This is a genomic window from Pedobacter sp. W3I1, assembly GCF_030816015.1.
Taxonomy (GTDB): Bacteria; Bacteroidota; Bacteroidia; order Sphingobacteriales; family Sphingobacteriaceae; genus Pedobacter.
Genome location: NZ_JAUSXN010000001.1, coordinates 2,074,707 through 2,190,049, shown reverse-complemented (window position 1 = coordinate 2,190,049; position 115,343 = coordinate 2,074,707). Strand labels below are relative to the sequence as shown.

At 39.8% G+C, this 115,343-nt stretch carries 101 protein-coding genes (2 of these 101 cut by a window edge); 29 read left to right on the top strand and 72 right to left on the bottom strand.

The window, feature by feature from the left end; translation table 11 throughout:
- The 44 genes from QF042_RS09320 to QF042_RS09105 all read right to left on the bottom strand — a co-directional run.
- Positions 1-301, bottom strand: the beginning of a protein-coding gene (locus QF042_RS09320; protein ID WP_307527556.1) for a type II secretion system protein GspD. Its footprint begins 1,643 nt before the window's first position; the window shows 301 of its 1,944 coding nt (coding positions 1-301); its start codon is at positions 299-301; the stop codon falls past the left edge of the window.
- On the bottom strand, positions 302-1,726 hold the full coding sequence (locus tag QF042_RS09315; RefSeq protein WP_307527554.1) for a GspE/PulE family protein: 1,425 nt from the start codon (positions 1,724-1,726) through the stop codon (positions 302-304).
- Positions 1,716-2,243, bottom strand: coding sequence for a hypothetical protein (locus tag QF042_RS09310; RefSeq protein WP_307527552.1), 528 nt, complete (start codon positions 2,241-2,243; stop codon positions 1,716-1,718). Before QF042_RS09310 ends, QF042_RS09315 begins: the two co-directional genes overlap by 11 nt.
- Positions 2,243-2,659 carry a type IV pilin protein gene (locus tag QF042_RS09305; protein WP_307527550.1) on the bottom strand — a complete coding sequence of 139 codons (417 nt, stop codon included), beginning with the start codon at positions 2,657-2,659 and terminating at the stop codon, positions 2,243-2,245. The genes QF042_RS09310 and QF042_RS09305 overlap by 1 nt, the downstream gene beginning before the upstream one ends.
- A 245-nt stretch (positions 2,660-2,904) precedes the next feature.
- A complete protein-coding gene (locus QF042_RS09300) occupies positions 2,905-3,684 on the bottom strand; it encodes a hypothetical protein (protein ID WP_307527548.1) in 780 nt (259 codons plus the stop codon).
- Positions 3,685-4,518: 834 nt separating this feature from the next.
- The gene (locus tag QF042_RS09295; protein ID WP_307527547.1) at positions 4,519-4,722 is read right to left on the bottom strand and encodes a hypothetical protein; all 204 of its coding nucleotides are present in this window, start codon (positions 4,720-4,722) and stop codon (positions 4,519-4,521) included.
- 425 nt (positions 4,723-5,147) lie between these two features.
- Complete coding sequence (locus QF042_RS09290; protein ID WP_307527544.1) at positions 5,148-5,474, bottom strand: hypothetical protein; 327 nt, start codon at positions 5,472-5,474, stop codon at positions 5,148-5,150.
- A gap of 1 nt (position 5,475) precedes the next feature.
- Positions 5,476-6,039: a hypothetical protein gene (locus QF042_RS09285; protein WP_307527542.1), complete on the bottom strand. Its 564-nt coding sequence runs from the start codon at positions 6,037-6,039 to the stop codon at positions 5,476-5,478.
- A 22-nt stretch (positions 6,040-6,061) separates the two neighbouring features.
- Positions 6,062-6,805, bottom strand: a complete 744-nt coding sequence (locus tag QF042_RS09280; protein WP_307527540.1) for an RHS repeat domain-containing protein — start codon at positions 6,803-6,805, stop codon at positions 6,062-6,064.
- A 694-nt stretch (positions 6,806-7,499) separates the two neighbouring features.
- Positions 7,500-7,943 (bottom strand): hypothetical protein, encoded by a 444-nt coding sequence (locus QF042_RS09275; protein ID WP_307527538.1) that lies wholly within the window; start codon positions 7,941-7,943, stop codon positions 7,500-7,502.
- A gap of 9 nt (positions 7,944-7,952) precedes the next feature.
- The gene (locus QF042_RS09270) at positions 7,953-11,324 is read right to left on the bottom strand and encodes a DUF6443 domain-containing protein (protein ID WP_307527536.1); all 3,372 of its coding nucleotides are present in this window, start codon (positions 11,322-11,324) and stop codon (positions 7,953-7,955) included.
- Between the two features lie 7 nt (positions 11,325-11,331).
- Positions 11,332-14,784 (bottom strand): RHS repeat protein, encoded by a 3,453-nt coding sequence (locus tag QF042_RS09265; RefSeq protein WP_307527534.1) that lies wholly within the window; start codon positions 14,782-14,784, stop codon positions 11,332-11,334.
- A 265-nt stretch (positions 14,785-15,049) separates the two neighbouring features.
- Positions 15,050-16,189: a type II secretion system F family protein gene (locus QF042_RS09260; protein ID WP_307527532.1), complete on the bottom strand. Its 1,140-nt coding sequence runs from the start codon at positions 16,187-16,189 to the stop codon at positions 15,050-15,052.
- A gap of 1 nt (position 16,190) precedes the next feature.
- Entirely contained in the window at positions 16,191-16,667 is a 477-nt protein-coding gene (locus QF042_RS09255) for a hypothetical protein (protein WP_307527529.1), read from the bottom strand.
- Complete coding sequence (locus tag QF042_RS09250; protein ID WP_307527527.1) at positions 16,648-17,013, bottom strand: type II secretion system protein; 366 nt, start codon at positions 17,011-17,013, stop codon at positions 16,648-16,650. Before QF042_RS09250 ends, QF042_RS09255 begins: the two co-directional genes overlap by 20 nt.
- Entirely contained in the window at positions 17,001-18,239 is a 1,239-nt protein-coding gene (locus QF042_RS09245) for a hypothetical protein (protein WP_307527525.1), read from the bottom strand. The genes QF042_RS09250 and QF042_RS09245 overlap by 13 nt, the downstream gene beginning before the upstream one ends.
- A 92-nt stretch (positions 18,240-18,331) precedes the next feature.
- Positions 18,332-19,033, bottom strand: coding sequence for a hypothetical protein (locus QF042_RS09240; RefSeq protein WP_307527523.1), 702 nt, complete (start codon positions 19,031-19,033; stop codon positions 18,332-18,334).
- Positions 19,034-19,045: 12 nt separating this feature from the next.
- Positions 19,046-19,717, bottom strand: a complete 672-nt coding sequence (locus QF042_RS09235; RefSeq protein WP_307527521.1) for a hypothetical protein — start codon at positions 19,715-19,717, stop codon at positions 19,046-19,048.
- Positions 19,718-19,738: 21 nt separating this feature from the next.
- Positions 19,739-20,635 carry a hypothetical protein gene (locus QF042_RS09230; protein ID WP_307527519.1) on the bottom strand — a complete coding sequence of 299 codons (897 nt, stop codon included), beginning with the start codon at positions 20,633-20,635 and terminating at the stop codon, positions 19,739-19,741.
- Between the two features lies 1 nt (position 20,636).
- The gene (locus QF042_RS09225) at positions 20,637-21,587 is read right to left on the bottom strand and encodes a hypothetical protein (RefSeq protein ID WP_307527517.1); all 951 of its coding nucleotides are present in this window, start codon (positions 21,585-21,587) and stop codon (positions 20,637-20,639) included.
- Between the two features lie 5 nt (positions 21,588-21,592).
- On the bottom strand, positions 21,593-22,381 hold the full coding sequence (locus tag QF042_RS09220) for a hypothetical protein (RefSeq protein WP_307527516.1): 789 nt from the start codon (positions 22,379-22,381) through the stop codon (positions 21,593-21,595).
- A complete protein-coding gene (locus QF042_RS09215; RefSeq protein ID WP_307527514.1) occupies positions 22,378-23,295 on the bottom strand; it encodes a hypothetical protein in 918 nt (305 codons plus the stop codon). The genes QF042_RS09220 and QF042_RS09215 overlap by 4 nt, the downstream gene beginning before the upstream one ends.
- Positions 23,296-23,308: 13 nt before the next feature.
- Positions 23,309-23,998 (bottom strand): hypothetical protein, encoded by a 690-nt coding sequence (locus tag QF042_RS09210; RefSeq protein ID WP_307527512.1) that lies wholly within the window; start codon positions 23,996-23,998, stop codon positions 23,309-23,311.
- A gap of 4 nt (positions 23,999-24,002) precedes the next feature.
- A complete protein-coding gene (locus QF042_RS09205) occupies positions 24,003-24,740 on the bottom strand; it encodes a hypothetical protein (protein ID WP_307527510.1) in 738 nt (245 codons plus the stop codon).
- Positions 24,737-25,609, bottom strand: coding sequence for a hypothetical protein (locus tag QF042_RS09200; RefSeq protein ID WP_307527509.1), 873 nt, complete (start codon positions 25,607-25,609; stop codon positions 24,737-24,739). The genes QF042_RS09205 and QF042_RS09200 overlap by 4 nt, the downstream gene beginning before the upstream one ends.
- A 1-nt stretch (position 25,610) precedes the next feature.
- A complete protein-coding gene (locus QF042_RS09195; protein WP_307527507.1) occupies positions 25,611-26,447 on the bottom strand; it encodes a hypothetical protein in 837 nt (278 codons plus the stop codon).
- A gap of 38 nt (positions 26,448-26,485) precedes the next feature.
- On the bottom strand, positions 26,486-27,559 hold the full coding sequence (locus QF042_RS09190) for a hypothetical protein (protein ID WP_307527504.1): 1,074 nt from the start codon (positions 27,557-27,559) through the stop codon (positions 26,486-26,488).
- 194 nt (positions 27,560-27,753) lie between these two features.
- Positions 27,754-28,512 (bottom strand): hypothetical protein, encoded by a 759-nt coding sequence (locus QF042_RS09185; RefSeq protein ID WP_307527502.1) that lies wholly within the window; start codon positions 28,510-28,512, stop codon positions 27,754-27,756.
- Between the two features lie 99 nt (positions 28,513-28,611).
- Positions 28,612-29,538 carry a hypothetical protein gene (locus QF042_RS09180; RefSeq protein WP_307527500.1) on the bottom strand — a complete coding sequence of 309 codons (927 nt, stop codon included), beginning with the start codon at positions 29,536-29,538 and terminating at the stop codon, positions 28,612-28,614.
- A gap of 100 nt (positions 29,539-29,638) precedes the next feature.
- The gene (locus QF042_RS09175; RefSeq protein ID WP_307527498.1) at positions 29,639-30,472 is read right to left on the bottom strand and encodes a hypothetical protein; all 834 of its coding nucleotides are present in this window, start codon (positions 30,470-30,472) and stop codon (positions 29,639-29,641) included.
- A 57-nt stretch (positions 30,473-30,529) separates the two neighbouring features.
- Positions 30,530-31,522 carry a hypothetical protein gene (locus QF042_RS09170; RefSeq protein ID WP_307527496.1) on the bottom strand — a complete coding sequence of 331 codons (993 nt, stop codon included), beginning with the start codon at positions 31,520-31,522 and terminating at the stop codon, positions 30,530-30,532.
- Positions 31,522-32,601 carry a hypothetical protein gene (locus QF042_RS09165; RefSeq protein WP_307527494.1) on the bottom strand — a complete coding sequence of 360 codons (1,080 nt, stop codon included), beginning with the start codon at positions 32,599-32,601 and terminating at the stop codon, positions 31,522-31,524. The genes QF042_RS09170 and QF042_RS09165 overlap by 1 nt, the downstream gene beginning before the upstream one ends.
- 2 nt (positions 32,602-32,603) lie before the next feature.
- Positions 32,604-33,605 carry a hypothetical protein gene (locus tag QF042_RS09160; RefSeq protein WP_307527492.1) on the bottom strand — a complete coding sequence of 334 codons (1,002 nt, stop codon included), beginning with the start codon at positions 33,603-33,605 and terminating at the stop codon, positions 32,604-32,606.
- Positions 33,602-34,516 carry a tail fiber protein gene (locus QF042_RS09155; protein WP_307527490.1) on the bottom strand — a complete coding sequence of 305 codons (915 nt, stop codon included), beginning with the start codon at positions 34,514-34,516 and terminating at the stop codon, positions 33,602-33,604. Before QF042_RS09155 ends, QF042_RS09160 begins: the two co-directional genes overlap by 4 nt.
- A gap of 68 nt (positions 34,517-34,584) precedes the next feature.
- Entirely contained in the window at positions 34,585-34,968 is a 384-nt protein-coding gene (locus QF042_RS09150; RefSeq protein WP_307527488.1) for a hypothetical protein, read from the bottom strand.
- A 7-nt stretch (positions 34,969-34,975) separates the two neighbouring features.
- A complete protein-coding gene (locus tag QF042_RS09145; RefSeq protein ID WP_307527486.1) occupies positions 34,976-35,929 on the bottom strand; it encodes a hypothetical protein in 954 nt (317 codons plus the stop codon).
- A gap of 2 nt (positions 35,930-35,931) precedes the next feature.
- Positions 35,932-36,555, bottom strand: a complete 624-nt coding sequence (locus QF042_RS09140; RefSeq protein WP_307527484.1) for a toxin-antitoxin system YwqK family antitoxin — start codon at positions 36,553-36,555, stop codon at positions 35,932-35,934.
- Positions 36,556-37,041, bottom strand: a complete 486-nt coding sequence (locus QF042_RS09135) for a hypothetical protein (protein WP_307527483.1) — start codon at positions 37,039-37,041, stop codon at positions 36,556-36,558.
- 2 nt (positions 37,042-37,043) lie between these two features.
- Positions 37,044-37,988: a hypothetical protein gene (locus tag QF042_RS09130; protein ID WP_307527481.1), complete on the bottom strand. Its 945-nt coding sequence runs from the start codon at positions 37,986-37,988 to the stop codon at positions 37,044-37,046.
- 2 nt (positions 37,989-37,990) lie between these two features.
- A complete protein-coding gene (locus QF042_RS09125) occupies positions 37,991-38,830 on the bottom strand; it encodes a LytTR family DNA-binding domain-containing protein (RefSeq protein ID WP_307527478.1) in 840 nt (279 codons plus the stop codon).
- Between the two features lie 887 nt (positions 38,831-39,717).
- Positions 39,718-40,977 (bottom strand): DUF2264 domain-containing protein, encoded by a 1,260-nt coding sequence (locus QF042_RS09120; RefSeq protein ID WP_307527477.1) that lies wholly within the window; start codon positions 40,975-40,977, stop codon positions 39,718-39,720.
- Positions 40,978-40,985: 8 nt separating this feature from the next.
- A complete protein-coding gene (locus QF042_RS09115) occupies positions 40,986-41,567 on the bottom strand; it encodes a glycoside hydrolase family 88 protein (protein WP_307527475.1) in 582 nt (193 codons plus the stop codon).
- Positions 41,554-42,183 carry a glycoside hydrolase family 88 protein gene (locus QF042_RS09110; protein WP_307527473.1) on the bottom strand — a complete coding sequence of 210 codons (630 nt, stop codon included), beginning with the start codon at positions 42,181-42,183 and terminating at the stop codon, positions 41,554-41,556. The genes QF042_RS09115 and QF042_RS09110 overlap by 14 nt, the downstream gene beginning before the upstream one ends.
- Positions 42,184-42,620: 437 nt before the next feature.
- On the bottom strand, positions 42,621-43,508 hold the full coding sequence (locus tag QF042_RS09105) for a LysR family transcriptional regulator (protein ID WP_307527471.1): 888 nt from the start codon (positions 43,506-43,508) through the stop codon (positions 42,621-42,623).
- Between the two features lie 92 nt (positions 43,509-43,600).
- On the opposite strand from QF042_RS09105, the gene QF042_RS09100 reads away from it, so the two are divergent.
- Entirely contained in the window at positions 43,601-44,323 is a 723-nt protein-coding gene (locus QF042_RS09100; protein WP_307527469.1) for a class I SAM-dependent methyltransferase, read from the top strand.
- A 137-nt stretch (positions 44,324-44,460) separates the two neighbouring features.
- Here the strand turns inward: QF042_RS09100 and QF042_RS09095 are convergent, their stop codons facing one another.
- Positions 44,461-44,697: a hypothetical protein gene (locus QF042_RS09095; protein ID WP_307527467.1), complete on the bottom strand. Its 237-nt coding sequence runs from the start codon at positions 44,695-44,697 to the stop codon at positions 44,461-44,463.
- Positions 44,698-44,888: 191 nt separating this feature from the next.
- Here QF042_RS09095 and QF042_RS09090 point away from each other — a divergent pair, with 191 nt between their 5' ends.
- The 7 genes from QF042_RS09090 to QF042_RS09060 all read left to right on the top strand — a co-directional run bounded on the left by QF042_RS09090 (position 44,889) and on the right by QF042_RS09060 (position 56,888).
- Positions 44,889-46,298 (top strand): S41 family peptidase, encoded by a 1,410-nt coding sequence (locus QF042_RS09090; protein ID WP_307527466.1) that lies wholly within the window; start codon positions 44,889-44,891, stop codon positions 46,296-46,298.
- Positions 46,299-46,370: 72 nt separating this feature from the next.
- Entirely contained in the window at positions 46,371-46,961 is a 591-nt protein-coding gene (locus QF042_RS09085; RefSeq protein WP_307527464.1) for an RNA polymerase sigma-70 factor, read from the top strand.
- Positions 46,962-47,644: 683 nt separating this feature from the next.
- The gene (locus tag QF042_RS09080) at positions 47,645-48,667 is read left to right on the top strand and encodes a FecR family protein (protein ID WP_307527462.1); all 1,023 of its coding nucleotides are present in this window, start codon (positions 47,645-47,647) and stop codon (positions 48,665-48,667) included.
- A 165-nt stretch (positions 48,668-48,832) separates the two neighbouring features.
- Complete coding sequence (locus QF042_RS09075) at positions 48,833-52,084, top strand: TonB-dependent receptor (RefSeq protein WP_307527460.1); 3,252 nt, start codon at positions 48,833-48,835, stop codon at positions 52,082-52,084.
- 382 nt (positions 52,085-52,466) lie between these two features.
- Complete coding sequence (locus QF042_RS09070) at positions 52,467-53,768, top strand: hypothetical protein (RefSeq protein ID WP_307527457.1); 1,302 nt, start codon at positions 52,467-52,469, stop codon at positions 53,766-53,768.
- Positions 53,769-53,866: 98 nt separating this feature from the next.
- Complete coding sequence (locus tag QF042_RS09065; RefSeq protein ID WP_307527455.1) at positions 53,867-54,961, top strand: hypothetical protein; 1,095 nt, start codon at positions 53,867-53,869, stop codon at positions 54,959-54,961.
- 538 nt (positions 54,962-55,499) lie between these two features.
- Complete coding sequence (locus tag QF042_RS09060; RefSeq protein ID WP_307527453.1) at positions 55,500-56,888, top strand: IS4 family transposase; 1,389 nt, start codon at positions 55,500-55,502, stop codon at positions 56,886-56,888.
- 202 nt (positions 56,889-57,090) lie between these two features.
- Here QF042_RS09060 and QF042_RS09055 read toward each other — a convergent pair whose 3' ends face one another.
- On the bottom strand, positions 57,091-57,759 hold the full coding sequence (locus QF042_RS09055) for a hypothetical protein (protein ID WP_307527451.1): 669 nt from the start codon (positions 57,757-57,759) through the stop codon (positions 57,091-57,093).
- 67 nt (positions 57,760-57,826) lie between these two features.
- The gene (locus QF042_RS09050; RefSeq protein WP_307527449.1) at positions 57,827-58,414 is read right to left on the bottom strand and encodes a Crp/Fnr family transcriptional regulator; all 588 of its coding nucleotides are present in this window, start codon (positions 58,412-58,414) and stop codon (positions 57,827-57,829) included.
- A gap of 719 nt (positions 58,415-59,133) precedes the next feature.
- Here QF042_RS09050 and QF042_RS09045 point away from each other — a divergent pair.
- Positions 59,134-59,394, top strand: a complete 261-nt coding sequence (locus tag QF042_RS09045; RefSeq protein WP_307527447.1) for a hypothetical protein — start codon at positions 59,134-59,136, stop codon at positions 59,392-59,394.
- On the opposite strand, the gene QF042_RS09040 is transcribed toward QF042_RS09045, so the two are convergent.
- Positions 59,366-59,989: a TetR family transcriptional regulator gene (locus QF042_RS09040; RefSeq protein WP_307527445.1), complete on the bottom strand. Its 624-nt coding sequence runs from the start codon at positions 59,987-59,989 to the stop codon at positions 59,366-59,368. The genes QF042_RS09045 and QF042_RS09040 overlap by 29 nt on opposite strands.
- A gap of 193 nt (positions 59,990-60,182) precedes the next feature.
- Between QF042_RS09040 and QF042_RS09035 the strand changes: the two genes are divergently transcribed.
- Genes QF042_RS09035 through QF042_RS09025 form a run of 3 tightly spaced genes read left to right on the top strand, consistent with a single transcriptional unit; the run spans position 60,183 to position 66,141 of the window.
- On the top strand, positions 60,183-63,392 hold the full coding sequence (locus QF042_RS09035; protein ID WP_307527443.1) for a TonB-dependent receptor: 3,210 nt from the start codon (positions 60,183-60,185) through the stop codon (positions 63,390-63,392).
- 32 nt (positions 63,393-63,424) lie between these two features.
- Positions 63,425-65,215, top strand: coding sequence for a RagB/SusD family nutrient uptake outer membrane protein (locus tag QF042_RS09030; protein WP_307527441.1), 1,791 nt, complete (start codon positions 63,425-63,427; stop codon positions 65,213-65,215).
- Complete coding sequence (locus tag QF042_RS09025; RefSeq protein ID WP_307527439.1) at positions 65,215-66,141, top strand: metallophosphoesterase; 927 nt, start codon at positions 65,215-65,217, stop codon at positions 66,139-66,141. Before QF042_RS09030 ends, QF042_RS09025 begins: the two co-directional genes overlap by 1 nt.
- A gap of 115 nt (positions 66,142-66,256) precedes the next feature.
- Here the strand turns inward: QF042_RS09025 and QF042_RS09020 are convergent, their stop codons facing one another.
- The 10 genes from QF042_RS09020 to QF042_RS08975 all read right to left on the bottom strand — a co-directional run bounded on the left by QF042_RS09020 (position 66,257) and on the right by QF042_RS08975 (position 77,580).
- On the bottom strand, positions 66,257-67,198 hold the full coding sequence (locus QF042_RS09020) for a phosphatase PAP2 family protein (protein ID WP_307527437.1): 942 nt from the start codon (positions 67,196-67,198) through the stop codon (positions 66,257-66,259).
- A 1-nt stretch (position 67,199) separates the two neighbouring features.
- Positions 67,200-67,820, bottom strand: coding sequence for a sterol desaturase family protein (locus QF042_RS09015; protein WP_307527435.1), 621 nt, complete (start codon positions 67,818-67,820; stop codon positions 67,200-67,202).
- Positions 67,821-68,247: 427 nt separating this feature from the next.
- Positions 68,248-69,537, bottom strand: coding sequence for a DUF4833 domain-containing protein (locus QF042_RS09010; protein WP_307527433.1), 1,290 nt, complete (start codon positions 69,535-69,537; stop codon positions 68,248-68,250).
- A gap of 10 nt (positions 69,538-69,547) precedes the next feature.
- Complete coding sequence (locus tag QF042_RS09005) at positions 69,548-72,091, bottom strand: DUF5686 and carboxypeptidase-like regulatory domain-containing protein (RefSeq protein WP_307527431.1); 2,544 nt, start codon at positions 72,089-72,091, stop codon at positions 69,548-69,550.
- Positions 72,092-72,469 carry a GtrA family protein gene (locus QF042_RS09000; RefSeq protein ID WP_307527429.1) on the bottom strand — a complete coding sequence of 126 codons (378 nt, stop codon included), beginning with the start codon at positions 72,467-72,469 and terminating at the stop codon, positions 72,092-72,094.
- A gap of 2 nt (positions 72,470-72,471) precedes the next feature.
- Complete coding sequence (locus QF042_RS08995) at positions 72,472-72,927, bottom strand: phosphatidylglycerophosphatase A (RefSeq protein WP_307527427.1); 456 nt, start codon at positions 72,925-72,927, stop codon at positions 72,472-72,474.
- Positions 72,927-74,252 (bottom strand): inositol-3-phosphate synthase, encoded by a 1,326-nt coding sequence (locus QF042_RS08990; protein ID WP_307527425.1) that lies wholly within the window; start codon positions 74,250-74,252, stop codon positions 72,927-72,929. The genes QF042_RS08995 and QF042_RS08990 overlap by 1 nt, the downstream gene beginning before the upstream one ends.
- Positions 74,253-74,270: 18 nt before the next feature.
- Positions 74,271-75,260: an NAD(P)-dependent oxidoreductase gene (locus QF042_RS08985; protein ID WP_307527422.1), complete on the bottom strand. Its 990-nt coding sequence runs from the start codon at positions 75,258-75,260 to the stop codon at positions 74,271-74,273.
- The gene (locus tag QF042_RS08980) at positions 75,257-76,378 is read right to left on the bottom strand and encodes a hypothetical protein (RefSeq protein ID WP_307527420.1); all 1,122 of its coding nucleotides are present in this window, start codon (positions 76,376-76,378) and stop codon (positions 75,257-75,259) included. The genes QF042_RS08985 and QF042_RS08980 overlap by 4 nt, the downstream gene beginning before the upstream one ends.
- Positions 76,375-77,580: an aminotransferase class I/II-fold pyridoxal phosphate-dependent enzyme gene (locus QF042_RS08975; RefSeq protein WP_307527418.1), complete on the bottom strand. Its 1,206-nt coding sequence runs from the start codon at positions 77,578-77,580 to the stop codon at positions 76,375-76,377. Before QF042_RS08975 ends, QF042_RS08980 begins: the two co-directional genes overlap by 4 nt.
- Before the next feature lie 540 nt (positions 77,581-78,120).
- Between QF042_RS08975 and QF042_RS08970 the strand changes: the two genes are divergently transcribed.
- Positions 78,121-79,017: a helix-turn-helix domain-containing protein gene (locus QF042_RS08970; RefSeq protein ID WP_307527416.1), complete on the top strand. Its 897-nt coding sequence runs from the start codon at positions 78,121-78,123 to the stop codon at positions 79,015-79,017.
- Between the two features lie 267 nt (positions 79,018-79,284).
- Here QF042_RS08970 and QF042_RS08965 read toward each other — a convergent pair whose 3' ends face one another.
- The 4 genes from QF042_RS08965 to QF042_RS08950 all read right to left on the bottom strand — a co-directional run bounded on the left by QF042_RS08965 (position 79,285) and on the right by QF042_RS08950 (position 86,289).
- Positions 79,285-80,361 carry a phytase gene (locus QF042_RS08965; protein WP_307527414.1) on the bottom strand — a complete coding sequence of 359 codons (1,077 nt, stop codon included), beginning with the start codon at positions 80,359-80,361 and terminating at the stop codon, positions 79,285-79,287.
- A gap of 1 nt (position 80,362) precedes the next feature.
- A complete protein-coding gene (locus QF042_RS08960) occupies positions 80,363-81,622 on the bottom strand; it encodes a right-handed parallel beta-helix repeat-containing protein (protein WP_307527412.1) in 1,260 nt (419 codons plus the stop codon).
- A gap of 22 nt (positions 81,623-81,644) precedes the next feature.
- Positions 81,645-84,422: a TonB-dependent receptor gene (locus tag QF042_RS08955; RefSeq protein ID WP_307527410.1), complete on the bottom strand. Its 2,778-nt coding sequence runs from the start codon at positions 84,420-84,422 to the stop codon at positions 81,645-81,647.
- A 262-nt stretch (positions 84,423-84,684) separates the two neighbouring features.
- Positions 84,685-86,289, bottom strand: a complete 1,605-nt coding sequence (locus QF042_RS08950) for a tetratricopeptide repeat protein (protein WP_307527408.1) — start codon at positions 86,287-86,289, stop codon at positions 84,685-84,687.
- A 159-nt stretch (positions 86,290-86,448) separates the two neighbouring features.
- On the opposite strand from QF042_RS08950, the gene QF042_RS08945 reads away from it, so the two are divergent.
- The 3 genes from QF042_RS08945 (at position 86,449) to QF042_RS08935 (ending at position 88,767) form a co-directional block, all read left to right on the top strand.
- Entirely contained in the window at positions 86,449-86,844 is a 396-nt protein-coding gene (locus tag QF042_RS08945) for a GNAT family N-acetyltransferase (RefSeq protein WP_307527405.1), read from the top strand.
- Between the two features lie 9 nt (positions 86,845-86,853).
- A complete protein-coding gene (locus tag QF042_RS08940; protein WP_307527403.1) occupies positions 86,854-87,402 on the top strand; it encodes a dihydrofolate reductase family protein in 549 nt (182 codons plus the stop codon).
- A gap of 249 nt (positions 87,403-87,651) precedes the next feature.
- Positions 87,652-88,767, top strand: a complete 1,116-nt coding sequence (locus tag QF042_RS08935; protein ID WP_307527401.1) for a M23 family metallopeptidase — start codon at positions 87,652-87,654, stop codon at positions 88,765-88,767.
- Positions 88,768-88,782: 15 nt separating this feature from the next.
- Here the strand turns inward: QF042_RS08935 and QF042_RS08930 are convergent, their stop codons facing one another.
- Positions 88,783-89,961 carry an acyltransferase gene (locus QF042_RS08930; RefSeq protein WP_307527399.1) on the bottom strand — a complete coding sequence of 393 codons (1,179 nt, stop codon included), beginning with the start codon at positions 89,959-89,961 and terminating at the stop codon, positions 88,783-88,785.
- 311 nt (positions 89,962-90,272) lie between these two features.
- Between QF042_RS08930 and QF042_RS08925 the strand changes: the two genes are divergently transcribed.
- Positions 90,273-90,851: a YdeI family protein gene (locus tag QF042_RS08925; protein WP_307527397.1), complete on the top strand. Its 579-nt coding sequence runs from the start codon at positions 90,273-90,275 to the stop codon at positions 90,849-90,851.
- A 462-nt stretch (positions 90,852-91,313) separates the two neighbouring features.
- On the opposite strand, the gene QF042_RS08920 is transcribed toward QF042_RS08925, so the two are convergent.
- The 6 genes from QF042_RS08920 to QF042_RS08895 form a co-directional block, all read right to left on the bottom strand.
- Positions 91,314-92,372, bottom strand: coding sequence for a nitronate monooxygenase family protein (locus QF042_RS08920; protein ID WP_307527395.1), 1,059 nt, complete (start codon positions 92,370-92,372; stop codon positions 91,314-91,316).
- A 1-nt stretch (position 92,373) separates the two neighbouring features.
- Positions 92,374-92,802 (bottom strand): nuclear transport factor 2 family protein, encoded by a 429-nt coding sequence (locus tag QF042_RS08915; RefSeq protein ID WP_307527393.1) that lies wholly within the window; start codon positions 92,800-92,802, stop codon positions 92,374-92,376.
- A 27-nt stretch (positions 92,803-92,829) separates the two neighbouring features.
- Positions 92,830-93,576 (bottom strand): SDR family NAD(P)-dependent oxidoreductase, encoded by a 747-nt coding sequence (locus tag QF042_RS08910; RefSeq protein WP_307527391.1) that lies wholly within the window; start codon positions 93,574-93,576, stop codon positions 92,830-92,832.
- An 11-nt stretch (positions 93,577-93,587) separates the two neighbouring features.
- Positions 93,588-93,806, bottom strand: coding sequence for a 4-oxalocrotonate tautomerase family protein (locus QF042_RS08905; protein WP_131531439.1), 219 nt, complete (start codon positions 93,804-93,806; stop codon positions 93,588-93,590).
- A gap of 10 nt (positions 93,807-93,816) precedes the next feature.
- A complete protein-coding gene (locus tag QF042_RS08900; protein ID WP_307527386.1) occupies positions 93,817-94,353 on the bottom strand; it encodes a YceI family protein in 537 nt (178 codons plus the stop codon).
- Positions 94,354-94,527: 174 nt separating this feature from the next.
- The gene (locus QF042_RS08895) at positions 94,528-95,025 is read right to left on the bottom strand and encodes a Crp/Fnr family transcriptional regulator (RefSeq protein ID WP_307527384.1); all 498 of its coding nucleotides are present in this window, start codon (positions 95,023-95,025) and stop codon (positions 94,528-94,530) included.
- 385 nt (positions 95,026-95,410) lie between these two features.
- Between QF042_RS08895 and QF042_RS08890 the strand changes: the two genes are divergently transcribed.
- The 5 genes from QF042_RS08890 (at position 95,411) to QF042_RS08870 (ending at position 101,903) form a co-directional block, all read left to right on the top strand.
- Positions 95,411-95,779: a hypothetical protein gene (locus QF042_RS08890; RefSeq protein ID WP_307527382.1), complete on the top strand. Its 369-nt coding sequence runs from the start codon at positions 95,411-95,413 to the stop codon at positions 95,777-95,779.
- An 86-nt stretch (positions 95,780-95,865) separates the two neighbouring features.
- Complete coding sequence (locus tag QF042_RS08885) at positions 95,866-96,561, top strand: ABC transporter ATP-binding protein (RefSeq protein WP_307527379.1); 696 nt, start codon at positions 95,866-95,868, stop codon at positions 96,559-96,561.
- Positions 96,562-96,576: 15 nt separating this feature from the next.
- The gene (locus QF042_RS08880; protein ID WP_307527377.1) at positions 96,577-99,084 is read left to right on the top strand and encodes a TonB-dependent receptor; all 2,508 of its coding nucleotides are present in this window, start codon (positions 96,577-96,579) and stop codon (positions 99,082-99,084) included.
- Complete coding sequence (locus tag QF042_RS08875) at positions 99,084-100,529, top strand: DUF3526 domain-containing protein (protein WP_307527375.1); 1,446 nt, start codon at positions 99,084-99,086, stop codon at positions 100,527-100,529. Before QF042_RS08880 ends, QF042_RS08875 begins: the two co-directional genes overlap by 1 nt.
- Before the next feature lie 9 nt (positions 100,530-100,538).
- Positions 100,539-101,903 (top strand): DUF3526 domain-containing protein, encoded by a 1,365-nt coding sequence (locus tag QF042_RS08870; RefSeq protein ID WP_307527373.1) that lies wholly within the window; start codon positions 100,539-100,541, stop codon positions 101,901-101,903.
- A 273-nt stretch (positions 101,904-102,176) separates the two neighbouring features.
- On the opposite strand, the gene QF042_RS08865 is transcribed toward QF042_RS08870, so the two are convergent.
- Positions 102,177-102,644: an Lrp/AsnC family transcriptional regulator gene (locus tag QF042_RS08865; RefSeq protein ID WP_307527371.1), complete on the bottom strand. Its 468-nt coding sequence runs from the start codon at positions 102,642-102,644 to the stop codon at positions 102,177-102,179.
- 199 nt (positions 102,645-102,843) lie between these two features.
- Here QF042_RS08865 and QF042_RS08860 point away from each other — a divergent pair, with 199 nt between their 5' ends.
- The 5 genes from QF042_RS08860 (at position 102,844) to QF042_RS08840 (ending at position 111,830) form a co-directional block, all read left to right on the top strand.
- Positions 102,844-103,890, top strand: a complete 1,047-nt coding sequence (locus QF042_RS08860; RefSeq protein ID WP_307527368.1) for a PLP-dependent cysteine synthase family protein — start codon at positions 102,844-102,846, stop codon at positions 103,888-103,890.
- Positions 103,891-103,914: 24 nt separating this feature from the next.
- Entirely contained in the window at positions 103,915-104,364 is a 450-nt protein-coding gene (locus QF042_RS08855) for a protein-disulfide reductase DsbD domain-containing protein (protein WP_307527367.1), read from the top strand.
- 9 nt (positions 104,365-104,373) lie between these two features.
- Positions 104,374-106,023, top strand: a complete 1,650-nt coding sequence (locus QF042_RS08850) for a protein-disulfide reductase DsbD (RefSeq protein WP_307527364.1) — start codon at positions 104,374-104,376, stop codon at positions 106,021-106,023.
- A gap of 528 nt (positions 106,024-106,551) precedes the next feature.
- The gene (locus QF042_RS08845; RefSeq protein ID WP_307527362.1) at positions 106,552-109,800 is read left to right on the top strand and encodes a TonB-dependent receptor; all 3,249 of its coding nucleotides are present in this window, start codon (positions 106,552-106,554) and stop codon (positions 109,798-109,800) included.
- Between the two features lie 29 nt (positions 109,801-109,829).
- Positions 109,830-111,830 (top strand): RagB/SusD family nutrient uptake outer membrane protein, encoded by a 2,001-nt coding sequence (locus QF042_RS08840; RefSeq protein WP_307527360.1) that lies wholly within the window; start codon positions 109,830-109,832, stop codon positions 111,828-111,830.
- A 67-nt stretch (positions 111,831-111,897) separates the two neighbouring features.
- Here the strand turns inward: QF042_RS08840 and QF042_RS08835 are convergent, their stop codons facing one another.
- Both QF042_RS08835 and QF042_RS08830 read right to left on the bottom strand, forming a co-directional pair.
- Complete coding sequence (locus QF042_RS08835) at positions 111,898-112,173, bottom strand: Txe/YoeB family addiction module toxin (protein ID WP_307527357.1); 276 nt, start codon at positions 112,171-112,173, stop codon at positions 111,898-111,900.
- 3 nt (positions 112,174-112,176) lie between these two features.
- Positions 112,177-112,452: a type II toxin-antitoxin system Phd/YefM family antitoxin gene (locus tag QF042_RS08830; protein WP_307527356.1), complete on the bottom strand. Its 276-nt coding sequence runs from the start codon at positions 112,450-112,452 to the stop codon at positions 112,177-112,179.
- Positions 112,453-112,786: 334 nt separating this feature from the next.
- Here QF042_RS08830 and QF042_RS08825 point away from each other — a divergent pair, with 334 nt between their 5' ends.
- Positions 112,787-113,803 (top strand): family 43 glycosylhydrolase, encoded by a 1,017-nt coding sequence (locus tag QF042_RS08825; protein WP_307527353.1) that lies wholly within the window; start codon positions 112,787-112,789, stop codon positions 113,801-113,803.
- 9 nt (positions 113,804-113,812) lie between these two features.
- On the top strand, positions 113,813-115,343 hold the 5' portion of the coding sequence (locus QF042_RS08820) for a sugar-binding domain-containing protein (RefSeq protein ID WP_307527351.1). It continues 1,433 nt past the right edge of the window; the window shows 1,531 of its 2,964 coding nt (coding positions 1-1,531); it begins with the start codon at positions 113,813-113,815; its stop codon lies beyond the right edge, outside the window.

Below are 115,343 nucleotides of genomic sequence, written 5' to 3'. Positions count from 1 at the left end.
TTGCCGTTTCGTTACGAAAATTGGTATAAACCTTAAAATTGAGCTGAGGGTCGATATTGATATTCAAATTGTTCGATTGTGCCAGGGCCCTTAAAAACTCTTGTGCAGAAGCACCCGACATGGACAGTTGTACGGGCTGATTTAGTCCCGGCACCGTTACCGAAAGGTTCCTCAAGCGTTCTTCAATTGCCTTTAGGCGGTCTGGTGTAGTGGTAACCTGTGCCGATACCGTCAAACCCGACAGGCTTAAGAGCAAAAGGGTCATACCGATCAGCACATTTAATACGTTTTTATTCTTCATTTAGATAGCGAGTAATAATGGGTAAATTTCTTCCATGGAGGTGAGTCCATCGGCAAACAAGGCAAAAGCATTTTTGGAAAGGGTACTGATTTCTTTTTCTTCAAGTATCGTTTCAATAGCCATATTTCCTTTTCTGATTTCCTGAGAGAGGTCTGCATCAATCGGGATCACTTCGTATACGGCTTTTCTTCCACTATAACCTGTGTAATAACAGTGTGAACAGCCTGCAGCAATAAAATGTGTGGCAACTTTTTCTGGCGGTCTAAACTGCCTTGGATAAAGCCCTTCGGTAACGGTTTCTTCTTTTTTGCATTTAGGGCAGAGCAACCTCACCAGCCTTTGGGCAACTGTGGTATTGAGCGTATTGGCCACCAAAAAACCCGGTATGCCCATATCCATCAAACGGGATACGGTTCCCCATGCCGAATTGGTGTGAATGGTTGATAGTACCAGGTGACCAGTAAGTGCAGCTCTTATAGCCATATTTGCTGTTTCTGGATCACGGATCTCTCCTACCATGATCACATCCGGATCCTGCCTTAAAAAGGTACGCAAAGTGGCCGCAAAACCGAGTCCGATATTTTCTCTCAATTGTACCTGGTTTACCCCCTCAAGCGTATATTCTATCGGGTCTTCTATGGTGAGAATATTTCTTGTACTTTTATTTAAAAGTTTTAGCGTAGCGTAAAGTGTTGTTGTTTTTCCCGATCCCGTAGGCCCACTGATCAGAATAATACCATTTGGACGCTGAACGCCTTCCATGTAATTACGCATATCCTGTTCTGATAGGCCTAAGGTACTGAGATCAATGTCAGTGCTGCTATTGTTCAATAGCCTGAGTACGATTTTTTCGCCGTAAAGGGTAGGCAAAACTGATACCCTGATATCGAAAGAAGTGAAACGCGCAGAGCTGAACTGGATCCTACCATCCTGAGGCAAACGTTTTTCGGCAATATCAAGATTGGCCATGATCTTGATTTTGTTGATCAGGGCCGGATAGTCTTTTTTTTCTATCTGGTACCGTTCAATCATCATCCCATCTATCCTTACTCTTACCCTCGAACGTTTTTCGAAAGTTTCGATGTGGATATCACTGCTTTTCAATCGCCTGGCTTCTTCAATTAAAACATTTAAAAAGTCATCACCCGCAGAGATTACCGAAACTTCTTTTTCAGCACTTCCTTTTGATACATCGCCCAGATAATGTTTGGAAAGTAACCTGCTAATCTCCTGCTGGTCTAGAGGCAATAATGATATCCCACAGCCCAGCATCACCTGCAGCTCGTCGGTAAGCTGACTGCTATCGCCAATGCCATCCCAACACAGTACCAGATCGCCATTTGACCCGCGTTCTTTTGGAAACACCCGGTATTCCATGGCAAACTCTTTAGATATGAGCCCGAGGATTTCTGGTCTAACTTCCATAACTGAGCAGATTTATTAGGCTCTCGTCTGAAAGCAGGTTTACAACTGGCATGTACAAACTCACAGCCATGAGTATCATTAACAGCAAGGCCTGATAACCAGCCAAAGGAATTTTTTTCCCGTGTGACTTCGTATGGTGACCAAAAATTGCCGTAAAAAGCACCACCATCATCAAACTTAAAAGATAAAAAAGCACATAGTTCAAAAAGGAAAAACCAAAAGATATCGCCAATAAAAACAATAAGTCGCCAAGGCCAAAAAAACCATCGAATATATTGGTCAGTTTTTTTTGCCTGATCGAAATGTAGGCCGTTAAGGCTAAAAATTGCAGTCCTAAAAAAAGACAACTTTTAACTACCTGCGCAATCATTTCGGAAAGACCAAGTACCTGTATGGTACTGATTGCCAAAAGCAGCAAAAGTATAGGAAACATCCACCAATAAATCCCTCTGTATTTTAAATCCTGATAAACCATGCCCGCTAACACTATAAATATCCCCCCTTGCAAAAAAAACATTAGTCTGCAACTATTTCTTTTAAGTTTTTATCCTGATCGATCTGCCACACATTGTAGGTTCCATCGCCGTCAAAATCGGCTACAGCTGTAGCTTTAGCTGTAAAGGTATTGTTGGATGCCCCTGTAATTTCAATTTTATAGTTCGCTTTCCCATCCTTGGCATCAGAAGTTAATTTTTCCTGGATAAATCCGATCTCGAGCAGATCGGTCGAATATTTCGAATGTTCGTAAAAATAACTCTGTTCCAGCTTAGCCACATGCTCCAGCTGCATTTTTGCTTCGGTTGTTTTTGCCTTGGTAATTAGCGGCATCAGGTTAGGAAGCGCCAATAAGATTAATATTCCGATAATGGCCAGCACGATAAGTATCTCGGTAAGGGTATAAGCATTAAGCTTTTTTGATGTATTTATTTTCATTGTACACGTTAATTTCTTTAGCACATTTTAGTTTAAATGAGACGAGCCTGTAAAATGCAAAGAAATTAATAAATTTCCCAATATTTTTGACGAACGATGCTTTTCGAGTGATATTATTGGGTTTTGGAGTGACGAACGTAAATCGATATTTCCAACCGAATATAAAATAAGCTTTATTTCAGAATAAATTAAACTCCCACAACCGGCTAAAAAGAAGGACATAAGAAAAGATAATTGGTCAAAACTTATCTTTTCTTCTTTATCAATTTCTGAAGTTGCTGTTTTACTTCATTTAATTCCTGCTGTTGTTTTTGCAGTTGCTTGTCTTTTTCAATGAGGATCAGGGTAAGTTCCTCCAGCTTTTTTAAAAACAAGGTTTGGGTTTTCCCTAAATCTAAACCACTATTTTGAATCTCTAAAGCAGAAGGTACTTCTGGAAGATGTTTATTTGCTTTGATAAACTTTTCAAGTGCTGGAAGAGAAGTTAATTCGTAATTTTCATCAAAAACATAATCGGGCCAATTAGCTGTTTCTACTTTGACCTCGTGTGCACGGATTTTACCATTTACGGAAAGCTTTTCTTTTGGTGTTGAGGTGCCAATCCCTATATTACCTTCAGGATTTACGGACAAAGCTGAAATATCTGCCCCATTTTGCTGAACAACGTTTAATTTAATTTCCGAATCCAATAACCTGATGTATGAACCGCCTTTAGTATCTAAAATGCGTGTGATACCTACGGTATTGATTACATTATTGCCAATTCCAACACCTGTCCAGGTCCAACCCGGCTCACTGGCCCATAAGGTTAGATCTGCACGTTGCGCAGGGGCAGGATGATTATAACGCATATTAAACTGCGTTGTTCCATGATCTCCAAGTATTTGCAACCGGTATTGCGGGGTAGTTGTACTGATACCTGCATTTCCATTTTCCGGAAAAATATTTTGCGCCGTAACATATTTGGTAGCCGTTGTTAAGATCAGCAAAAAAAGAAGCTTTAATTTTAGTGGGTTTGTATTCATAAATGAGGGTTAATAATAGATTTCCCAATATAATTACTTTTAATTATAAAAGCAGTAAAATTAAAATTATTGCTGTAATGTAATGTAAAACAACAAACCCAAGCAGAAATGCTGAGGTTGTAATATGTTTATCTTAGTTAAACCGATTTGAATTACTTAAACAGAATGTTTGTTTGTAGCCAGTTACTGCCGATTACACTGCCTACTTTGCCCGAGAATGCACCATTTGCGCCTTTTGAATACGTTGCAATAATTTTTGTCTTTTATTGAAAAAATGTTTGTTCAAAAAGGGATTGCTATTTATACCGGTATGTTTAAATCCATGCTCAAACATAGTGGCTTTGCAGCATTGGCGCCTCATTTTGAACTAAAATGAGCTAAATTGAACCAATTAACACGAATAATGAGCTAAAATGAACCATTATAGTTGGCCTGCGCTGCAACAACCGGGCTGCTTGTGGCAGCCTGCTTAAGGGCAGTATAACCATAACCTGTGCAGCCGATCGGCCAAAACAGGCATTGGCTTTACCTTTTAGGTAACCAAAGGGTAAAGCCAGGGTAACCGTAGGGTAACCCTGGGGTTAACCTGGTAGCAAGAAAGGGTAAACAACAGGTACAGCAGGGGTAATCAAATACAGCCTTTTCGCTGGCTCTCCAGGTAGGCAGCCAGTAAATCATTCAGGTAAAAACGATCGCCACCAGGTAGTTTCGCAAGCTTTAACGTGCCATCTTTTACCTTAAGTTTGTAGGTGAGACACTAAGACTATAAGTCCCAGCATTTCTGCCAAGCTTTGTTATACCAACTTTGCGTAAGCCAGCGGGGTGAGAAAATTTTCACCATTCTATTTGCCATCCTTCTGGCTTATCTTCAATATCTAATATATCAAGTCCATCTATTAGAGAAAAAAGAGGCTCATCTGGAAAGTTATTTATTCTTAATAAAACAATTTGATCGTTTTTTTTTAGGTAAAAAAATTTTTCGTTTAATGGATGCTTTTTCCATATCACATTAGAATATAGCAATTTCTTAATATTCATATTAGTTCTATTTAATACCGTATTTTGCATTTACACTAGGATTGGGCTTAGATGATCCTTGTATAATTTCTGCCATAAATTTTCATCTGTGTAGCCCTGCCCCGTATATTTTTTAACATAAAATTCGAGAGGCCTAATTGGATCTGTCACTTCCAACGCTGCTGCTGCTTCCCTATCTGCCATCGTATATCTTGCTTGATACTTTAACGAATTCCTTTGTATGTTTGTAAGCATTGCGCAGGCTTGCACTAGCGAACCGATTAGACACACGCTATGCCAGCGGAGTATCAGACTGCTTTTTAAATACCTGTTATCAGATCTTACCAAATTACGAATTTGATAACCCTTACCCAACTTTTTAAGGGTTATCAAATTCGTTAGTAATATCGATTAATATGTAATAGTTGAATTGCCAGTAGTCACTCTTATAGCATTCTAATATCATCAATACTATACTGTTTTTGCTCTGAATTATTGATTGTGCACTTTAGAGTTAGGTCAGATTTCATCCCATCGAACCATAAATCAAAATCTACTCTTACCTCATTTGGATCATTCGTTGAATAAACATTAATTTCATCGAACGAACTTGATGGCGGCATAGTCATTTTGCCGTAGCCACTCAAGGCCTCCCTCATTTCTTGTATATTTATTCTTTGATCAAGATCATTCAACCATAAAAGGTCAAATTCTTCTGCGACCAACAACGTAACAATATTTTTTACCTTTTCTTTAATGAAGCTATGTGTCATATTATTTTCTAGTATATGGAAATCGAGTAGTTGTAGTAGGGGTTACATTTATGCTATTGGAATAGGAGTTCGACATTCTTACTGCTTCTTTAGCATGTTCTGGAGATAGTCCTGCTGCACGTAATGCGCGATAAGCAATGTTCATCTCCGATTTGTACGTTCCCCCATCTCCTAATGCACGTCGCTCCCTTTGGGCAACCGTTGCCAGATTATGTGGAGTTCCGGCTTTTGTAGACGGTCCTTCCAAGTGAATTGACGGCGCATCAAGTGAATTATAATTAGGCAGATCCCTTACAGCTGCATCTTGTATCACGTGGTGGGCATCTTTTACTGTTCCTCGTAATGTTCCATACGATCCAAAAAGTTTTTCACCTAAATATACTGTGCCTTTTTTTAAAGCGGTACCAGCGACGAAAGGCACAACTGCTCCCAAAACTGAACTGACCTGATCCACAATGGTAGCATGTGTATTATCAATATTTATTGCATCTGAACCCCTCGTTATTGTTGTTCCTATTACCGTGGCATCATTAAGATCCGTAAAACTCAATAGCTTCTGTGGCAATTCCCTAAATCCTTTTGCGATGTCAAAACCTATGACCTATTTCTTTGGACATCGACATTCCACAGCTACCATCGCATGGGTGGTCAGGACAGTTACCATCAGGGTCAATCAAATTTGACGGATTGTTCCAAGCATATGCATATGGTGATTTATCTATCTGTTTTCCATCGTCACTTAAAGCATCTACCACGTTCCATCTGCCGATAACCGGATCATAGAACCTTGCGCCGTAATCATACTGTCCTAGCTCTTCCTGCAACTCCTTGCCATTGTAAAGGTATTTATTGGAGTTCGAATTGTCAAGTTTCAGCTTATGTAAACCAAATGCATAATATTCATCACGCTGCAGTACTTCTAACTGGCCAGTATTGGGGTTTTTATAGAAAGTAGCCCGCACATTGCCCAGATGGTCGCTCAGGTTATATTCATAACTGTAACTTCCTGAACTGTTCCTTGCAATCCCCTCTTCGGTCTGGATAAAATCGATGCTCCCATTGGTATACTGGATGCCATCTACATAATCGGTTGTTGTTCCTCCATTCTGTTTTTTCAGTTTTTCGCCCGCTGCACTGTAGGTATAATTCAGATTCTGGCTTCCGCTTACTGATTGTGGCAGGTTGAGGAAATTGTAACCTAAGGTAATATTCTTTTGACTGTCACTTTTCAGGTTACCATTGGCATCATAAGTATAACTGCTATCGGTAAACCGCTTATTGCTTTCAACCCCATTATTGTTGAGATTATTCAATATGTGGTCACTTGCCATTGATCTGCGGCAAGATATCATAGTTTTATAAAAAGATGGTATCTATTTATAAACTGGTCTCAGCGAGATGCTAAGACCAATTGGGGGAAACCAGGGTCTGGCTTGGACCGAAGAGGAAGATAGCTTGCTCACACAGCGTTTCAGCGAAGGCATCAAGATCACCCAACTCGCCAAACTCCACTCCAGGACCTACGGAACAATAAAAGCAAGGCTAATTAAACTCCAATTCCTACAGAAATAACAAAACCCGCGCAATTTTTAACTGCCGGGCTTTCTTATGTAAATTACATTTTGGTCTTAGCGAGATGCTAAGACCAGATTGGGCCTAACAATTATAAACTGTTAGGCTTTGATTTATTTGTTTTGGTACAGGCCTCAGGCCTGCACCAAAAAACGGCTAAAACACATGTGATGGAACAGTGGGGAATACTAAAGCATGATCAAGAATCCTTTTATAATTGACTGTCTATACAGATTTTTTGATCCTTCTTCAATACTAACTCCTTTTCATCAGAATAGATATTTGCATCAACAAATAAATATCTACTATTAAAAACCTTCGAAGGTAATGCACAATATGAAAGTGAAATTGAAAAAAATTAGGTATTGAAATTTGTTGAATAACCTCAATTAGACCGAACTTATTAAAAAGCAAAAGCCCAGCAATTTTACATTACTGGGCTTCTAATTTTACCTAGGTGTAGAACTCAGGGTGTTTATTCTTCCAATATTTTTCAAATTCTGCCATTTTTGAATCATAATTTTCTTTCCTAAAAAATTCATCTATCTTGTCATAATTATCATAAATCACAGAGGATATATGAGATATTTGTTTTCTGTAACTCTCTTCGATGTTCTTTTCTTTACGAAAATAGTCAGATTTTGGCACTTCCGCATTATCTCTATTAAGGTATTCCAGTAAATTAAAAAGATTTATTTCATTATTTGGTTTATTTACTTTATAAAGAGTTGCATAAAATTCTCTAAAGTACTTTTCAACCTTGATTACAAAAATATCTGAACTATATTGAATTTTATAAGATTGCCCCTCATTCATCTCTGTTTTTTTCTGAAAATGATATACTTCAATCATCTTTTTAAAAACCTCATAAATATATTCTATAAAATTCTGTCTCATATCTCTACTTTATTTTTTTATCATTTTGGAAAAATTACCAGTCCAGGAATAACCATGCTTTTGTAAATACCTAATCTCTTGTGCTAGAACTGAATTCGGATCTAGTCTTGCTGGATTATATTTGCCTGCAAATAGAACATTGTCACCTCTTTTAACAACGCCTTGTAAAAAGGCCACGTTTTTGCGCATTGTCCATCCCTCATCAGTCACATCAAGAAAATTTGCACCATTTTTTTTGGCAAACTCTCTATACGTCGCACGCGGCCCAATCACACTCACTCCCTTTGCTGCTGGCAAGAGAAGTTTTTTCCCAGTAATATAACTTTGCATCATTAATGAGGCTGTTACTGCATCTTCTGTATCTTCGGAGGTTACATCCCTCAAAAAGGAAGCAGCTCTCCCTATAGGAGTATAATTAAGAAAGCCCAGCCATTCATCTAACATTTGATTTGTCTCTATACTTCCCGCTTGCAAGGGAGTTACAGAATCTTTCCGCACTATAGTACCTGGCATATTTACTATAGTTTTGCCTTTCTTCTTGGGAGGATTATCTCCTCCGCCATTTTGTTGAGTTTCAAAATGTCTTTGTCCCTCTATTGCTCTTTGAGCATCAGCTTCGGCCGTTTCATCTTCATTCCGTGTGTGACTTCTATCCTCTGGAAGCATTCCATCAGGATCCACAAACCTAATCGAATTGTTAAAACCATAATTATACGGACTAAATCTCCTTGAAACCTCCGCCAGCGGATCTACCACATTCCATCTGCCAATCACCGGATCATAGAACCTTGCGCCGTAATCATACTGCCCCAGCTCCTCCTGCAACTCCTTGCCATTGTAAAGGTATTTATTTGTTCCACCAGTTGCAACTTTTCTTAATCCGAATGCATAATAGTCATCACGCTGCAGCACCTCCAATTGGCCAGTATTAGGGTTTTTATAGAAAGTAGCCCTTACGTTGCCCAAATGGTCACTCAGGTTATATTCGTAACTGTAACTTCCTGAACTGTTCCTTGCAATCCCTTCTTCTGTCTGGATAAAATCGATGCTTCCATTGGTATACTGGATGCCATCTACATAATCGGTTGTGGTTCCTCCATTCTGTTTTTTCAGTTTTTCGCCCGCTGCACTGTAGGTATAATTCAGATTCTGGCTTCCGCTTACCGTTTGTGGCAGGTTGAGGAAATTGTAACTTAAGCTGATGTTCTTCTGGCTGTCGTTTGTCAGGTTGCCGTTGGCATCGTAGGCATAACTGCTGTTGATAAAACCGCTTATCGCTGTCAACCTGTTTCCATCATAACCGGTATAACTGTTCGTGCCGAAACCATCACGGGTTAAACTGCTGATATTGCCCATTACGTCATAAGCAATGGCTTCTCCCAGGTTGTTGCCTGCAACTGCGTTCGTCAGTCTGTTCAGCTTATCATAGGTATAACTGAAAGCATTTGATGCACCGTTGGTATAATCCTGACCAGAAATATTCCCATTAAACTGGGGTAAAGTGCTATCGTTGTACTTCAGCTCCATACTGAACTGATCGGATATACTGTTCTTCATCCAGCCACGCTCATTATAAGCAAAAGTAGTAGCCTGGGTATCGTTATGCAGGTTCTTCTTGTTTAGCTGACCGATCTCATTGTATTCCAAATGGTTCAGCGCCACCTCGCCTTGGTTGTTAATAGTTTCAAATGTGGCGATTTTGCGGCCCATATGGTCGTATTCGAAACGGTTGGCAATGCTTGTAGTTACTCCGCTTGCTGTATGTGTGCGGGTACTCGCGGTAAGTTCACCGCTAAAGTTATAGGTATTGTCCACTATATCGGTACCATTCATATGGTGATCGCTTTTGCCCTGCACCACACGCCCTTCAAGGTCGTAATAGTTTACCGTTAGCAGCATCGTTCCACTGCCCAGGTTTTTCACCTTGCTGCCCGTAAGCAGACTTTTGGTGCGTGCTGCAGGAGCCTGGCTGCCTGTAGGCTGGCCAAAGCTGTTACCCGGAAAATCGTAGTCATCGTAATAGTTGATCGTATGAAAAACAATATTTGGGTTCTCTTCACCAGCTGAAGGATGCGTATTCCTCGTATAGCCTTCGGGGTTAGCAGTTGTACGCTCTTCCCACTGTGCAGCGACCCCGTCATTATAGTTCTGCATGCCGGCACGGCCAATACCCTGACCGTTCTCCATGCCTGTAAGCACTACCCTGCCAAGAGCATCGTATTTGATCCAGCTCCACTGGCTAGCCAAACGCTGGTTGGCATCTTGCGTGTGCGTAACCTGATCGAGTTTATTGTATACCATAAACTCCCAGCCCTTACCAGGTATCTTTTTTTCCACAAGCCTTTTGCGGCCATCATAGTGGTAGCCGTAGATCAACTGATCGAACACCGGCTGCGTTTCATCAAAACCGTTTAATGTTGCCTGTCCGTTCTCGTTCACTGCTGGGGGTAGCACATAACACAGGTTGCCAAGGTCATCATAAACATAGTAGGTATACAGCCCTTTCGTATCCGTTTCCCAAATTCGTTTCAGCACCACGCGACCATCAAAGTCTTTGAACTCATCTGTAGTACCAGCTTTCAGGCCGCCTGGCACCCAGTTCTCGTCCCTAATGGTAGTTTTGAATAGCTTCCCCTGTGGGTAAAAACTTGCCCCCGCACCGTTACCGGCAACGTTGACCGTCCACAGCTTCACCTCGTTTTCAACATTTGTGCCATATTCACTTTTCAGGGTATGCCCACCGCTGATCTGCCAGGCTTCGCCCGGTGCCCCCTGCTGCTGTACCCTGTTCAAAGGCGAGGCTTCGAACTGTGTTTCAGCAAAGGCATAATCTGTTGCTTTTACACCAGCTGCCTGCGGTAAATGGAAAAAGTCAAACTGAGCACCGATTGCTGCATCACGGAAACTTCCCGTAATCCCTGTCTGTGCCGCATAAGGCTGGTATTTTATCGCTTCGCGGCCAAAGGCATCGTAGGCAACAGGCTGTACAATATCCCTGAAACCTGGACTTCCCTGAACCTGAACGGTCTGCAGGGGTCTTCCTAATCCGTCAAAATACTGGATCGTTTCATTTACCTCGCAGCTTGTGCGACCGCTTAGATTACCAGGATCGATTCCCGCAGATTTAAATATTTTGGTACTGATGTAGTTCTGGTCACTGCTCGCCGCCGATACAAAGGGCACGCAGTTCACATAGCTCAGCCCTGTGGTAAAAATGCGCACAGGGCCGGTAGTATGGAAACCATCGGTTAGGGTTACACTCAATGGTGCGCTGATCTCGCTTTCGCCGTTATAAACCGATACAACCTTTTGGGCAGAAGAGCGGCTGCAGAATAGCAATAGGAATGCCGCAGCATAAAAATATTTTAGATGTTGTTTCATGGAGGCGTTAGTTTTTGTAGTGGTAATCTGTTTGTTTTAGGATGTTGCCGTTCTGGTCTTTAACTGTTTTTAACCGCTGGAAGGCATCGTACTCGTAGGTAGTAGTCATTCCCTTCGCATCGGTCATACTCGTCATGCCGACTAATGGTTTGTAGCTGTAACTAGTAATCTGAGCGTCTTTCAGTAAAGTGGAATTTCTCAACTGGTTGATGAAATCTTTGACCTGCTGATCGGTTGGATTGGAATCGGCAAAATTACTTACCGCTGCTGATCCACCAAGTATGCTTTCAATAGTACTATAATCCGCATTTTTGATCTCGGCAATTGTATGCTGGTTATTATAGCTGTACAAATAAACCGTGCGCGATCCATACTCCTGAGATGCCGCCCGCAGGTGCCCGGTATTGTTGTAGCCGTAAAATCTAAACCGGGGTTCTACATCTCCTGCACCACTTTGAGTGGTTATATATTCTGGCTGAATAATCTGCCCGTCGTCACACCAATCTTTATAAGTAGTTACAGTAGTTTCTTGACTCGTATTTTTTACAACTTTTTGTTCTATTACAGGACTGATATTATTTTTAGCAACCATTTTGGCAAATACCCCAGTCAAATCACGCCCCAGACTCACCATCTCGTTAGGATATAAAAAAGACCGCTTTTCAAGGCTTCCTTTACTATCGGCCTTTTCAGTTCTGGTTACCTGTAAATGAAATGGATTATCATAATACTGCTGTGTTGTTGTGCTGACAGGATTTTGTCCGTTTAAATCATAAACCGTTTCAATACTCGATCTGGACTGGACCCATCCCGTAATTAGATCATAAAAAGTGTATGCAAAATCCGGAGAAAAACTATCCGGTGGTATAGTATAAAAATAATTGCCGTTACCACATGGATAATTAACAGCTCTCATTTTTTTTACCCGCATGGCCCGTAAACTATTATAGCGGTTGGTGGTATTTAAGTCATTGAATTCGTAGGTATTTTCAAGCTCTGATACTTTTGCAAACGATTCGTCGACATTTCTTTTATATGTCTTTCTTTTCAATAAAAGGCCCCGTTTATACTCACTACTGTTTAACGGGGCAGCCTTATCTAAAATAAGGGTATTGTTCCAATAAGCGTGATCGATATTCATTGGATTTAAAATATCCTGTGCTAATGAATATTCATATTCAGTATATCCGTTTTTAATCCCTTCCTGCGAAATATTAGACTCCTTCACGTTTATATAACCTACGGGCGAACCTTGTGTAAAGGCCAGAATGGTCTGACCTGAACTTACTACCTCCTTATACTTTATAAATAATGTAGTGCAAAGGTTAGTCCAACCCAGGTCTGGGTTCGTATAATATTCGCTCATTTTCCAAATGTCTTCCCCATATTCATGCAAGTATTTGGGATATATCAATAATTTACCTGGGACATAAGTATATTGACTGCGGCTGGCGACTTGCCCGTTAACAAAACCGGCTATCTGTTTTATTCTTAAGCCGCCGGCCACTGGATTAGTAGCCGATGGACCTGAAGAGCCATAGGTCTGATAGTTTAAAGTTGCCCTAATGCTTGGCAGCGCCGGGCTGGAGCAATTATTTCTGCTGCACACCAGATCGGTGACAATCCTATAATCCCCTACAGGCAAAGTCAGTATCTGATTGATATCAAAATCAACTGCTCCATTTGGTTTTGGTTGTGGATTACCTGGAAAATTATCAAAAGCATCCCAGTAATAGATCTGTTGATAAGCTTGATTAACCAGCCTTTCAATGCGAATAGACGGCAACCAGCCGTCAATTTTCCTTGCAGGCAACATATAATCCCTAAACTCCAGTTTTATGCTTGCAGTGTTCTGGGCAAACGGAATGCTAAACGTTCGGGTTCGGGGGATTGTGCCAGACTGGGGATCACTGGCCATAACCACACTTGTTGTGGAGATAATCGGACCGGATGGATTTCCGCCTCCAGGTACATCTGCAGCATCATAACGATTAGCTTCATATTCAAATTCGCTATACCCACCTGTAGGGTAGTGTATCCGTTTTAAAACCCCGTACTGCATAAATGACTCTTCAGGCTCCCTATTCGCATTTAATAAAGAATTATTAAGTTCAGGCAGCTGGGGCAGAAGATGCGTATTACTATTGGCACCATTATAATAGCCCCAGTGATCTTGTGCATTTGAATACATAACCGGTAATTCGTTTGGCTTGTTATACTCAAAAACATGGCTAGACTTTCTTATATTATCGGAACCATATTCTGTTAAGCTATCTAAAAAAAACCGTTGATTTACAGCAGAATAGAAAAACCTGGTTTCTTTAATTTTTTGTCCAATTTTATCATTGACAATTACAGAGGTTAAATTTTTTCCGGTAATATCGCTGCGATTGAGTGGCGCATCAAATACCATTTCCCCACCGTTCCATCTGATTTTTTTAAGTACCGATTTTCCGCTGTTTACAATTGAGGTTACACCTGGTGCCTCAGACAGTGGAACTCCATTATGCAGAATGATATTAGTATTTAACTGTTCCTCTGAAATCTTATTGTTACTAAGCGTAAAATAATCGAGATTACCAGTTTTATATGAATAGGTCTTTCCTCCAAAATATTGTTCAAATTTTTCTATGTAATCGAAATACACCACATCGGCATTGTTTTTCAGTACAATCTTTGTCAGATACCAAGCTGAAAGGTTCTCTGTAGTTTGCCTTGGGATTCCATCTGGTAGTGTTTTAGTCACCTCATTCCCGTTACCGGCATAATCAAATGATCCAAAATAAAAAACATTACCCTCCTCGTCAGCTATTTCCCAATGCTTATCAATCGACGAAAACGAATTGGTAAGCGGAGATACTAAAAGTTTTAATGAATTAACCGGTATGGCCTGAAAATTACCCTGTTTGTCAAAATAGAACTTGCCGGAACGACCTGCAAAATTATAATAGAAAATATCGGGTTCAGTATCGATAAGCCCTTCAGAAGCCTTTCTTAAAGTCACATAATCATTCGGGTCATTTAGATTATAACTCGATTGCAGGAATTCATTTCTTTTATTTTTAGACAAGAAGCCATTTGGGCCGTCATCAGCCAGGCCTACTATACTCCTGGTAATCGCTCCACCGGCATTCAATGCCCATCCTGTCCCTACCCAGGATGGCACCTCATCAACCTTGATACCCCCGCTATGGTAGGACAGTTGGACAGGAAGCCCAAAACCACCAATTTTGAGCTGATAAATCGGGATTTCGATATTGGCTAGCCCCGTATATAGAGAAACAGGCCATTCGCCAAATTTACCCAGCGAGTAAGCTTCGGAAGAAACCGGAGCAACATTGGGCAGGATTCCATTTGCAAAATTATTAGGATTAAATTGACAGAAACTAATATTTGCGTCAAATATAAAGGCTACAAATATAATAGCACGCACGCAAATAAAATTAAATATGTACTTCATCGTATATTGTATGATATTGTTTAATAAAAAATTAGCATTTTCCTGGGTAATAGATTTTGGTCGATTAAATTTCTGGATAAAATATTATAAGCGAAACCTTTTTAACGAACGTACAATATCAAATGATGCAAGTGCGTTTAGGAGTAATGAATAAAATAAACCATGATAAATCGGGCAATTAAATACCTGTATTTTATGGCCGAAATTCCTAATATTTATTTGGCGTAAATTATTGTAAAGCATTAATATTTAGATTTTTAAAGGTTTAAAAACTACTACTCATCTGGAACATCGGCAGGTACATCGCAATCAGGATTACCCCTACCACCAGGCCTAAAAAGATAATAATCAAAGGTTCCAATAAGCCACTGATGGCATTGGTTTTATATTCTACCTCTTCGGTATATTGTTCTGAAAGCTGTTCGAAAAAATACTCCAACCGGTTTACCTCTTCGGCGATCTTGATCATCTGGATAAATTTTGCGGGGTAAAAATCGTATTTGGAAAGCGCCATAGAAAGGCTACTGCCCAAAAGGATGTCTTTTTCGGCCAATTTGAGTGAACTTTCGACAGGATAAAAGGTAATCATCTGCCTTACGAGTTCCAGTGCCTGTAGCAAAGGGGTGTTGGTTTCAGTAAGCAAACGCATGGTATTGGCAAAACGGGCCAGGTAGATTTTCCGGGTAATTTCGCCCACTATCGGGATGCGGAGCAAGAGCAAGGCCGCCCCTTTTTTAAACCAGAATTTATTGCGGTTTACAAAATAGAGGATCACCAATGCAACAATTACCAACAGCATGAGGTAGATATAACGGTCGAACCAATCGGAAAAACTCACAATGAGTGAGGTGATATAGGGGAGTTTGCCCCCAAAACGTTTAAAAACATCGGCAAACATGGGTACCACAAACTTGATCATAAAAAATACTGCCGCGAAAGAGGTAAACAGCACCAGTAACGGATAGGTAATGGCACCGATGATCTTCCGTTGCTGGCTGATTTTTGATTTGTAATATTTGGCTAGCTCTCCCAATACCTCGCCCAGTTTGCCTGTTTCTTCCCCAATTTTTACACTATAATACTCGTAAGGACTGAACTTGGATTCAGCCTGCATAGTTTCGGAGAGCGATTTACCTTCTATTACCTGTTTTTGTACGGAAGAAAAAAGTTCCATATCTTTTTTCTGGGTATAAGAACCTGCTGTAAGTTCGAGCGCCGAACGGATATCAATGCCCGAGCGGATCAGCGTACCCAGTTCGTTATAAAAACCCTCTTTTTTCTTATCAGATAGTTTGCCCTTTCCGAAAGAAATGTCTTTGCTTAAAAAAGCAAAAAAACCCGCCCCTTCGTTTTCTTTCAGCGGAGCGTTTTTTTTCTGGATTTTTGATATATCTATTGATGGCATATTATTTAAGTAAATCGTGGGCACTATACATTTTCCCTATGGTAACTGGAATCATCCGCTGTTTCTCCATTTGGAGTTTAAAACTGATATGATCAACAGTATCCAACTCAAGGGCTTCTCTTCCTTCAAAAAGAAAAACCGCCTCTACCGGGCTTACATGAAAGCTATCGGTGCGTAAACCTTCTACCTTTCTCAATATGGCCGAATCGGCAAAGTTGTAGGCTATCCCTAAACTATCGCCAAGGATATTGATCCCTGATTCAGTTCTGATCAGGTACTTTCCTTTCAGGATATCTTTTTCCATGGTTCTGCGCAGGGTGAGTACCTCTTCAGCTGAAGCATTCCTTTTCTGAAAAACCTGAAAATAATCTCCAATCATACCATACGCGGTATAACAGATGCTCATACATACCGCAGCCAGAAGCATGGCTATGGCCACCTCCATCATGGTATAAGCTTCAATCTTCTTTGCTTTCATTGTTCAATTTTAAAAGAAACCTGATGCTACCTGCCGGAGTTCCGTGGTCGCTTGCCTTAATCTCTAAAAGATCAGTTTCTGATGAGGCTTGTTCGGTTTTAATCAGTTCATAATCTACACTATCGATAACCAGGTGTTCCTGTTCAATTTTTCCGTTTTCGATCACCTGAAGCCTGAGCGATTCGAGCTGTTGATTGATCTGAACTTTACGCATCGAAACTCCTCCACTGAGCACATTGGAAAAAAGCCCCATGGCAATAGAAAAAACCACCATGATGATCACCATCGCGATTAACACTTCGATCAGTGTTGATCCCGCCAATTTCTTTCCGTTCAATTTTCCCATCTGAGTATCTTTTTGTTTCCGGTAACCCCAGTAAATATGGCTGAAGTAAGGTAAACACGGTTTCTTGCCTTTCTATTTAAGGTTACATCTACCAGAAAATTTTCATATAGCGTTGTGGGCGTCTGCATGATAAAACGGTTACAGGAAACCTTTCCTTCTACTTTTATTTTTTTTTCGAGTTTGATCAATCCTGTTGCATAGATCTCGCCTTTAACCACTGTTTTTTCACCCAGACTAACCAAGGTCTGCAATGCCGATCTTTTGGGTTCATAACTGAGGATGGTGCCTTCAAAAACAACGTTACTGCCCAAAGTAATCTTCGCCTGGTCAACTGTTTTCTCCTTGCTGATCAGGGCCAGCACCGATGGATAACTGAGTGCCACATCATTTCCTACGATGATCGAATCACGCGCAAAAAGCTGACAGTTTCCTTTAAAACCATCGGCAATGACAATACTTTTTGCATAAATGATGGTATTATCGAGTTTTGCATCGGCAGAAATCCGCACTGTAGTATCCGAATAGAGCGTGATCTGACCGGAGAGGTTATTGTTTATCTTTGTTAAACGCGACACATCAAATTCTTTTGCAGTAGCGAAAAAAGAAACCTGCTCATCGCTTGCATTTAATGTTGAAAGCGCTGACGGATCAAAATCCAGTTTCTCTTCTATTTCGGTAATCCATTTCTTTTCAAGTCCGCCGAGCATTCTTTTGCTATCCTGTATCTTTCCATAAACCAATTGATCACCCGAGTATGGTCTGCTTTCCACATAAGATTTTCTCATCCCGGCTTTGGGTACTTCTACATCTCCCGTAATCCGGGTATCGCCGCTAACCGACAAAGGCCGGTCTTCATCACTCAGGTATACCGCTAAAGCATCGTTGGTGGTTTCGAGCCCTATCATAAAACTGCGTTTGAGTGTATCACTCAGCACAAAACTTTTTACTGTAGCAAGCGTGAAGATCCCCCATTTTTTTTTCGCGATGAGCACACTATCCGTCTGATCGCCGAAAAGATCCAGGCCTTCTATACTACCACTTGTATTTTCATTTTCGGCAAGTACATAGGCAATACCCGATTCCATATTCCTGCTTAGCCTGGCCATCCGCATTTCTTTCAGATAACTTCCGCGATAATGCGTAGCCAGCATGATCAGCGATGCACAGATTACCGCAATCAGGAAAGCAACAAATATCGAAAAATATAAGGCACCTGCTTTGAGCATATTTTAGTTCATTGGTTCATTAGTCATGGGTTCACTGGGTTATTTGTTCACAGCATATTATTACTAATTGTTAACTGCAAACTGGCAATTGTCTACTGATTCAGTTTCTTCTTCAGTTCATTGATTTCTTTCTGCTGGCTGATCATATATAGCGTAAGTTCCTCTATCTTTTCGAGCAGTTTTTTGTTCATTTTCCCGAGTTCAACCCCGTTTTCTTCGGCTTCTTTTGCTGAAGGAAGACCAGGCAGGTGTTTATTGACCGAAATATATCGTTCAAGTTCATCTGGACTAAGCGGATGGTAATCTGTAGCAAAAACATAATCAGGCCAGCCTGTTGCTTCTACTTTTACTTCCTTAGCCTTAATTTTCCCATTTACTGAAAGTTTTTCGGTCGGATTTGTGATGCCAATACCCACGTTTCCATCTGATTGAACCGTCAGTCTTGCGTCCGCAAGCGTTACACTCCCCGGCCCATCAGTATTCTCCATCGCGATATGAAATTTCCCTCTTGCAGCACCAGAAACACTTTCATAAATGATAGCTCCTTTTTGATACTGTGTGGTTTGCGTATAATCACCAAACCTGATCATGCCATAGTTCCCTGCAACATGAAAATTCGAACGTAAGGAAATCAATGGTACTGTAGTTGTATTCTCCGCCGTAAAAATATCCAGGCTACCTACCGGAGTAGAAGTTCCGATACCTACATTTCCATTTCCTGGAAAAGTATTCTGGGCGGCGCATATGGTGCTTAGGCATAACATGCCAACAGCGAATAATATTTTCGATTTCATCGTCAGCATTGATTATTTTTTTATTTTTTTCTCTATTTCATCCATTCTCTTGAGTATACCCTTAATCGTTTTGTCCTTTTCAATCAGGTGTAGGGTGAGTTCTTCAATTTTTTGGAGCAAAAGTTTGTTCATTTCACCCAGTTCGATACCGTTTTCTTTTACTTCCTGTGCATCCGGAATACCAGGAAGGTGTTTGTTTAGTTTAATATAACGATCGAGATCTGCCAAAGAGGAGATCTTATAATCCTTTTGAAATACATAATCGGGCCAGCCTGTGGCTTCTACCTTGATTTCTCTTGCCCTGATATTGCCATTTACAGCCAAACGCTCTGTACCAAATACTTCTGTGCCGATACCCACCTTACCATCTGCCCCCACAACCATGTGAACATAATATTTACCATCCACCCAATTTGTAGTACCAATCAAAAAGCGGTCATCCCCACTTCCATAATCATCACCTATATTTACCCTTAAATCGCTAACATTAGCTGTCCTATTAAATCTGTACATGGACAGCTCATCTCCATTAAAGCTTGCTCCATTAAAATATATCCTATTCCCTGGCCCGGTCAATACTGTACCATCGCCGCCAATAGATAAATCACCATTGATGGTCTGACTTTGTGCTTTCACCGCAATTACTGCAACCATAAAAGCGAGTGTTAAATAGATTTTTTTCATAAAATATAGTTTAGTTGATTGTTATCTTTTTTTAAGTTGATCGAGTTGTTTTTGCTGCGCTATACTTTCTTTTTTTAGCTCGATCACATAAAGTGTTAACTCTTCTATTTTTTTGAGTAACAGTTTGTTCATCTCTCCCAGTTCTACTCCATTCGTTTCGGCTTCTTTGGCTGAGGGTATCTCCGGCAGATGTTTATTGGATTTGATGTAACTTTCCAATCCCGATAACGTTCCAACCTTATAGCCTTCCTCAAAAACATAATCAGGCCAGTTGGCCGTTTCTACTTTGATTTCATGTGCCCTGATCTTTCCATTAACTGAAAGTTTTTCTCGAGGGGTGGTAGTGCCTATACCAAAATCGCCATTGGTTAATATTGTAACAGCCTTAGTTTCACTGTTACCAACAGAGAATCCAATCCCATCAAAAGCCCTGATTAATAGATCATTTCCGGTACGTTTAAAACCAGCAATCATATTGCCCCCTAAATCAGTATGTTTTAACCAGTAACCATCAATACTGTTGTATTTAAGATTTACTTCACCGGCCACTTCAAGCTTAGACGTGGGAGTGAGTGTTCCTAAACCCAGGTTCCCTCCTGAGAGCACCATAAAAGTTTGGCCCATATCACCCCACATTTGTACTCCAGTGTAGGGGTTTCTTTCCCACCAAGTCCTTGTATTTAACTGCGGTTCTAAAAATGAAAGATCAACGGCAATCCCATCATGTAATGATGCGGAGAACCAATCGCTACCATTTTGATTACGGTACAGCCAGATTTTATGCATCACATTATTTGCTATAGTCGAACCTCCGGCACCTGATATTTCATACGCATTCCCTTTAACAGCACCGAGTTGAGCCCGTGCTTGACTTAAAATACTCCCAATGAGTGTAAGCGCTAATATTATTTTTTTCATTTTACAGTTTTTTAAGTTCGATTTTATCTATCCGCTCAATCATTTTTTTGATGGCCGCTTCTTGCTGCAACTGTATTGCCCTCAATAGTTTATTTTCAATTTCCACATTTTGGAGTGCTTTGTCTTTGTCAATCAAATGAAGTGTTAATTCCTCTATCTTTTGCTGCTGCAATCTTACCATTTCTCCTAATTCTAAGCCATTTTCAGCAATTTCTTTAGCCGTTGGCATACCAGGCAAGTGTTTATTCGCTTTGATATAACTTTCCAAGCCTTTCAACGTTCCAACCTTGTAACCTTCCTCAAAAACATAATCTGGCCAGTTGGCCGTTTCTACTTTGATTTCCTTTGCCCTGATTTTACCGTTGACAGAAAGTTTTTCGCGTGGCGTGGTAGTGCCTATGCCCACATCACCTTTTCCAGAAATCGTTAATTCTTCTGAATAAAACCCAGAGACACTACTCGGTATAAGTTGAACATAGTCCAAGTAAACGTCTGTAATCCCTGGCTGGAAATTCATTCCCCTCATTTCCAGATTGGTGATTCCGTGCGGAATAGATACCGGAATGGTAATCAGTTGCCATTCATTATTAGCTTTAAACATATTGGGTGTAATCCAGATCGCACTATGCACAACAGAACCATACTGGCTTACAACATCGAGCATAAAGAGGCTGGAAGAAGCGCTATTGGATCCCACTTTTATTCTTGCCTGAAATAAATAGCTCCCTGCAGCAACTGGTATATATGGTCCGGCCCAAAAAGTACCATCAGCTGCTCCCGCTGATCGAAACATACATGTCCCTCCATTGGCTTTAGCATCGCTAACCATGGTAGTTCCCGGTGTAACGTTTAAACCGTTGCTTTCATCCTGAAAAATGGTTGATATGGAACCTTGTGAAAAGCAGTTGCAGAATATTATTGCAAAGATTAAGGTTAAAAATAATTGCTTCATATCTTCTATTTTTTCTTTTTATTTTCCAAAGCATCCATTCTTTTAAGAAGTAAATCGATCTGTTTATCTTTCTCAATCAAATGCAGTGTAAGCTCTTCTATCTTTTTCTGTTGTACATTAACCATTGTTCCCAATTCAAGACCGTTGGTTTCAATTTCTTTCGCAGTAGGCATATCAGGCAGATGTTTATTGGCTTTGATATAACTTTCCAAACCTTTCAACGTTCCAATATTGTAACCTTCCTCAAAAACATAATCAGGCCAGTTGGCAGTTTCTACTTTGATTTCCTTTGCCCTGATTTTTCCATTAACTGAAAGTTTTTCGCGTGGCGTGGTAGTGCCTATGCCAACGTCGCCATTAGCTTTAATCGCCATAGAAAGTGACCCTGTGAACGCCTGGCCTTCGGTTACCGAACCTGGTATATTCGTATAAAACACAATGCCACCTTGATGATGCTGTCCATTTCCCGGAATTACGATTGAAGCACCAGACATTGAAGCATGTGTATTGGCAATTTTCAGATCATCATTATTAGAAAAAAATAGATTAGATGACATGAGTACGGTCCCATGATTATTTGAACTAAAATTCGCGAAGTTCTTCGTACTTGTATTGATATTTGTTTGGCCAAACGCGGCATTAAAGCTTTTTATATTACCAAGAACATCCAATTTTGATGTTGGATTCGAAATACCGATTCCCACATTTCCAGTAGCGGGAAAAACATTATCGGTCTGTGCTAAAACAGTACCTACACATATATTGAGGAGTAAAATACCAAGGATTTTTTTCATTTTTTAACGTTTATTTTTGGTTTACTATCTGCATTCTCTAACTTCTTTAACCTTTCTTCGAATGCAGTTAGCTTTTCAGCTTGCAATTTCAACAGGCTATTCTGTTGCAAAGCATTTTTATCTTTCTCAATTAAATGCAAAGTCAGTTCTTCCACTTTCTTTAACAATAACTTATTCATTTCGCCCAATTCTACACCATTTGCTTCTACTTCTTTTGCAGATGGTATTTCCGGCAGGTGTTTATTGGCCATAATATAGCTTTCTAACTCTACCAAGGTTCCAATTTTATAACCTTTATCAAAAACGTAATCTGGCCAGTTGGTGGCTTCTATTTTGATTTCATGTGCTCTGATCTTACCGTTGACCGAAAGTTTTTCTCTGGGAATAGCTGTACCTATGCCTACATTGCCATTGTCCATTAGTGTAAACTTGTTGGCACACATCCCACCGCTACAACCACTTACATCGTAGGCCCAAAACTGTAAGCTATTTCCATATGAGCCACCCATGTTATAAATCTTCCATGAGTTAGCTGTCCCACTAGCAGTTTTAGCGGGATTGTCAATTTGAATTGTCCCTCCAATATCTGGATCAGATACAGTACTGATTAAAGTTCCGTTTATGATTGCATGTCCCCTTACGTCTAGTCTCTGTTGAGGCTGCATTGTTCCTATCCCTATATTACCTACGTTATTAATAAAAAAATTTGTGCTATTATTTGAGCTATTATATAAACCAAACCCCATGCTGTTTGAATACAAACTATTATAATTTATGTTGTCTTCTTTACGCATCAGTATTTCTGTAGAATTTATGCCGTTACTTTGAAGATCAATAACGTGATTGATGGTTTGTTGCGCCCGTATTATAATTGAAAGTAATAATAGAGCCATTAATAAGATATTTTTTTTCATTTCATTGAGATATTTATAATTTCCTTTTCAACCTACTGATTTCGGTCTGTTGTGCATCAACTTTTTTATTTACTTCTATAAGATGCAGTGTCAGTTCTTCAATCTTTTTAAGTAAGAGTTTGTTCATCTCACCTAATTCTACCCCATTTGCTTCAATTTCCTTAGCAGAAGGTATTTCTGGCAGGTGTTTATTCACTTTAATATAACTTTCCAAAGCTTCCAATTTTCCAACCTTGTAACCTTCCTCAAAAACATAATCTGGCCAATTAGTGGCTTCAACTTTCACTTCTCTAGCTCTGATTATACCATTGACAGCCAGCTTTTCATTTGGATTTAAGATTCCGATCCCAACATTTCCTGAACTTACCCTTAATCCCCCACCCTTAATATCGACATAGCTGTTTTGATAAGAACTACCTGGCTCCAGTATTATCCCGGTATCCCAAGACAGTTTTAATTGTTGAAAGGCTGGCGCAACCCAGGTACCTGGTGTACGATAAATCCCGTAATTTAATGGGTTAGGGTTAAACCAGGTAATTCCATCTGGCATATCGGTTCCATCGTTTACATTATTAAAACTAATTTTGGCTGCAGGATTTAAAGTACCAACTCCTACATTTCCTGTGGCGGGAAACACATTGCTTTGAGCTGAAACAGTACCATAGCATAGGCTTAGTAATAAAAGTGTGAGTAAGTTCTTCATTTTCTTATTTATTTGTGGTTTTCTTTATGTTTGTCAGCTCTTTTATCACATGATCTATCTGCTCTTGTTGCTTTTTATTTACCTCTTTTTCGTTTTTAAGCTGTTTATCTTTTTCAATCAGATACAAAGTGAGTTCCTCTATCTTTTGCAGGAGTTTAATATTCAGCTCACCCAAGTTGACACCATTTTCAACCATCTGCCTGGCAGTTGGAATTTCTGGCAGGTGCTTGTTTGTTTTTACAAATTCTTCGAGTTCTGTTAACTCTGAGAGTTTATAGCCTTGCTCAAATACAAAATCGGCACCTGCATTAGTAGCAACTTTAATTTCACGGGCACCGATTTTACCTGCAACGGTAAGCTTTTCTTGCGGGCTAGTTGTTCCTATCCCTATATTTCCATTGCCATTGATGCGCAATTTTTCAGTCTGCCCAGTTAGATAAGAATTTTGGGTAAAGAACTGCAATGCATATGTATTCACGCCCTGATTTTCGGTAAACGTGCGCAAGGAGGTGCCAAAGTTGGCATATTGGCCAAAACTTAATGAATGATCGATCATAATAACAGACTCATTAGTTTCATTCATCAAGTTTTTAACCAGAATATTCCCACCCCGAATATCTAAGACAGCTAATGGATTGGTTGTTCCAATGCCTGCATTACCACTTGTAGGGAAAGTATTGGTTTGGGCCGATCCAAGTTTGGCAAATCCCAATAAGATCATTAGAAAATAACAATTTTTCATAGTTTATTTTTAATATGTATGGATTTCTTAGTTTTAAAGCTATGCTCCAAATTGTGCAGTCTTTCTCCGTAGCTGTTAATAATCAACTGTTGCGCTTTAAGTTCTTTATCTTTTTCAATCAGATGCAGGGTAAGTTCCTCTACCTTTTGCAGGAGTTTAATATTTAGCTCGCCAAGGTCTACACCGTTTTCTACCATTTGTTTGGCCGTAGGAATCTCGGGCAGGTGTTTATTGATTTTAACAAATTTTTCCAGTTCTGCTAACTCTGGAAGTTTATAGCCTTGCTCAAATACAAAATCGGCACCTGCATTAGTAGCAACTTTAATTTCACGGGCACCGATTTTACCTGCAACGGTAAGCATATCAGTTGGATTTGTTGTGCCGATCCCTACATTCCCACCACTATTTTGTAATATTAAATTATTGGTTAGGGCTCCCCCATTGCTAAAGGCCCTTAATTGAGTGTAGCTATTTCCTGTTACACTACCTTGATCAATCTGGATAAAAGAACCTGTTGAACCCAAAACCAGATCATTCGTTCCAATAAATGTTGTTCCACGAACATCAAGTTTACCTAAGGGAGTATTTGTACCTATTCCAACAAGACCATTGCCATCAATCAATAACCTTGATTGGCCCCCGGTAAACAGCCTAATACCGGCAAATCCAGAAATAAAAGCGGAGGGCGGCACATTGGACTGTTCACTATACCATCCCAATCCGTAATGTGCGACAGTTTTTCCGGCAAAGCTAAAATTGTCGTTAGCGTCTATCGTGACTGCAATTTGATTATTCCCTGAATAAAATGTCTGTGCAAATCCAGATGTTACCACACCGCAAAAAATCAGACTCACAATTAATTTGATCATGTTATTTTAATTTGATTTGTTCCTTTAATTTTCTGATCTGTTTATCCTGTTCAATGAGCATTAACGTCATTTCTTCCATCTTCTTTAACAGGAGGTTATTCATTTTTCCAACTTCAAGTCCATTTAGGCTAACCTCATCTGCACTTGGCATTTCTGGTAGATGTTTGTACGTCATAATATACTTCTCAAGATCAGGTAGTGAGGTGAGCTGATAATTTTCTCCAAAAACATAATCTGGCCAATTTGTTGATTCTACTTTTACTTCTTTTGCCCGGATATTGCCGTTGACAGATAATTTTTCCCTCGGCGTTGTAGTTCCAATGCCAACATTATCCATAAAGTAAGTTTTACTGGAAACCAAGAATTCTTCTGTTAAATCGAGAGCAGTTAAATTAGTAGGAGGATCTAATTTGGCAAGAGATGGTTGCCAGCTCCCAGAAACCGAACTAAGGGATAATACAGCTTCTTGCCCAGTATAACTAGGCATCATTGCATAAAACTCCCAAGTGTAGAGATTGGTCTGGATTACACGAATTGAAGAAAGGATCTTCGTTCTACCTGTATTGTAAAAGCTACCAGATGCAAAAAAACCATCCAGCTGAGAAGCACCGTTACTTGTTCTAAAATGGATATGACACTCGCCATTTTGATGATAACTTGCGTTATAACCACCTCCAGAAATAACCTGGATCGATGCATCTGCGCCTTGCTGCTGCAATGTTAACGTTCCTAAACGGAACCATCCGAAGAAACCACCCGTATCACCAAAGTTGATATTTTGGGCGTTTACGCTTGCAGTCGTACAAAGAACAATTAATAAAAAATATATTTTTTTCATTCGTCTACATTTTTTTTGTTGTGAAACTATAATATCCTTTACTTCTTTTGTCTAATCAACAATTGTAGCTGTTGTTTTAATTCGAGATAACCTTTCTCCAACCCTTCTATCTGGACTTGCTGCACTTTGCTGACCAATACTTCTTTTTCAATGGCTTTCTCCTTTTCGATCAGATGCAAAGTCAGTTCTTCAATTTTTTCTTGCTGTAACCTAACCATTTCGCCCAGTTCTAAACCTTTGTTAGTAATTTCTTCTGCCGTTGGCATCCCCGGCAGGTGTTTATTCGCTTTAATATAACTAGCTAATCCTTTCAACGTTCCAAGATTATAATCTTTTTCAAAAACATAATCAGGCCAGTTGGTGGCTTCTACTTTCACCTCTCGTGCTCGGATATTGCCATTTACTGAAAGTTTTTCTCGTGGAGTAAGTGTACCGATACCAATCTGACCATTCAGATCCAAAAACATTGCAGTCTGGTATTCGAGCGCATCATAACTGCTCTTACTCTTTGCATACTGAAATTGTAAGCCTGGGCCACCGTTATCGATATTTGCCATTAATCTTATACCGTATGAGTTTTCTGCTGAGTTATGATTAACCATTTCTAAAGCCGAATTTCCATTCCCCAATTGCCCAAGCTGAAGTCTCTCGAAATTATAGTTACCAGGAATAAGAACCTGTTTTGGCTGATTTGAGCTGTTAAAATCACCCAATTGAAGTAAAGTCGTTGGATTATTGGTACCAATCCCCACATTTCCATTATATTGCCAGGTCATTGCATGCTGATCTGGAATATTGTTCTGGTTATTTCCCCCGTTTACATATAGATCTAACCTTGATCCCGAATAGTATGGGCCACCATGAGCGATCCTAAACTCAGCTGATTCATGATAACTATAGTTCCCTGTACCAAACCGTGATAACTTTAAGGTCGTTTGAGCAGCTGATACCACCCCCGCCGGTTTGCTGTCCGGACCAACAAATATCTGCAGGGGCGCATCCGGACTAAGCGTACCGATGCCCGCCGGGCCGTTCGTAGGAAAAGTATTCTGCGCATAAGCCAGGCTACCGCCAGACAATACAAATAAGATCATTAAAAACTTAAAATTCATAACTTAAGGCTTTTGTTTATCGGTTTTAGATTAGTTATTTCGAGACTTTAGGCTTTGGGTGAGGACATTGTTTTTTGTTTTTTTTATTTAGTAGATATCGTGCGAATCACTACACTTTTCACAACAGCTTAATGTCAGCTCACCACATTTTCCATCCAAAACGATGGATGCACATTTTATTTTTACGAAGAGATTTATTTAAGTTTCATTTGAATATCCTTCAGTATTTTTGCCTGTCCTTCAACCACAGCTTGCAAAGCACTCATCTGCTTATCTTTCTCAATCAGGTGTAAGGTTAATTCCTCTACTTTTTGCAGCAGCTTAACGTTAAGTTCGCCCAAGTTAATGCCGTTTTCTATCATTTCTTTGGCTGTAGGGATCTCTGGCAAATGTTTGTTGGTTTTTACAAATTTTTCCAGTTCATTTAAATCAGGGAGTTTGTAACCAGGCTCGAACACAAAATCAGCACCTGCATTCGTAGAAACCTTAATTTCCTGTGCGCCAATTTTTCCGGCCACCGTAAGTTTATCTTGTGGGTTGATTGTACCGATGCCAAAATTACCTCCGGTGATATAATGATTTCCTTGTCCTGTAATCATTAATTTCCCAGAAGATTCTACATTGTTTTTTGAATCCAACAATGTCATCCAATCAGACCAACTGCCTTGAGCATAAAAAGCCTCTCTGTACCGAATTTTAGAATTATCCCATCCACCAAAATATAACTGGCCCGTTTGATGACTAGACAAGCCATAAATTTCCATTACGGTGCCAAAAGAAGTAGGCCCTCCATTATTATAATTATCCCAGAGCTTAATAGACATCGGATTGATAGATGTTCTGGGAGCTGCCGAGAAATCGATGTTTTGATGTGTAAATGTTAACTGCTCTTGCTGTGCAAATAAGAAGCTTGAGTATACAAGATTAAAAAAAAGCGTTAATTTTAATTTCATAATTCTGTTTTGATTATACTTTCAAAGTTTAACGCTCCGTTTTATAAAGCGCTTGTTGGTGATTTTATTATAAAGCCCCTAATTTTTCTCTTAAGGCTTTTATTTGTCGGTTTTAGGTTTGTTATTTTCAAGAACTTCCACTCTTTCAATAAGCGCATCGATTTTTTTATCCTTTTCAATTAAATGTAAAGTCAGTTCTTCAATTTTTTCTAATAATTTTTTGTTCATCTCACCCAGTTCAATACCATTTGCGGCAACTTCTTTGGCTGAAGGCATGCCTGGTAAGTGCTTGTTTTCTTTGATATATAAATCGAGATTCTTTAGGCTAATGATGGGGTAGTGTGCCTCGAAAACATAATCAGGCCATAAGGCGGATTCTACCTTGATTTCGCGTGCCCTGATTTTCCCTTCTACACTGAGCTTTTCGCTTAAGCTTGCTGTTCCAATGCCTACATTCCCATTGGTACCAGAGATAACAAACGAATTGTTAGTCACAAGCGTTCCATCACCGTTATAAACCTGAATATGGAGATTCTGGTCACCACCACCATTATTGATCTGAAATGCTTTTCCTGCCGGGTCAAAAATCGCCCCTGTGGCCGACTCACGGTTAAACCCCAATGTTCCAAAATAGGGATTTGAACCAGGATTGATACTTACCCCCGTTCCACTACCAGATCTTACTGTTAATGTTGAGCCAGGTGTTGTTGTTCCAATGCCAACATTTCCTCTAAAGAAACTACTTCCACCAAGCCCGGTAGCAAGTGATATGTTGGGTTCATCGCTACTCCATACAGAAAAATGGAAGTCATTACCAGAACTACTAATGCGGGAAGCACTGGTGTTCGACCACCACATCATACTACTATTATGTCTGATCCCTCCCGCAGCATCACTACCAATGACCACATCAGCACCATAGGGGTTGGCAGGATCGATTACATTGTTACCAGTAGTTACCACCTGGATCTGGGCCAAGGTTATACTACTATAGAGTAAACAGATGGAAAATAATTTGAATTTCATTGTTACAGTTTAGTTGAATATTAAATACTCTGGATTTTTTAATTCTGCAGGATATTGAATTTTTGCTGATCTGGTTATTGGTTTAGATCAAAGCCTAACACTATTTGTGCTTTACTTTGAGTTTCCGATTTTCACGTTCCAATGCGCCAACTTTTTTATCCAGGCTGATCAGATGCAGGGTAAGCTCCTCTATCTTTTTTTGCTGCATTTTTACCATTTCGCCCAATTCCAGGCCATTGGCTTCAATCTCTTTGGCTGTAGGCATATCGGGTAAGTGTTTATTGGCTGTGATATAACTTTCCAACTCTTTCAAAGTTCCAATAGGGTAAGCATCGTCAAATACATAGTCGGGCCAATTCAGCGCGTCAACCCTTACCTCTTTAGTACGCATTTTTCCGTTTACTGATAACTTGTAATTGCCATCAGGACTGGCCATATTGATGGCCATATTCCCATCATAATCACTTGTTAGTATAGGTTTGATATTTAAAGGAGTAATTTCAACAAGACCAGCAGGAAGTGACTCGGTAACTGTATTCACAATTAACCGGGTAGCATCACCACCAAGCATACAGGATTTTACAGCCATTGCTATCCAATTACTGGTGATCAGATAAAAATCGATATTCCCATTTGCATTGTTGTATGCATGAAGCGAATACCGATCGGATAAGCCTCCATTGGTAAATTTAGTTATCCTCAACTCATTGCGGTTTGAAATATAAAAAACGGTTTCACCTGTAGAATAGGATTCCCATGCACCTCCCAGGATTTCCACCTTCATTTTTTGGAAATTGGAACCATCGCTGGGAGGTAAAGCGCCTAAAAATACATATAGTTGTTGCGAGGGGCTGGCTACAACTTCTTTACCATATTGAGCCATTAATATAAATGGCTGTAATAAAAATAAAATTAAAAGGAGTTTCTTCATCATTGAGATACGTTTGATTTAAATGGTAGTGGCTGCAATTTTTCTAAATGATATACCTGCTTATTTCTTCTCTTTTAGCATTTTGATATAGGCATCCTGCTCCTCCACTTTTTTACTTAAGTTAATCAGGTACAGGGTGAGTTCTTCTATCTTTTTCTGCTGCAGCTTAAACATTTCACTAACCGCTAATCCGTTTGTTTCAATTTCCGCAGCAGAAGGCATTTCGGGCAGGTGTTTATTTGTTTTAATGTAGCTCTCCAAGCCTTTTAATGTTCCAATGTTATATCCTTCTTCAAAAACATAATCGGGCCAGTTGGTAGCTTCAACTTTGATTTCTCGAGCGCGGATGTTCCCGTTTACGGAGAGTTTTTCTCTAGGGCTTAGCGTCCCCATTCCAATATTTCCAACTCCATCAATCACAATATCATCTCCATAAAACCACTGTTGGCCATTTCCATACTTATCAAACATTCTACGTGTACCCAAAATCATTTTACCTGTAGCATTACTATTACCACCATTCCCCGCAACGGTGATAATCCTTCCCTGTCCCCACGGATTATCGCCTGCAGTACCAGCTGGAATTACAAACTCAATCTGTGCCCCTTTATCCTCAAATCTGCCACCGGTATTTGCCCGGATAAGTAAGTTGCCAGCAAAATCACTTGCATTTCCTTGGTTGAGGACATTTCCGTCGCCAGTTGTCGTCAGATGATTTAATACGACTTTCCCCTCACTTTCCGTGACAATCTTTAGCCAGGGTTGGCTGGGATTGTTATTGGTTTTTCTAAAATATAGCTGCTGATCGTAGAAGCCCCCTGCAAACTGCATGGCATAGTTATTTGCAGGGTTGCTATGACGAACATCTAATAAATGCCACCAGCCGCCTGCTCCAGCCGGATAATTTACCGGGTTAACTGTATCGAAAAAACCCGAAACAGCTCCGGCATCTCCCTGGAGACCAGCATTGTCTCTGGTTTGGGCCTGTGCAACAGAGGCCAGAGAAAAAATGCAAATAAATGTGAGAACCGATAATTTGATGATCTTTTTCATTATTTCAATTTCTTTAAAATTTCTTTAAGGATTTTATCTTGTTGAATAAGTTTTGCCTTGAGCTTTGTTACTTCTCCGTCCTGTGCAGTAAGTTGTTTGTCTTTCTCGATCAGATGCAAGGTCAGTTCTTCTATCTTTTTCTGTTGCAGCTTAAACATTTCACTAACCGCTAGCCCATTGGTTTCAACTCCCGCAGCAGAAGGCATCTCTGGTAGACGTTTATTTGTTTTAATGTAGCTTTCCAATCCTTTTAATGTTCCAATATTATAGCCTTCTTCAAAAACATAATCTGGCCAGTTGGTGGCTTCTACTTTCACCTCTCGTGCCCTGATATTACCGTTGACAGAAAGTTTTTCGCGGGGCGTAGCCGTTCCAATACCTACATTACCCATTGCGGTAAGATCAGCATCAATATATAGCTTGGAAAAATAGGAATTGGGTCCGCCTCCATAAGCCAGCGGACTTCGTGAAGAGTTAGCTCCAGCACTTTCCAGATACAGTATATTCGAACCATCAGCCGCCAGTCTGAATTGTGGTCCCCCACTACCATGCCTATGAAAAACAAGCGTAGGCGATAAATTCGTAACCGTTCCCTGATTATTCACAATCTCGATACTGTTTGTTGTGAGGGCAGCATTGGTCCAGGAATATCCACCTATACTTGCATTTCCATAACTGAACCATGCCTGACCATCTGTTCTACTCGTCCCACCTACATCAAAATTATATTGTGGAACCCTTCCTATTCCTACCTTTCCATCGTTTTCCATCACCACTTTTTGCCAGGGTTGACCCGCATTATTACTCGTTTTTCTGAAATAAAGATTCTGATCAAAAAAACTGCCTGCAAATTGCATGGCAAAATTATTTACTGAATTACTATGACGAACATCTAACAAATGCCACCAGCTGCTAGCTCCAGCAGGATAGTTAACAGGATTTATTGTTTCAAAAAAACCTGATACAGCCCCTGCATCTCCCTGGAGACCAGCATTATCCCTGGTTTGGGTCTGTGCCATAGTCACGAGCGGAACAATATAGAATAATATGAGTGCGAATAATTTGATGGTATTTTTCATTATTATTTCAATTTCTTTAAAATTTCTTGAAGGACTTTATCTTGTTGAGCTAGTTTTGTCTCGAGCTTTGTTACTTGTCTGCCTTGTACGTTAAGTTGTTTATCTTTTTCGATCAGATGCAGGGTCAACTCTTCCACTTTTTGCAACAGTTTAATATTAAGTTCCCCTAAGTTTACGCCGTTTTCTACCATTTGCTTAGCCGTTGGAATTTCAGGCAAATGTTTGTTGGTTTTAACAAATTTTTCCAGATCGCTTAAATCTGGAAGTTTAAAAGTAGGTTCAAATACAAAATCGGCACCTGCATGAGTAGAAACTTTAATCTCCCGGGCGCCAATGTTACCAGCTACGGTTAGCTTATCCTGTGGGTTAGTTGTACCGATGCCTACATTTCCATTTGCGAGTGCTTTTATGGCAATTGATGCCCCATTTTCTGAATCCCTTATATTTCCAACATAAAGCTCCCATTCATTGGTCATGGGCAAAAACTTATTTACTGTCAAATCGTTTCCTGTCACACTCAATGGCGTAAATGTGTCGTTAAAATTTATTGATCTTATTTTGATATAAACTGTAAGCGGAGCATCCACAGATCCATAAGTATTGATAGCCCGCACCCTAAGCCTGGGATTGCCTTGCTGGGTATTACAATCAATTGTAAAGTTTTGCTGTAGGTCTACATATTTGTTCCTGTTTGTACATCCGACTTCTCTCCAAATAGCTGGGTTGGCATGAGAGATTGCTGCAATATAGGTAGCAGCGGCAGCTATGCTTCCCCTGGTATAGCTTATTGAAATCTCATAAAAACCTGAAGCGCCAGCTGAAATTGGCTGAACACCCACAAACTCGATATAATCGCCAACGGAGAAACCTGCAGGAAAGGTAACACTAGTCTCGTAATTATCAGCTACTGAATTAGAAACAGAATTCTTAGTCGTTTTTTCAGTAGCCTGAACGCTATTAAAAAAAAACACCATTAGGATTAAGATCAAGCGATAATTTTTCATTTTCTTTTAGATTTGGTTTTTAAGCTATGTTGGTTGGTCAATTTTTTCTCCAATGCTTTAATCGTCTTTTCCTGTGCGATTAAATGAAGCGTAAGTTCTTCCTGGTTTTTAAGGAGTTTTTTTACTAAATCACCCAGTTCTACCCCATTGCTTTCTACTTCTTTTGCACCAGGCATTTCAGGAAGATGTTTATTGATTTTGATATACTTTTCCAGTTCTCCAAGTGAAGCGATCTGATATTTTTTTTCAAAAACATAATCGGGCCAGTTGGCAGCTTCTACTTTGATTTCTCTAGCACGGATTTTGCCGTTTACGGCTAATTTCTCATTAGGTGTACTGGTACCTATACCAACATTACCATTTGCATATATATCTCCATTAACCACCATCCCTGTCGCTAAGTATTGCTGATTTTGGGGCACATAACTATCTGGCGTCGTTTTAAAAGTATGTTCGGGTCCGTTCAATTCTGCAAACGGAAGTGCATTCTGAACACCATCATAAACAGTGTAACCTACAGTCGCTGTAGAATTGATTACGTAGGTAGTACCTCCACCCTTTAACCAAATTATAATTTCTGAATTTGGATTAGCCGCTGTTGCATCCCGCCATCCGGCAATAAATACCTGCGAACTTTTAAGATCTGCACTGATGAAAGCAGAACCATGCCCCCAATTGCTGGTGTGAAACCTGAAAGATGAAATCATGGACCCCCTCCAGCCGGAGTTTAGATGTGTATTGGATCTTCCTATCGATATCTCTGTTTCCTTGTTCACAGACCAATTGACATCTTTGAAAGTAACTGGATAAAACTTATCGATATCACCCCCAACATCAAATGAGGTTGAAGTTTGAGCGGTTGCTAATATATCTTGTGAAATAAGTAGTAAGAAAAAAAATAGTTTTTTCATGTTTTAAGTTAGTTGCGTTATTTTTCTCTTGGTGTCCTTGCTGGAGCGTTGAGACATTTTATTAAGTCCTATGAGTTGAAGGGTAAGCCAATGGTAATAAATTCATCACCTGTGATATGGAACTTGCTCACGGGTTGACTGGTTCCTAAACCCAGGTTTCCATTCCCCATCAGATTAAAGACTTCCTGATTGCCGTTAATCGCCACTCTTAATGATCCATCGTGAAAAAGGCTGAAATATCCCCCTAGATAAGTGCCACCTGTAAAATCATTATCATAGTTCAGTACCAGTGCATTCCCTCCCCCATGAACAATGGCCCTACCTCCGGTTCCTCGTGGTGGAAAAACAAGATTGACATCCGCCGCACCATTAAAACTAAAATCAGGTGTTTGGGCAAATGTTGTAATTGATATTAAAATGATTAGAAGTGCTGAGAGTGTAATTTTTTTCATTCGTTGTTTATTTTATTTTGCTTTTAATGGCATCCAGTTCTTTTTTCAATTCGATGATATAAAGCGTAAGTTCTTCTATTTTCTTCTGCTGCAAGCTTAACATCTCGCTCACCGCAATTCCCTGCTTAGTCAAAGTTTGTGCTGAAGGAATTCCAGGCAGATGACCATTAGCCTTAATGTTTTTTTCAACTTCTGTAAGTGAAGGAAGCTCATATGCCGTTTCAAAAACATAATCGGGCCAGTTGGCAGCTTCTACTTTGATTTCTTTGGCCCTGATCACACCATTAACAGCCAACCGCTCAGCCGGATTGGTTATTCCGATCCCCACGTTCCCTAAAGGTGTACCATCTGTTTTGGTTGCCAGCACAATAGCTCCATTCATTGATTTAAGTACATCCAGGTCACCACCGTCGGCATTGTTCCCAACACCAAAAGGATACTGGTAAACTCCTCTAAGCGCCCAGTTTTTCGCACCTGTAATACCCGAGTATCCTAAAGAAACAATTCCCATTACATTTTTGTCGGGGAAGTTGGCCTGATCTAAAATAACTTTGAAATTGCCATTTATCACGAGCCGTTCACTTGGTGTTGCGGTGCCTATTCCAACATTGCCCGTTCCCATTAAGGTTAAAACAGTTTTTGCGCCATTTTTATATGCACCAATGTTAATAAGAGGATTGACTGGATCGCTAAGATAGTTGAGATGAAATTCATCATCAGATCCGTTAACGCCGTCAGAATATGCACCTTTAAATAAAATGGTACCGATATCACCACTAAGACTCGGTGCAAGCCTTAGTACTGCTCTACGTCCCTCAATCTGTTGTACAGTTCCACCAAACCAAACAGTCGGATTTAAAGTGCCAATTCCTACATTTCCAGATGTAGGAAAGGTATTCTGCGCCATAAGCGTATTCCCTGCAAATAAAAGGATGACAATAATGATATCTTTTAGTTTCATATTTAAATAGTTTTAGGTTTCTTATCTTTTTTTGTAAAAATGGACTTTAACCAGCGGGTAATCTTAACCGCTTTGCCTGGTTTATAAGCCACAACCTTTCCCCTTTTGTACCTGGTTACCTGGATACTGTCTGTACCGATACGCTTTTCGAGCTTTCCATTTAATTGACCATCCCTGTAACTTCCCCTTTCCAGCAAAACACCTTCCTGATCATATTTTTCAAACTTGCCATTTGGTTTTCCTGACGAATAGTTCACTATCGAATCCAATACGCCATCTTCTCCCCAGCTCTTCCATTTTCCAGACTTCAATCCCATCTCAAAAAGCCCCTGGGTTTTAAGGCCTTTGGTATCATAAAATTCATTGTAAATACCATTAAGCAGTTTACCACTGTAGCCTCCTTGAGTATAGCGGATCTGATTGCCACTAAACCAGGCATATTTCCGGTCAGATTTGATGTTACCAGACCCCGTTTCCGGACGCTGTACATAGAACACAGCCTTGTAATGGTCATAATTAATGGTATGGTTATAGTTATCTGCATCAAAATATGATTTAATGCGTTGTGCATCTGCCTGTAAAAACAGCAGGCACAATTGAAGCACTGTGATATAAATAATTCTCATTTATTTTATTGATAAATATTTTACAGCATCCTGGTATTCAACTTTTATCGAGTCGCCAATCCGCTTTATAAACTTCAAGCCATTCGCCCTTTCCCCTTCGCTCAACATCACTTCTTTACCATTTACACTGATAATGGCTACATTCCTTTTTTCGATCCGGTTATAGATTTGCCCACTATAAATAATCCCTGACCAATTTACCTTTGGCTTTATTGGAGTAGCCATTGGCACAAAAGCCTGAACGGAAGACACCGGAACATTCACTGGCTCTGAACCTCCTGAAGCAAAGGGATCACTGTAACCCATTTCAAGTACCACCGCATCTTTTGCATGATCAATCATATTAAAATAAGGTTCACGAGTTGTACGGGTACTAACCTCTGCAGCATCCTCTGTTGCCATGCCAGTAAAGACCCTGTAAAAAATTATGCCCCATACCCCTGCAACACAGCAGATCAGCAGATAGGTCATTTTTTTGCTTTTCATGGCTATTGGATAATAAAAGTTCTGATCTCACTATAGGCTCCTGCATTTCCAGCTTTGTCAAAAGCCCTTATCCGCCAGGCAATTGTTTCGCCAACATCTCCTGCATCGAAAACATGTTCTGTAGAAGTTACAGTTTGAGGATAACTCTTATTATAAGCAGTCTGCTCATCACTTTTATAAACGGAGACCTCATATCGTTCTGCATCGGCAATCCTGTTCCACACCAACCTTACCGGCCTCGACACCGTTTGTTTGTTCAACGGAGTACTTAAGGTCACCCGCTCTGGTCCGGTTGCATCATAGCTAAGGGTTCTTACAGCACTCCATTTCGAATTCTCAGTTGCGTTTTCTGCCCGCACCCGGTATTGGTAAGTTCCTTCCTGGGTAAGGGTCTGCAAAAAGCCTAAATTACTCGTAGTGATGTTCAGTGTCATGTTCTTTTCATCCAGAAAATTATTGTTATCCACCTGCAGGCGATAAACGGAGGCACCAAAAAGCTTAAGCCACTCATACCTGATCTCGGGTTTTGAAAAATAGAGGCCACTTGAAGGAACCGTAAGCTGGACACTCTGCTCGGTAAGACTCGATGGAAAAATTTCAAGCGACCGGGTACTGTAACTGCTCGCACTGCTGCCATTCTCTCCCCTAATGCGCCATTCGTATTTGCCTGGATCCATGGTGTACACAAATTTTTCGGTCTTGATCAAGGTATCCAAAATCAGTTTACTTACACTATCAAATTTGGGCGACACTACCTGTAACCTGTAAAAAAGTGCATCCGACAGGGGGTTCCACCAGAAAGTTTGCTGATAACTATTGGTCTCTAATCTGTTCGCGGGAGCCAGAACATCTATCTTTCGATTTTCTATGGAAGGTTCTATAAACTCGCTACATCCTGCCAGCAATAGCAAAATACTCCCCATTAGAACGCTAATATTCTTCTTCATATTTATAACAGTATATTAAATTCGCCTACTACCTGTATCTTTAACAGTAATGCCCCAAAGGTAATCAACGCCGAGGCTAACCTGGAATAAGAAAAGATCTGGATTTCAGATTTTTTTCTGATCATTTTCTGAGCCTTCTTTTCAAAAAATGCCTTACGGTAAGTGTTTCCTATCAATAATTTATTGCTTTCATCACCACTAAGTATTACCATGTTCCCTTCTATTGAAGTAATTTTTTCATCATTAATAATAAAGGATTTGTGTATCCTGCTAAAACAACTGGCTGGTAAACTATCTTCCATTTCTTTCATAGAGTTGTGGCAGGAGAAACGTTGATCATTTTCCATATAAAGTACCACATAATTCTGCATAGCCTGTATATAGATCAGCTGATCGCATTTGATCAGGAATTCTTTTAGGCCTTTAGAATCTGCTTTGATAAAAAAAGAATCTACCACTTGTTGCTTCTTTGATATGTTTACAGATTGGGCCAGCTGTGTAAGGTGATCGAATTTATTAATGCTTTTTACAAAACGGTTAAAAGTAATTGGCCTGATGAGGTAATCAAATGCTGCATGTTCGAAGGCTTCGAATGCCATTTCCGTATTCTCTGATACCAAAACAATTGAAGAAAACTGTTTGATCCGCTCCAACCAGCTATTGCTACCACTTAAAAATGCAACATCAACGAAAACGATCCCTGGTCTGATCGAATATACCGCATCAAAACTTTCTGGTCGCTGCACAGCATACCCCTTTAATTGAGTAAGCGGGTAGTCGTTTATGTACACACATAAAGATTCTACGGTATGCAGTTCGCCGATTACGTAACAGCTAATCATAATGCATTAGGTCTAAAATATAATATTACTCTGCCCGTTACCAGACATTGAAAATTTATTGTTGATTACAGCAGAAACCGACTGGTTTGTTTTATGAATCTTGAGATGGGATAATACCTGCAAGGCAGAATACATGGAGAGAAGCATTAACAATAGACGGGTACATATTTGCTATTTAAACATGTCTAATATCCTCAAAAAAAAATAATTTGCAAAGAAACAGTAAACAAAAAAACAAATAATGCGTTACCTAATTGTATTTAAAGAAATGCAATTAAAAATCTAGTTGATCAAGAAAAATAAACAATCACAATCAATTCAAATTGTAATGTTACATTTACAATAATTATCTAAAAAATTAGCAACAGATTCTTAATAGCGATTATGAGCACACTGATTCTCTTTTTTCATCATCATCAACAAGCACATCCCGAATTAGGATAAATTTCAATGGTATTTGAGGTGCTGTACAAGCGTCTGTTAGATGCAAACTTTCTTCGCAAGATTGAATTTATACTTCTAAAGCAAATATAATCTGTACTTATCTTAGACTCCTTTTGATTAAAATAATCTTTTATTATAACCCCGACTGGGGTTATAATAATGTAGCGGATTGATTTTAAGCTATTTAAACAAATACGTTAATGATAGAGATCAGTTTTTTAAAAACATTGGAGTGGAGATGAAATACTGTGAGGTTTCATCATCCTGACCACAGCGGAGAAAAGAGACTGTCTCATAATATAGATTGTCATCCTGAGCCTGTCGAAGGACTAAATTAAATGGCCCCGGCTAAGCGTTTCAATTACTTGTCAGATTTCATCTTGAAGCTCAACGTAACAATTCGAATCGAATTTAACTTTTGATACGTCCCTTTTTTATCAAGATCAAAAATCTACATGATAATCTTTTGCGAAGGGTTTTGCTGCCCAGGCTTTTTTCGATGTCCATTCTGCCGAAGGTGCGGCCCAAAATTCGTCGGTAGCTGGTAAACCCAGCGGAAGGAATGATAAGGTAGCCATATACAAACTGCCTGTGGAAGTATAATAATCTGCTATTTCCAGATCATGACCGCAAAAACCCAGCTGTAACCATCCTTTTGCATCAAAAGTTCCAGGTATGCCATACATATTCTGTTTAACTTTAGTTAAGGCAGAACGTACCTGGGCTGGTTGAATAGTAGCTGGTAACTTACGCATGAGGGCAATTTGGCTCAATGCCTGAAAAGCGCCGGTTCTGTAGGTAATTGAACGCCCAATTGGTGGATAGGTTCCTTCAGGAGAGATCATGCGCTCTTGCCCTACTACATAACGCTGCATCCTTTTTACAGCAAGATCATATCGGTCTTTTTTGATTAGGTTTTTATCCAGCATCACGGCAAGTGTATCCACCATCATCGGGTGAATTACAAAAGAGTTGTAATAATCAAAAGCCATGTTAACGCCATCGCCATACCAACCATCTCCTTTATACCATGCGTTTAATGTATCTACGCCTTCATTTAGGCGGCCTTCATCGTACGATTCACCAATCGACAATAAAAAGGCTTCGGTAATGGAACCAAATAACAACCAGTTATTTTTAAAGGGTTTTCTGTTTCTTAATGATTTAAACGAAACGATAATTTCGCGCTTTGTTTCAGGCTTTAACGGCTCCCATAAAGCTTTAGGTGCTCTTAAAAAGGTTTGCGCGAGGTAGGCTGAATCTACAATCGGCTGATAATCTTTGGTAAAATTTAATTTATCAGGACTATTTGCTGCAAAACAGCTATCTAATCCCTGAATGGCTTGTAATTTCAGTTTGTTTCTTAAAACACCTTCCGTTGTGGTATCATCAGGTAACGAAAGCCAGGGCGCAATGCCGGCATAGGTACGGCCAACGGCTTCTAAATACGATACGGCAGGTGTTCTGGAATCGAATTTCGGCGCCGTAACTACTGGCATATTTTTAATCAATGTTCCATTAGCTAAATTGGAAACCACAGGGCTGGCAATTTTATACAGCAGTTTATACCAATATTCTCTGTCGTTTTTCGATTGAGTGCTTGTGTTCCTATTAATTTTTGCAGCAGATAAAACTTCATTAGGATTAAACAGCCCAAATACTCCGGTTAATGACAAGGCCCCTATAAATTTTCTTCTTTCCATATTGTGTGTTATAAATACCAGTTTTTATAGCGCATTAACGCTTCGAGATAGTAATAATCGGCGTAGCTAAGCGGAACGTCGACTTCTGATTTCAGGGGTAAAGCTCCAGTACTGTGCATGAGCAAAAAACCACCATTTTCACCCAGCTCTGCACAATACGCATCAGATGAAAGTGAAATGATCATTCTTTTTGCTTCGCTTACATATAATTTTCGCTCACTTTTTGTTGCATACTGCCCTAATTCCAATAAACCAGAGGCAATAACCGCAGCAGCGGAAGCATCGCGATAAGTATCTGGAATGTTCGGCGCGTTAAAATCCCAATATGGAACCTGATCGGCAGGCATATTTGGATGGTTGATGATAAATTTGGCGATGTTCTTTGCCTGGTTGAGATACCGTTTGTTTTTGGTAAAGCGGTACATCATGGTATAACCATATAATCCCCAGCCCTGGCCACGGCTCCAGGCCGATTCGTCAGATGCTCCCTGAGCCGTACCTCTTTTAAGTACTTTCCCCGTGGTCATATCGTAATCTACTACATGGTAAGAGCTATAGTTTGATCTGAAATGGTTTTTAAAGCGAAGCATCGGCATGATTGATGGCAATTTCCTTGTATTTCGGATCGCCACCATGAGCTGATACCCATGCCAGTAACTCCAGATTCATCATATTATCAATAATAACAGGGCCTTTCCACTGTTTACTACTATTCCACGATTGGATTACTTTAGCAGCCGGACGGTAGCGTGTGGCAAGCGAAGCTGCGGCAGTATCGATAGTTGGTTTATATAAAGCATTACCTGTAATGCGGTAGGCATTGCCAAAACTACAGAACATCATAAAACCTAAATCATGGTTTCCGGTATAATGTTTCTCCTTATCTAGTATAGCCAGGCGTTTTTCTGCCTCTTTTAAAGTGCCAGAATCCCTGGTATATTCGTAAATATAAAGTAGAGAGCCGGGATAAAAACCACTGCACCACCATTTGGTATCGCTCGTTTCCAACTTATTATTTTTAGAATAATAGGTTTTTGGCATGCGATCAGCGGGGGTGTTTTTAGCTAATAATTGATATTGTTTCTGAGCAAGTGCAAACTGCTTGTCGAGCAGGTTTTTCATTGCTTTTTTTTCATCAGCTGCCTCTTGTGAATGAGCAATTACCGCTGTAGCCAGAAAACATATGGCGAACAATAATTTCTTCATAGGTTAGGTAAACTTGTATAATTCATTTTGTATTAAGCCTTAACATAGGCTTTTGATGTTGGTTGCGACAAATTTGTGCTTTTACAAGCTTAAAAAAGTTGAAAATTGGAAATGATAGGGTAGAAAATCAGAAATCAACTACCTTTTTAGGGCATATTTACATCAATTCATTTCTACTGCCCTTTTGTATACATTAAACCTTTCTTTTGAAGTCGTAAAAAGAGACTGACACCAACAGTGGAAAACACAGGAGTTACCCAATTTGAAAAAGAGGCTGTATCATATATATAGAATTGTCATCCTGAGCCTGTCGAAGGACCTGTTTAAATGCCCCGTAAAGCGTTTCGACTACTTGTCCCGATTCTTCGGGAAGCTCAACGTGACAAGTTCGAATGGAATCACAACTTATGATACAACCTCTTTTGGCCTTGAATTAATCAATTCATTTTTAACTGGGTATAGTGTTTAATAAACCAGGTTAATGCGGGGTTTTTATTCGATTCTTTATAAGCTAATACCACCTCTGTATTAACAGGAATGGCATCAAATTCAATAAAAGATACTTTTAACTGTGCATATTGCTTTTTTAACGATAGTGGCAAAATAGATATACCCAAGCCTGCTTCTACCAATTGTAATATGGAGTGTACATTGTTAGCCTCGTGGGTAATGTCTGGACTAAAGCCCATTCTCTGGCAAATCTCCATAAGTTTCTGGTTATACTGAGGTGCAAAATCTTTATTAAAGAAGATAAACGGACTCTTCTTTAAAAAATCCGCAAGCTCTTTATTGGTATCAATTTTTTGATCTGTTAAAGGAATAACCACCACAAAGGGATCAAAAAACAATGATTCTACTTTCAATTTTTCAGATAAAACCGGGGCTCTTAAAATCCCCACATCTAAGCCGCCATGTTCCAGTTCTTTAATTTGGGCAAGTGTAGGCACTTCGAACAAACTCGTTTTCAGATAAGGAAATTCCTGATGCATCAATTTTAAAATTTCTGCGAGATGAGATTGGTAAACCGAACTGATATAGCCAATCTTTAATTCGCCGCTAACACCTTCATGAATTTTACGGACAACTTCTTTACTTTCTTCCAGCTTGGCAAACATGGCATCTACTTCAGCTTTAAAATATTTGCCGGCATTTGTTAACTCAACCCGCTTATTACTCCGAACAAACAGTTGTACGCCGAGTTCTTCTTCCAGTTCTTTAATCTGTCTGCTCAAAGGAGGCTGCGAGATAAAAAGTTTTGCTGCAGCTTTAGTAAAATGAAGTTCTTCTGCAACAGTTTTAAAATATAACAAATGTCTGAGTTCCATATTTATAATACCTGATAAGTATCGTTTTATGCTAAAATTGATATTTTACAAATATGATTAACAGCGCTAACTTTACAAAAAAAATTAAAGCAATGAATAAAGATTATGCGCATAAAGCAACAAATGAAGAAATCAAAACAAGGTTTGATAACGATGTAGAACGTTTCTCGAACTTAGAAAGCGGTCAACAAACTACCATCGATGCGCCACTTACCATGGAGCTTTGCACCGGAGCGGCCAGTTACATCAATCCAAATGCGAAAGAACTGTTGGATATTGGATGTGGTGCGGGTAATTACACATTAAAAATGCTCAGCAAAATCCCAAACCTTAACTGTACACTTAACGACTTAAGTTTACCGATGCTGGAACGCGCAAGGGATAGGGTATCGGCACAAACTACCGGAACAGTGACTGCTATACAGGATGATATGCGCAACCTTAATTTACCCGATAATCATTTCGACATTATACTTGCTGCTGCAACATTTCATCACTTGCGTACTGATGCCGATTGGGAACTTGTTTTTACTAAAGTTTACCGGGCTTTAAAACCCGGAGGCAGTATCTGGATTTCAGACCTCATTGCACATGATTCAGTTTTGATTGATCATCTTTTTCAAGATCAATACGGAGCCTACCTGGAAACACTTGGTGGTGCGGCATATAAGCAAAAGGTATTTGATTATATTGAATATGAAGATACCCCTCGTTCTTTAAACTATCAGCTGGCTTTATTGCAAAAAGTTGGCTTTAGCGTTACCGAGATCCTGCATAAAAACTCTTATTTTGCAGCGTTTGGTGCGATAAAGTAAAACAATTATGCCAGGCGATATTGCAACTATTACCTGGCATAATCCTTAAGCTTAAATGAATAGCGTGAATGACTCTATTTTCAGCAAAAAGAATCCTGAGTTTATTTTAGAAATGATTTATTTGACCACCTAACGAATTACTCATAGCTAGGCCTAAAACCTTTAATTAATGCTATTAATTCGTCTTTATTGATCAGATTGGGATCTTCGAACTGTCGCTTTAAAAAGTTAACCGGAACATTTACTGTACCGTTTGTGGTACGCAATATGCAAACTTCTTCATTTGCCTTAGAGGATACATAATGACCGATTTCGGATTCAACTTCAGATAAACGGATCAGCAGTTCATAATAGATATAGAGCGGGAAATTCACGGCGCAAAGTTAACACTACAAAAAGCTAATGTTTAATTATTGTTATGTTAACATTAACCAATATTATAATAATAACTTAACAAAGGATTCCATTTCTTTTAAGGCGATATGCGATAGATAAATCCGATTTGAAAATTAATCTCGAGTTAACAATAGTAGCGTTAAGTTTGTTCCTAAAATCCGGAAAGGCAATGACAAAACCGATAACCTACTTAAAACTAATAACTAATTATAGTATTTATCTTGTCATTCTATTTTTAGCCGTTCTACCATCCTGCAAAAAGGGCAATAAAAACCCCGATTATCCGATTGGAAGCAACGAGAATATCAATACCTGGATACTCGATAGCCTTAAACGCTACTATTATTGGAATGAGCAATTGCCTGCCGATCCCAATATCAGTTTATCGCCAAAAGATTTTTTTAATTCCATCCGCAATCCATCCGATCGCTTTTCCTATATCCATATCCCTAACGACCCTACCACCGCCACCCCAAGCAATAGAAATTTTGGTTTTGATTATGCAACAGTAAGCGACCAAAAGAGCACAAAGGTTATCGGAATCATTAAAGTTGTATTAAAAGATTCTCCGGCGTCAAGGGCCGGTTTAAAACGCGGAGATTACTTCAGTAAAATTAACGGCAAAACCTTAACCGCTGGTAATGCACAAACTTTACAAACCGAAATCTTAAACAGCGACCGCTTTTCTTTAGGTTTAGCCGAATTGAATAACAATACCTGGACAGATACACGCACTGTTGACTTAAGCAAAAGTGTAATACTCGACCAACGGGAGATTAGCAAGGTTATAGAAAGCGATGGAAAAAAAATCGGTTACCTCTATTTTCTGGATTTTAACGGCGGTTTGGCCAGCTCGCTCGCTCCTGTTTTTAGTAATTTTAAAGCAGAAGGCGTATCCGAGCTTATCCTCGATCTCCGTTATAACGCGGGTGGTCAGGTAGCAGAAGCAGCTGGCATATGTGCCATGATTGCTAAAAATGTATCGTTCGATAAACCTTTCATTACCTACAGAGGCAATAAAAATGGAGGAGCCAAAACAGAATCTATTGGTACCTCAGCTACTTTCGATGGTACCGTAAATTTTAACACCCTCCTGCAACAAAACCTTGGCCTTAGCCGGGTTTATATTTTATCGACAGCCGCCACGGCATCTGCATCAGAAGTCATGATCAATAACCTTAAACCTTTTATTCAAGTGGTGCTAATCGGCGAAAAAACAAGGGGAAAGGATGAAGCATCATTTAGGATATTTGATGCCCGAAGCCCTAAACAGGTGAACTGGGAAATGCACCCGATTGTTTATAAACTCTTTAATGCACAAGGCAGCGGTGGATATAGTGCTGGAATCAACCCCGATATTGCAATCAATGAAATGAGTATTTTGCCTTTGCTTCAACTGGGTGATGCTGCTGATCCGATGGTAAAGACAGCAATCGCTGCGATAACAGGTAAAACCATCAAAACTTCAATTGCTATAAATAATGTGGTTTCTGAAAGCTTTCGGGCTGATCGCATTTTAATGGATTCGAGGGCACAGTCTGCCCAACAGAGCATCGTAACTACGCACCGATTAAGGTGATAGAAAAGGTTTTCATTGTGTTAACATTAACTTTAAACGCGACCACTAACTTGCCTCCCATAACCGCTACTTATGGAACAGTTGGAAGATTTTAAAAACGCAAAACTCCTGAATGCAGTAAAAACTGGCAATTCAGCTGCTTTTAATGAAATTTACCATCAGTACCACAAAAAAATATATGGTTATGCCTACCATTTTACAAGAGACAAAGAAGACGCTGAAGAGCTAACACAAGATGTTTTTGTGAGGCTTTGGGAAAACAGATCGAAGATCGACCCACAAAAGAATTTTGATGCCTTTCTTTATACCCTTATCCGCAATAATTTCCTCTCTACACTCCGTAAAAAAGCCAGAGAAAAAGCCTATAGCAGCGAAAACCTTAAGCATGAGCAATCTTTTAATGCCATTGAAGATGAACTTGATGCCAAAGAAACTAAACAGATTGTACAGAAAGCGATAGAAAGTCTTTCTCCGCAGGTAAAAAAAATATATCTGATGAGTAGGAATGACCACCATACACATGAGGAGATATCGGAGTTGATGGGCATCTCCAAAAACACGGTAAACAATCACCTCAAAAAATCACTGGGTATAATGCGAAAATATTTCAGCACTTATTCTCCTGAAACGATATTATCTTTTGCAATAGTATTTTTTTGTTAAGTGGTTGGCAAGAAGCGTTAAGATAAGCGCCCTATCCTATTTTTCATCTTCCATCATTAAGAAGTTAAGGACATTAAGGTTTTTCTAACGCAATCCAAACGGCGCGTCCTCCTGAATTTGTTTCAGGAGCTATATTGCTTCTATCGTTGTGTTTAGTCGGTTTCCATTGATCATTCCTCATCCATCTTCCCTTTTACATCTTCCGCCATTTCATCATTAAGAAGTTAAGGAAATTAAGCTTTTCTAGCGCAGTCCAAGCGACGCGTCCTCTTGAACTTGTTTCAGGATCCTTATTGTTTTTATCATTAACTTTTTAGTCGGTTAATATTGATTATTGATCACTCCTCATCCATCTTCCCTTTTACATCTTCCGCCATTTCATCATTAAGAGGTTAAGAACATTAAGTTTTTTTCTAGCTCAACCCAAGCGGCGCGTCCTCCTGAACTTGTTTCAGGATCTATTCTGGTATTAAGATCCGGAAGCAAGTCAGGGCGAGTATGCAGGATTGGTTATTGCATAAATTGATCATTGTTATTAATCCCACCTTCCACCGAAAAAAATAACACACTGTTAAACAGCACTTTACGATTTATTCTAAAAAAAATATTTTTCTGTATAGCTGTATCCGGGGTTTCGTGCATATATACAATAGCGCGCAGCATAAAAGCTTACAAACATTAAAGTGAAAGAAAACATTAAAATACTATTTGAACAGTACTTTGCAGGTAAAACCAATCTGGAGCAAGAAAAAATCCTGATGGAGTATCTGGCCGATCCAGCGAACGCCGATAGTGAATTTCATGGCGTAATGGAAAGGGCCTGGGCAAAACAAACAAGTGAAACCGATTACTCTTTAAATGCTGTCCAGGGACTGGCAGAGATATGGGATAAAGTTGAGGAACGCCAACCAAAAAGCCGATCATTTTTCCCACTATTAAAATATGCCGCAACAATTGTGGTAATCATTTCTGCATCAATTGGCTGGTATGCATATAAGAAAGCACAACAACCTGTACAAACAGCCATTGCTTTTTTAAGTAAAACCACACAAAAAGGTGAAAAAGTAAAGTTGATTTTGCCCGATAGTTCTATTGTATACCTCGGTGCCGGAAGTAAACTTATCTGGCCATCACACTTTGTGAAGGGCGGTTTAAGAAAAATACGGCTTGATGGAGAAGCTTTTTTTGAAGTAAAACGCGATACCACAAGTCCTTTTATTGTATATAGCGGGCAGATGCAGACACAGGTTTTAGGTACTTCTTTCAATATCTATGCTTATCCAAAAGATGGCACCTTCAGCGTTGCCGTGCAAACTGGTAAGGTAAAGGTATCAGAGAACAGCCAGGGCAAACTAAAAGAGCTTTCACTGCTTACTCCTGGCATGAAAATATTTTATCACTTAAAGGAACGTAATTATACGGTACATACTGAACGGGTAACTGAAGTAAATGCCTGGATCAAAAATAGCTTTGCTTTTAAAGATGTGACGCTACCAAATATGCTCAAATCATTGGAGAGATATTACAATGTGCACATTGAGCTAAAGAGTAATAAACTTAATCAATGCAGGTTTAATGCCACCTTTTCAAACAAAAGCATCACCAATGTAATGGAAGAGCTCCATGTGATGAGCGGGAAACACCTGAAATACAAAATAGATACAGGCACTAAAACAATTACCGTATGGGGGGAGGGCTGCCAATGATGGGTTAGCTTATAGGGCGCAATACACAGGCGCAACATTACCGGATTTATACCTATGAAAAATAAATTAAACCTCTTAACATAAACATGGAGCCGGATTGCTCGAACAATCCAGCTCCTAAACAAAAGTTTTTAACCCGTGAGAATTAAAAAACATCTTGAACCTATGAAAATAGGATTTTATGAATATATAAAAGAATATATTATCAATTTCGATTACAGGCCATTGGTAGTCCTGGTAATGTTATGTATCTTTTTATTTAACCAAGGCATGGCAAGCGGCTTTGCCCAAACACCAAAAGAAAGCAATATAAGCATCAAAATAGCCGAAATGAGCATCTCGGATGCGCTAAGTATTTTAGAAGAAAAAGCAGGCTTGTCGATTAATTACAACAGGTCGATTTTTAGCCAGAACAGCAAAATAAGCCTCGAGGCAAAAAACATACCACTTGAACTGATCCTCAAAAAAATACTTTCAGGAACCAGGGTAACCTACAGGTTTGCTGATAACAATACCATATTGCTTTACAAACTTCCAGATCCGGTAAAACCCGGACGCATATCAGGCAAAATATTAGACGAAAAAGGTGAAACCCTCCCTGGTGCTTCCATTAAAGTTATCGAAACGGGTAAAGCCACACAAACTGCCAGCGATGGAAGTTACACTTTAAGCGTTGAACCAGGCACTTATACTGTAGAGGTTAGTTATATTTCTTTTGCTACCCAGCGCATTAGCGAGGTAAACGTAAAGGCTGATAAAAATACACCATTAGACATTTCGTTAAAACCTGATGCAAAAGGCCTTCAGGAAGTGGTGGTAACAGCCAGTTACAAAAAAGCATCAGTTGAGGGTTTACTGGCCCGCCAGAAAAATGCCTCCGAAATCAGCAATGGGATCAGTGCAGAACAAATTAGCAGAACACCCGATAAAAACATCGGTGAAAGTTTGAAACGCATTAGTGGCGTAAGTTCTATAGACAATAAGTTTGTAATTGTAAGGGGAATTGGCGAGCGTTATAATTCAGCACAGCTTGACGGCGTTACGCTGCCGAGTACAGAAGCGCAGACACGCAATTTTTCCTTTGATCTTATCCCATCTAACCTCGTTGATAATGTAGTGGTAAGTAAAACGGTTACGCCTGATATGAATACTAGTTTTGGGGGTGGCTTGATCCAGATTAACACTAAAGACATCCCAACAGAAAATTTTATGAGTTTTACTGCAGGAACATCGTACAACGACCAAAGTACTGGTAAGGATTTTTTAAGTCATAAAAGAGGTAAATATGACTATCTGGGTTTTGATGATAGCCGAAGGGATTATCCTAAAAACCTTGTTGTAACTGATAGAAGAGTCGCACCCAACAATACTTTAACAGAAGCGGAATATGCAAAAAAGGTAGAAACGCAGAGCCATTTATTTACCAACGATAATTTTACAATATACCGTTACCAAGCTGCACCCTCTCAAAACTATCAATTCAGTATCGGAAGAATGATTCAGGTTGATACCTTAAAACAAAAGAGACTTGGTTTTACAGGATCAATAAGTTACCGGAACACACAACAGATCAACACATTTGATCAACAGAAAAGAGGAGACTGGTCTGCTTCCGAATTATATAACAATGTCGGTTCGAGTTATGGTTTTAACACAACCTGGTCTGCGCTGTTAAACATTGGCTACCAATCGGGCAAAAACAGGTATAGTTTCCGCAACAATTACACACACATGTACGACAATACGTTGGTGAGAACACTTGGACACAGTTTTGATGTTTCAGGCAATACACCTGCCAACCGTTTGGAAGAAACAGATGATCCAACATTTACAGATCTGTTGCAGAACAAACTAAGCGGACAGCACCAGGCAGGTAAATTTAAAATAGAATGGAATCTTGCCAGAACATCGATCAATCGTACCGAAAAAGATGTGATACTGGCCACCCAGGTGCCAAGGCTTATTGGTAAGGAATACCTGTATTTTTATGATATTGTAAACAGTAGTGAGCCCCGTATCCTACCGACCTCCCGTCACCATTATGAAAATGCCGAAGAGCATTATTCGTGGGATGTGTCTACATCTGTTCCCTTTGAAGTATCAGGAACAAGAAACACGTTAAAAACAGGATATTTCGGAAACTGGAAACAAGCACGATTTAACTGGACTATCGCTTCCTTTTCGGCCAACTTTAATACCCTGCCAGATAGCCTGCGCTATTTAACAATAGCAGAGATGCAACAGCCCGAAAACATTCGCGGTGCCAATGGTTTCTTCTATAATGTGGGTAATGGTTTCCAGGATATATACAAGGGCAAAAGCCTTACACAGGCTGGTTTTGTGATGTTTGACACCAGGTTTCTGGAGAAATTCAGATTGGTTTGGGGTGTACGTGCAGAATATTATAAATATGATGAAATAAACAACGGGAACAACACCAACCTCAAAATATTCAGTATCAAACCAGATAAACACTGGCAATGGCTTCCATCTGCAAATTTAACTTACAGTCCTACAAGTAGCCTCAATATCCGGACCGCCTTTTCGAGCAGCGTAATCCGACCTGAACTATTAGACAATAGTCAGTTTTGGAGATATAGCCCGTATCTTGGTGCCCAATTTGGCAACCAGGGCTTATACAGCACCAGGATTAATAGTTACGACCTGAAAGCAGAGTGGTTTCCCGGACTTGGTGAAATCATTTCTGCAGGAGGCTTTTACAAGAAATTCGACACACCTACCGAACTTACCTTTAGTACCGCCTCAGGCAACATCAACTACTACTTAAAAAGTGCCGATTTTGCACAAGTTTATGGGCTAGAGCTTGAACTACGGAAAAATTTCAGCTTTATTTCTACACATAAACTGTTTAGCAACCTAACGGCATACGCCAATTTAACCCTTCAACGATCGGATGTGAAAGGAACATACCTGGTGGCCAATACAGATCCAAATGGTCCTCCAAGCATAGAGGCTTCAAGCAAACAGAACCGCCCTATGTACGGACAGTCGCCCTATCTGGTTAACCTGGGCTTACAATATAATGCAAGCCGTTTTGGCTTCAACATAATGTACAACAAATCGGGCTATAAAACATATATCGTAAGTGAACTGCCCGCTGATATTGAATACGAAAAACCCAGGGCACAGATAGATGCTCAGATTAGTGGACGTTTATTAAAAAACAGGCTTGAGATAAAGATCAATGCCGGAAATATTTTGAACAGGGCGTCGGTTTTTTATCGGAATACTGCCAGCTATGAGGTAAATCCGGATTACGTTGGTGGCGATGCCGACCGTAGCAACAGGACAAGGTTAAAAGAAGGATATAGTAACAAATATGATGATGGCGACCTGATCAGCTTTAGCCAGAAATTTGGCCGAACCTACAGTACCTCTATTACCTATAACTTTTAAAGCTACTATGAAAAACAGTATAAATAAAGTTCACATCATTTAATAAGAAAGGAGGAACAATAATTTCCTGCATAGCCATAAAAAAAACGAAAGGTTGTACCAGAACCCTCCGTTTTAAACCGATCATTTCTAGTGGAACGGCGTATCAGGATAAACCCGAATATTTTAAAAACTTACTGTTAAAAACCAAGGGTAGCTAACAGGTCACTTAGTGAAATCGAGAAGAAACACTAAGATATAAAAAATCATCTCATTTAGATATAAATAGCCTTTTATTTCCACAAAATAATGGATGACCTGGCCTCATATCTAAATGTCCAAAAAAATCAACCTAAAAAACATGGATCATACCTATAAGATCCCATGAAAAACAAAAACGAAAATGAAAAATTTCAAAAATTTAATCGGTCTTTTATCAATTGTTGCCGTTTCTTTTACAGCTTGTAAAAAAAATGAAGGTGGTTCTGATTCATTTGGTAACCGCAGCACTTCGGCAGCAGACTATTCACAGTCATCATTGCCAGTAGTAGCTGTTAGTGGAGACATTACCAGCTCTGTTACCTGGACCCCAGGAAATGTTTACGAAATCAGTGGTGTAGTAACGGTTAGAAACGGGGCAACATTAACTATCCAGGCAGGTACTTATATCAAAGCATCGGTAAATACACCCGGTGTACAAAATGGTGTATTGGTAATCGCAAAAGATGGCAACATCAATGCTGTTGGTACAGCTGCTGATCCGATTGTATTTACGAGCCGTTACCTTTTAGACGGCGATGCAAATACAACAGGTAAACCAGGCGATTTAGGTGGTTTAATTGTTTTAGGTAATGCAACGATTAACGTTGGCGATAAACTGATTGAAGGTTTAGCTGACCAGCCTCAGTTCCATTACGGTGGAACGAACGATGCCGATAACCGCGGTACTTTACAGTATGTACGCATCGAGTATGCAGGTTTTCAGTTGGCTACAAACATCGAAGTTAATGGTTTAACTTTAGGTGGTGTGGGTAACGGTACTACTATTGATCACGTACAGGTTTCTTATGGCCTTGATGATGGATTCGAATTTTTCGGTGGTACAGTTAGCCCTAGCAATTTAATTGCTTTAGCATCTGATGATGATCAATTCGATTTTGATAACGGTTTTACAGGTACATTAAGTGATGCAGTAGCCATTGCTGATAAAAATTCTACGCACAGTACAAGTGGTGGTAACAGCGATTCTAACGGTATCGAATCTGACAACAATGCGCCTGCTGAAGATGCAACCTTTAGCTTAACGCCTAAAACACATCCAACTTTAATTAATGTAAACATCTTCGGAACTGAAAATACGAGCGGTATCGCAGGTTTAGGTTACCGCAACGGTATCCGCGAGCGTAGAGGTTCGGAAGTTGATCTGATCGATGTAATTGTTTCTGGTTACAACACAGGTATTGCATTTGATGCAGATGCTCCAGCCGGTGTTTCAAGCATCAGTACTACATCTGTTCATGGTTTCAACAACGCTATTACTACAGCATCTGGCACTTATGTTGATAATGGTGGTAACTCATTAGTGGTTAACCCAACCAACGCAAGTTATTTTGGTGTAAGCCAACCTTGGTACAACACACCAGGTTCTCCATCTACAGTTACACTTCCAGTTTGGGCTGCTACATGGTCAAAGCTTGTATTCTAATTTTTTTCTCTCTTAATTAAAGGTGGCCGTACCCTTTGGGGTACGGCCACCTTTATTACAAAAACAGACAGCTGTTTTTAAATGTAATGACCCCTTATATGAAACTAAAAATTTTTACCCTTTTCTTCCTTTCTGCTGTTGTAGCCTTAAGTTTATCTTGCCGAAAAGCAGAACTTCTTCAACCAGAACCAGCTAGAATTATTCAGCTAAACATTACCGGCACAACGAACGTTGAACTGGAATACCTATATAAAGACAGTATCATTGCTACCCCACTTGCTGGTGGTATCAATTTTAAAACCTTGCTTGCCGTAAAAGATCAGAATGCCGTTTTAAAGATCAGAAAAAAGGGCACTTCCGAAATATTGCTTACCAGAACCATTATGGCTACTCCATTCGATCAGAATATTAGCCTGTTTTATGATGGGACCAAAATATATAATAATGCGATTTCATTAAGACTTAAAGGCTATGCATTATCTGGCGAACTCGAATTCCTGTTGGATGGGACTGTATTTTCTTCAGGTAATGGTGCCATAGATAAATTATCTTCCATACTGATCGATAAAGGTACCACAAGAGAAATCACCGTCCGCAAAAAAGGAGAAACTGCTATTCTCCTAACCAAGACAATCGAATCGGCCACGGCACAGCAAAATATCGGCTTCTTTTTTGACGGCATTAAAATAGTTGATAATGTAAAAGTTGATCCCCCTGTTAATCCTGCTAACATGATGCTGACGGCTAAATTTGAAACTACATTTCCAAATCAATTTAAAAATGTTGATGTAGACCTTGTTTTCTATACCAGGCTTAAAACGGCATCGAATACAACTGCCGGAACAAAAGTAACACCCGAGCTTAGGTTTACCTTACCTAAAAATGGGTCTTTTAATTCGATAGAACTACCTCCTTTACCAGGTACAAATTATATTTACAGTTTTGATATAGTTGAAAAAGGAACCAATACCGAGCCTTATACTTCTGGTACCCCTTTAGTGCTTAATGGTTATACGCTAAAGCCTAATGAGGGTAGAATCACTGCAGCCTTTGCTGAAAACGGGATAAATTTTGAGGCAGGAAAATCAAAGTTATTTGTAATTGCAGATGCCAGAACTGCAGTTACCACACCAACCAGATCTATTTATGTATCAGGTGGAAGATTAACAGATCTTTCTCAATATTTTCAATAGGATTTATATTTATTGCATAGAAAATGGGGAAAACCAAGCAATTGTACTTGGTGTTCCCTTTTTCTTTTATTACAATTTGCTTACTCCCTTATCGACAATCATCATTTAACCCACAACACGATTTCAACCAGCTACTGATTCATGTATTTGAAATACTGAAAAAAATCAGTAAAAGCAATTCTGGTGCTGCATGATAGATTTTATTGGCTGATTTGATGTGATTTTCTTCCAAGTACCCAGCTGTTGCCATGCAACGGTAGCACCTATAGCATTTTATAGGTAACCAGAATAACAGGGTTTTCATCAAAAATGTCCGTGGAATTCTTTCCAAATCCGATTATCACCCTTACCGCATGGGCATGCACCTTGAGAATGGTTGTTACTGGTTGATTCGATCGCTGGTGCTTTGGTCTCAGCGATCATGGAGAATGCCGACAGACCGGAACTCGGGGAATTTCTGACAAGCAGTTTCTGTTCTACCGATCCCGACATAGCCCCTATCGTGTGGACACATCTTTTTATTTACTTTGCGCTTGATATGCATCGAGAATTTACAGATTTAGGGGATCACCGTTTACTTTTAAGAGGGAATAAGATTTTAAATGACCTTTTTAGCCGGAGTGTTCATTCGATACGGCAACTTACAGATGATGATGCATCCGCAAAAGGCTTCTACCGTTTTCTCCTGAATGAACGGATAAGCGAGGATGAACTCTTGTCCAACCTTATTGGGAACTGTAAAGCAGCATGTTCAGGCAGATATGTTATCTGCTTTCAGGACACTACCGAGATTAACCTTAGTAGTCACGGGAATAGGATAAATAAAACCAGTGGCCTAGGCACCACCAATGCAAACAAAGTTAAGGGGCTTGGCTTTTTTATACATCCAAGCCTGGTTGTTGATGCAGAGAACTGCATTCCCTATGGTTACTCTGACATTAAGATATGGAACCGACCGCTGGAGTTTAGCTCAAAATTTGAGCGTCAGTACCAATCGCTGCCTATAGAAGAGAAAGAATCCTATAAATGGATCGAGGCTTCGAACAATACCAAATCTGCATTAAGCGATGTTGTAAAGGGTATGCTGATCGTTCAGGACAGAGAGGGCGATATATATGAACAGTTTGCGCTCATTCCAGATGGGCACACCGATCTATTGGTCCGGGCAAGATCCAACAGAACGCTGGGCGATAAGACCAAGCTTTTCGATTGCCTTTCCGCCTATGAGTCAGCAGGATACTACGAACTTCCTGTAGCCGCCAAGGGGAAACGGAAAAAGCGGACTGCTAAAATAGAGGTCAGGTATAGAGATATCGAAATAAAAAGCACAAAGGGTACCAGCAAGGGGTTGCCCACTACAGTACCCCTGTTTATGGTAGAGGCAAAAGAGGTTGGCTACGCAGGAGAGGACAGTATCTGCTGGAGGTTGCTGACTACCCTTCCTGTAGAAAGTATCGAAATGGCAAAGGCCTGTATAGAATGGTACAGCTGGCGATGGACTATAGAGGAAGTATTCAAGATACTTAAGAAAGAGGGATACAACATAGAAGCATCGGAACTTGAATACGCCTCTTCGGTTAAAAAACTTTCTATACTGATCATGGAAGTGGTGATCAAACTGTTTCTTATGAGACTCTCCTATGCAGAGCCTGAGATAGAGCTGTCAGCAGATTCCTGTTTTACGGCCCAGGAGCAGGAGTTTCTTGATCATCGGATAATCCGTCTTGAAGGGAAAACCCAAAAGCAGAAAAACCCATATCAGGCAAAAGACCTAAAGAGGTATGTATGGGCAATAGCCAGACTTGGGGGATGGAAAGGCTACGAAAGTAACAGGCACCCAGGAATTACTACCCTTTGGATAGGCATCAAGTATTTTAAAGCATCAATGCAGGGTTGGGATATCCACAGAGATGTGTCCACACGATAGGACATAGCCCGGGAATTTGCAGCGATTAAAATTTATTAGCACCTGCAAAGGTTTAATGGAGTTGTAGAGGAAGGAATCGAACCTTCGGCGTGCTACTAAAAAGCGCTCTACATCGATCGTTTCTATTGATCGCCGTAAAAGTAGTCAGTTATATTACATTTAAAAGTGTAAACCAAAAGTTTAACAGTTTGATATTATAGGACTACTCCTGAGGCTTTGCGGATCTGTTCAACTTAAACAAACGGTAAATGGCATAAATTCCTGGTATCATTGGCAATACCGCTGTCCACATACCTGGAAAATAATACTTTCCGGTTGCGCCGAGGTAATAATTACGCATATTAGTAATCAATACTCCCTGGATAGGCGCCGTAAGTGGATCTAATATTGCAGCGTGCAGTGCTGGCTTGATCAGCGGAAAAATAAAATGTGTAAATTCTGCTAATCCTGGACCGATAAAAATAAACCAGGCAACAAAACCTGCAATCGGAATCCTGTAGTACAGGCCAAGGGCAGTAAGGGTGTAAATTGTTGGTCCAACCAGCGCAAAAACCAATAAGAAACTTTTTTCACTCCACGGAATGCCAAAAAGCCTGCTCATTGCGGGAGCAAAACCCGTGAGGTATTCTTCTATGATGTGGATCTGAAGGCCAGCAACCGTGAGCAGAAAAAGCGGTAAAATGATTTTTGGTTCTACGGGGTTTTTAAGATAAGTGGCACACCAGCATACCAAACCAATCACTGCAGATCCACCCACAATAATAACAGGTGGCAATCCAATGGAAAGATATCCCATTATTGGTGCAACAATGGTAAAAATAATTGCGATTACGAGGCTTAACTTTTGCAGTATAGAGAATTGTGTTTTCATAACCTTTAAATTTTATATCCAAACCTAGTACATCTCTAACGGTGAAAATTTATCAAATGATAAAAAATTATATTCCCGCTCTAATCCTGCTTAAAGAAACCTGGGTAATACCCAGGTAACTGGCCAGATCGCGGAGGCTCACCCTCTGTAGGAGGCCTGGATTCTCCTTTAAAAAATTTTCGTACCGTGCTGAGGCCTGTTCTTCCAATATTTCACCGATCCTGTCCATCATGTTAACCGAAGCCATAGCAACCAGTTTCCCAAAAAAAGTTTCCATGCGGTGAAAACGGGTACGGAGTTTATCCATTTCTGTTCGTGATATACGCGTAATTACTGTATCCTCCAAAGCCACAACTTCATAGGTGGATGGTTTCTGCGAGAGGTAGCTATCCAGAACTGTAAACATCTCACCTTCGGCAAAGAAACGCATAATAAAAGTACGGTCCTTACTTTCAAAACCTATTTTAACCAGTCCGCTGTTGATATAATATAGGTGCTTGCACGTGCTTCCCTCTATCAATATGACCTCTCCTTTTTTAAAACGAAGGGATTCTAAGTGCTGGGAAAGCATTGCGGCTGCATCTTCTTCCAATGCACAAAGATTGTTCACAAAGCCAATAAAATCTTGGCCGAATTGGTACTGTTCTATCTCCATATTAACGATTTAGCCTGCAACGCATCTTTTTGCATTCGGTATAAATCTATGAGATAAACTACAGATAATCTGACCTGAATGTTTTGGAATCAAATTTTTAAGTTCCAGTACCGATAAGGCTGAAATTTTCAAATTAAGTGTTCCAACAACGGGTTATTATGCCAGGCATCCTGATTTCAGGATGATTTTCTCTCAAGCACCCATCGTTTACGCATGCATCTATAGCATTTATCGCGCTTAAACGGAATCCAGAACAGCAGGGGTTTCATCACGATTGTCCGTAGAATTCTTTCCATATCCGATTTATCACCCTTACCGCATGGGCATGCACCTTGAAAATGACCGTTGCCGATTGATTCGATTGCTGATGTCAATACACAAAAATTGAAAACTATACGAACCCTATAGATATCCAAATATATAACGCTAATGTTAATATAAAATAACCTGTTCAATATCAAAACAGGTTGATCACTTCAGTACCAAGAAAATTTCGCAATTATTTCCTGATCTTTCTATAAAACCTGGCTATTTTTTTAGCGTCTTTTTTAATGTTTTGATCTTCGCTTTAACCTGCTATACAAAATACGTGACTCAACAAACACATCTAGTTTAGCAATTATTCAGGTTATAAAATAGAAACAGAAGTGATTTTTAGCCCGCTAGTTCATATCGATGTAATCACATTATTTTATAGCTTTACTAGCAAACAATACAACATGATGAATTTATTGATGTCAATTATCGGATGGTCTGGAGTAGTATTTTGTACCCTTGGCTATCTTTTTTTAAGCATGAAATTAATCCGTGCCGATTCAGTCTCTTTTCAGGCCCTAAACATATTAGGTGGTTTGTGTTTAGCCATAACCGCGCTAGACACCCACGATCTACCAAATGCCGCTGCAAATGTGCTCTGGATGTCTATTGGTTTGTATGCTTTAAGCAGGCAGTTTAGCAAGCGGGAGCAGAAGCAGTCTTAAGCGGTGATATGGAAAGGGCATCATATGCCTTTTGTTTGTAATAGGCCAAACGATCTAAATAAGCTTTCTTATCGCTTTCCATTGAAAGATAAAAATAAGCCCCATCTACCAGTACGAAAATAAAATCAGCCGTAACCTGAGGGTTCTCCACGTTTGTGATATCCTGTTCGTTGCACTGTTCAATCATTAGCGCCAGACCATTGCGAAGGGCATCTAAAATATGTTTATATTTCAACTTGATCTTTTTCTCCCTGAATGCCAAAGCATAAAAGGTATAAAACAGTCCGTCATCAAAAAGCAGGTTCCATTTTTTAGAAAACAGCATTTCAATAGTGCCTTGCAAATCTTCTAGTTTTGCTTTCCCTTTGTTCTTTATCGTATAAATCAATAAATACCGATCGAGTATATGATCGATCAGTTCATAAGTAAGTCCTTCTTTGGTTTCAAAATAATGAATAATAAGGCTTGGGTTAATATCCATCACCTTAGCAATCTTGGCAATAGAGGTATTTTCGTAACCCTCTTTCTTGGCTACCTGGTAAAATACCTTAATAATTTCGAGTCGTCTTGTCTCTTTTAGGCTTTTGCGTCCCATTGTGCAGTTAATTTAATTAGGCAAACTAATCAAAAGTAGTTGTATTCTGCAAATTTATTTTCTTAATAGATTGAATGAACATTCAATTAATATATTAATTTAGATTTAACTTAACATTCATATGATATGTTCAATTTAGCGCCGCTGAAAAGCACCTATCATTCCAAATCAAACAACTAAATAATTAAGCAAAATGAAAAAAAAGCTACTCTGGATGTTCACGCTGTTGATCCTATCCGCTAGTGGCTTTGCTCAGGGGATCGCCATCAAAGGTGTGGTCTCAGACGCAAAGACGGAGGAAACGCTCCCTGCCGTAAACATTACGGTAAAAGGAACAAATTTACACATTGCAACCAACAGCAGCGGTGTTTACACCTTAAGCAGTGTAAAACCTGATGCCATCCTTATTTTTTCCTACATCGGCTACAAGCAACAGGAAATTGCCGTTAATGGCAGAACAAAAATTGATGTTTCCCTATCTCCTGACTTTGCCAACCTCGATGAGGTAATGGTGGTTGGATTTGGGACCAAGAAAAAAATCAATGTTGCCGGTGCAATTGATCAGATCTCAGGCAAGCAGCTCGAATCGAGACCGGTAACCAACGTATTGCAAGGTTTGCAGGGCATTAGCCCCGGGCTAAACATCACTTATGCAGGTGGTGCGCCGGGTAGTGTACCCAACATCAATATCAGGGGCTATACATCCATCAACGGAGGCTCACCGTTAATTGTTATTGATGGTATCCCCGCAACGAGTAATGATGACATGTTGCGTTTAACACCGTCTGACATTACCTCTTTCACTGTATTGCGCGATGCGGCATCTGCAGCTATTTATGGTGCACGTGCAGCCTTTGGTGTAATCCTGATTACCACTAAACAAGGTGTGGCAGGCAATAATGTAATTAGTTACAATACCTTCCAATCATGGGCGAAACCAACTTTACTGCCTAAACCAGTAACAGATCCATATATTTTCTCGAGGGTTTTAGAAACCTCTACTGATAATACCCCATGGGATTATGTGAATTATTCTGATGAGTATTATCGATGGGCAAAAGAAAGATCAGATAATCCATCCATAGCCGATACCCGGTTAAACCCAACCGATCCTACCAAATGGGCCTATATGGGCAGCAACGATTGGTATAATTATTTTTTTAATAACTCAAGTTTATCCAAAAGCCATACCCTTACCTTCTCGGGAGGAGCTACCATAAACGAAAAACCTTTAACCTATTATCTTTCTGCAGATTACTCAAGAGATAATGGCTTAAATAAACTTACCGCCGATTATTGGGACCGTTATGGATTAAGGTCAAAAGTGGGCTTTTCTCCACTCTCATGGCTTAAAGTTGATAATAACCTGAATATTTATGAAACCAAACGGGCACTTCCCAACGGAAATATTACCGATTTGTATTACCTCATGCCTACCGATGTGGCTAAAAACCCTGATGGTACCTGGGCAAATACCGCTGCTGGTAAACTGGCTGCAAAACTTGTTGATGGCGGAAACAATCTTCAGAATATGTTTGGTTTCCAGAATATTACCAGTGCAACAGCTTTATTTTTAAAAGGCGATCTTCAGGTTAATGCTGATGCATCCTTTAAACGCGAGCTTTGGAAAACACATAACGATAGCAAAAAATACAAAATTGGCTATGGTCCAAATGATATCCGCGAAGAAGGCGGAAACGGTTCTGTAACTGAAAACAATGGTTACTTATACAACAATGCCTTTAACATATATAGCACTTACAAAAAGACATTAGGCGATCATTTCTTCAGTGCAATGATGGGTTTTAATAGCGAAGATTATCGCTATTCTACTGTAAACGCGAGTAAAGATATCCTTATCTCCTCTTCTCTGCCGTACCTATCGCTTACCAGCGGCACTGCTACAGCCAGTGCGGGCTATTCGGCTTATGCCACCAATAGTGCATTTTCGAGATTAAACTACACGTACAAAAACAGGTACATCCTGGAAGCCACAGGAAGGTATGACGGTTCATCGCGCTTTCCAATCAACAGACGCTGGGGGTTTTTCCCTTCGGCATCGGTCGCATGGATAGTGAGTGGTGAAGATTTCTTCAAATCACTGTCACCTACAATATCTACTTTTAAACTCCGTACTTCTTATGGCGACCTTGGGAATCAGAATGTGGGTGATTTTGGTTATATCCAATCTCTTGTACCCGGCACTTCAGGTTATTTAATTGGCGGCAATGGCCAGAATCAGGTGATTAACGGTGCTCCGGGACTAAATGTTGATCCCCAAACTTATACATGGGAAAGGGTATCAACCTTAAACATCGGTACTGATATCGGACTATTGAGCGATAAACTCTCCTTCACTTTCGATTATTATATCCGCGATACCAAAGGCATGCTTACTGCAGGACAGGAATTGCCAGGTGTGTTAGGCACCGGTGTACCACGTCAGAATTCAGCCGATCTGCGCACCAAGGGATGGGAGCTTTCGGTAACCTATAGAGACAGGTTTGATCTCGGCTCCAAACCTTTCAGTTTTGATGCTAAAATATTCCTTGCCGATTCTAAAGCCAAAATTACCAGGTTCAAAAATGACCAGAACCTATTTTCAAATTACCGCGAAGGACAGGTGCTTGGAGAGATCTGGGGATTACAGAATGATGGCGTTTTCCGCAGCAAAGCAGAGATTGCCGCTTTGGATGAATCTGCACTTATTCCATGGGGTGCCCTTTCTATTGTTGAAGGATGGCCAAAATATGTAGACTTAGATGGAAATAAAAAAATTGAAAGAGGTCTGAGTTCGAATGATCCTAAAGATCTAAAAATTATTGGAAACAGTTCTGACCGTTATACCATTGGCGCAAACCTGAATATGGATTGGGGTGGTTTCGATCTTTCAGTGTTTTTACAAGGTGTACTAAAAAGAGACTTTTATCCTCACCACTATCTTTTCTGGGGGCCTTATCAACAACCATATGCTAACGTTTATCCCTGGAACCTTGATTTTTACCGTGGAGCAGCCGATTCGCCAGAACAAAGGGCAAAACACTCTGCTTCCTATATCGCTGCCGGACTTGCCGATGCCAATATCGATTCGCAATATCCGGTATTACAATCGTGGCTTGCTGATGCCAATTATGGATCGGGTTTAGATATTCCCCAAACTAAATACTTGCTAAATGGTGCTTATCTGAGGATCAAAAATGTATCGCTTGGTTATACGCTACCGGTTCAATGGACCAAAAAGTTTCATGTAAACCGTCTTCGTGTATTTGTTACCGGCGAAAACCTGTATGAGTTTTCTTCAATCAAGAAATTTATTGATCCGGAAGCGGTTAACCAGGGGCCAAGTGCCTGGGCATATCCTTACCAACGCAGATATGCTTTCGGTTTAAACCTCGATTTTTAACCTAAGCACTCACATTTTAAATTATTTTAAAAATGAAAAAGTATCTATATATCCTATTTATTGCAGCTGTGGGTATACTCGCAGCCTGTAAAAAAACTGGGCTGGACCGTTTTCCACAAACCTCCATCTCCCCTAACCTGTTCTTTAATACTGAAAGTGATCTTTCGCTTTACGTAAATGGCCTGCTCTCCCAGCCAGACCGTAATACTTACCTTAATGATCAGAGTACAGATAACGTAGCCACGACTGCGGCAGTTGAAGTAAAAAATATCATGGCCGGCAACGCAAACGCCCAAAATATCACAACTGGCTGGAGCTGGGGCAGGTTAAGAAACATTAACTACTTTCTGGAAAACTACGGAAAAGCACAGGTTGCAGCTGCGGTTAAAAACCACTACGCAGGTTTGGCCAGGTATTACCGTGCCGAATTTTATCTAGATAAAGTAAAACGATTCTCTGATGTTCCCTGGTATTCGGGCACATTGGAACCTGGTGATGAAGAACTTTACAGACCTCGTGATCCACGGACATTGATTGCCGACAGTATAATGGCAGATCTGGATTTTGCCTATAAAAATGTAAGGGAAAGCGTTCCGGTGGGTACTCCGGGAAAATGGGCAGTAGCCACTTTATATGCACGGGCAGCACTTTACGAGGGTACTTATCGTAAATACCATAACGAACTGAATTTAAGCAGCTCAGCAAATACTTTTTTAGAAACTGCAGCAAGAATTTCAGGGGAGATCATCGCTGGTAAAAAGTTTAACATTTACAACACCGGGAAACCGGAACAGGATTATGCAACACTTTTCTCCAGTCAGGATTTAACTGCCAATAGCGAAGTGATTCTGGTTAACATCTTCGACCTGAGTAAGAGTAAAAGCCAGAATGTGAATTCGACTGTATTTGGCGATTATGAGCAGGCACCAGCCAAAGACCTATTGCAAACCTACTTAATGAAAGATGGAAGTAGGTTTACTGACTTAGCAAACTACGCACAACTGGGTTTTGTTGCAGAATTTAAAGATCGTGATCCGCGAATGTCGCAAACTATGGTTTACCCGGGATGGACGAGAGTACCCGATCCTACGCCATATATTCAGCGCTTAAATAAAAACTTTACAGGTTACCACCAGCTAAAAGGTTATGTAAACAGTACCGATAACGCCATCTTAAACGGTGTAGATTTTCCGGTATACCGTTATGCAGAAATATTGTTAACCTACGCGGAAGCACTTGCCGAATTAGGCACCTTAACACAGTCCCAACTCGACCAATCGGTAAATTTAATTCGTAAAAGAGCAGGCTTGCCTGATCTTAATCTGGGAACGGCTAATGCCAACCCTGATCCTGCATTACTATCGCAATATCCAAATGTTACCATCAATGCGGGTGTTATACTCGAAATTAGAAGGGAACGCAGAGTAGAATACGCTTTCGAAAATATACGCTTTGACGATTTAATGCGCTGGAAGGCAGGCAAACTGCTCACCAAAAGTCCCGAAGGCATGTACTTCGCTGGATTAGGCAAATACGACCTTACCGGTGATGGAGTTGATGACATCATTCTGATTGACAGAACAGCCACTATCCCTGGAGAAGACCAGAAAGAAAAGAACTCACTTGGGGTAAAACTTATTTATTACCGTGCAGGATTAATCGGAACTGATGCAACGGTTTATTTAAAGAACGGTAATAGCGGAGGCAATATCGTAACAGAAAATGTGACCAGAAACTTTGAGGAACCAAAATTCTATTATCGTCCAATTCCGCAACAACAGGTAATCCTGAACCCTAAACTGAAACAAATTTTTGGTTGGTAATGATGACAGAAATAAAAAGAAGGTCTTTATTAAAGGCCATAGGCCTATCAGCAGGTGCCGCATTTTCAGGTACATTACCTGTATTGGCTTCAGAAACACTCCTGGATAAACCAAAAGGTAAAAAACTGGTGCTTACCGTGCCCCACATTACCGATGTGCACATACGTGCAGGGGAAAATGCTCCCGAGCGATTTAAAGCATGTTTAAAACAGATTACCAGCAAGCATAAAGTTGATTTCTTTTTAAACGGAGGTGATTCCATTAACGATGCTTCTTACGATAATGTAGTGCGTAATCAGGTAACCGAGCAATGGGGTATTTGGGATGATTGCATTAAAACAATTAATCAATACGAAATACACAGTTGTATTGGCAACCACGATACCTGGTGGAAAGCACCTACAAAAGAAGATGAGATGTATGGGAAGAACTATGTTGTGAAACGGCTAAAAATTCCTAACCGTTATTATAGTTTCTCCAAAAAGAACTGGCATTTTATTATCCTTGACGGAAATAACAGCAAGATTTCGCTTGATGACGAGCAATATAACTGGCTGGAGCAGGAATTAAAAAACCTGCCTGCCGGTACACCCACTTTGCTCATGTCACATTATCCAATCTTGGGCACCACCCAGGTATTGGTTGGTGGCGGACATTCAGACTGTAAAAAACTGAAAGATCTTTTCTATAAACACCGCGATAAGGTAAAAATATGCCTGAGTGGCCATAACCATCTTTCCGATCAAACGGTTTACAATGGTGTTCGGTACTGCTGTAATGGAGCCATGAGTGGTTTTTGGTGGGGCAAGGGCGATGCAGAATCTGCAGGCCGCGGTTATTATCTGGAAACGCCACCTGGATATGCAATACTTAAAATGTACGATGACGGAACAGTTGAAAATGAATATTTTCCGCACAATTTCTAACAATCTTAAGCACCTGATAAAGGAGTAAGCGTTAAATAATTAGTTTCATTCTAATTCCAATAACTTATTTTCCTAAGCCCAATAGCTGATCGTTTAAGATTAAGCATTGGGCTTTTTAATTACTTATGGCACTTATCATATTCGCTGTAAGCTGTTTCAACTTAGTATTGCGCATTAAATAATTGAAAGAAATAATACCTAAAAATGCGCAGGTTATTCCAGCCAACACATCAAGCATATAATGATGACTGGTATAAACAGCCGAAAACCAGATGCCGAGCATCACCGTAAAAAAGAAAATATTAATTTTTCCCAAGCGGTTTTTTAAACCATAATAAACAACAATTACAGGATATGATGAGTGCAACGATGGCATGGCCGCAAATACATTAGAACCTTTACTATATATCCCATGAAAAAGCGTAATGTTAAAATAATGGTCGAAACGGGCTAATCCAGCAGTATTACCAGCTGTTTTGGCTATAAATTCGAAACCATGTTCCTGCACATACCATGGCGGCGCAGCCGGGAAAGTATAGTAAAGCACAAAACCCAATAAATTTACCCAAACAAAAGTGAGCGAGAACCGGACAAACTGTTCCTTATTCTTAAAGAAAAGATAAGTAGCGAATGCTAAAGGAACAGGCACCCACATCAGATAGAAAAATCCTGTCAATACATCTAAAAAAGCAGTACTATTTATCTTCCAGTACTCATTAGGCGTAAGTATTAATCCGTGGTAGTTAATGCCGAAAGTATTTTTTTCCAGGTTATATAAATCTTCAATATATACCGTATTAAAAAGATAGTTTGGAAAAGCTTTCATATAATCAAACAGTATCCAGTAGACGATAAAGATTGAAAAGCCAAGGATAAACTGCCTGGTTCCCTTCGAGATGAAGAATAAAGTATTAAAAATAAAAATCAGCACCAGCTGATCGGTTTTAAAGCCGACCAACAGTACTGATAACAATAGATATCCAGCAGATACAGCAACTGTCAGATAAATATTCCGGATATTATAAAAACTGTTTTTAAGCAATACTTCTTGCTGCATATTATTTTTTATCAAAATTAGACCTAAAAATATGGTCCCAAAAAGTCCAGCTTACACCATAACCTTTGGTCGAGTCGGAATAATGGTGAAGCATGTGGTGTTGTTTTAGCTGTTTCCAGAAACCGCTTTTAAAATTAGCATGATGAAGTGCATAATGCACCATATCATAAAAAAGATAACCGATCATAAAACCTGAGAAAAATGGATAAACCATTGTATCGGGTAATAACCAATCGAAAAGAAAATAAAAACCCAAGGCCATAGGGATACTGGCTGAAGGCGGCATAACCAGTCTTTTGGCATCGTTGGGGTAATCGTGGTGTACCCCATGAAAAATAAAATGGATTTTCTTGCCCCACTCTACATCGGGTTCAAAATGAAAAATATAACGGTGCAGGATATATTCGGTGATGGTCCAAATGGCTAAGCCTAACAAAAACCATCCTGCAAAATTTAAAACTGGCATTTCGATTTCCCAAAGCGCTTTCCAAAAAAGAAAGGCAATAACCGGAACATACACGATTAATGGTACGTAAAATCGAACTTTTGATAAACTTTCCAAAAAGTCATTCTTAAACATCCTGATGGATGCGGTGGAATTTGAAACAAAATTCTTTTTCATTTGCAATTATTTTTAACTGGTTTTCGGCTCCTCACATTTAATCGTCATCCTGAACTTGTTTCAGGATCTTTTCCTCAAACAATTTGTTAATCTGAACACAGGGTCTTCGACTCCGCTCAGACTGACAAATCAAGATAGAAGAGTCGTCATCTCGACTGAAGCGCAGTCCCGAACTTTCGGGAGAGAGATCTATCTTTTAGATTTCTCGGCTTCGTTGCACTTCGCTCGAAATGACGTGTAGAGAGGACTCCGCTCAGACGGACAAATCGATATCATTCATCACCCAATCCGTCATCTCGACTGAAGCCTGCCGATTTTTCATCGGTAGCGAAATGAAGAGATCTTTTCAATATAGATTTCTCGGCTTCGTTGCACTTCGCTCGAAATGACGACATCATGGGAACGCCACCCGCATAACGCCCGCACGCTAAACCTTAATCCTTTCAATTAACACTTTTGAAGGTTCCGAAGCATCAAAACCTTTTATCTCTACATATTTCACATTAGGGAACCAAAATGTACCACCTTCAATCCGAAGGAAGATCCGTTCTATCTGCATTTTCTTATTGTTAATGGTTGCAAAAACATGGTATTTTTTATCTGCACCAGATTTATTTAAATACATAGGCAGTTTTTTATGCGAGGTAAACCGCAGTTCGAACTGGCCATTCCCCAGATTTTTGCTGATAATACCATACGCAAATTTCCGCTGGATATAACTCAGTTCTTTCTTTTCACCTTTATCTCCGTAACGCATCCAAAACACATTTACAGGTTGATCTTTATTCACCACGCCATGTTTATCTACATTTAACTGGCAAATTATGGTATTGGTATTCGGATCGCGCTGTAAATAAAACAATTGATTGCTGATATCTTTAGGTGTAGGGAAAGTAATCGGAGATGGATCAGCCCCTTGTGCTTTTGCATTGAGTGAAAACATTCCACTTAAACCCGTCATCAACACCAAACCTGCAATCAACGCAGCCCTGTTATTTCCTTTTCGCTCGTTAAATTCTTGCGCTTCCAGGCCTTTTTTGGCCTCTTGTAAACGTTTAACAGCTGTGATATTGGTCAATACCGCCATTATAGTAATGGGCATGGTAAAAATCGACATCGTTTCGAAAACATGGAATGAAATCCCTGGCACGTAAACTTTGTAATCTCCACCAATAAAATGGCCTGCAATACCACAAGCAATAGCAAAAACTCCAATGGTTATCACACGCTCTGGCCGCTGCATTAAACCGCCTTTACATTCTACCCCTAAACCCTCGGCCCTTGCACGGGTATAACTTACCATCATCGAACCGATCAATGCAATAAATGCAAATAGCGAACTTAAGAAATAATGATGTGCCACGAGGTAATAACAAATACCCAAAAACATAATCATTTCGCTATAACGGTCGAGTACGGAATCGTACAAGGCCCCAAACTTCGAACTCATGTTTCCCAAACGGGCTACCTGACCATCGAGCATATCGAACAGACCCGCAAAAAGCACCAGCGCTCCTCCCCAACCGATGTAAGACATATCGCCACGATTCGATTTTTCGGCACCGAGCACAAAAATTACCGCCACGCCAATATTCAGGATCAGACCAATAGTGGTTACCGCATTAGGTGTTAAACCGATTTTAATCAATCCCTTTACAAAGGGATTGATCACTTTATATATGCCCTGTTGCAGGCTGTCCCTTAGATTTTTTTCCATAGCTTATTTTTTAAAAATCAAATTTTACCCTTGCCCTTATTCCCCACTCCGAAACTTCCGGATTATTGAGGTAGTTGAAACGTTTCACCAGATCTATCCTTAATAATTTAAAGATGTTACCTACACCAACACTGCCTTCCATGTACGGCTCATTACCTAATGCATAAGTCCTTTGCGCACCATTTTCGTAAACCGGAAACTGGTATAAACCCGATTGGAAATTTGGATTATTTTCATTCCGCAAACCACCATATAAGGCTTTAAATGACACCACTTCCCTTAACTTTAATTTTTTGATCAATGGCACTTTATTAAAAAAGAAGCCATTAAAATTATGATCGATATTGATGCTCACATAATGGTCGCTCACAAATTCAAGAAAGTTCATCAGGTTGTACGAGTTGAGCTGATAGGCATAGGTTTGGTTGGCGCGGTGTATATCTAATAAAGGAAAAGGTACTTTTCCGGCGATATAACCACCTTCGAAAGTTACATCGCTATAGCCTAACTGCGATAGATAGAAGCGTTTATCAATACTACCCATTAAGCTATGGTAATTATATTCGCCCCCAAAAACTCCTTTTAAACCTGCGGTATAGCGCAAATTAAATACCGGATAACGATCGGCAATGGGCACACGGTATATTTTTCCCTGATAAAACTTTTCGTTTGGCGCATACCTTAATTGCAAAGAAACTTCGCTGGTGCTTAACCTGTTTACCAACTGATTATTCGAATTTACGTAATTAAGTCCACCAGCCGGCGTTTGACTCCATTTTTTAAAACCCAGATTGTAAGAAAAGTGGTTTTCAAACTCTTTAACATAATCCAAACGGTAAAAATCATTGTACAACAGCATATCGTTAACCCCACGTTTAAACGAGAGCAGAAAATTATCTTCCTGCACAAACTGCAATTCTTGTCCGGGGATTTTAGTGTCGCGTTGAAAACTTGCCCTAACGTAGTTCTGCGGGAATTCGTAGATCGATTTATTATTCAGCGAATAGGTTCCTGAAAGGAAAAACTTCCATTTCTCATCTTTAATCCCATAAGCTAGATAGTTTTCGAAATAATAGCGTTTACTAAGCTCTGGCGTTGTGCGGCCACCAACACGCAACCTTAAGCCTTCTACATTGTTAAAGCTGTAAAATGTATTTACCGGACCAATTTCATAAGGGCCTAAATTCTGGTAACCTGCAAATAATAGGGTGACAATTTTCATCGTCCGTTTAAAGGACGGCAGGTTTTGCAGGGTATCGATATTGCCATAAATCTTCAACTGGTTCTTCGAAATGGTATCCAGTCGGTTGTTCTCCCAGAATTTATCGTCTTTTTTGGCTGCATCAGCTAATACTACCGTACTTTTCCCTTGAAAAATAGTATCAGGCAACACCGTATCGAACTGGTAATTTTTAAAAGTAACCGTGCGCTCGCCCGTGAAGCCTATTCCCTTGGTTTTGCCAATACCGAAATCGGCCAATAAATTGCTTTTGCTTAAACTGTATTTGCCTTTATCGTTGGCTTCGAAATCGAGATCGATTTTTAGTGCACGTACAAAATTGAGGTTAATGTTTTTGTTTACCCCAAATGAAGCGCCGGTAACCGCATAATGGCTATCATTCGTTACATAAATCTTCCCTTCGAATAACATATCGTTTGTATTGCGGGGTGTAAAAGACAGCTCAATAATTTGAGGCTTTTGATTTTTTAACGTATCGGTAATAAAAAACTTATAAAAAGCAGGTGCACCATCCGAAATCGGACTTAAAAATTCGTTACTGATTACGGAAATGTTGTTTTTGTAGATATCGATATCCTGATACATCCTATCGAAATAAGTTTTCATTCCTTTGTTATCGATGTACCTGCTATCGAAGTTTACCTGTTTCTCGGCAATAACAACCGTTTTGTTTTTTTCAGGATTTTTGCTGAGGTAACTGTCAGATAGTTTCTCCTGGATATACACCGGCAAAAGGTTTTTCCCTCCTATTAACGTCGAATCCTGCTCCTGGAATAAAAACTGATAGTTCCTGAACATTCTTTTGCTCTTAAATTTATCAGAAACATTACTCAATGAAAACAACATCTTTTCATATTGCCTAAAAGACACCGTGTTATAACTCTTAATGCGATTTTCTTCTTTGTGGGCAATCACCTGGCGGATCAATTCTACCGCTGGATTATCTTTATTGCGATATCTTGTCTTTTTTCCGCCAACAATAATCACATCATCAAGCGCCCTCGAATCAGGAACTAAAGCAACATCAAGTTCCTGCGTGGCAGAAGGTACAATATCCTTAAAAACAGTGCGGTAACCTACATAATTAAAACTCAGCCCACTTTGTGGATCGGGAGAAACCAACGTGTACTTTCCATTTACATCTGTCTGTATCCCTATTTTGGTATCTTTAAAAAAAACGGAAACATTGGGCAGTGTTTCTTTGGTAACCGCATCGCGCACTATACCCGATACGACTGTTCTCTGGCCAAAAGCATTTACCTGCAAAATAAAACTGAGTGCCACGAATAACAAAAATGAATAGATCGGTTTCATTTAACTTGTAAAAATAAAGTGCTTTTGCATCATATAATTGTAGCTTATCCCGGTTAAAACCGAGCTAAGTACTTTAGCGAGTACGTAATTGAGATTGAAAAAATGGGTGAGGATAAACACACCTGCGGTTACGATGATCAGATTGCCTGCCCATACTAAAATGTATTTCAATATCTGCCATTTAATAGCTGCAGATCCACTTTCGAAAACCCATTTCCGGTTCACATAGAAATTAACAATCCCACCCGAAACGGTTCCGGTAATGCTTGCCGCAAGGTACCACCAGCCTAAAATATTTACGGCAAATATGGTGATGCCAAAATCTGTAGCCGAAGCAATTAATGAAGATGCCTGTGCTTTTAAATAAGTAAACATCATGGCTAAAACAATGCTAATACAACCACCAGTTGGAGCAGTACATTCGCGTAGATCCCAGCCAGCACATCGTCGGCCATCACACCCCAACCACCTGGCAGTTCTTCCAGTTTACGGATATAAAAGGGTTTTAGAATATCAAAAAACCTAAAAAGAACAAGTCCGATAAGGGTATATTGCCATTTTAAAGGCACAAATAACAGGGTAATACACATTCCCGCCACTTCATCAATCACTACCCTACCGTGGTCTTTACCCCAAATTTCTTCTACCCGATCGGCACTCATCACACCGATCATCACAATTAACATCGTGAAGAGCACCGGCCATAAATACGGGTTACTATAAGGGCTCTGGGAAAGGTGCCAGCAGATACAGGTTGCTATTGCAGCATAAGTACCAGCACCTTTGCCGATATACCCTATTCCCAGAGCCGTTGAAAGAAATTTGTGAATAAACACTATACTGTTTCTATCAATTCTTCTTCGTAATCCTGACCTAAGTGGGTGATCAATTCTTCGCCCATAATGTAACGTAAGGTATTCTGAAGTTTCATTAACTGTTTAAAAATGTCGTTTTCTGCTGGTACACCTGGTATAGTTTGTGGCGATTTCAGGTAGAATGATAACCATTCCTGAATGCCCGACATGTTTGCGCGTTTAGCCAGATCGATAAACAAAGCAAGATCCAATACAATCGGTGCGGCTAAAATCGAATCGCGGCAAAGGAAATTGATTTTGATCTGCATTTTATAACCCAACCAACCGAAAATATCGATGTTATCCCAGCTTTCTTTGTTATCACCGTGAGGCGGATAATAGTTGATCCTGATTTTGTGGTACATGTCGCCATACAAATCCGGATTAACATCTGGTTTAAAGATATCTTCCAATACACCCAGTTTAGATACTTCTTTGGTTTTAAAGTTATCCGGATCATCTAATACCAAACCATCACGGTTACCCAAAATATTATCAGAAAACCAGCCATTTACACCCAATGAACGTGCTGCCAAACCAGGAGCTAAAATGGTTTTCATTAAAGTTTGACCAGTTTTAAAATCCTTACCAGCAATTGGGGTATTGGTTTCTTTAGCCAGTTCGATTAAAGCAGGAATATCTACGGTTAAGTTTGGTGCGCCATTAGCAAAAGGAATTCCAAGTTTCAACGCAGCATAGGCATAAATCATACTTGGTGCAATGCGCAAATCGTTGTCTTTTAAGCCCTGCTCAAACGCAGCCAGCGATTCGTGCACTTCTGATGCTTCGAAATAAATCTCCGTAGAACCACACCAAACCAATACTATACGGTCGCAGTTATTTTCTGCTTTGAAGTTTTTAATATCTTCCATTACGGCTAAAGCCAGTTCGTAACGGTTATCGAGATCTTTTACATATTTACCATCCAGGTTTTTCACATAATTTCTATCGAAAGCAGCGCGCATCGGTTTAATGGCCTGTAATTCTTCACGCACATCGCGTAATAGGTTAGCATCTAATACACGGGCATTCATTGCCGCTTCATAAACGTTATCTTCGTACACATCCCAGCCACCAAAAACTAAGTCTTCTAAACCAGCCAGAGGCACAAAATCTTTAATCTTTGGTTGTTTGTTCTCCGTTCTTTTGCCTAAACGGATGGTACCCATCTGTGTTAACGAGCCGATTGGTTTCGATATTCCTTTTTTAATTGCAGCAACTCCGGCAATCATCGTTGTTGCTACAGCGCCTAGTCCTGGCATTAATATTCCCAGCTTGCCTTCAGCTGCTTTTACTTGTTGTTTCATTCTATTTTATTTAAAATCTTATAACCAATTGTTTTTACGGTACCAGTTTATGGTTTCAGCAAGTCCTTGTTCCAGCCCAAATTGGGGCACAAAACCGAAGTCGTTCTGAATATTTTTAATATCGCAGCCCCAGTTAAGGGCTGTGAGTTCTTTTATCTTATCTACATTTAAGGCTGGGATCTTATTAAATATGCCATACAACCGTTCCATAGACCAGGCAAGGCTTTTAATCATTTGCACAGGCACATTCACGGTAACTGTTTTTTTGTTTAAGGCCTTACGCACATGAGTAGCCAGCGCAGAACGGTTATAAACTTCCCCATCCGAAATGTTATAACTTTTGCCAACTACATCAGATGCGAGTGCTTTAATAATGATATCGGCCAGATCGGTAGCGTATATAAAACTGAGTTCTTGTTCCTGCTTGCCGATATACAGTTCAAACCCTGCTTTAATGGTTTTAATCAATATGAAAATGTCTTTCTCCCGTGGACCATAAACCGCCGTTGGCCTAAAGGTAATTAAGGGCAAATTGGGGATCTGAGCCAAATATGTCTCAGCAAGTGCTTTGCTGATTCCATAATTGGTTACCGGATTTGATGCCCCCCTATCGGTCAGTTTTTCATTTTTTTGATTTAAAGGCCCCAGCGCAGCCAAACTGCTAATGAATATAAATTTATTTATTGCATGTACCGATTTCGAAGCCGCCAGTGCCAGATTCCGGGTATAAATAGCATTTACCTGATTGTAATCATCCAGTGTTTTCGCCTTTGTTACCGCAGCAGCATGCACGATATAGTCGTATTTTTTTTCCTCTATATTTTCTTTTAACAGGTAGATCGAAGAAAGATCAAGGTCCACATAGTTGATCGGAAAATCTTTAAGGTGATCTGCAGTGGCTGATTTGCGAACATTTGCATACACCTCCAGATCGTTGTCCAAAGCAGATTTAATCAGGTGATAGCCCACAAATCCAGTTGCCCCTGTGATCAACACCCGTTTTTTCATATCGCTTTCTCTAAAATCCTATATTTTCGGTATAGTTTTCCGCCAATATCTTCAATAGGTTTGTTGATCAGATCGTTATGATCTAAAGTCCAGCTGGCCTCTGCATATTTCATGTTTTTAGCCTTGAAATGTTTGATAATACGACCATAAAGACAAGCTTCAATCCCCATTTTACGGTAACCATCTACTACACCAAGCAATAAAATACGAATCCCATCAATTTTCTTTTTATTGGCCAAAAGTTTGATCAGTCCGGTAGGAAACAACCTACCGCGTTTAATTTTAATCAGGATCTGGTTAATATCGGGTATAGCCAACGCGAAACCGACAATCTTGCCATGCTGCTCAGCGAGGATACAAAACTCAGGATCGAGAATCATTTTTAAATCGTTTGCGGTATAGTCAAACTCTTTATCCGTCATCGGCACAAAACCAAGGTTTTTATCCCATGCTTTATTGTATACCTCCCTTACCGCATTACACTCCTCCTTGAATTTCTTCATGTTAATTTTACGAAGCACAATGTCATTACGGAGCAGCCGTTCTTCTATCCTATCCAGCAGTTTAACCGATCTTTCGCTATAATTGCCCGCCGTGTAGCGGTAGGCCCTTAAATCGACATTTTTCTGAAAGCCAATTTGCTCCAAAAGTGGCAGATAATATTGCGCATTATAAGGCATCATGGCTACTGGCGGTCCGTCAAAACCTTCAATCAACAATCCGCAAACCTCGTTGGTAGAGAAATTTACAGGTCCTAAAATCTTTGTCAATCCTCTTTCTGTTAGCCATTCCTGTGCTGCGTCCAAAAGCGCATTGGCAGCGGTTGCATCATTAATACAATCGAAAAAACCAAAGAAACCGTCATGTCCACCGTAAACTTTATTGTGGTTGGTATTGTTGATGGCTGCAATACGCCCAATTATTTTACCATCATCATACAGCAAAAAGAGCTGAATTTCAGAATGTTCGTAAAAGGGATGTTTGCCAGGGGTAAGCAGATCGCGCTGCGCAATAAAAAGTTCCGGAACATAGTTTACATCGCCCGCATACAATTCGTGCGGAAAATCTACAAATGCGGCCAATGCTTTTTTACCAGAAACCTTTACCAGTTCTCTCATGATTGGCTTCCCACTAATTCTACGTTAACAGCCTTAAAAGCAGCACTTAGCTTGCTTATGGCTGATTCAATCTGATCGAAAGTATGCGTGGCCATTAAAGAAAACCTGATCAAAGACGAATCTGAAGGCACTGCTGGCGAAACTACCGGGTTTACAAATACGCCATTTTGCTGAAGGATATTCGTAATCATAAAGGTTTTGGTATTATCGCGAATGTAAATGGGAATAATCGGACTGTTGCTGTGCCCAATATCGAAACCTGCATCGAGCAAAAGTTTCTTTGCATATTCTGTATTGTCCCAAAGTTTATCAATCCGTTCAGGCTCTGATTCGATAATATCCAATGCTGCAATCACACTCGCCACAGCAGATGGTGGCATACTTGCGCTGAACATCAATGAGCGGGCACGGTGCTTGATATATTCGATGGTTTCGGTACTGCCCGCAATAAAACCGCCTAGTGAGGCCAACGATTTACTAAAGGTACCCATAATCAGGTCTACATCCTCGGTCAGATTAAAATGTGATGCTGTTCCGGATCCATTAAAACCAATTACACCAAGACTATGTGCATCGTCCATCATAATATTGGCGCCAAATTCGTTGGCAATGTCTACCATTTCAGGAAGGTTAACTAAGTCGCCTTCCATACTGAAAATGCCATCAGAAACAATCAGTTTAGCGGCATCTTCAGGTAACCGGCTTAATTTTCGGCGCAGGTCCTGCATATCGTTATGCGCATACTTAATGGTACGTGCAAAGGCCAAACGGCTTCCATCAATAATAGAGGCATGATCGTACTCATCCAGCAACAGGTAATCGTTACGATCTAATAAACAGGATATTACCCCCAGGTTGACCTGAAAACCAGTACTGAAAAGCACAGCAGCTTCTTTGCCTACATACTCGGCCAACCGGTTCTCTAATGTGAGGTGGATATCGAGCGAACCGTTCAGAAACCGCGATCCTGCACAGCCTGTTCCATATTTTTCTATAGCTGCTTTAGCTGCTTCTTTTATTTTAGGATGATTGGTTAAACCTAAATAGGAATTTGAACCAAACATGAGTACCTTTTTTCCGTTTATAACCACCTCGGTATCCTGGCCCGATTCTATCGACCTGAAATAAGGATATAATCCCTTTTCTTTTATTACCGCCGCATCCTTAAAAGAGGCAATTCTATCTTGTAATTTTTTACGCATGCTGAACTCTTATATTCTTCAGTTTTTAAAACCCTGTTCTGAAAGTTTGGACTGTACCTGAATACTACTCGTAGATATTAAAATCAACGATATAGATTAAGGCCGTATTAACCAAACGATTTGATAACACAATTTTAACGCGGAATTGAAGCCAAAAAAAGGTTCAAATGTGGGATATATTGGTCAAAAAGTTGGATTGGCAAATTGTGACATTCAGATGAATTGACCAATTGACATTCTGACTTTTATTATAAAATAGTAAAACGATAAAAAATATACAAAACATCGAAACAAATAACATAAATTACTGTTTACAAGTCAATTAAAATTTAATTTTTATTAATCAAAAGATTGAAAATTAATCAGAAATTAGTCATTTTAAAAAAAATATCTTGCAAAAATGATTCTGAATATTACATTTGTAGATAGCAAAATCCGACAGATAAAGGGCGAAAACTATCCATAAAAGGGTGGCTGAAATTGTAGTGCAAAAGATGATCGAATCTGTTAAGAAATTATTAAAAAACACTGAACGATTTTATGCAACAAGAGTTACTCCATACAACTTTTTCAGAAAAAAACCATGAGGAAGCGCTTTCTTTAAATGATGGCCTGATGGCGAAAATCCACCATAGTAGTGATCCGCAATATTGCAGTTCGGAACCTTTCCGTGTATCTAGTTACGCTTTAATTCTGATCACAAAAGGAAAGATGAACCTTCGGATAAATTTTGTAGAGCATGTATTAAATCAAAGAGATATTCTGCTCATTTTTCCACATGCCGTTTATGAGATTAAGGATAATAGCGATGTTTCTTTCATCAGCATCCATTTTAACAAAAGTTATTTAAAAAACATGGGGGTATTCTTTAATAGCGGAGAAGCTTACCGAATGTTCCAGAACGATCCTACTCATAAATTTTCGCTATCAAAAGAGGATTATACATTCATTTACTATGATATGCTTGCGCTGCACAAAAAACTGAATGTACCTAAAGATACCCCGCAGATTAAAAATATTGTGCATAATAGCTTCCTGGAACTGCTGTATGATCTTTTTCTGCTCAAAAACAAACAGAAAGATCCGTTGCCTTTTGTTCATGACAGCAAGACAGAACTCACCAATCGTTTTTTATCGCTGGTAGCTGAAAACTTTAAAAAGGAAAAGCGTGTAATTTATTATGCCAACTGTTTACGCATTACGCCAAGGCATTTATCGCAGGTTGTTAAACAGGTGACCGACAGAACTGCGGGAGAAATTATTGATGAAATGGTGATTAGGGAGGCGAAACTACTGTTAACCAGCCATGTAATGAATATCTCGGAGGTAGCCATGGAATTGCGATTTAGCAACTCTTCTTTTTTTGGCAAGTTTTTTAAAAAACAGACGGGAATTACGCCATCTGAGTATAAATTATCGAATAATATCGCGGTTTAGATCAATGAACCGTCATTTCGACTGAAGCAAACCGATTTAAGCATTTGTTTTTATTTACTTATGGTATGCTTGCTTGTTTCATAGGTTTCATCGGTAGCGAAATGGAGAAATCTTTCGATATGGATTTCTATACTCCGCGACGCCCACTATCAATAACATATCCTAAAAATCGGCGTCATCTCGACCGGAGCAACGCGTAGTGGAGAGATCTGTGGACTATATTAAAAGATCTCTCCACTGCGGTCGAGATGACGATTCATTGTAAACCTACCTATTTACATCAAGTTTTTTACCTGCTAGATCTTCCCATCTATAATAATGAAAGGTTTTATCATCGCTCATAGCCACCAGCAAACCATGTTTAAAATCGTTATTCAAAGGGACTGAAACCACATCAATACCATCCGTTTGATTGGCTGAATATTTAATGGTGGTTAACAATGGGTGTGGATGAGTAGCATTCGTTTTAGCTACCCGATCATACACTTTCAACTGCTTAGCACCCTGATCGGACACAAGAATATACCCTTTATTTCCTGAAGTTTTATAAACAGCGATTCCTTCATTGTCGACAGCAAAATCGCCCTGCCCAAACAGTGCTAATTCTTTATTTCCTTTAGCTGGGTCTGCATAATACTTGCGTACACCAACCTGCTCATCGCAATAGTAAACATAACCCAATTCATTATCAACAGCGATGGCTTCTATTTCTTTTTTGCCACTATACAGGCCGAATTTCCGCACCAAATCAGCTTTAACATTGCCTTTTCCGTCATCCGTTAACAGGTATTGCCAAAGATAACTTCCGTTTTTAGGTCCCGTTTTACGACCAACAATTGCATAAATTTTTCCGCTTGGGTCGGTATACATCGAAATCCCCATCAAATCGCGGCACTCTGCTCCTGTTTCGCCAACAAAAACAGGAATTCCGCCATTATCGATTGCTTTCATATCGGGAAGGGAAAATATGCGTAGTTTATGCGTGTATCGTTCTGTGGTTACGGCAATATCCGTTTTTTTTCCAGCCAACAACAAACCATAGGCAATATCAACGTTGTTTGGGCGCTTTAAGCCTTTTACGGTTTTTGACTTGATGGTTTTACCTTTCAGATCGAAAACATACAAGCCGCCACTGCTATCTTTATCGGTACCGATTACCAAAGACTGCGCCGGATCGTTCGGGTTTACCCAGATCGCAGGATCATCGGTATCAAAACCTACAGGATCAGATACGTACAAGGGCTTTACTGCTGTACTATTTCCGTTTTGTATGCCTCCATTACAAGAAATGGCCAGGCTTAATACCGCAAAAGCGGCAAGTTTTAATATATTATTATGCTTCATTTTATATTTTAGTTCCGTATGCACCAACAAATGTTGATGGCGAGGGTGAGACATAGGTGATACCATTTTTCATTATAATTCCGGCCTGGTGATGGCGGGTAAAGTTGGTGATGCCCTTACCCAAAGCTGGTGAGTTGCCTTGCAGATGAAAATCCCATGCGGTATTAAAATCGGCATTGGTAACCGCTGTATTTAAAGGATAATTCACAAATTTAGGATCATTTGCTCCGGCAACATTACTAATTACATCGTTTTTACCGCCCACAATATCGCCGGTTGGCTGAAACTGGTTTACAGTGGCCTGATCGAAACCATAATACCAGTTATTGCTATAAGCAGAACGGTTATCTTCAGGCTTTTTTGGATCTCTTTTCACACCAAAACGGGTGTTGGCAAAAAGATTATTATATAGATCAGCACGCACAGTACTTTCCAGCCAGATTGATCCGCCTTTCGCAGTTGGTCTTCTCCAGCCCGTATTCACCATGGTATTGTTGTAAGCAATAATATACGTTTGTGGCGTTTTATCTCCAGTGTTTGACAATTTTAAAGCATTGGTATTGGTACTATAAACTAAATTATAGGCTATATCTGCCAAACAGCCCGATTTAAAGTTCATGGCTTCTCCTCCTGTTACACCCGTGGTATAAAACACATTGTTGGCAAAAATGATTCTTCCACCTTCAATATAAGTACAATCTTCCTGAAAATTTCTGATGGTACTATTTTGAACCACCAATTTGCCTCTGGCATTGGCAAACCAAAGCGCTGGTAAGCTTTCGCCCGCAACAGCTTTGTACAAGCCCATTTTTACAGAAGTAGAAGCATCGGATGTTTTAGCACCGCCGTATTCCAGAATTACATGGTCAAGCACCAGTTCCTCGCATGTTGGACCAGCCAAAATACCGCCCCAGAGTTTACCAAATTTGGTTAATGGTGTTTTGTAAAAATCGTTTACGGTAAATTTGATAGGGTTCTCTGTGGTCCCTAAAGCATAAAGATTACCTTTTATAATAATTTCTGGTTTCGCAACCGTATCCATCAGCACCGTTACCCCTTCTTCAATCGTAAGCGTTTTCCCTTCCGGGATTACAATATCACCTTTAATTACCTGTGTACTACCTTTGGCCCAAATCCCGGAAACTTCACCAATTGCCGAACCATCAACAGCGGTGGTATCTACATCTACATTGGCTTTTTCGCATCCTGCTAAGGCTAACACCATCAGGATCATCAATTTAAAAATCTGATTCGATTTCATTTCTTTATATCTTTAAATTCTATTAATTAAACTTATATCTGAAGCCAACAAGGTAGTTCTGACCATAATAATCACTTCTGATTAATGTATTCCCATTTTTAGCCAAATCTTCTTTGATATCGTTATTTGCTGGGTTTGTACCTTTTATAAATAGTTTTGTCGGTGTATTTAAGATGTTATTGGCTTTTACAAAAACACTGATCCCACCTTTAAAACGCTTCTCGGCTGAAGCATCCATCTGTACAAATCCTTTCTGCCACAAATCGTTATTTAAGAATTGAGAAACCGTGTTGATGCGTGGCCCGGTGTAAGCACCTGCAAGCTGAACATCCCAGCCTTTTTTAGTGTCTTTAAACAATAGTGATAAGTTGGCAATATGCGCCGACTGGCCGTAAAGCGGACGTTCCTGGTTAACATTGGCTGGTTCCGTATCTCCTGTGGCACTATTAATAACTCTGGTGGTTTTAAGTGTATTAATGCGCGAATGGGTATAGGTATAATTGGCTTTCACACCTATTTTGCTGAAATATTTGATGTAATCTACCTCCGCACCATAATTATTGGCCGTACCAAAGTTTCCTGGGGTATAATAAGTGTCCTGTCCTCGAACGGCATCAGCCAGAAAAGTATATTCAATTGGGTTTTTGATCCGCTTATAAAAAGCACCAACCAACAGTTGTTCTGAAGCACCGGGGAAAAGTTCGTAGCGTAAATCGAAGTTATCGGCCAAAGCGCGTTGCAGGTTCACATTACCACGTTCTATAAAATCTTCGTTTTTTACTCTTCCAGGTACAATTTCATAAAAACCAGGACGGTTAAGGGCTTTGTAATAAGAAGCGTGTAATTGTGCTTTTTGGCTTAAAAAATATTTTGCCGTTAAACTAGGCAGTAAATCGGTATAAACCTGATTTCCTTTCGGAAAAGCCTCACCTGCGGCAAAAAGCAGGTTATAACCTTGGTTGGTATGTTCTACCCTTAGCCCTCCTATCACTTCTAATTTAGCCGAATTATATTTAAACATCCCATACCCGGCTGCTATTTTTTCACTTGCATCGTAAGTTAATGCATTAGACACTGCACCTGTAGGATTACTCACCACGAGGTTTAAATCGGTATAACTCTGAAAATTCACACCGTAAAGATCAAATGCATTAGCTGCGCTTGGGGCAAGATTGTAGTTATTAAAGAAACTGCTTCTTTGTTTGTCGCGGTATAAACCTCCGGCCATGATATCCAGTTTATGCTCGCCAGCTAAAACCTGGTAAGTCAGGTCCAGGTAACCAGCTAAGTCTTCATCAGTATTGCGTTCCCATCTACGGGTAACCGGATTGGTATTGACCAAACTGGTACGTTTGCTTTGAAAATTCTGCTGTATCCCATTTAAACTGATACTGGTATTTTCGGGTACATCATTTTTGGCCGAAGAATAAACAGCAGACCATTGTACCTTAAATTTATCATCAAAAAATTTATGGTCGCCATGAAGCGTAGTATTGTAAATCTGCTGCTCGGTTAAACGGCTACGGGTATCGTAAACCAATTCTGCATTCCCAGCTGTTGGATTATAAACCCCATTATAGGTAGTGGTTACAGCATCTCTAACCTGCTGATTTTTTAGGTTAACATATACATTGTACAAACTGATCTGGTGATCTTTATTAAAAACATAATCAATTTTTCCATGTAAGCCTGTACGTTGCTGCTGTTCAGAAAACTCGCGGTAACTTTTGCTGGTAATTTTCGCATAAGACTCGGTACCTACTACTGCATTATTGTAAAAAGTACTATTGCTCCCACGGTAGGTATTCTGATAACTTCCTGCCAGCACCACCCCGAGTTTATTATCCAAAAAGCGCTTACTCAGGGATAAGCTACCGATTAAATTAGGTGCAGGGTTTTTATATTTATAATCGAGTGTTCCCTTGGTAAAATCGTTCTGTATAGCATGATAGTTTTTCCCGTTTACTTCGTAAGGCGATTTATAATTAATACCTGAAGCATTGTAACTGGTAAACTTACGATCGAAAAACAACTGACTATAACCTGTAGAAACATTGGCATTTACCTGCAATAAGCCTGGAGCATTTTTCATCACCATATTAATGGCACCGCCAATGGCATCGCCCTCTAAATTTGGGGTAAGGGTTTTGTACACCTCTAAACGATCAAGTAAATCAGAAGGGAAAAGATCAAGCGGAACATACCGGTATTTATTATCCGGACTTGGGATTTTAACACCATTTACCAAAGTATAGTTGTAGCGTTTATCCATTCCTCTTAAAATGGCATATTGTCCATCACCATTGCTATTGCGCTCTATAGACACACCCGAAATACGTTGCATCACATTGGCTACCGTTAAATCCGGCGAAATCTCAATCGACCTTCCTGATACGATATTCATCAGTTGAGGAGCAGTTTTTTCCAGTCGCCTTGCACCCTGATCAGTGGAACTCACTGCATTTGACTTAATGGTGACATCATCGAGGCTTTTCGAATCGCTCTCCATATAGAACTTTAAGTGATCGTTATCCTCTTTCAGTATCACTAAGGTTTTCTCGATGGTTTTGTAAGTAATGTAACTTACACTAATTTTGGCAGCACCTATTTTTACATCCTTAAATTCGAAAGTACCATCTAATCCGGTATTGGTTGTGCGCCTCGGGTTTTCCAAAACCACTGTTGCACCTACAATGGCCTCTCCAGTTTGCTTATCGTAAACGTGGCCTTTCAGTTTTGTGGCATTTGCGGTGCCTGCACAAAAAAGAAGTAAAAACATAATTTGTAATCGTTTATTCATCGTGTTTGGTCATGTCTTTTTATGATCGACGGGGCAAAGGTGTATACACCATTTTACACAAAGAAATTATTGAGGTTACATAAAGGCAACAGCGTTACAACAAGCATATATCAAAAGGCAACACAAAAACACAACATAATGATTATCAATACATTAAACACATAACAAAACGCCGTTATGCTTTTATTACCGTTACATTAACAAATTGTTAAGTCCTTAAATTCAATAAAAACCAGGCAATATATAACAGCTGATGTAACGGTTATAATGCCTGGATAAATGCTGATAAATTATCGCCTTGCGCCAGATTTAGCTTTTTCCTTAGTCTATATCTCGACACCCTTAAGCTATCGGTAGATATACCAAGCAAGGTTGCAATATCGCCTGAATCGAGGTTCATTTTCAACAGCGCAATCAAGCGCATATCGGCTGAAGTAAGCTCACTGCTATATTTCTTTAGGCTTTCGAGAAATTGATGATGCACCTGTTCGAAAGCCATCGTAAATTCTTTCCAATTGCGTTCGTGATTAAAACTCTGGTTAATCTCTGCGAGGATCTGATTCATCTGCTTTTTCTGATCGCGCTTATCCTCTTTTACCATCGCCTGTAAGGTACTCCTAAGATTTTCAAGGAATTGGTTGTGTTTGATCAGATTTAAGGTATGGGTAGACAGTTCCCTGCTTTTAACCTCCAACAACTGCTTCAGATTTTGTTCTTCGAGCTGAAGGTTTTTGAGCTCCAGACTGGTTATATCGTGTTCTATTGCCTTCTGCCGCGCCAACATCTGCTGGTCTCTGAACTTTAGCCGCTGTCTGCTAAAAATAACAAATCCCAAAACGACCAATAATATCACCACAATTGTGGCAGAAAAAGCAATGATCCTGTTCACCTTCCGGTCGTTTTTCAGTTTATTAATCTCGTCAGATTTTTTATTGATATCGTAAAGCACCTGCAAAAAAGCTACCTGCCGGGCACCGTCTTCCGAATACAGATCGACAGTATATTTATAGCCAAGTTTTACATAGTGGTAGGCGCTGTCCATATTGTTCAACAGTTCGTATGCCTTGCCCAAATCTCTGCAGCAGGAGCTTACCTGATAAATATTCCCCATCTTTTCGGCTAGTTTCAACGCAGTTTCGGTCTGTACAATACTTTCTTTATAGCGACCGGTTTTACGGAGGATATCGCCCAAATTATTAATGACCTCAATACTCCCGAGGTCATTATGATCTTCCTGGTATAAATTTAACGACTGTTTAAAATGTACATAAGCAGAATCGTAACGCTCCAGGTCTTCATATATACTGCCCAGGTTTTCGTGTATTTTTGCGGCTCCACTTTTATCGCTAACCTGTTCGTTTATTTTTAAGGCCAGCTTTTGATAGTAAAATGCGCTGTCGTAAAGTTGCCTTTTTTCGTATAACTGCCCTATATTACCCAAAACGGTTGCCTGTCCGGTTAAATTATTCGCTCTTTTATAAATGCTGATGGCTTTGCTATAGCTATGCATAGCCTTATCTTTCTGCTTCATGTAATAGTAGAGCACACCAGCATCGTTAAGGTTAGCGGCCAGCAAAAGCGATTGATTGGCATTGTTAAATATTTTATCTGCTTTTAAAAAGAACTCTAACGATTGGCTGAAATGCCCCTGCGTATAACAAACCTTACCCATCTGCTGCAAACATTTGCCTTCTAAAAGCTCATCATTATCATCGATAGATTTGGCATATATTTTTTTTAATTGAGCCAGGGCTGCAGTCGGATCTTTTTGATTCAGGGTAATAATCGATTCGAATTTTTCTTCCTGCGCGTTTGCATTCGAAATGAAGAATAAAAAAAGTACAAGGATATTAAAAAGTTTGATCATGTTAAAAGCAGCTATATCGGCCAATGATCAACAAAGAAAGAGCGCATGTGTTAACTTAAGGTTAAGCTGAAGAATTAACGCTAATGAAAAATATTGTTTATCAGTTTTTGATGTCGTTTTTTACTATCCTTTACAACCATATTTTGTAATTTAGAGGATATGAATATTACCTATAAGTTAGACATTATCCCCGATGCAGAAGAGGTAATCGCCTTATTCAGCCAAGCAGGCCTTAAACGTCCTACTGATCCGGAAAGAATAACATTGATGTTAAAAAATGCAGACTTGTTGGTTACAGCCTGGCAAGAAGATAAACTTGTAGGTATTTCAAGAACCATTACCGATTGGGCCTGGTGCGCTTATCTGGCAGACCTTGCTGTATTTACAGATTTAAAAAGCTCGGGAATAGGCAAGGAAATGATTGCGATAACACGCGAAAAAATCGGCCCTCAATGTATGCTCATCCTCTTATCAGTACCTACTGCTTTTGATTACTATCCGAAAGTGGGGTTTAATAAAGAAGACCGCGCATTTAGTATCGAACGAACACAATAATTTATACGAATGAGAAAGATTATCTTAAACCTTGCCGTTACATTGGATGGCTATATTGAAGGTCCTAATGGAGAAATTGATTGGTGCATTATGGATGGCGACGCTAATTTTAATGACTTTTTAGATGGTATAGATTCTATTTTTTATGGACGGATCAGCTACGATCTCTGGGGTAACTATCAACCCGGAGAAGAAGAAAACGACCTGATGAAATCGATCTCCGAAAATATCAACAGCAAGAAAAAATATGTTTTTTCGCATACCAAAACCAGCGATAGTACAGCTGCTACTTTTATTCAGTCGGATATTGCGCAAAAGGTTAACGAAATGAAAAAGCTTCCCGGCAAAAACATATGGTTGTATGGTGGCGCAAAGTTAATATCTGCCTTTTTAAATGCCGGTTTGGTTGATGAGTTGCAGTTAGCTGTACACCCGGTAATATTGGGTGAAGGAAAATTACTGTTTAGTGAAATCACCAATCGGGTTTGGTTAACATTAAAAGAAACCAAAAGCGCTCCATCAGGTGTTGTGCAGCTAATATACGGCGTGGTTAGATAAGTTTGGAGTTGAGGGTTTGGCGTTTGGAGTCGATTAGACCAGTTATTGAATGAGTGAATTTTGAATGAGTGAATAACTAATGACCAAGAACCAATGACTAATGAACAAATGAATCATAATTAGTCCGGAGTTGATTAGACCAGTTATTGAATGAGTGAATTTTGAATGAGTGAATAACTAATGACCAAGAACTAATGACTAGTGAACAAATGAACCATAATTACTCTAGAGTTGATAAAATTCAAAAACATGATTAAACAGTTATTAACGATCACTTTTCTTTTTGGTTTAGGTGTACTTTTCCAGCCCCTCTTTGCTCAAAATAAAGAAGTGATATCATTATCTATTCACCAAAATCCATCATGGACCAAGATCGGAACAATTTTTTTTCTCTATTATGAACTCCAACTAAAAAATGGTGGCACAGATACGATTGAACTTAAAACATTGAATATATCAGGACAAAATAAGTCATACCTTAACTTAAATGCATCAAAACTGGTCGAACGCACAAAAAGTAGCGATCGGGAAAACAGAAATCTGATTATCCCTGCTGGCGGCTCTGCTTTGATTTATATTGAGCTCGAAACCCAGGTATTAAAAGCCGAAACGATAGTAAACAAACTTGAGTTTTGGATTCATCACCAAACCAAAAGTAATGCAACAGCATCTATCACAACAGCATTACATCCTACAGTTACTAAACCAACGGTATTAGGCAAACCACTACAAACAGGTTTATGGACTGCCATTTACGATCCGGCATGGGCCTCAGGACATAGAAGAGTATTTTATTCAGAAAAGGGAAAGCAATTTCTTCCCGGCCGTTTCGCCATCGATTTTATGCGTGTAGACAGTTTGGGGAAATATGCCTCTAAAAATACAGATTCTATCCAAAACTGGATTGGTTATCAAAATGCAATACTAGCAGTAGCCGATGGTACGGTATCTTCGGTACTCAATGATTTTAATGAATCAGCAACTGTTTCGCAGCACAAAAGCCCTGCACCCGAGCAAGCCAGTGGTAATTATATTTCCATAAAGATTGCGAATAGGCAATATGCTTTCTATGAACACTTAAAGCCAAACAGTATTCGGGTTAAACCAGGAGATAAAGTTAAAAAAGGAGATGTAATTGCGGAGTTGGGCTTTACCGGACAATCTACTGGCCCTCATCTCCATTTCCATTTAGCCGATCGAGATAGCCGCCTGTATGCAGAGGGATTACCTTATGTGTTTGAGCATTTCTTTCAGGTAGGTCGATATGCAAACCTGGAAGACTTCGGTAATAGCCCCTGGCAACACAATGAACAGCTTAAAGTAAGGCAAGGAAGACCCTTATCAAATGCGGTAATCGAATTTTAATTCGACATCATACAATTACAGGTATTTTTTCACCAAAGGAATCTTCCGCAGCAAATAAGCTGTTCCCCAACTTAATGCCAGCGAAAAAACAAAAACGAGTAAAAACTTAAAGCCTGCAGGTATATTGAGCGATAACAATAAAAACTGGAGCCAGGTTACATAAACAAAATGAACCAGGTAGATTAAATAGGCATGGCTACTGAGCGAATCCCACCAACCTATGTTTTTGGCAACCAGTTTGCTATAGCTGGCAATTAAAGCAAGGGATGTTAACGTGCAGCAAAGTACAAACAATACATTGCTGATAATTGCATTTTGATTGTTACTGAGCATTTTTTGAGCTTCTGCTTTGTTTAGCACATCGGCTGAATACCAAAAAGCGCTGAAAGCAATAAGGGCTAATAAACACCACAATCGATAGTATTTAACGGTTAACGATTCTTTAGCAAAAACTCCTTCATCGATCGCTAATTTTCCAACAACTGCTCCGATTCCAAAATAGGCAAAATATAGGATTAAACGGCTTTGCTGAAAATCAAAAGGTCCAAACCCCGTCCAGCTATAAGGCCCAAAATAGCCTGCAATGGGCAAATATGCAAGCAAACCTGTTAAAAACAAAATTAAAAACAGGCCGACAGCTGTAGTGTTTTTGTTAAGATTCAACTGTGGAGCGCTATTCTTTCTGCTATAAAATAATTGATGAAACGATGCGGTAACCAAGTTAAAAACAAACAACAACCATAAAAACCATGGTGGCCCAACCGGCCAGGCCTCTGTTGTGAAAAAATCCTTAACATATGCCCAAATATTGGTACTGCCACCCATTAGATAAAATGAAGGGAAATAAGCCAAAAGCATCAGCATGGTCCCCAGCAGTAAGAAGGGAATCAATAACCTGAAAACTTTATCTTTAATAAAGGATAGATAACCTTTTTTATCTATGCCTGGAAAAAAGAAAAGTCCACCAAGAAAAAACATGAGCGACATAAAAAAGGTATCGTTAAAGCTCACCACACCATCAAGCAATGCCCATCTGCTATGATCAACTACAGGATGTGTAGACAGGATATAAGCATCTTTGTTAAATACAGAGAAAGTGGTGTAGGCCAATGCGGCATGATGTGCAACCACTAAAACGGTTATGGTTGGGCGCAAATAATCTATCCATACATTCCTTGAAAATTGCTTGGCCATATCTTGTTTACCTATATTATACTGCTACTACCTTAATCGTAAATTTAACATCTTAAACCTAATAAACGATCAAAAAAGCGATAGCTAAGTATATTGAAACGAATTAAATCCTGAGATAAACAGAAAGCTATCGGTCTTAACCTTTCAGAAGTGATTAAATACTTGCTTTAGTGCGGCAATTTTATCATTTTTAACTCCGCCATGGATTTATCGTTTCGGTGGTTGATCTCTTTGGCAATTACGCGTTATGTATAACATACACGATCTCGAAATATTAGATAAAAACCTATAATAGTTAAATACTTATTTTTATGGAAGAAATAAAAAACGGCGTTAAAGCTTTTTATGCTAAAACCCAGGCCGATTGGCGCCAATGGCTGGCTGAGAACCATGAAAAAGAAGTATCTGTTTGGTTAATTATCTATAAAAAAGACGCATCAGCAAATAGCTTACCTCATAGCAATGCAGTTGATGAAGCCCTTTGTTACGGCTGGATTGATAGCTTAACAGTGAAACGGGATGAAGAAAGTCGTTATCAATTCTTTTCCAAAAGAAAGCCTAAAAGCAATTGGAGCGCAATTAACAAGAATAAAGCTTTGCATATGATAGACCAAGGATTGATGAGCCTTGCAGGACTACAATCGATCGAAACGGCTAAAGCCAATGGCATGTGGGATGCCCTGAATGATGTGGAAAATCTGATTGTTCCTGATGATTTAAAAAAAGAATTTGAATCCAACAAGCTGGCACAAACACATTGGGAAAAATTCCCCCGTTCTTCAAAGAAAGCCATATTAAAATGGATATCAGAAGCGAAAAGAGCAGAAACAAGAGCAACAAGGATTAGCGAAACGGTTAGGTTAGCCGGAGGGAATGTGCGGGTAAAGTAAAGTCAGTCCGAAGTCTTTAGTCGGAAGTCCAGTTGCCAGTTAACAATTTGCAATAACCAGTAGAAGAGTCCGAAGTCTTTAGTCGGAAGTCCAGTTGCAAGTTAACAGTTGCCAATAGCCAGTTAATCAATTTAAACAATTAACCAGTGCCCAGTTATCAATTGCAGTTAACCAACCGGCTCGAAGTATCGTCATTTCGACCGTAGCGGAGAACCGGAAGGCTCTGCGAAGCAAAATCTTTTAAATTTCGTTTGATTAATTTGCTAAAAAGATCTCTCTCCCGAAACTTCGGGATTGCACTCCAGTCGACATGACGACCATATACTGGAATCTGTCAATGATAGTGGAGTCGAAGGGTTAATATTAGTAGAGGGATAATGTCCGATTATCCAGTTTTCAGTATATAGTTGCCGATTGGCAGTTAGGCGCCCAAACCAATGGCAAATGAACCAATGAACCAACTTACCCCATCTCCTTAATCAACGCCTCCATCAACTCTTTTGCCGAGGTATATTTTAAGTTTACCGCGTTTTGGCCTGACCAGAAATTGTACATATCTGTTTTGCCCTGTTCAATAGCAGCGGCTCTTAACGGCCCCATTAATCGGGTTTGCAGCGGAAAGGGCAATACCTCAGTTTCACAATTAATATCGCTGGATATCCGGTTAGCAATCATCCGCCCCATTCTCCCTGTCAATGATTTAGAAAGTACTGTATTTTTTGATTCTTCAGAGAAAAGTTTTGCCTTGTGCATGGGCGTTGCATTAGATTCGTCGGTGACTAAAAATGCGGTACCGATTTGAACGGCGTCTGCACCAAGTGCTAGTGCTGCCTGTATACCCTTGCTATCAGCAATACCTCCCGCAGCAATTATAGGGATTTTTGTTTTCGCTTTTACCTGTTGGATCAATGCAAAGGTTCCTGTTAGCGATTCATTTGCTGGTTTAAGAAATGAAGGACGATGTCCACCGGCTTCAAATCCAGTTGCCACAATGGCATCAACCTGGGCTTCTTCGAGTGCTAAAGCCTCATCTAATGTGGTGGCTGCCCCCACTGTTTTAATGCCTAGCTTTCGCGCTTCCGTTAATATTTCTTTTGAAGGTATACCGAATACAAAGCTAAATACCGCAGGTTTCAGCTCAAATAGCGTTTCTACCTGTCTCAAAAATTTTGAAGGAATATTGGCATTAAGATCAGGTAAGGGAATACTCAATTCATCAAAAAAAGGCTTGAATAAGGCTTTAATCTCCTCCACTTTTTCTGGTGGATAATTAAGCAAACGCTCATCTACATCATTTACCCATAGGTTGATGTTATAAGGTTTATCTGTTTTTGTTCTTACAATTTTATTGGTTTCGATAATTTCTTCAGGACTTAACGTATATGCGCCAAGGCTACCTAAACCACCAGCATTTGATACAGCCGCTAAAAGTTCTGGCGTTGAAAATCCCCCACCCATGGGGCCTAATAAAATCGGATACTCGATCTTTAAAAGTTCGGTTATTTTGGTTCTATTCCACATCCTAATAAATTTTAACGTTGGTTAATAATTTATTCACGATTACCCAGCCGCGATCAGTTTGCGCTAAGGATAAAAGATCGTAATAATTAAAGTCAAAAATAGGCAGATGAACTTTGGCAATTGCTATAGAATTGATAATTTCTATTGATATTGTCTCCATGCGGAATGTTTCATTTAGTTCTTGGGGACTTTTACGGCTACCCACCCCTGCTAAATATTCATCAATCGTTTTAAAATACGGAACTCCATTCACATCGCCAGCTACCACAGCCTTAGGATGAAATATTTTTCTGAGCAGTGCTGTATCTCCATTAAAAACTCCCTTAAAATAAGATGACAGTACCTCTGCTATTGCATTTGCGTTTTCGGTGTAATTGTTCATGGTTTTAATTTTTAAGGTATGCCCGGGGCTAATCACTTCCCTTTGCATACCTGGTTTTTGTTTTAATTTTTATCCTTAGCCAATGTGATGACCTGCTACATGACCTCCATCCAAATTGATGATTTCGCCTGTTACAAAATTACTTTCTGCCAGGTACAAGGCCAGTTGAGCAACATCCTGCGTTTCACCAATCCGGTTTAATAAATGTAAACCTGCAAATGCATCTGCATCACTAATGCCATTTTTCTCCTGTAACGGACTTCTGATAATGCCTGGTGCAATGCCATTAACCCGGATGTTGTTTTTGCCAAACTCGGCAGCCAGTTGTTTGGTTAAGGCATGGATGCCCCCTTTACTCGAAATCGGAGCTGTTGCAGGAAAACCTCCAATGGCATGATCTACCAACACGGTTCCAATGTTAATAATTGCACCACCATCTTGTTTCAACATTTGCGTGATGGCTGCCTGAGTAGTGAAAAATGTGCCTTTTAAATTGATGTTCAAAAATTTGTCCAGATGCGCTTCATCTACCTCTAAAAAGGGTTTTGGTTCAAAAATACCGGCATTGTTTACCAGTACATCTACAGCACCAAAACGCGATACGGCAGTTTCTACCAATAGTTTACCTGTACTCACGTTGCTGATATCGCCAGCTACCATAGCCAATTGATGGTGCGATCCTAATTCATTGAAAGCAGTGATTAAATTGTGCTCATTTGCAGAGTTGATCACCACATTGTGCCCCTGTTTTAAAAATAAAGCTGCAATGGCGCGACCAATACCTGTTGATGCGCCTGTTATAATGACAGTTAGTGTTTTCATGTTTTTGATGATTATTTATTGTTTGCTGTTATCCCTTTTTCGCGTAATACCGATACCTGCTCGCCCGCATAACCCCAATCATCCAATTCAATTTCTTGAATTACTACATGGGTAAGCTTTGGGTCTTTATCCAGTACTTCGGTAATCAGTTTGGTAATCCCACTAATTAAGGTTTGTTTTTGTTCGCGCGTAACGCCTTCGCGGGTCACTTCTATTTTTACGTATGGCATGGCTGTTCGATTAAAGAGTTAATGATGCGGTTAATTTTACGTCGAGTTCAAATTCATTGTAGATCAGGTTATCGCCAAGGTTGGTGAAAAAGTTACCCGATCTGAATTTCATGTTATACCTGGTACGGTCGATAAAGATTTTACCAGAAGCTGTTAATGTATTGCCATTAACCACAACATTTGCTGCAAAAATTACAGCATGCGTAATGCCTTTAATGGTTAAATCGCCAGTAATTACGGCATTATCTTCGTTAGTTTGATCAACAGCGGTAATAACAAATGTGGCTTCCGGGAATTGATCGGTTGCGAAAAAGTCTTCAGAAAATAAATGTCCGGCAAATTGTGCATTGGTTGCAGGGTCGGTAACATCCAATATTACAATAGAGGTGGTATCGATAATAAAGTTCCCATTGCTGAGTTTACCATCGTTTAAAGTTAATGAACCCGATTTAAGCGTTATGGTTCCATTATGTGCGCCGGTTACTTTTTTACCGGTCCAATTGATGCTGCTTTGAGCGCTTACAATTTCAAATTTTGTAGTTTCCATTTCTTTGTTTTATCAATCGTTAGTGATTGACAACACAAAGTAAAGGAGGATTTTTACAGGGCTTAGGTGATCTACATCACATTCTGCATACGCTATTTCTGGGCGTTGTAAAGTCTGCTCAGGGTTTCTCTCGAAACACCCAAATAAGCTGCTATTAAATGTTTGGGTACGAGATTATACAATTGAGGATACATGGCCAAAAAGTTCTTCGTAACGGGCTTTTGTATCGTTATTCATAAAAGATAATAGCCTTTTCTGCGAAGCCAGATAGCCTCTGTTTGTTCTCCAACGAAAAAAATGTTCAACCTGATGGATTTCGCTGCAAACCTTTTCGCGGTCATCGTTAGAAAGGCATAATACTTCTGCATCGCTAATGCAATCTACGCTTATGGTTGCGCGGGTGTGGTTGTATAGGGCGCCATAATCTGAAGTCCACCAGGTAGGCATAGCAAACTGCAGGATATACATCTTAATTTCATCGTTGATGAAAAAAGCCTTTAAACATCCGGAAATCACAAAATATTCGTGCTCTACCTTATCTCCTTCGCTAATAATGGCCTGCCCTTTTTTATAAGATCGCGGCTTGAAATGGGAAAATAAATAATCGAATTCTTTGTCGGTTAAAGTAGCCGTTTTTAAAATATGCGCTTTTAGTGTTTCTTTAGGATCCATAGCTTGAAATAAAGGTAAGAATTATTGGGGTTAGTAGGAAGTCTGGAGTCCGAAGTCCGAAGTCCAAGGTCCGAAGTCGGAAGTCCGGAGTCCGGAGTGGATGAAACGATTGAAAAAAATGCCGATTCACCGATAGAATTGTCACTCTGAGGAGTAATTTATTGTATAAATCAATATAAATGACGTGATTTTAATGAAGAGAATAGCGTAGGGGTATCGTCATTTCGACCGTAGTGGAGAAATCTTTGAACTACGTCAAAAGATCTCTCCACTCCGCGTTGCTCCGGTCGAGATGACGCGGATTTTTAGGATCTGTCATTGATCGCATAATTAACTGATGAACCCCATACTTGATTTTTAATTTTTTAAATGTAACTTTGTTGCATTGAATTATTCAGTGTATACATATCGCAGAGAAATTTTTGCCCGTATATGGGCAGTATTGCTATTGGCGATATTTCTTAATGCAACACTGATAGAAAGCCTGCATCATCATGGTACCGAAAAAACCAGTTACAGCAAACAAAGTTCTGGTCAGACGCACCCGCTTAAACAATTGGATTCGGCAAAGCTAAAATGTAAATTGTGCGAGGTACTGAAACACCGATCGCATTTTTTCGATCTTCCTGCTCCTACCGCATTTACTTTACCCTTAGTTAAACCAGCAATTAAACCCTGCAGTTACCTGATGAGACATGCTGTTGCTTATATCTTATCCTGCGCCAATAAGGGCCCTCCAAGCCTAATGACTTAATCTTCATACCAGAAGTTTCTTTTCATCACCAGCAAATTCATTCTGTTTAACGCACATGCCTGTTTGGTATGCGCCAATATTTTATTATGCTTCAAGCCATTTCATTATCCAAAAACTATCATTCCCATCGAGCCTTAAATCAGCTTAATTTAACCGTTAACCCTGGCGAAGTATTTTGCCTGCTGGGCCAAAACGGTGCGGGAAAAACCACTACCATCAATTTATTTCTAGGTTTTATTCAGCCGAGTAGCGGAAAAATCTTGATCGACAACGAAGAAATCTCTGTGCACAATGATGAACGGCGGAAACACCTGGCCTACATTCCCGAAGTTGTGATGCTTTACGGTAATCTTTCGGCCATCGAAAACCTCGATTATTTTTCTAAACTGGCAGGTTTTAATTATGGTACTTCAAGCTTGGTCGCTTTTTTAAATCAATGTGGTTTACAGGAAGCCGCCCACCACAAACATTTATCGGGTTTTAGCAAAGGCATGCGCCAAAAAGTGGGTATTGCCATCGCACTGGCCAAAAACGCAAAGATTATTTTAATGGACGAACCTACCAGTGGGCTAGACCCAAAAGCTACAGCAGAATTTACCCAACTGGTTAAACAATTGGCTGCCGAGGGGAAATCGATATTAATGGCTACGCACGATATTTTTAATGCGGTAAATGTGGGTTCGCACATTGGCATTATGAAACAAGGCGAATTGATCCATACACTTAAAGCCAGCGATATCACTGCGGCCGACCTTCAGGAATTATACTTACAAACCATCTAAAAACAAATCCATTTCATGTACCCAACATATAAAGGCCTTTCTATTTTCCGTGTGCTCAGTTTACTATTGCTCCTCAGCACGTTTAGCCTGGTCGCTTTTGCTCAGATTAAGGTGAGTGGAAAAGTGGTCGATAGCCAAAACCAAGTCATCTCTAAAGCATCCATTAAATTTAAGAATGGGAAAGATCAATTGAATACCAGCAGCGATTCGCTCGGTAATTTTTCGGTTGTTTTACCTAAAACAGCCAATTACACCATCATCATCAGTGCCATAGGCTACAGCACTTTTAACCGCATTTACCCCGTTAATGGCATTGGCGATTTAAAACTTGATGCGATTGTGCTACAAAGCACCAACGAAGAATTGCAGACCGTTGAAGTGGTAGGTACCAATGGCAAAAAGTACTATGGCAACTATTCTTTTTCGGCCACCAAAACGGCTACTTTAAACAAGGATATCCCACAGGCAATTTCTTCGGTTTCGAAAGAATTAATTGCCGACAGGCAGGCGGCAGTACTGGCCGATGCTATTAAAAATGTAACCGGCGTATCACAAAGCAGCTATTACAACCAATTTTCAATCAGGGGAATTAACCAGAACGAAGAAGGTGCTATTATTAATGGCATGCGTACCCGCCAATATTATTTTAACCAGCCTTTAACCAATAACCTGGAGCGGATAGAGGTAATAAAAGGTCCTGCAAGCGCTACATTCTCGAGTGTAGACCCAGGGGGAAGCATTAACCTGGTAACCAAAAAGCCACTGACAGAAGATCGCAAAGAGATTAGTCTCTCTGCCGGAAGTTTCAGCACCATTAGAGGCGCTTTGGATTTTACAGGTCCTTTAAATACTGATAAAACGCTGCTTTACCGGCTTAATGTGGGATATGAAGACAGCAAAAGCTTCAGAGACCTGCAATACAGAAAGGGTTACCTGATTGCTCCTTCCTTTTCGTATATCCCGAACGATCGAACCAGTTTAAATGTAGAAGTGGTAATGAACAACAGCAATTCGAGGTTAGATCGCGGACAGGCAATTTTTGGTGCAATTGCTGGTAAAACCGATTTACAAAGTACACCGATCAGTTTCAATATGGGTGCCAGTAATGATCGCTTTAACAGTCAGGATTTAATGTTGATGACCAATTTTTCGCATAGCCTTACACAGGATATTGTATTTAATGTGGCTTATATGAAGCAAAACTGGAACGAAGATCTTTTAGAACATAGAACCACTAATGCTTTTGGAGTGGATGAGAACAATCAACCTATCCCTACCTTAGCGGCCATGCGTGCCGTTCAGCGTCAGCAAAAATGGCGAACTGATAACTTAAGCACCTATTTTAGTATCAACACCAATACTTTTAGCTTGAGCCATAAACTGGTAATCGGGTATGATAGAATAAACACACAGAAACTGCGGGGCGGTGGCGAAAACTCGGCTCAGGGTTACCGGTTAAAAGATGGAACCATTGCAACCAGGTACGATCCCACGAAAAAAGACCTCTATTTATTTAAAGTGGTAAATGGTATAAATGCACCTGTGCCCAATGTAGAACACTTTAACCTGACTAACCCAGCCTATACCATTAAAAATTTAAGCGATTACGTTTTTACTAAAACGGAAATTCCTGCTGCATATAATTTGGTTAATGCCGTGTACCTGCAAGATCAGATAAAATACCATCAACTTACCTTAACATTGGGTTTACGACAAGAGTGGTATGAGGATTACAGTAATTACAAATTAGCTACCGAAAAGAAAATTTATCAGCATAAGCTTTTGCCAAGGGCCGGAATTACCTATGCCATAAATGCAAACATTAACCTTTACGGAACCTATTTGCAAGGGTACCAACCCCAGGGCAATACCTCAACACTCGTTATTGTTCCACCACCCGCAGGTACCAATTTTAAACCTTTAGAAAGTGATTTAAAGGAGATTGGTGCAAAATCTGAATGGCTGAATAAAAACCTGATGCTGAATATTTCGGTATTCGAAATTAACCAGAAAAACCTACTAATGAATGCAAATGATCCATTGGATGTAAACCGTTTAATAGAACGCGGTGCCCAACGCAGCCGTGGTATCGAATTCGAAGCTTCTGGTTTTATCAAGTCAAACTGGCAGTTTAATGCGGGCTATAGCTATGTAGATGCCATTATTAAGGACGATTTTAATCCGGATTTAATTGGCCAAAGGGTTCAAAATACGCCAAAACACAGTGCTAGCTTATGGACACGCTACAACTTTGAAACCCTTAAGCTAAAGGGAATAGGTTTTGGAGCAGGTTTACAGTATAGTGGCACTAAACTTCCGTTGTACATCAGAGATTTTGTACTGCCTGCGTATACCCTGTTAGATGCCGCGCTTTATTATTCGCCCGCTGGTTCTAAAGTGCAGCTGGCCGTAAATATGAATAACATTTTAAATAAAACCTATTGGGTTGGCGCACAAAACTATCTACGCCTTTTCCCCGGTACACCAAGAAATGTAATGTTTAACGTAACGTATAGAATATAATGCCAAATAGAATAAGCACCATAGCCAAACAAACTTTTAAAACCGCTCTTAACAACAGGGCCACCTTAGCCCTAACCGTTTTATTAGGTTTATCGCTTGGTTTGGCCACTTATGTGGGCTGGCAGAATTTTAAAACACAAAACAACCAGCGCCTGCATTATAAAGAATTGGTTAGGGCACAATGGCTGGCAAAACCAGATAAACACCCACACCGGATGGCGCACTATGGTTACCTCGCCTTTCGCGAGAAACATGAACTGAGTTTCTTCGATTTTGGGATAGAAAGTTTTGCGGGCGTATCGATCTTTTTAGAAGCACATAAACAAAATACCGTAAATTTTAGCGAAGCAGGTTTCGCTAACGGGATGTTACGCTTCGGCGAAATCAGTGTGGCCATGGTGCTGCAACTCCTGGTGCCACTTTTAATTTTCTTCTTAGGTTACAACAGCATTTCGGCTGAGCGCGAATCGGGAACATTAAAAATTCTGCTATGCCAAAATGTAAGCTGGAAACAACTCCTCTGGGGCAAAACATTGGGCATAATCGGTGTTTGTTTGTCGATATTTATCCCCCTCATGTTGCTTACCATTTTGCTATGGGCTTCCTTAAGTCATTGGCAAATCAGCGGTGATGCCAGTATACGCTTATTGGTATTAATTTTTAGCTATGCCATCTATTTTTTCATTGTATCTGCCATCACGGTTTTGGTTTCGGCTTTTGCGCGCAGTTCTAAATCAGCCTTAACCACTTTATTGGCCTGCTGGATATTTTTTATGGTCATTATGCCAAGGATTACCCAGGCAGTCGGCGTAAAAATTTATCCATCCCCATCTAAAATAGAATTTGCCGATGCCATTGCTACCGACATCCACAAACAGGGCGATAGCCACAATCCAGATGACCCACATTATGCTGCAATTAAAGACTCACTATTCAAAACCTATGGTGTAGATGATGTAAAAAAACTGCCTTTTAACTATGGTGGTTATATTATGGCAGAGGGCGAAAAAATAAGCTCAAAAATTTACAGCAACCACCAAAAGGAACTGAATAAAATTTTTGAAAAGCAGAACAGCATTACCACGGTAGCAGGTTTCTTAAATCCCTATATATCACTCAAGCATATTTCGATGGCCCTAACGGCCTCTGATTTTCACACCTTTGTTGATTTTCAGAACCAGGCAGAAGCCTACCGCTATCAGCTGGCGCAAAAGATGAATAAATTACAGATTGATAAGATCAGCAACATAGCGCCGGGAGAAAAAGAAAAACCTTTGGCCATTAGTAAAGCAAACTGGGCAGAACAACCTGATTTCAATTACCATTTTGGTAACCTGGGTAATACCATAACTAACGAGCTATTGCCCCTAAGTTCCTTAACCTGTTGGTTGCTGGCCATAGTCTTTCTGCTCCAATACTCAGCCAGGTGGATTAAAACGATATAGATATTAAGAATGAAAAAAAGTATATATAACCTCGAATTTAAACTGTTTTTCAGAAACAGTTCCTCATGGATAGGCATCATTGTGCTATTGACTGCAGGCTGTGCCGGTTTATATTTTGGTAAAACATTTATAGCAAACCAACAGGCAGTAATTGAAAAAGCAGCAATACTGCAAAAGAAAAATACCCTCAATAATATTGATCATTTTGGTAAAGATATTGGACTGCTGTTTTACCACAATAAGTTTTCATTGGCTAATGCACCCAATCCCTGGGCTGCTTTTGCCAACGGGCAACGCGATATTAATCCCTATTTAATTTCGGTAAGTATGCTGGGGCTCGAAGGGCAACTTTACGATACAGACATTAGTAACCCTGTGAGCTTACTTTTGGGCAATATGGACCTGAGTTTTGTATTTATCTTTTTATTTCCCCTGGTCATTGTTGCCTTCACTTACAACCTGCTTTCGGAGCAAAAAGAAAGCGGGCTTTGGTTGTTGTTAAGGGCACAAACCAATCAATCGTTTCAGGTAATCTGGCAAAAGTTTTTAGTCAGGGTAGCGGTAATCTTGGCTGTCGCCATATTATTGCTCTTTATTGCCATGTTTTACCTGCAATTATCTGTAGATTTTACATTTTTTTCAGTTACCGCATTGCTCATATTTTATCTGGCATTCTGGTTTGCCGTTTCATTTTTTGTTATTTCGTTAGCCAAATCATCTAACTTTAATGCATCGGCATTGGTTGCTGTTTGGGTACTCATCTGTATTGTAATCCCTGCATCACTCAATCTTTTTTTAACCCGGAAGTACCCGGTACCCGAAGCTTTGCAGCATGTGATTAACCAACGAGAGGGCTATCACGAAAAATGGGATATGGCTAAAGAAATAACCATGAAACCTTTTTTTGAACATTATCCTGAGCTAAAGAAATATCCATTTCCAAAAGATAAAACCTTTAGCTGGTTCTGGTATTATGCTATGCAGCAAATGGGCGATGACCAGGCAGCTGGAAGCAGGTTGGCGATTGAAAATAAACTGGCTTTAAGACAACGTTTTACCAATAGGCTTGCATTTTTCTTTCCCACCATACAAACTCAATTGGGCGTTAATAAAATGGCAGCTTCAGATCTCAATACTCATCTCGATTTCCAACAGGCGGTTAGAAAATATCATGAACAAATCCGGTTACATTTTTACCCGGTTATTTTTCTGAATAAAACGGTTGACAGTACAGATATTAAGGATTATAAACTGGAAAAATATAGTCCGCAGCAAACGTCTTCAGTTTGGGTTAATTTGCTGTCGGTATCAATATTAACAGTAATTCTAATTGGCGCAACGGCTTATAACTTTAAAAGGGAAAAGCAGTTTTAGGTTTATTTTAGCCAATGAATATTATTATGAGGCGCTGTCTCATAAGTTTTGATTCCATTCAAACTTGTCACGTTGAGCTTCCCGAAGAATCGGGACAAGTAGTCGAAACGCTTTGCGGAGCATTTAAACGGGTCCTTCGACAGGCTCAGGATGACAATTCTATATTTATGATACAGCCACTTTCCCCATTGAGAAGTTAAGGGAAATCCAAAGTCTGGAGTCGATTAACCAATTTCAATAATTAACCCTTCACAAATGATCAATGAACCAACCTTACAAAGGATATGCAGTTTCACTTTTCGGTTCTGAGAGCACAAAGTAGCTTTGAACGGTGGTAATATTGGGCAGTGTCGCCAGTTTATTCCGTAGAAATTCGTGGTAGGCATCCATATCTTTGGTTGCGATGCGGAGAATAAAATCGTGTGCCCCGGTCATCTGCAAACATTCCATTACCTCACTAAACTTAGAAACTTCGGTTTCAAATTCGATCAAGGTTTTAGCCGTGTGCTCCTTCAACAATACATGAGAAAAGGCGATCAGGTTTCTGTTGATTTTTTTCCGATCGAGAATGGCCACAATTCTTTTAATGTAACCTTGTTCCTTTAACCTTCTTATGCGTTCATGTATGGTGGCTATTGACTTATGCAACTTTAACGATACTTCTTTATGGGTCAAAGCGGCATCATGTTGCAGCAATTTTAATATTTCTATATCAGTCTGGTCTAAATCCCCGTGTATCATATATGTTAATGGATTGAAAAAAAATATAATGGATAATAAAAAATTCGACCTAAACTGAAATAAAGAATAATAATTAATCAAAAAAGCAGAAATTTTCTGTAAAAAACAACATGTATTGACGTAAAAAATTATAATCCTGAATTTTACCGAAATAAAACCGATCAAAATAGCTATTTGCTATCCGATTTAATCAACAGCCATGACCACAATAACAGCAAACAAAATGACTTCTGCCATGGAGGGAAAATTTGAACATTTATCACTTCTGGTTGGTAATACCCCAATGCTTGAGCTTACTTATACTTATCAGGGAAGCACAGGTAAAATCTATGTTAAATGTGAACATTATAATCTAACCGGCAGTATTAAAGACAGGATGGCACTTTACACCTTAAAAAAAGCTTATGCTGAAGGTAAAATTAAAGCCGGAGACCGCATAGTTGAGGCCACCAGCGGCAACACCGGGATTGCATTTGCTGCCATCGGTAAAGCCCTGGGGCACCCGGTTACCATCATTATGCCAAACTGGTTGAGTAAAGAGCGCATCGACATTATTAAAAGTTTAGGTGCCGATATTCTTCTGGTGAGCAAAGAAGAAGGTGGTTTTATCGGAAGCATTAAACTTGCAGAAGAGATGGCCATGAACAACCCCGATATTTTTTTACCAAAACAGTTCGAAAATATAGCCAATCCAGAAGCACACGAACATACCACTGGCAAAGAAATATGGGAACAGTTGCGTTTGAAAAACCTTTCGCCTGATGCTTTTGTTGCCGGCGTAGGTACCGGAGGAACCATTATGGGTGTAGGTAATTTTTTAAGAAAGCAAAATTCTAACATCAAAATACATCCACTAGAACCTGCAGAATCGCCAACATTAACCACAGGTTATAAAGTAGGAAGCCATAGAATCCAGGGCATTTCTGATGAGTTTATCCCCGAAATTGTTAAGCTAAGCGAACTGGATGAAGTAGTACAGGTAAACGATGGCGATGCCATACTAATGGCACAAAAACTAGCCCAGAAACTTGGTTTAGCCGTAGGCATATCATCGGGCGCTAATGTAATAGGCGCCATAAAACAACAGCGAAAAATGGGAATTGAAAGCTGTGTAGTAACCATCTTTTCTGATAGCAATAAGAAATATTTAAGTACCGATTTAATGAGGGTAGAACCTGTTAAAAGAGGATACATTACCCCTGAAGTAGATTTCCTGGATTACCAGGCCTTTAGCAGATTACATTAACCACCATAACCAATAAACCACAACATGAAAAAAATCATCTTTTTGTTCTGTACCGTATGCCTGATTAACCTTAGTGCATATAGCCAAATTTTAAAACCGGTAACCTGGAGTTATGCAGCAAAAAAAACCGGGCCAAATACGGCTACTGTTTTCATCAAGGCCAATGTAGACCAGGGCTGGCACCTCTATTCGCAATTTGTTAAAGATGGAGGTCCTGTTAAAACAACCTTTACTTTTCCATCATCAGCCCATTATACCCTGGTTGGAAAAACAACTGAACCAAAAGCGATAACCAAATTCGAATCTACTTTTAAAATGGATGTGAGCTATTTTGAAAAATCGGTAGTATTTCAACAAAAAGTGAAACTAAAAAGTAAAACCGCAACTATTAAAGGCAATGTAGAGTTTATGGTATGCGACGATAAGCAATGTTTACCACCTGAACAGGTCGATTTTAGTATTCCTGTAAAATAAGTAGCGCGTATGATATCCTTAAAGAAAACCTGTCTCGGGTTGCTGTTCTGTTGTGCTATATCCTTAAACGGATATACGCAGGATAGCTCCGGTACCGACGACCTCACTTTTACAGAGATTAAGCCGGAAGCCGTTGATAGCACCATTAAAACAACTGATACTGTTGCTAAAATAGCTGCGGCCATACCTGTTACCGTTCAACAAACTGTTGCTCCATCAAAAGAAGAACACAAAACCCTGTGGGGAATTTTTATTGCAGGTTTTGTTGGCGGTTTAGCAGCCTTGCTCATGCCCTGTATCTTCCCCATGTTGCCCCTTACAGTAAGTTTTTTCACCAAGGGATCAGAAAAAGGAAAAGCCTTTCGGCGTGCAGCATTGTATGGTTTTTTCATTATCCTCATTTATGTAGTGCTTGGGCTGTTGGTCACGATAATTTTTGGTGCCGATGCCTTAAACAGTTTATCTACCAACGGAGTATTCAATTTCTTTTTCTTCTTATTGCTGGTTGTTTTTGCGGCTTCATTTTTAGGTGCTTTCGAAATCACCCTACCCTCTTCCTGGGTAAATAAAATGGACGCTAATTCAGACAAAGGCGGCATTGCAGGATTGTTTTTTATGGCCGGGACATTGGCCTTAGTATCTTTCTCTTGCACCGGTCCCATTATAGGTACGTTATTGGTGCAGGCGGCAACAACGGGTGCTTTATTAGGGCCCGCAATAGGCATGTTTGGCTTTTCTTTGGCACTGGCTATTCCTTTCGCCCTGTTTGCACTCTTTCCATCTGCTATGAACAAACTGCCTAAATCTGGTGGTTGGTTAAACAGCGTTAAAGTAGTACTGGGCTTTCTGGAGTTGGCTTTTGCACTAAAATTTTTAAGCAATGTAGATCTGGCCTATCACTGGGAGTGGTTTGACAGGGAAATATTCTTAAGCCTTTGGATTGTAATTTTTGGGTTGATGGGCATTTATCTTTTGGGTAAGCTCAAGTTTTCGCACGATAGTCCGCTGGCTTTTATCTCTGTACCAAGGCTTTTCCTGGCTACTATAGTATTGGCTTTTACTGTTTATTTAATCCCAGGTATGTGGGGAGCACCATTGCGCAGTGTTTCGGCTTTCTTGCCACCACAGGAAACACAGGATTTCGACCTGTATACTGCGAGCTTATTGGCTGGAAAACAGACAGCAATAAATGATGGTCCACATAAATACGCAGATAAATTTCATGCGCCATTAAAGCTGAATGCTTATTTCGATTATAATGAGGGTTTGGCTGCAGCTAAAAAGCTGAACAAACCTATACTAATCGATTTTACCGGTCATGCTTGCGTAAACTGCAGAAAAATGGAAGCCAATGTTTGGCCAGACAAAGACGTGTACAAAATGATCAGCAATGATTATGTACTCATTCAGCTGTATGTGGATGATAAAACAGAACTGGCTCCGGCGGATATAGTTGTTACTCCCGAGGGAAGAAAGCTTAACACCATTGGCAAGAAATGGAGTGATCTGCAGGCCAGAAAATTCCAGTCCAATTCGCAGCCATTCTATGTACTGCTCGATCCTAAAAAAGAAGCACTACTGGTACAACCACAGGGGGCAGATTACGAAATAGCAAATTATAAAAAGTTTCTGGCAAGTGGATTAAACGCTTTTCAATAACAAAGTATTGGTGGAGTAGAAGCCGCCAGCGTTGATTTAAATTTTAGTTAATGACTCAGGGGCAGTGCCGGATGGCCTGTCTTTGTTTTTTAACAATTTCTTCGGTACAACAGCCCAAGTCAACTTCTCTTTAAACCCTTCTTTATCGTTTTATTTTTTAAATCAGCCCGCACCCTACAGGATGGAGCAGGACGGATTACCCGAATAAAAGTTATAATCTCGTATAACCAAATATCAAATCTTTTAATCAATACCGATATGAGCAAGGAAAATTACACCAACACAGTGCAATCGTTTGCACTTGATCACCTCAATACTACCATTTTAAATCGCTGAGGCAAATAAAAAAAGAAAGGGCTATTGTAGTCAAAAACATTAAAAACTAACTCATTTTTCATCGTACAACAGGTAATGCATCCAGAAAATAATGGATTAATTGCTTAATCATATGCCCTCAAACAGATAGCACACCACATCTAATATGCTATTTGGCCAAAATAACCAAATATTTACAAAACCAATAAAACTATGGATCTTAATTTTTATCCAGAAAATCTAAAGCGACGAAAAGGCTCTTCGTACAAAAAAATCCTGATTACGGGTATGTCGGCATTATGCCTACTCTGTGTCGCGAATACTGCAAATGCAGATGCGGCCAACCGTAAAGCAACACTGGCAACTGTAGGTACAAACATTTCAATGAGCAAACGAGATGTAAACCTCAAGGGAAAAATTGTTGATGAAAAGGGCGAAACCTTAGTTGGCGTTAGTATAAAAGTAAAAGGTACTACTATTGTGGCTTCAACAGATGCTAATGGTGCCTTCTCCATTACTATTCCATCAACGGTGAGCAACCCGGTTTTGGTGGTTTCATACATTGGATATACTACACAAGAAGTGCCTGTTGATGGAAAAACAACAATCAGCATTCAATTAAAAAGTTCGACCAATGATTTAGATGAAGTTGTGGTTGTAGGTTACAACACAGTTAAAAAAAGTGATTTGACCGGAGCCGTGGTAAGTGTGGGTGCAGAACAAATAAGATCAAGACCTGTTCAAAATGCACTACAGGCTATTCAGGGTAAAGCTGCCGGTGTAGATGTTACTTTAAATGAGCGTCCTGGTCAAATCGGTTCCATTTTAATCAGAGGAATGCGTTCTATAAATGCCAGCAATTCTCCGCTTTATGTGGTAGATGGTATTCCGTTTGCTGCAGGTGGTATCGAAGCCATTAATCCGAACGACATTGAATCTATCGATATTTTAAAGGATGCTTCCGCTACAGCCATTTATGGCTCGAAAGGTGCAAATGGTGTTGTTTTAATTACCACCAAAAAAGGTAAAGCTGGCAGGTTAACATTAGATTACGTTGGAACAGCAACTATTGAGACCATCCAGGATAGAACACAAATGATGAATGCGGCAGAATATATTGAGTTTCGTCGTGACGCATACCGTCGTATTGGTTACTTAAATCCCGCGGCCCAACCAAATACGACATATCCTACTGTGCCTACGCAAGCAGATGATAACCGTATCTTCCCGAATGATAGTTACGTAACGGCAAACATTGCTCAAGGTTGGCAAAATGGGGTTTATAATGGCAGCCTGGTACCTACAACCGATTGGACGGATTTGGTTACCCGAACGGGCATTACACAAGACCATGTATTAAGTGCCAGCGGTGGTACCGATAAATTAAAAGCTTATGGCTCTTTTGGTTACTTAAACCAGATCGGTACAGAACTTGGTCAGGATTACGAGCGTTATACCTCTAAAGTAAGTGTAGAGCTAAATCCAGTAAAGTGGTTTAAAATGGGCGCAAACATCACCGCATCTTACGGCTTACAGAATTATGGCTTTGCTACAGGTAATGCAACCGGACCAAGTAGTTTGTACGGAGCAGCACAAGGCATGTTACCCGTTGCAGTTCCTTATGATGTAAATGGTAATCGGATCAATTTGCCTGGTGCTGATATTAATATTCAGAATCCTGTAGGCGAAGATCAGTACAATATCAATTTGCGCAAAGTATTAAGAACAATCGGATCTTTTTATGCAGAGGTAAGTTTATTAAAGGGATTAAAATACCGCATTAATTTTGGACCTGATTTTTACAACAATTACAATGGCAGGTATCAGGATGCCAAATCAATCAATCGCGGCGCTGGTGAATCAGGTTCTACCAATTATGCTCAACTTAACCAAAGCAACAGATTTGCTTATACGCTAGATCATTTAATTTACTATGACAAAACCATAAAAAAACATAATTTCGGAGTTACTTTATTACAGAGTTCATCTCTTTTTAAAGAAGAAACTTCGTCGATGACGGGTACAAAAATCCCATTAAGCAACCCACTTTGGTATGGCTTAGGTGGTGCTAATATTCCAAGTTTAGATGCGTTTAGTACCGATTTAAATAAAAACACCCTTATATCATACATGGGTAGAGTGAATTATAGTTTTAACAGTAAATATCTTTTAACCGCTTCGGCCCGTTGGGATGGTGCTTCCCAATTAGCGGAAGGAAATAAATGGGATTTCTTCCCTTCTACTGCAATTGCGTGGCGCATTGATCAGGAAGATTTCTTGAAAAATATCAAATGGATCGATCAGCTTAAACTCCGCTTAGGTGTGGGTAGTGTAGGTAATTCGGCGATTACTTATGGTACTACATTAGGCAAACTACAGCCCCTCACCTATACTTTTGGTGGTTCGGTACAAACCGGATATGTTGCCTCTGATGCATCACTTGCAGACCCGCCAACCTTACCAAATAAATTGTTAGGCTGGGAACATACCTTACAATATAATTTAGGTTTAGATTTCAGTATTGTAAAAGGAAGAATCAGTGGTTCGTTAGACTTATACAAATCAAATACCGTCGATCTCCTTTTGTCTAAACCTATTTCTTCGATTAATGGTTATACCCGATCTTTCGATAACATAGGAGAAACGAAAAACCGCGGTATCGATTTAACTTTAAGCACCATTAATGTTAAAGCCAAAGATTTTAGCTGGTCTTCAAACCTGAGCTTTTCTGCCAGTAAAGATGAAGTAACAAAATTGGCCAATGGAGATGATATCCAAACCTCATTATTTATAGGTCAAAGGGTTAGGGTGGCATACGATTTTGTTAAAGATGGCATTTGGCAAAATACCCCGGAAGATTTAGCAGAAATGGCAAAGTTTAATGCTAACCTACCGGCAGCAAGTGCTTTTAAACCAGGCAGCATTAGGGTCAGGGATTTAAATAATGATTATAAAATTGATGCCAACAACGACAGAATCATAAGAGGAAGTTATACCCCAAGCTGGACAGGTGGTATCACCAATACCTTTAATTACAAAAACTTCGACCTTTCTATTTTCATTATCGCGAGATATAATTTCTTAATTGCTACGGGTGCAGAATCGCTTCAGGGCCGTTTTGCACAGCGTTTAGTTGATTATTGGACGCCAACCAATCCAACAAACGATTATCCTGCTCCAAATTACGGAAGTGCTGCCGGCGATCCTTACAGAAGTTCGATGAATTACCAGGATGGATCTTTTGTAAAAATCAGGAATATCTCGTTAGGCTATTATTTCCCAGAAAAAATTGCTAAAAAATTAGCGCTATCGAAATTAAGGGTATATGCACAAGCCATTAATCCGGGTTTAATTTACTCTAATGTTGGCTGGGTCGATCCTGATTCGGGCATCTCATCCAACAATTCCGTTACCTCAACTTTTAACAGAGGTGTAGTATTTGGTGTTAATGTTAGCCTTTAATCCTTAATCGCTATTTAAAGAAATTGATCATGAAAAAGATTATAAATATATTATCGGGTGCTGCAATATTAGGAGGATTGATGATTTTTCCTACTTCTTGCAAAAAAAGCTTCTTAGATGAAGAAGTTGTTAATGCCCGTACCACTGCAGATTTTGTCACAACTGATGGCCTCGACGGTTTAACCATAGGCATGTACCAAAGTTTAAAATTTCACTTTAATTATACCTGGGCATACACTACATCCAACTATGGAGTGGATGAATTTACCGTTGGTGGAGATAGAACAGAACAAATGTGGAACTCTTACGACGCAAGTTTAAATTCTCTTAATGCGGATGTGGCCAGTGTATGGGATAATATGTACGAAAACATAAATTCGGCTAATATTCTCATCAAAAACGTGCCATTGTATTATCAGGGTACAAGTAAAAACACCCGCCTGGGCGAAGGTTATTTTATGCGTGCTTTCGATTATTTTAAACTGGTAAAACAGTATGGTGGTGTTCCGTTGAGGTTAGAAGCACAGGATTTCATCCAGGAAGAATTTTCCAGAAACAGTGCAAAAGAAGTATATGAGCAAGTAATTCAAGATTTCACCCAGGCTTATAACTTTTTGCCGGCTACGGTAACAGAAACCGGCCGGATTACCAAATGGGCAGCTGCACATTTTTTGGCAAAAGCATACTTATTCCGTGCAAGCGAAATAAACAATGCCTGGAATAGCGATACCAAAACTGCTGATTTACAAAATGCAGTAAAATATGCCGACCTGGTGATTAACAGCGGTCAGCATACCCTGGCAACCAATTTTAGCGATTTATGGAATTTCACCACCATTGATGGAGCGAACGAAACCAACAAAGAGATCATATTAGCCGCACAGTTCTCTGGCAATACAGCTACTCAGGGGCGTTATGGTAACCAGGTACATTTGTATTATCCGTCTATTTATCAAAATTTACCAGGTATGCAACGCGATATCCCTGGCGATCGTGAATTCCAGCGTTTAAGGTCTACAGATTATGCCCTCGATGTTTTCGACCGTGTAAACGACTCAAGGTTTTGGAAAAGCTTTAAAACACGTTATTTATGCAATAGGCCTGCCGCAGCACCACTTTGGACAGCTGGAACAGCCCCAACGCCAGATCTTGTAGGTAAAGCAAAATTTGCTGGCGGCGAAGAATCTATTTTATATATTGTTAACAATGCGGGCGATACCAGGTATACACCAGCCGTTGCAAGTGCAAACCCTGCACTTCCCACCGATATTGGCCGCCGTAAACCAAGTATGTATGTTAGGTATTTTGCTGGCCAACCGCAAAGTTATTTGGGTGGACATGGAAATTATGGTGTGAGCCAGTTTGTTGCTTTATCTAAATTTATGGATGGCTCAAGAAATGCTGTAGCCTCTCAATTTGGTCAACGAGATGGTATTTTAGCCCGCCTGGCAGAAACCTATTTAATTGCAGCTGAAGCTTACGGACGAATGGGCCAGTTTGCACAGGCCATTCCATACCTAAATAAAGTTAGAGACCGTGCAGCTTATAAAGAAGGTGAAGATAGATCAGCATATGTAGATGGTGGTGCTTCGTATAAAAACAATGCTGCTGCAAACACAGCGCCATTTGTTTCATACTCTGATAAAAACAGCTATTTCGAGTCGAATAACCTAACCGCTACAACTGCCACTACCCTAACCAGTATGCACTTAAACAGCGAAGCTGATATATTTAACTCCAACAAAGAATTTTACGATAAAATTGGCGCTACCTCTCAGGAAAATAAGTTCACCGCTTTTATTTTAAACGAACGCTCTAGAGAGCTCATGGGCGAGTTATTGCGTTGGGAGGATTTGGCCAGAACCAAAACATTGGTAGCCAGAACCACCGCCTTTAACGATGAAGCAAAACCTTCAGAGAGCAAACATTACCTGCGCCCTATCCCTCAAAGTTTCCTAGATGTAATTAAGAGCGGTGGAGCTGCATTAACACCTGCACAAAAACAAGCGATGCAAAATCCAGGTTGGTAACCAGATTTACCTTTAACCAAAAGAGCAATTTACCTACAGTAAATTGCTCTTTTGGTTTGACTATTTGCTATTTATTGTAGTGGAACCGGCATTGAATAACTGCGCATTGTTGATCTTTACCTTTGGTACCCGAAATTTGATAAACCAGACGATGCTCTCCTGTAATCCGCCTCGACCAAAACCCCTTTAAATTATGCTTTAAAGCTTCCGGTTTTCCCAAACCGTGAAATGGTGTTCTTGTTATATCTTTCAGGAGTGCCCTTACTTTTCTTTCTGCTTCCTCATCATTGTCCATCCAGTATTCAAAATCTTCCCAGCCTTCTTCCGTAAATATTATATTCATTACTTAAAGCTCAACTGATTTTTCATCTTCTAATGAAAACTGCTTAATCCTGCCGTTTTTCAAACTTTCCATGGATTTCTCTAATCTTTTACGGTTTACTTCTGTCGACATTAAATGGGCAGTTTCAGTAAGCGCATTATATTCTTTAATAGAAATGACTACAACGGCATCATCTTCATTATTATTTCGTGGAATAATCAAAACATCCTCTGTAGCACTTACTTCGTCAAAATAGCCTTTCATATTTGTTCTCAGAGAAGAAATAGTTACTGCTTTCATATTTAGTTACTTTTATATGTACAATCAAATGTACGTTATAAAGTACAAAAAAGCAAATAACGTAAATAATATAATTTCTATTCTATTATTCTTTCACCAAATAAGCACGCTATTAAATTGTATTGCATTTGTTACTACCCAATATAACCACTAAGCCATTATTTCAAACGTTTGAAAAGCGTTTAAAACTATTTATAGGTACGCTGTCTATATTCTACAGGATAGAGCAGGACAGCCCTCTCAATTTTAAACGTTAAACTCGTTTAAACTATTTAACCAAATATTTTCCTTTATTAATGGCGTTTCAACCCCTTTGGTATAAAACGGTCCAATAATGATCAATTTCAATATGAAGAAAGTTCTGCTTACCTGTTTGATGCTATTTTCAATACATGCATTTGCTCAAAAAAGCAATACAATACAGCCTGTTCCAAAGCCATTGTTCAGCGATCCTGTTTATGATGGCGCTGCCGATCCGGTGGTGATCTGGAATAAAGGGGAAAAGAAGTGGTTTATGTTTTACACCAACCGCAGGGCAAATGCTAAAAACCTTGATGGTGTAAGTTGGGTACATGGCACACGCATTGGCATCGCCGAATCTAAAGATGGTGTGATATGGAAATACAGAGATACCTGCGATATTCAATACCGGCTAACCGATTATACCCATTGGGCCCCGGAAGTAATCGAAAATAAAGGGATCTACCATATGTATTTAACCTACGTGCCCGGCGTTTTTAATGATTGGCGCCACCCGCGGTACATTGTTCACCTGACGAGTAAAAACCTCATCAACTGGAAATTCGAATCGAAGCTAAACCTCGCTTCCGATCGCTGTATTGATGCCTGTGTGTTTAAACTGCCCGACAACAAAGGCTGGCGCATGTATTACAACAATGAAATGGCTGGCAAATCCATCTATTATGCCGACAGTAAAGACCTCTACCATTGGGAAGATAGCGGCAAAAAACTGATTGGCGATAAAGGCTGCGAAGGTCCAAAAGTATTCTACTGGAAAAACACCTATTGGATGGTGGTCGACAACTGGAATGGTTTAGGCATATATTCTTCTCCCGATCTACTCACCTGGAAACGACAGCCCAAAAACATTTTACAAACACCCGGAAAGGGAACCGATGATGGTGTAATGGGTGGCCATGCCGATGTGGTGGTGAATGGAGATAAAGCCTACGTCTATTATTTTACCCACCCTGGCCGAACACCGGAAAATAAAGGAATCGATAACTACACAACCAGAAGAAGCGTAATTCAACTGGCAGAATTAACATACCTGAATGGTGAAATTATTTGTGACCGCGATAAACCTTTATCCATTAAATTAAACCCATAACCAAATATAATGAAGCATATTTACCTCTTTTTAATGGTTACGCTCCTGCCCTTCATCGCTTTGGCGCAACAACCAGCTAATCAAAGAAAAACCTACAACTTTAATCCTGGCTGGAAACTCTTTGTAGGTGATTTATCTGGCGCCGAAAGTACCGATTTTGACGACAAAACATGGAAGGCCATTACCCTACCCTACGCCTGGAATGAAGATGAAGCCTTTAAAAAATCGATAGAAGATTTATCAACCGGCATAGCCTGGTACCGCAAACATTTTACCATTTCAGAAACCAATCCAAACAATAAAATATTCCTCGAATTTGAAGGCATCAGGCAGGCCGGTGAATTTTACCTGAACGGAAAGTTTATTGGTCGGCATGAAAATGGCGTAATGGCTTTTGGGTTCGACATTAGCACCTTAATTAATCAGAACAAAGAAAATGTGATTGCAGTTAGGATAGATAATGCCTGGAACTACAGAGAAAAGGCGACCAATTCTGGCTACCAATGGAACGATAAAAACTTTAATGCCAATTATGGTGGGATCTCTAAAAATGTCCGTTTGCATATTACGGGGAATGTATATCAAACGCTTCCACTTTTTTCAACCTTAAAAACTACTGGCAATTATTGCTACGCAAAAGACTTTAATATTAAAGGTAAATCGGCTGTAATTGTTTCAGAATCGCAGGTTAAAAACGAAAGCACTGCAGATCAGAAACTGGTATATGAAGTAGAGCTAAAAGATCTCGATGGAAAAATTGTTAAAACCTTTAAATCAGCAGAAACCAACATCAAAGCTGGCGATACTTTAACTTTAAAAGCCCAGGCACTGGTAACTGATTTAAACTTTTGGAGTTGGGGTTATGGTTATCTGTATACGGTTACCTCCAGGTTAAAATCTGCAAATCAGGTTATTGACGAACTGAAAACCAAAACTGGCTTTAGAAAAACAGCATTTAAAAACGGGATGGTTTACTTAAACGACCGGGTGTTGATGATGAAGGGTTATGCACAGCGCAGCAGTAACGAGTGGCCGGCAATCGGCTTATCGGTACCACCCTGGCTAAGCGATTACAGCAATCAACTCATGGTAGAAAGCAATGCTAATTTGGTCCGTTGGATGCACATTACACCCTGGAAACAGGATATAGAATCGTGCGACCGTGTAGGTTTGCTCCAGGCAATGCCTGCCGGAGATTCGGAAAAAGATGTTACGGGAACCCGCTGGGATCAACGAAAAGCAGTAATGACAGATGCCATTATTTACAACCGCAATAACCCGAGTATCGTTTTTTACGAATGTGGAAACGAATCGATCAGTGCTGCGCACATGCAGGAAATGAAAGACATTAGAAATCTTTACGACCCAAATGGCGGCAGAGCAATCGGATCGAGAGAAATGCTCGATATCCCCGAAGCCGAATATGGAGGCGAAATGTTGTACATCAATAAAAGCGCAACCAAACCGGTATGGTCTATGGAATATTCGAGAGATGAAGCCTTGCGGAAATATTGGGATGAATTCTCTCCTCCTTTTCATA

Coding starts and splice junctions, on each gene's coding strand:
- QF042_RS09315 (WP_307527554.1), bottom strand. CDS start 1,726: ATGGAAGTTAGACCAGAAATCCTCGGGCTCATATCTAAAGAGTTTGCC.
- QF042_RS09310 (WP_307527552.1), bottom strand. CDS start 2,243: ATGTTTTTTTTGCAAGGGGGGATATTTATAGTGTTAGCGGGCATGGTT.
- QF042_RS09305 (WP_307527550.1), bottom strand. CDS start 2,659: ATGAAAATAAATACATCAAAAAAGCTTAATGCTTATACCCTTACCGAG.
- QF042_RS09300 (WP_307527548.1), bottom strand. CDS start 3,684: ATGAATACAAACCCACTAAAATTAAAGCTTCTTTTTTTGCTGATCTTA.
- QF042_RS09295 (WP_307527547.1), bottom strand. CDS start 4,722: ATGAATATTAAGAAATTGCTATATTCTAATGTGATATGGAAAAAGCAT.
- QF042_RS09290 (WP_307527544.1), bottom strand. CDS start 5,474: ATGACACATAGCTTCATTAAAGAAAAGGTAAAAAATATTGTTACGTTG.
- QF042_RS09280 (WP_307527540.1), bottom strand. CDS start 6,805: ATGGCAAGTGACCACATATTGAATAATCTCAACAATAATGGGGTTGAA.
- QF042_RS09275 (WP_307527538.1), bottom strand. CDS start 7,943: ATGAGACAGAATTTTATAGAATATATTTATGAGGTTTTTAAAAAGATG.
- QF042_RS09270 (WP_307527536.1), bottom strand. CDS start 11,324: ATGAAACAACATCTAAAATATTTTTATGCTGCGGCATTCCTATTGCTA.
- QF042_RS09265 (WP_307527534.1), bottom strand. CDS start 14,784: ATGAAGTACATATTTAATTTTATTTGCGTGCGTGCTATTATATTTGTA.
- QF042_RS09260 (WP_307527532.1), bottom strand. CDS start 16,189: ATGCCATCAATAGATATATCAAAAATCCAGAAAAAAAACGCTCCGCTG.
- QF042_RS09255 (WP_307527529.1), bottom strand. CDS start 16,667: ATGAAAGCAAAGAAGATTGAAGCTTATACCATGATGGAGGTGGCCATA.
- QF042_RS09250 (WP_307527527.1), bottom strand. CDS start 17,013: ATGGGAAAATTGAACGGAAAGAAATTGGCGGGATCAACACTGATCGAA.
- QF042_RS09245 (WP_307527525.1), bottom strand. CDS start 18,239: ATGCTCAAAGCAGGTGCCTTATATTTTTCGATATTTGTTGCTTTCCTG.
- QF042_RS09240 (WP_307527523.1), bottom strand. CDS start 19,033: ATGAAATCGAAAATATTATTCGCTGTTGGCATGTTATGCCTAAGCACC.
- QF042_RS09235 (WP_307527521.1), bottom strand. CDS start 19,717: ATGAAAAAAATCTATTTAACACTCGCTTTTATGGTTGCAGTAATTGCG.
- QF042_RS09230 (WP_307527519.1), bottom strand. CDS start 20,635: ATGAAAAAAATAATATTAGCGCTTACACTCATTGGGAGTATTTTAAGT.
- QF042_RS09225 (WP_307527517.1), bottom strand. CDS start 21,587: ATGAAGCAATTATTTTTAACCTTAATCTTTGCAATAATATTCTGCAAC.
- QF042_RS09220 (WP_307527516.1), bottom strand. CDS start 22,381: ATGAAAAAAATCCTTGGTATTTTACTCCTCAATATATGTGTAGGTACT.
- QF042_RS09215 (WP_307527514.1), bottom strand. CDS start 23,295: ATGAAAAAAAATATCTTATTAATGGCTCTATTATTACTTTCAATTATA.
- QF042_RS09210 (WP_307527512.1), bottom strand. CDS start 23,998: ATGAAGAACTTACTCACACTTTTATTACTAAGCCTATGCTATGGTACT.
- QF042_RS09205 (WP_307527510.1), bottom strand. CDS start 24,740: ATGAAAAATTGTTATTTTCTAATGATCTTATTGGGATTTGCCAAACTT.
- QF042_RS09200 (WP_307527509.1), bottom strand. CDS start 25,609: ATGATCAAATTAATTGTGAGTCTGATTTTTTGCGGTGTGGTAACATCT.
- QF042_RS09195 (WP_307527507.1), bottom strand. CDS start 26,447: ATGAAAAAAATATATTTTTTATTAATTGTTCTTTGTACGACTGCAAGC.
- QF042_RS09190 (WP_307527504.1), bottom strand. CDS start 27,559: ATGAATTTTAAGTTTTTAATGATCTTATTTGTATTGTCTGGCGGTAGC.
- QF042_RS09185 (WP_307527502.1), bottom strand. CDS start 28,512: ATGAAATTAAAATTAACGCTTTTTTTTAATCTTGTATACTCAAGCTTC.
- QF042_RS09180 (WP_307527500.1), bottom strand. CDS start 29,538: ATGAAATTCAAATTATTTTCCATCTGTTTACTCTATAGTAGTATAACC.
- QF042_RS09175 (WP_307527498.1), bottom strand. CDS start 30,472: ATGATGAAGAAACTCCTTTTAATTTTATTTTTATTACAGCCATTTATA.
- QF042_RS09170 (WP_307527496.1), bottom strand. CDS start 31,522: ATGAAAAAGATCATCAAATTATCGGTTCTCACATTTATTTGCATTTTT.
- QF042_RS09165 (WP_307527494.1), bottom strand. CDS start 32,601: ATGAAAAATACCATCAAATTATTCGCACTCATATTATTCTATATTGTT.
- QF042_RS09160 (WP_307527492.1), bottom strand. CDS start 33,605: ATGAAAAATTATCGCTTGATCTTAATCCTAATGGTGTTTTTTTTTAAT.
- QF042_RS09155 (WP_307527490.1), bottom strand. CDS start 34,516: ATGAAAAAACTATTTTTTTTCTTACTACTTATTTCACAAGATATATTA.
- QF042_RS09150 (WP_307527488.1), bottom strand. CDS start 34,968: ATGAAAAAAATTACACTCTCAGCACTTCTAATCATTTTAATATCAATT.
- QF042_RS09145 (WP_307527486.1), bottom strand. CDS start 35,929: ATGAAACTAAAAGATATCATTATTGTCATCCTTTTATTTGCAGGGAAT.
- QF042_RS09140 (WP_307527484.1), bottom strand. CDS start 36,555: ATGAGAATTATTTATATCACAGTGCTTCAATTGTGCCTGCTGTTTTTA.
- QF042_RS09135 (WP_307527483.1), bottom strand. CDS start 37,041: ATGAAAAGCAAAAAAATGACCTATCTGCTGATCTGCTGTGTTGCAGGG.
- QF042_RS09130 (WP_307527481.1), bottom strand. CDS start 37,988: ATGAAGAAGAATATTAGCGTTCTAATGGGGAGTATTTTGCTATTGCTG.
- QF042_RS09125 (WP_307527478.1), bottom strand. CDS start 38,830: ATGATTAGCTGTTACGTAATCGGCGAACTGCATACCGTAGAATCTTTA.
- QF042_RS09120 (WP_307527477.1), bottom strand. CDS start 40,977: ATGGAAAGAAGAAAATTTATAGGGGCCTTGTCATTAACCGGAGTATTT.
- QF042_RS09115 (WP_307527475.1), bottom strand. CDS start 41,567: ATGCTTCGCTTTAAAAACCATTTCAGATCAAACTATAGCTCTTACCAT.
- QF042_RS09110 (WP_307527473.1), bottom strand. CDS start 42,183: ATGAAGAAATTATTGTTCGCCATATGTTTTCTGGCTACAGCGGTAATT.
- QF042_RS09105 (WP_307527471.1), bottom strand. CDS start 43,508: ATGGAACTCAGACATTTGTTATATTTTAAAACTGTTGCAGAAGAACTT.
- QF042_RS09100 (WP_307527469.1), top strand. CDS start 43,601: ATGAATAAAGATTATGCGCATAAAGCAACAAATGAAGAAATCAAAACA.
- QF042_RS09090 (WP_307527466.1), top strand. CDS start 44,889: ATGACAAAACCGATAACCTACTTAAAACTAATAACTAATTATAGTATT.
- QF042_RS09085 (WP_307527464.1), top strand. CDS start 46,371: ATGGAACAGTTGGAAGATTTTAAAAACGCAAAACTCCTGAATGCAGTA.
- QF042_RS09075 (WP_307527460.1), top strand. CDS start 48,833: ATGAAAATAGGATTTTATGAATATATAAAAGAATATATTATCAATTTC.
- QF042_RS09070 (WP_307527457.1), top strand. CDS start 52,467: ATGAAAAATTTCAAAAATTTAATCGGTCTTTTATCAATTGTTGCCGTT.
- QF042_RS09065 (WP_307527455.1), top strand. CDS start 53,867: ATGAAACTAAAAATTTTTACCCTTTTCTTCCTTTCTGCTGTTGTAGCC.
- QF042_RS09060 (WP_307527453.1), top strand. CDS start 55,500: ATGCATCGAGAATTTACAGATTTAGGGGATCACCGTTTACTTTTAAGA.
- QF042_RS09055 (WP_307527451.1), bottom strand. CDS start 57,759: ATGAAAACACAATTCTCTATACTGCAAAAGTTAAGCCTCGTAATCGCA.
- QF042_RS09050 (WP_307527449.1), bottom strand. CDS start 58,414: ATGGAGATAGAACAGTACCAATTCGGCCAAGATTTTATTGGCTTTGTG.
- QF042_RS09045 (WP_307527447.1), top strand. CDS start 59,134: ATGATGAATTTATTGATGTCAATTATCGGATGGTCTGGAGTAGTATTT.
- QF042_RS09040 (WP_307527445.1), bottom strand. CDS start 59,989: ATGGGACGCAAAAGCCTAAAAGAGACAAGACGACTCGAAATTATTAAG.
- QF042_RS09035 (WP_307527443.1), top strand. CDS start 60,183: ATGAAAAAAAAGCTACTCTGGATGTTCACGCTGTTGATCCTATCCGCT.
- QF042_RS09030 (WP_307527441.1), top strand. CDS start 63,425: ATGAAAAAGTATCTATATATCCTATTTATTGCAGCTGTGGGTATACTC.
- QF042_RS09025 (WP_307527439.1), top strand. CDS start 65,215: ATGATGACAGAAATAAAAAGAAGGTCTTTATTAAAGGCCATAGGCCTA.
- QF042_RS09020 (WP_307527437.1), bottom strand. CDS start 67,198: ATGCAGCAAGAAGTATTGCTTAAAAACAGTTTTTATAATATCCGGAAT.
- QF042_RS09015 (WP_307527435.1), bottom strand. CDS start 67,820: ATGAAAAAGAATTTTGTTTCAAATTCCACCGCATCCATCAGGATGTTT.
- QF042_RS09010 (WP_307527433.1), bottom strand. CDS start 69,537: ATGGAAAAAAATCTAAGGGACAGCCTGCAACAGGGCATATATAAAGTG.
- QF042_RS09005 (WP_307527431.1), bottom strand. CDS start 72,091: ATGAAACCGATCTATTCATTTTTGTTATTCGTGGCACTCAGTTTTATT.
- QF042_RS09000 (WP_307527429.1), bottom strand. CDS start 72,469: ATGATGTTTACTTATTTAAAAGCACAGGCATCTTCATTAATTGCTTCG.
- QF042_RS08990 (WP_307527425.1), bottom strand. CDS start 74,252: ATGAAACAACAAGTAAAAGCAGCTGAAGGCAAGCTGGGAATATTAATG.
- QF042_RS08985 (WP_307527422.1), bottom strand. CDS start 75,260: ATGAAAAAACGGGTGTTGATCACAGGGGCAACTGGATTTGTGGGCTAT.
- QF042_RS08980 (WP_307527420.1), bottom strand. CDS start 76,378: ATGAGAGAACTGGTAAAGGTTTCTGGTAAAAAAGCATTGGCCGCATTT.
- QF042_RS08975 (WP_307527418.1), bottom strand. CDS start 77,580: ATGCGTAAAAAATTACAAGATAGAATTGCCTCTTTTAAGGATGCGGCG.
- QF042_RS08970 (WP_307527416.1), top strand. CDS start 78,121: ATGCAACAAGAGTTACTCCATACAACTTTTTCAGAAAAAAACCATGAG.
- QF042_RS08965 (WP_307527414.1), bottom strand. CDS start 80,361: ATGAAGCATAATAATATATTAAAACTTGCCGCTTTTGCGGTATTAAGC.
- QF042_RS08960 (WP_307527412.1), bottom strand. CDS start 81,622: ATGAAATCGAATCAGATTTTTAAATTGATGATCCTGATGGTGTTAGCC.
- QF042_RS08955 (WP_307527410.1), bottom strand. CDS start 84,422: ATGAATAAACGATTACAAATTATGTTTTTACTTCTTTTTTGTGCAGGC.
- QF042_RS08950 (WP_307527408.1), bottom strand. CDS start 86,289: ATGATCAAACTTTTTAATATCCTTGTACTTTTTTTATTCTTCATTTCG.
- QF042_RS08945 (WP_307527405.1), top strand. CDS start 86,449: ATGAATATTACCTATAAGTTAGACATTATCCCCGATGCAGAAGAGGTA.
- QF042_RS08940 (WP_307527403.1), top strand. CDS start 86,854: ATGAGAAAGATTATCTTAAACCTTGCCGTTACATTGGATGGCTATATT.
- QF042_RS08935 (WP_307527401.1), top strand. CDS start 87,652: ATGATTAAACAGTTATTAACGATCACTTTTCTTTTTGGTTTAGGTGTA.
- QF042_RS08930 (WP_307527399.1), bottom strand. CDS start 89,961: ATGGCCAAGCAATTTTCAAGGAATGTATGGATAGATTATTTGCGCCCA.
- QF042_RS08925 (WP_307527397.1), top strand. CDS start 90,273: ATGGAAGAAATAAAAAACGGCGTTAAAGCTTTTTATGCTAAAACCCAG.
- QF042_RS08920 (WP_307527395.1), bottom strand. CDS start 92,372: ATGTGGAATAGAACCAAAATAACCGAACTTTTAAAGATCGAGTATCCG.
- QF042_RS08915 (WP_307527393.1), bottom strand. CDS start 92,802: ATGCAAAGGGAAGTGATTAGCCCCGGGCATACCTTAAAAATTAAAACC.
- QF042_RS08910 (WP_307527391.1), bottom strand. CDS start 93,576: ATGAAAACACTAACTGTCATTATAACAGGCGCATCAACAGGTATTGGT.
- QF042_RS08905 (WP_131531439.1), bottom strand. CDS start 93,806: ATGCCATACGTAAAAATAGAAGTGACCCGCGAAGGCGTTACGCGCGAA.
- QF042_RS08900 (WP_307527386.1), bottom strand. CDS start 94,353: ATGGAAACTACAAAATTTGAAATTGTAAGCGCTCAAAGCAGCATCAAT.
- QF042_RS08895 (WP_307527384.1), bottom strand. CDS start 95,025: ATGGATCCTAAAGAAACACTAAAAGCGCATATTTTAAAAACGGCTACT.
- QF042_RS08885 (WP_307527379.1), top strand. CDS start 95,866: ATGCTTCAAGCCATTTCATTATCCAAAAACTATCATTCCCATCGAGCC.
- QF042_RS08880 (WP_307527377.1), top strand. CDS start 96,577: ATGTACCCAACATATAAAGGCCTTTCTATTTTCCGTGTGCTCAGTTTA.
- QF042_RS08875 (WP_307527375.1), top strand. CDS start 99,084: ATGCCAAATAGAATAAGCACCATAGCCAAACAAACTTTTAAAACCGCT.
- QF042_RS08870 (WP_307527373.1), top strand. CDS start 100,539: ATGAAAAAAAGTATATATAACCTCGAATTTAAACTGTTTTTCAGAAAC.
- QF042_RS08865 (WP_307527371.1), bottom strand. CDS start 102,644: ATGATACACGGGGATTTAGACCAGACTGATATAGAAATATTAAAATTG.
- QF042_RS08860 (WP_307527368.1), top strand. CDS start 102,844: ATGACCACAATAACAGCAAACAAAATGACTTCTGCCATGGAGGGAAAA.
- QF042_RS08855 (WP_307527367.1), top strand. CDS start 103,915: ATGAAAAAAATCATCTTTTTGTTCTGTACCGTATGCCTGATTAACCTT.
- QF042_RS08850 (WP_307527364.1), top strand. CDS start 104,374: ATGATATCCTTAAAGAAAACCTGTCTCGGGTTGCTGTTCTGTTGTGCT.
- QF042_RS08845 (WP_307527362.1), top strand. CDS start 106,552: ATGGATCTTAATTTTTATCCAGAAAATCTAAAGCGACGAAAAGGCTCT.
- QF042_RS08840 (WP_307527360.1), top strand. CDS start 109,830: ATGAAAAAGATTATAAATATATTATCGGGTGCTGCAATATTAGGAGGA.
- QF042_RS08835 (WP_307527357.1), bottom strand. CDS start 112,173: ATGAATATAATATTTACGGAAGAAGGCTGGGAAGATTTTGAATACTGG.
- QF042_RS08830 (WP_307527356.1), bottom strand. CDS start 112,452: ATGAAAGCAGTAACTATTTCTTCTCTGAGAACAAATATGAAAGGCTAT.
- QF042_RS08825 (WP_307527353.1), top strand. CDS start 112,787: ATGATCAATTTCAATATGAAGAAAGTTCTGCTTACCTGTTTGATGCTA.